The organism is Microcoleus vaginatus HSN003, assembly GCF_022701255.1.
GTDB lineage: Bacteria > Cyanobacteriota > Cyanobacteriia > Cyanobacteriales > Microcoleaceae > Microcoleus > Microcoleus vaginatus_B.
The window spans coordinates 2,643,878-2,759,220 of record NZ_CP031705.1; the positions used below are offsets into that span (position 1 = coordinate 2,643,878).

Annotated in this window: 105 protein-coding genes, 2 tRNA genes and 3 pseudogenes (1 of these 110 cut by a window edge); 61 read left to right on the plus strand and 49 right to left on the minus strand. The window is 45.4% G+C overall.

Annotated elements, in window-relative coordinates; genetic code table 11:
- Positions 1-506, minus strand: partial view of a hypothetical protein gene (locus tag D0A37_RS11435; protein WP_242724290.1) — the 5' portion only. The gene continues 118 nt to the left of window position 1, outside the view; the window shows 506 of its 624 coding nt (coding positions 1-506); the start codon lies at positions 504-506; its stop codon lies off the left edge, out of view.
- Positions 507-774: 268 nt separating this feature from the next.
- On the minus strand, positions 775-1,101 hold the full coding sequence (locus tag D0A37_RS11440) for a YbjQ family protein (RefSeq protein WP_172184303.1): 327 nt from the start codon (positions 1,099-1,101) through the stop codon (positions 775-777).
- Between the two features lie 150 nt (positions 1,102-1,251).
- Here D0A37_RS11440 and D0A37_RS11445 point away from each other — a divergent pair, with 150 nt between their 5' ends.
- Together D0A37_RS11445 and crtO are read left to right on the plus strand one after the other, a co-directional pair.
- Entirely contained in the window at positions 1,252-2,358 is a 1,107-nt protein-coding gene (locus D0A37_RS11445; protein WP_242724293.1) for a tetratricopeptide repeat protein, read from the plus strand.
- Between the two features lie 454 nt (positions 2,359-2,812).
- On the plus strand, positions 2,813-4,510 hold the full coding sequence (gene crtO, locus D0A37_RS11450; protein ID WP_242724296.1) for a beta-carotene ketolase CrtO: 1,698 nt from the start codon (positions 2,813-2,815) through the stop codon (positions 4,508-4,510).
- Between the two features lie 78 nt (positions 4,511-4,588).
- Here crtO and D0A37_RS28985 read toward each other — a convergent pair whose 3' ends face one another.
- The gene (locus D0A37_RS28985; RefSeq protein WP_278187189.1) at positions 4,589-4,717 is read right to left on the minus strand and encodes a hypothetical protein; all 129 of its coding nucleotides are present in this window, start codon (positions 4,715-4,717) and stop codon (positions 4,589-4,591) included.
- 290 nt (positions 4,718-5,007) lie between these two features.
- On the opposite strand from D0A37_RS28985, the gene D0A37_RS11455 reads away from it, so the two are divergent.
- The 4 genes from D0A37_RS11455 (at position 5,008) to D0A37_RS11470 (ending at position 9,678) form a co-directional block, all read left to right on the plus strand.
- Positions 5,008-6,108: a saccharopine dehydrogenase family protein gene (locus D0A37_RS11455; protein ID WP_242724299.1), complete on the plus strand. Its 1,101-nt coding sequence runs from the start codon at positions 5,008-5,010 to the stop codon at positions 6,106-6,108.
- Between the two features lie 387 nt (positions 6,109-6,495).
- On the plus strand, positions 6,496-6,849 hold the full coding sequence (locus D0A37_RS11460; protein WP_242724302.1) for a hypothetical protein: 354 nt from the start codon (positions 6,496-6,498) through the stop codon (positions 6,847-6,849).
- Positions 6,850-7,136: 287 nt separating this feature from the next.
- On the plus strand, positions 7,137-7,658 hold the full coding sequence (locus D0A37_RS11465) for a hypothetical protein (RefSeq protein WP_242724305.1): 522 nt from the start codon (positions 7,137-7,139) through the stop codon (positions 7,656-7,658).
- A 694-nt stretch (positions 7,659-8,352) separates the two neighbouring features.
- Positions 8,353-9,678, plus strand: coding sequence for a hypothetical protein (locus tag D0A37_RS11470; protein WP_445242548.1), 1,326 nt, complete (start codon positions 8,353-8,355; stop codon positions 9,676-9,678).
- 304 nt (positions 9,679-9,982) lie between these two features.
- On the opposite strand, the gene D0A37_RS11475 is transcribed toward D0A37_RS11470, so the two are convergent.
- The gene (locus tag D0A37_RS11475) at positions 9,983-10,303 is read right to left on the minus strand and encodes a hypothetical protein (RefSeq protein ID WP_242724312.1); all 321 of its coding nucleotides are present in this window, start codon (positions 10,301-10,303) and stop codon (positions 9,983-9,985) included.
- A gap of 112 nt (positions 10,304-10,415) precedes the next feature.
- On the opposite strand from D0A37_RS11475, the gene D0A37_RS11480 reads away from it, so the two are divergent.
- The 9 genes from D0A37_RS11480 to D0A37_RS11520 all read left to right on the plus strand — a co-directional run bounded on the left by D0A37_RS11480 (position 10,416) and on the right by D0A37_RS11520 (position 23,138).
- Positions 10,416-11,309, plus strand: coding sequence for an ion channel (locus D0A37_RS11480; RefSeq protein ID WP_242724316.1), 894 nt, complete (start codon positions 10,416-10,418; stop codon positions 11,307-11,309).
- A 77-nt stretch (positions 11,310-11,386) separates the two neighbouring features.
- Entirely contained in the window at positions 11,387-11,713 is a 327-nt protein-coding gene (locus D0A37_RS11485) for a DUF433 domain-containing protein (RefSeq protein ID WP_242725482.1), read from the plus strand.
- Positions 11,714-11,906: 193 nt separating this feature from the next.
- A complete protein-coding gene (locus tag D0A37_RS11490) occupies positions 11,907-13,082 on the plus strand; it encodes a metallophosphoesterase family protein (RefSeq protein WP_242724319.1) in 1,176 nt (391 codons plus the stop codon).
- Positions 13,083-13,302: 220 nt separating this feature from the next.
- Positions 13,303-16,344, plus strand: coding sequence for an AAA family ATPase (locus D0A37_RS11495; protein WP_242724321.1), 3,042 nt, complete (start codon positions 13,303-13,305; stop codon positions 16,342-16,344).
- A gap of 157 nt (positions 16,345-16,501) precedes the next feature.
- The gene (locus tag D0A37_RS11500) at positions 16,502-16,921 is read left to right on the plus strand and encodes a XisH family protein (protein WP_242724323.1); all 420 of its coding nucleotides are present in this window, start codon (positions 16,502-16,504) and stop codon (positions 16,919-16,921) included.
- Entirely contained in the window at positions 16,909-17,241 is a 333-nt protein-coding gene (locus D0A37_RS11505; RefSeq protein ID WP_015174218.1) for a XisI protein, read from the plus strand. The genes D0A37_RS11500 and D0A37_RS11505 overlap by 13 nt, the downstream gene beginning before the upstream one ends.
- A 117-nt stretch (positions 17,242-17,358) precedes the next feature.
- Positions 17,359-18,528, plus strand: a complete 1,170-nt coding sequence (locus D0A37_RS11510; RefSeq protein WP_242724325.1) for a pyridoxal phosphate-dependent aminotransferase — start codon at positions 17,359-17,361, stop codon at positions 18,526-18,528.
- Between the two features lie 16 nt (positions 18,529-18,544).
- Positions 18,545-20,434, plus strand: a complete 1,890-nt coding sequence (locus tag D0A37_RS11515; protein ID WP_242724328.1) for an aminopeptidase P family protein — start codon at positions 18,545-18,547, stop codon at positions 20,432-20,434.
- Positions 20,435-20,723: 289 nt separating this feature from the next.
- Positions 20,724-23,138, plus strand: coding sequence for a hypothetical protein (locus tag D0A37_RS11520; protein WP_242724336.1), 2,415 nt, complete (start codon positions 20,724-20,726; stop codon positions 23,136-23,138).
- A gap of 626 nt (positions 23,139-23,764) precedes the next feature.
- On the opposite strand, the gene D0A37_RS11525 is transcribed toward D0A37_RS11520, so the two are convergent.
- Positions 23,765-23,837 (minus strand) — tRNA-Thr (locus tag D0A37_RS11525).
- Positions 23,838-23,963: 126 nt separating this feature from the next.
- A complete protein-coding gene (locus D0A37_RS11530; protein ID WP_242724338.1) occupies positions 23,964-26,120 on the minus strand; it encodes a WD40 domain-containing protein in 2,157 nt (718 codons plus the stop codon).
- Positions 26,121-26,475: 355 nt separating this feature from the next.
- Between D0A37_RS11530 and D0A37_RS11535 the strand changes: the two genes are divergently transcribed.
- From D0A37_RS11535 to D0A37_RS28990, 5 genes are all read left to right on the plus strand, one after another.
- A complete protein-coding gene (locus tag D0A37_RS11535) occupies positions 26,476-27,621 on the plus strand; it encodes a sulfate ABC transporter substrate-binding protein (protein ID WP_242724343.1) in 1,146 nt (381 codons plus the stop codon).
- Between the two features lie 88 nt (positions 27,622-27,709).
- Positions 27,710-28,570: a sulfate ABC transporter permease subunit CysT gene (gene cysT, locus D0A37_RS11540; protein ID WP_242724352.1), complete on the plus strand. Its 861-nt coding sequence runs from the start codon at positions 27,710-27,712 to the stop codon at positions 28,568-28,570.
- Positions 28,560-29,438: a sulfate ABC transporter permease subunit CysW gene (cysW, locus tag D0A37_RS11545; RefSeq protein ID WP_242724355.1), complete on the plus strand. Its 879-nt coding sequence runs from the start codon at positions 28,560-28,562 to the stop codon at positions 29,436-29,438. The genes cysT and cysW overlap by 11 nt, the downstream gene beginning before the upstream one ends.
- Before the next feature lie 154 nt (positions 29,439-29,592).
- A complete protein-coding gene (locus D0A37_RS11550; RefSeq protein WP_242724358.1) occupies positions 29,593-29,952 on the plus strand; it encodes an NIL domain-containing protein in 360 nt (119 codons plus the stop codon).
- A gap of 697 nt (positions 29,953-30,649) precedes the next feature.
- Complete coding sequence (locus D0A37_RS28990; protein WP_278187190.1) at positions 30,650-35,995, plus strand: DUF4347 domain-containing protein; 5,346 nt, start codon at positions 30,650-30,652, stop codon at positions 35,993-35,995.
- A 145-nt stretch (positions 35,996-36,140) separates the two neighbouring features.
- Here the strand turns inward: D0A37_RS28990 and D0A37_RS11570 are convergent, their stop codons facing one another.
- The gene (locus tag D0A37_RS11570) at positions 36,141-36,521 is read right to left on the minus strand and encodes a c-type cytochrome (RefSeq protein WP_242724361.1); all 381 of its coding nucleotides are present in this window, start codon (positions 36,519-36,521) and stop codon (positions 36,141-36,143) included.
- A gap of 180 nt (positions 36,522-36,701) precedes the next feature.
- Between D0A37_RS11570 and petG the strand changes: the two genes are divergently transcribed.
- On the plus strand, positions 36,702-36,821 hold the full coding sequence (gene petG, locus D0A37_RS11575) for a cytochrome b6-f complex subunit V (RefSeq protein WP_006632329.1): 120 nt from the start codon (positions 36,702-36,704) through the stop codon (positions 36,819-36,821).
- Positions 36,822-37,026: 205 nt separating this feature from the next.
- Here the strand turns inward: petG and D0A37_RS11580 are convergent, their stop codons facing one another.
- Positions 37,027-38,109 (minus strand): glycosyltransferase family 4 protein, encoded by a 1,083-nt coding sequence (locus tag D0A37_RS11580; protein WP_242724363.1) that lies wholly within the window; start codon positions 38,107-38,109, stop codon positions 37,027-37,029.
- Positions 38,110-38,212: 103 nt separating this feature from the next.
- Between D0A37_RS11580 and D0A37_RS28995 the strand changes: the two genes are divergently transcribed.
- Positions 38,213-38,335 carry a hypothetical protein gene (locus D0A37_RS28995; protein ID WP_278187191.1) on the plus strand — a complete coding sequence of 41 codons (123 nt, stop codon included), beginning with the start codon at positions 38,213-38,215 and terminating at the stop codon, positions 38,333-38,335.
- On the opposite strand, the gene D0A37_RS11585 is transcribed toward D0A37_RS28995, so the two are convergent.
- The 5 genes from D0A37_RS11585 to D0A37_RS11605 form a co-directional block, all read right to left on the minus strand.
- Positions 38,318-39,388: a glycosyltransferase family 4 protein gene (locus D0A37_RS11585; protein WP_242724365.1), complete on the minus strand. Its 1,071-nt coding sequence runs from the start codon at positions 39,386-39,388 to the stop codon at positions 38,318-38,320. The two genes, D0A37_RS28995 and D0A37_RS11585, sit on opposite strands and share 18 nt — an antisense overlap.
- A 164-nt stretch (positions 39,389-39,552) precedes the next feature.
- Positions 39,553-41,682: a glycosyltransferase gene (locus D0A37_RS11590; RefSeq protein ID WP_242724366.1), complete on the minus strand. Its 2,130-nt coding sequence runs from the start codon at positions 41,680-41,682 to the stop codon at positions 39,553-39,555.
- A 10-nt stretch (positions 41,683-41,692) separates the two neighbouring features.
- The gene (locus tag D0A37_RS11595; RefSeq protein WP_242724367.1) at positions 41,693-42,226 is read right to left on the minus strand and encodes a hypothetical protein; all 534 of its coding nucleotides are present in this window, start codon (positions 42,224-42,226) and stop codon (positions 41,693-41,695) included.
- Positions 42,227-42,456: 230 nt separating this feature from the next.
- Complete coding sequence (locus D0A37_RS11600) at positions 42,457-43,530, minus strand: glucose-1-phosphate thymidylyltransferase (protein WP_242724368.1); 1,074 nt, start codon at positions 43,528-43,530, stop codon at positions 42,457-42,459.
- A gap of 283 nt (positions 43,531-43,813) precedes the next feature.
- On the minus strand, positions 43,814-44,524 hold the full coding sequence (locus D0A37_RS11605; RefSeq protein ID WP_242724375.1) for a M15 family metallopeptidase: 711 nt from the start codon (positions 44,522-44,524) through the stop codon (positions 43,814-43,816).
- Between the two features lie 286 nt (positions 44,525-44,810).
- Here D0A37_RS11605 and D0A37_RS11610 point away from each other — a divergent pair.
- Positions 44,811-45,866 (plus strand): annotated as a pseudogene (locus tag D0A37_RS11610) (IS630 family transposase).
- 228 nt (positions 45,867-46,094) lie between these two features.
- Here D0A37_RS11610 and D0A37_RS11615 read toward each other — a convergent pair.
- Positions 46,095-46,757: a class I SAM-dependent methyltransferase gene (locus tag D0A37_RS11615; protein ID WP_242724377.1), complete on the minus strand. Its 663-nt coding sequence runs from the start codon at positions 46,755-46,757 to the stop codon at positions 46,095-46,097.
- A gap of 162 nt (positions 46,758-46,919) precedes the next feature.
- Between D0A37_RS11615 and D0A37_RS11620 the strand changes: the two genes are divergently transcribed.
- The 14 genes and pseudogenes from D0A37_RS11620 to D0A37_RS11685 all read left to right on the plus strand — a co-directional run bounded on the left by D0A37_RS11620 (position 46,920) and on the right by D0A37_RS11685 (position 58,516).
- A complete protein-coding gene (locus tag D0A37_RS11620) occupies positions 46,920-47,111 on the plus strand; it encodes a hypothetical protein (protein WP_242724379.1) in 192 nt (63 codons plus the stop codon).
- 185 nt (positions 47,112-47,296) lie between these two features.
- Entirely contained in the window at positions 47,297-47,521 is a 225-nt protein-coding gene (locus tag D0A37_RS11625) for an HlyD family efflux transporter periplasmic adaptor subunit (RefSeq protein WP_242724380.1), read from the plus strand.
- Between the two features lie 45 nt (positions 47,522-47,566).
- A complete protein-coding gene (locus D0A37_RS11630) occupies positions 47,567-47,713 on the plus strand; it encodes a hypothetical protein (protein ID WP_242724381.1) in 147 nt (48 codons plus the stop codon).
- A 381-nt stretch (positions 47,714-48,094) separates the two neighbouring features.
- Positions 48,095-48,232, plus strand: a complete 138-nt coding sequence (gene rpmH / locus D0A37_RS11635) for a 50S ribosomal protein L34 (protein ID WP_006632320.1) — start codon at positions 48,095-48,097, stop codon at positions 48,230-48,232.
- Positions 48,233-48,274: 42 nt separating this feature from the next.
- A complete protein-coding gene (gene rnpA, locus D0A37_RS11640) occupies positions 48,275-48,679 on the plus strand; it encodes a ribonuclease P protein component (RefSeq protein WP_006632319.1) in 405 nt (134 codons plus the stop codon).
- Positions 48,651-49,043 (plus strand): PH domain-containing protein, encoded by a 393-nt coding sequence (locus D0A37_RS11645; RefSeq protein WP_242724382.1) that lies wholly within the window; start codon positions 48,651-48,653, stop codon positions 49,041-49,043. The genes rnpA and D0A37_RS11645 overlap by 29 nt, the downstream gene beginning before the upstream one ends.
- 203 nt (positions 49,044-49,246) lie before the next feature.
- Positions 49,247-50,395 (plus strand): membrane protein insertase YidC, encoded by a 1,149-nt coding sequence (yidC, locus tag D0A37_RS11650; RefSeq protein WP_242724383.1) that lies wholly within the window; start codon positions 49,247-49,249, stop codon positions 50,393-50,395.
- Positions 50,396-50,406: 11 nt separating this feature from the next.
- Positions 50,407-50,880 carry a Jag family protein gene (locus D0A37_RS11655; RefSeq protein WP_242724384.1) on the plus strand — a complete coding sequence of 158 codons (474 nt, stop codon included), beginning with the start codon at positions 50,407-50,409 and terminating at the stop codon, positions 50,878-50,880.
- Between the two features lie 98 nt (positions 50,881-50,978).
- Positions 50,979-51,503 (plus strand): YceD family protein, encoded by a 525-nt coding sequence (locus D0A37_RS11660; protein WP_242724385.1) that lies wholly within the window; start codon positions 50,979-50,981, stop codon positions 51,501-51,503.
- A 122-nt stretch (positions 51,504-51,625) separates the two neighbouring features.
- Positions 51,626-53,134 carry a Ycf46 family AAA ATPase gene (locus D0A37_RS11665; RefSeq protein ID WP_242724387.1) on the plus strand — a complete coding sequence of 503 codons (1,509 nt, stop codon included), beginning with the start codon at positions 51,626-51,628 and terminating at the stop codon, positions 53,132-53,134.
- Between the two features lie 168 nt (positions 53,135-53,302).
- The gene (locus D0A37_RS11670; protein ID WP_242724389.1) at positions 53,303-53,764 is read left to right on the plus strand and encodes an SH3 domain-containing protein; all 462 of its coding nucleotides are present in this window, start codon (positions 53,303-53,305) and stop codon (positions 53,762-53,764) included.
- 447 nt (positions 53,765-54,211) lie between these two features.
- A complete protein-coding gene (locus D0A37_RS11675; RefSeq protein ID WP_242724391.1) occupies positions 54,212-54,388 on the plus strand; it encodes a hypothetical protein in 177 nt (58 codons plus the stop codon).
- 494 nt (positions 54,389-54,882) lie between these two features.
- Positions 54,883-56,479, plus strand: a pseudogene (locus tag D0A37_RS11680) (IS1182 family transposase).
- A gap of 462 nt (positions 56,480-56,941) precedes the next feature.
- Positions 56,942-58,516 (plus strand): peptidoglycan-binding domain-containing protein, encoded by a 1,575-nt coding sequence (locus D0A37_RS11685; RefSeq protein WP_242724393.1) that lies wholly within the window; start codon positions 56,942-56,944, stop codon positions 58,514-58,516.
- 177 nt (positions 58,517-58,693) lie between these two features.
- On the opposite strand, the gene D0A37_RS11690 is transcribed toward D0A37_RS11685, so the two are convergent.
- The 3 genes from D0A37_RS11690 to lipA form a co-directional block, all read right to left on the minus strand.
- Complete coding sequence (locus D0A37_RS11690) at positions 58,694-59,221, minus strand: ferric uptake regulation protein (RefSeq protein ID WP_242724395.1); 528 nt, start codon at positions 59,219-59,221, stop codon at positions 58,694-58,696.
- Positions 59,222-59,489: 268 nt separating this feature from the next.
- A complete protein-coding gene (gene sigC / locus D0A37_RS11695; protein WP_242724397.1) occupies positions 59,490-60,755 on the minus strand; it encodes an RNA polymerase sigma factor SigC in 1,266 nt (421 codons plus the stop codon).
- Between the two features lie 785 nt (positions 60,756-61,540).
- Complete coding sequence (gene lipA / locus D0A37_RS11700) at positions 61,541-62,410, minus strand: lipoyl synthase (protein ID WP_242724403.1); 870 nt, start codon at positions 62,408-62,410, stop codon at positions 61,541-61,543.
- A 97-nt stretch (positions 62,411-62,507) separates the two neighbouring features.
- Between lipA and D0A37_RS11705 the strand changes: the two genes are divergently transcribed.
- Positions 62,508-62,581, plus strand: a tRNA-Pro gene (locus tag D0A37_RS11705).
- 463 nt (positions 62,582-63,044) lie between these two features.
- The gene (locus D0A37_RS11710) at positions 63,045-64,169 is read left to right on the plus strand and encodes an EAL domain-containing protein (protein WP_242724409.1); all 1,125 of its coding nucleotides are present in this window, start codon (positions 63,045-63,047) and stop codon (positions 64,167-64,169) included.
- A gap of 163 nt (positions 64,170-64,332) precedes the next feature.
- On the opposite strand, the gene D0A37_RS11715 is transcribed toward D0A37_RS11710, so the two are convergent.
- The gene (locus D0A37_RS11715; RefSeq protein WP_242724411.1) at positions 64,333-65,208 is read right to left on the minus strand and encodes an SDR family oxidoreductase; all 876 of its coding nucleotides are present in this window, start codon (positions 65,206-65,208) and stop codon (positions 64,333-64,335) included.
- A 42-nt stretch (positions 65,209-65,250) separates the two neighbouring features.
- Positions 65,251-66,036, minus strand: coding sequence for an exodeoxyribonuclease III (gene xth / locus D0A37_RS11720; RefSeq protein WP_242724413.1), 786 nt, complete (start codon positions 66,034-66,036; stop codon positions 65,251-65,253).
- Positions 66,037-66,452: 416 nt separating this feature from the next.
- Between xth and D0A37_RS11725 the strand changes: the two genes are divergently transcribed.
- The 3 genes from D0A37_RS11725 to D0A37_RS11735 are packed head-to-tail and all read left to right on the plus strand — an operon-like array spanning position 66,453 to position 70,733.
- Complete coding sequence (locus tag D0A37_RS11725) at positions 66,453-68,972, plus strand: GTPase (protein ID WP_242724415.1); 2,520 nt, start codon at positions 66,453-66,455, stop codon at positions 68,970-68,972.
- A gap of 6 nt (positions 68,973-68,978) precedes the next feature.
- Positions 68,979-70,034 carry a GTPase gene (locus tag D0A37_RS11730; RefSeq protein ID WP_242724416.1) on the plus strand — a complete coding sequence of 352 codons (1,056 nt, stop codon included), beginning with the start codon at positions 68,979-68,981 and terminating at the stop codon, positions 70,032-70,034.
- A 24-nt stretch (positions 70,035-70,058) separates the two neighbouring features.
- Positions 70,059-70,733: a LeoA/HP0731 family dynamin-like GTPase gene (locus D0A37_RS11735; RefSeq protein ID WP_242724417.1), complete on the plus strand. Its 675-nt coding sequence runs from the start codon at positions 70,059-70,061 to the stop codon at positions 70,731-70,733.
- Positions 70,734-70,818: 85 nt separating this feature from the next.
- Here the strand turns inward: D0A37_RS11735 and D0A37_RS11740 are convergent, their stop codons facing one another.
- The 4 genes from D0A37_RS11740 to D0A37_RS11755 all read right to left on the minus strand — a co-directional run bounded on the left by D0A37_RS11740 (position 70,819) and on the right by D0A37_RS11755 (position 73,265).
- A complete protein-coding gene (locus D0A37_RS11740) occupies positions 70,819-71,442 on the minus strand; it encodes a Panacea domain-containing protein (protein ID WP_242724419.1) in 624 nt (207 codons plus the stop codon).
- A gap of 472 nt (positions 71,443-71,914) precedes the next feature.
- Positions 71,915-72,343, minus strand: coding sequence for a heavy metal-responsive transcriptional regulator (locus D0A37_RS11745; protein WP_242724421.1), 429 nt, complete (start codon positions 72,341-72,343; stop codon positions 71,915-71,917).
- Between the two features lie 103 nt (positions 72,344-72,446).
- Positions 72,447-72,740, minus strand: a complete 294-nt coding sequence (locus tag D0A37_RS11750) for a hypothetical protein (protein ID WP_006632298.1) — start codon at positions 72,738-72,740, stop codon at positions 72,447-72,449.
- Positions 72,741-73,094: 354 nt separating this feature from the next.
- The gene (locus D0A37_RS11755) at positions 73,095-73,265 is read right to left on the minus strand and encodes a CAB/ELIP/HLIP family chlorophyll-binding protein (protein ID WP_172186391.1); all 171 of its coding nucleotides are present in this window, start codon (positions 73,263-73,265) and stop codon (positions 73,095-73,097) included.
- 167 nt (positions 73,266-73,432) lie between these two features.
- Here D0A37_RS11755 and D0A37_RS11760 point away from each other — a divergent pair, with 167 nt between their 5' ends.
- The 3 genes from D0A37_RS11760 (at position 73,433) to speA (ending at position 77,666) form a co-directional block, all read left to right on the plus strand.
- Positions 73,433-74,023, plus strand: a complete 591-nt coding sequence (locus tag D0A37_RS11760) for a DUF3611 family protein (protein WP_242724423.1) — start codon at positions 73,433-73,435, stop codon at positions 74,021-74,023.
- Between the two features lie 149 nt (positions 74,024-74,172).
- Complete coding sequence (locus tag D0A37_RS11765; RefSeq protein ID WP_242724424.1) at positions 74,173-75,321, plus strand: helix-turn-helix domain-containing protein; 1,149 nt, start codon at positions 74,173-74,175, stop codon at positions 75,319-75,321.
- Positions 75,322-75,656: 335 nt separating this feature from the next.
- Entirely contained in the window at positions 75,657-77,666 is a 2,010-nt protein-coding gene (gene speA, locus D0A37_RS11770; RefSeq protein WP_242724427.1) for a biosynthetic arginine decarboxylase, read from the plus strand.
- Positions 77,667-77,897: 231 nt separating this feature from the next.
- Here the strand turns inward: speA and D0A37_RS11775 are convergent, their stop codons facing one another.
- On the minus strand, positions 77,898-79,058 hold the full coding sequence (locus tag D0A37_RS11775; protein WP_242724430.1) for a nucleotidyltransferase family protein: 1,161 nt from the start codon (positions 79,056-79,058) through the stop codon (positions 77,898-77,900).
- A 127-nt stretch (positions 79,059-79,185) separates the two neighbouring features.
- Here D0A37_RS11775 and D0A37_RS11780 point away from each other — a divergent pair, with 127 nt between their 5' ends.
- Positions 79,186-79,398 (plus strand): hypothetical protein, encoded by a 213-nt coding sequence (locus D0A37_RS11780; RefSeq protein ID WP_242724432.1) that lies wholly within the window; start codon positions 79,186-79,188, stop codon positions 79,396-79,398.
- On the opposite strand, the gene D0A37_RS11785 is transcribed toward D0A37_RS11780, so the two are convergent.
- From D0A37_RS11785 to D0A37_RS11805, 5 genes are all read right to left on the minus strand, one after another.
- On the minus strand, positions 79,371-80,186 hold the full coding sequence (locus D0A37_RS11785) for a segregation/condensation protein A (protein WP_242724434.1): 816 nt from the start codon (positions 80,184-80,186) through the stop codon (positions 79,371-79,373). The genes D0A37_RS11780 and D0A37_RS11785 overlap by 28 nt on opposite strands.
- Before the next feature lie 73 nt (positions 80,187-80,259).
- Positions 80,260-80,649 carry a LapA family protein gene (locus D0A37_RS11790; RefSeq protein WP_242724435.1) on the minus strand — a complete coding sequence of 130 codons (390 nt, stop codon included), beginning with the start codon at positions 80,647-80,649 and terminating at the stop codon, positions 80,260-80,262.
- Positions 80,650-80,952: 303 nt separating this feature from the next.
- The gene (locus tag D0A37_RS11795; RefSeq protein ID WP_242724436.1) at positions 80,953-81,777 is read right to left on the minus strand and encodes a DUF3153 domain-containing protein; all 825 of its coding nucleotides are present in this window, start codon (positions 81,775-81,777) and stop codon (positions 80,953-80,955) included.
- Positions 81,778-82,017: 240 nt separating this feature from the next.
- The gene (locus D0A37_RS11800; RefSeq protein WP_242724438.1) at positions 82,018-83,322 is read right to left on the minus strand and encodes a TldD/PmbA family protein; all 1,305 of its coding nucleotides are present in this window, start codon (positions 83,320-83,322) and stop codon (positions 82,018-82,020) included.
- A 137-nt stretch (positions 83,323-83,459) separates the two neighbouring features.
- The gene (locus D0A37_RS11805) at positions 83,460-83,771 is read right to left on the minus strand and encodes a hypothetical protein (protein ID WP_445242521.1); all 312 of its coding nucleotides are present in this window, start codon (positions 83,769-83,771) and stop codon (positions 83,460-83,462) included.
- Positions 83,772-83,981: 210 nt separating this feature from the next.
- Here D0A37_RS11805 and D0A37_RS11810 point away from each other — a divergent pair.
- Positions 83,982-84,937 (plus strand): annotated as a pseudogene (locus D0A37_RS11810) (IS630 family transposase).
- Here the strand turns inward: D0A37_RS11810 and D0A37_RS11815 are convergent.
- From D0A37_RS11815 to D0A37_RS11825, 3 genes are read right to left on the minus strand one after another with little or no spacing between them, the layout of a single operon-like run.
- On the minus strand, positions 84,903-85,274 hold the full coding sequence (locus tag D0A37_RS11815; RefSeq protein ID WP_445242522.1) for a hypothetical protein: 372 nt from the start codon (positions 85,272-85,274) through the stop codon (positions 84,903-84,905). The pseudogene D0A37_RS11810 and the gene D0A37_RS11815 overlap by 35 nt on opposite strands.
- Positions 85,275-85,321: 47 nt before the next feature.
- Positions 85,322-85,843, minus strand: coding sequence for a tetratricopeptide repeat protein (locus D0A37_RS11820; protein ID WP_242724440.1), 522 nt, complete (start codon positions 85,841-85,843; stop codon positions 85,322-85,324).
- Between the two features lie 47 nt (positions 85,844-85,890).
- Positions 85,891-86,250: a single-stranded DNA-binding protein gene (locus tag D0A37_RS11825; protein WP_006632286.1), complete on the minus strand. Its 360-nt coding sequence runs from the start codon at positions 86,248-86,250 to the stop codon at positions 85,891-85,893.
- 330 nt (positions 86,251-86,580) lie between these two features.
- Here D0A37_RS11825 and D0A37_RS11830 point away from each other — a divergent pair, with 330 nt between their 5' ends.
- From D0A37_RS11830 to mreD, 3 genes are all read left to right on the plus strand, one after another.
- Positions 86,581-87,588: a rod shape-determining protein gene (locus tag D0A37_RS11830; RefSeq protein WP_242724443.1), complete on the plus strand. Its 1,008-nt coding sequence runs from the start codon at positions 86,581-86,583 to the stop codon at positions 87,586-87,588.
- Between the two features lie 87 nt (positions 87,589-87,675).
- On the plus strand, positions 87,676-88,482 hold the full coding sequence (mreC, locus tag D0A37_RS11835) for a rod shape-determining protein MreC (RefSeq protein WP_242724444.1): 807 nt from the start codon (positions 87,676-87,678) through the stop codon (positions 88,480-88,482).
- Positions 88,479-89,045, plus strand: a complete 567-nt coding sequence (gene mreD / locus D0A37_RS11840) for a rod shape-determining protein MreD (RefSeq protein ID WP_242724445.1) — start codon at positions 88,479-88,481, stop codon at positions 89,043-89,045. The genes mreC and mreD overlap by 4 nt, the downstream gene beginning before the upstream one ends.
- Before the next feature lie 98 nt (positions 89,046-89,143).
- Here the strand turns inward: mreD and D0A37_RS11845 are convergent, their stop codons facing one another.
- Positions 89,144-89,935: an HAD family hydrolase gene (locus tag D0A37_RS11845; protein ID WP_242724447.1), complete on the minus strand. Its 792-nt coding sequence runs from the start codon at positions 89,933-89,935 to the stop codon at positions 89,144-89,146.
- Between the two features lie 245 nt (positions 89,936-90,180).
- On the opposite strand from D0A37_RS11845, the gene argB reads away from it, so the two are divergent.
- Together argB and D0A37_RS11855 are read left to right on the plus strand one after the other, a co-directional pair.
- Positions 90,181-91,092: an acetylglutamate kinase gene (argB, locus tag D0A37_RS11850; RefSeq protein WP_242724449.1), complete on the plus strand. Its 912-nt coding sequence runs from the start codon at positions 90,181-90,183 to the stop codon at positions 91,090-91,092.
- Positions 91,093-91,389: 297 nt separating this feature from the next.
- Positions 91,390-91,500: a hypothetical protein gene (locus D0A37_RS11855; RefSeq protein ID WP_242724451.1), complete on the plus strand. Its 111-nt coding sequence runs from the start codon at positions 91,390-91,392 to the stop codon at positions 91,498-91,500.
- A gap of 93 nt (positions 91,501-91,593) precedes the next feature.
- Here D0A37_RS11855 and D0A37_RS11860 read toward each other — a convergent pair whose 3' ends face one another.
- Both D0A37_RS11860 and D0A37_RS11865 read right to left on the minus strand, forming a co-directional pair.
- Entirely contained in the window at positions 91,594-93,948 is a 2,355-nt protein-coding gene (locus D0A37_RS11860; RefSeq protein ID WP_242724454.1) for a dynamin family protein, read from the minus strand.
- A gap of 191 nt (positions 93,949-94,139) precedes the next feature.
- Positions 94,140-94,355 carry a hypothetical protein gene (locus tag D0A37_RS11865; protein WP_242724456.1) on the minus strand — a complete coding sequence of 72 codons (216 nt, stop codon included), beginning with the start codon at positions 94,353-94,355 and terminating at the stop codon, positions 94,140-94,142.
- A gap of 374 nt (positions 94,356-94,729) precedes the next feature.
- Between D0A37_RS11865 and D0A37_RS11870 the strand changes: the two genes are divergently transcribed.
- Positions 94,730-95,083: a DNA-binding response regulator gene (locus D0A37_RS11870; protein ID WP_242724463.1), complete on the plus strand. Its 354-nt coding sequence runs from the start codon at positions 94,730-94,732 to the stop codon at positions 95,081-95,083.
- Here D0A37_RS11870 and D0A37_RS11875 read toward each other — a convergent pair.
- Positions 95,080-95,250 carry a hypothetical protein gene (locus tag D0A37_RS11875; protein ID WP_242724466.1) on the minus strand — a complete coding sequence of 57 codons (171 nt, stop codon included), beginning with the start codon at positions 95,248-95,250 and terminating at the stop codon, positions 95,080-95,082. The two genes, D0A37_RS11870 and D0A37_RS11875, sit on opposite strands and share 4 nt — an antisense overlap.
- A 4-nt stretch (positions 95,251-95,254) precedes the next feature.
- Here D0A37_RS11875 and D0A37_RS11880 point away from each other — a divergent pair, with 4 nt between their 5' ends.
- Complete coding sequence (locus D0A37_RS11880; protein WP_242724467.1) at positions 95,255-97,042, plus strand: cellulose-binding protein; 1,788 nt, start codon at positions 95,255-95,257, stop codon at positions 97,040-97,042.
- A gap of 147 nt (positions 97,043-97,189) precedes the next feature.
- Here D0A37_RS11880 and D0A37_RS11885 read toward each other — a convergent pair whose 3' ends face one another.
- From D0A37_RS11885 to msrA, 4 genes are all read right to left on the minus strand, one after another.
- Positions 97,190-97,768, minus strand: coding sequence for a DUF948 domain-containing protein (locus tag D0A37_RS11885; protein ID WP_242724468.1), 579 nt, complete (start codon positions 97,766-97,768; stop codon positions 97,190-97,192).
- Between the two features lie 37 nt (positions 97,769-97,805).
- Entirely contained in the window at positions 97,806-98,147 is a 342-nt protein-coding gene (locus D0A37_RS11890; RefSeq protein WP_242724469.1) for a YtxH domain-containing protein, read from the minus strand.
- Positions 98,148-98,268: 121 nt separating this feature from the next.
- Positions 98,269-98,574, minus strand: coding sequence for a hypothetical protein (locus tag D0A37_RS11895; RefSeq protein ID WP_242724470.1), 306 nt, complete (start codon positions 98,572-98,574; stop codon positions 98,269-98,271).
- 162 nt (positions 98,575-98,736) lie between these two features.
- Positions 98,737-99,390, minus strand: a complete 654-nt coding sequence (gene msrA, locus D0A37_RS11900; RefSeq protein WP_242724475.1) for a peptide-methionine (S)-S-oxide reductase MsrA — start codon at positions 99,388-99,390, stop codon at positions 98,737-98,739.
- Between the two features lie 317 nt (positions 99,391-99,707).
- On the opposite strand from msrA, the gene D0A37_RS11905 reads away from it, so the two are divergent.
- Complete coding sequence (locus D0A37_RS11905) at positions 99,708-99,845, plus strand: hypothetical protein (protein ID WP_242724476.1); 138 nt, start codon at positions 99,708-99,710, stop codon at positions 99,843-99,845.
- A 192-nt stretch (positions 99,846-100,037) separates the two neighbouring features.
- Here D0A37_RS11905 and D0A37_RS11910 read toward each other — a convergent pair whose 3' ends face one another.
- Genes D0A37_RS11910 through D0A37_RS11920 form a run of 3 tightly spaced genes read right to left on the minus strand, consistent with a single transcriptional unit; the run spans position 100,038 to position 101,172 of the window.
- Positions 100,038-100,298 (minus strand): hypothetical protein, encoded by a 261-nt coding sequence (locus D0A37_RS11910; protein ID WP_242724477.1) that lies wholly within the window; start codon positions 100,296-100,298, stop codon positions 100,038-100,040.
- Complete coding sequence (locus D0A37_RS11915; protein ID WP_242724478.1) at positions 100,283-100,948, minus strand: 3-oxoacyl-[acyl-carrier-protein] synthase III C-terminal domain-containing protein; 666 nt, start codon at positions 100,946-100,948, stop codon at positions 100,283-100,285. The genes D0A37_RS11910 and D0A37_RS11915 overlap by 16 nt, the downstream gene beginning before the upstream one ends.
- Positions 100,906-101,172: a hypothetical protein gene (locus tag D0A37_RS11920; RefSeq protein ID WP_242724479.1), complete on the minus strand. Its 267-nt coding sequence runs from the start codon at positions 101,170-101,172 to the stop codon at positions 100,906-100,908. The genes D0A37_RS11915 and D0A37_RS11920 overlap by 43 nt, the downstream gene beginning before the upstream one ends.
- Here D0A37_RS11920 and D0A37_RS11925 point away from each other — a divergent pair.
- On the plus strand, positions 101,166-101,375 hold the full coding sequence (locus tag D0A37_RS11925) for a hypothetical protein (RefSeq protein WP_242724480.1): 210 nt from the start codon (positions 101,166-101,168) through the stop codon (positions 101,373-101,375). The genes D0A37_RS11920 and D0A37_RS11925 overlap by 7 nt on opposite strands.
- A gap of 8 nt (positions 101,376-101,383) precedes the next feature.
- On the opposite strand, the gene D0A37_RS11930 is transcribed toward D0A37_RS11925, so the two are convergent.
- From D0A37_RS11930 to D0A37_RS11945, 4 genes are all read right to left on the minus strand, one after another.
- Positions 101,384-101,527, minus strand: coding sequence for a hypothetical protein (locus tag D0A37_RS11930; protein WP_242724482.1), 144 nt, complete (start codon positions 101,525-101,527; stop codon positions 101,384-101,386).
- 75 nt (positions 101,528-101,602) lie between these two features.
- Positions 101,603-101,851, minus strand: coding sequence for a hypothetical protein (locus D0A37_RS11935; RefSeq protein ID WP_242724483.1), 249 nt, complete (start codon positions 101,849-101,851; stop codon positions 101,603-101,605).
- Entirely contained in the window at positions 101,851-103,665 is a 1,815-nt protein-coding gene (ltrA, locus tag D0A37_RS11940) for a group II intron reverse transcriptase/maturase (RefSeq protein ID WP_242721422.1), read from the minus strand. The genes D0A37_RS11935 and ltrA overlap by 1 nt, the downstream gene beginning before the upstream one ends.
- Before the next feature lie 622 nt (positions 103,666-104,287).
- Positions 104,288-105,412, minus strand: coding sequence for an RNA-guided endonuclease InsQ/TnpB family protein (locus tag D0A37_RS11945; protein WP_242724484.1), 1,125 nt, complete (start codon positions 105,410-105,412; stop codon positions 104,288-104,290).
- A 415-nt stretch (positions 105,413-105,827) separates the two neighbouring features.
- Here D0A37_RS11945 and D0A37_RS11950 point away from each other — a divergent pair, with 415 nt between their 5' ends.
- Together D0A37_RS11950 and D0A37_RS11955 are read left to right on the plus strand one after the other, a co-directional pair.
- Positions 105,828-106,844, plus strand: coding sequence for a hypothetical protein (locus D0A37_RS11950; RefSeq protein ID WP_242724485.1), 1,017 nt, complete (start codon positions 105,828-105,830; stop codon positions 106,842-106,844).
- Positions 106,845-107,001: 157 nt separating this feature from the next.
- Positions 107,002-107,166, plus strand: a complete 165-nt coding sequence (locus D0A37_RS11955) for a hypothetical protein (protein ID WP_242724486.1) — start codon at positions 107,002-107,004, stop codon at positions 107,164-107,166.
- A gap of 320 nt (positions 107,167-107,486) precedes the next feature.
- On the opposite strand, the gene serS is transcribed toward D0A37_RS11955, so the two are convergent.
- Complete coding sequence (serS, locus tag D0A37_RS11960; protein WP_242724488.1) at positions 107,487-108,767, minus strand: serine--tRNA ligase; 1,281 nt, start codon at positions 108,765-108,767, stop codon at positions 107,487-107,489.
- A 367-nt stretch (positions 108,768-109,134) separates the two neighbouring features.
- Positions 109,135-109,743 carry an iron uptake porin gene (locus D0A37_RS11965; protein WP_242724491.1) on the minus strand — a complete coding sequence of 203 codons (609 nt, stop codon included), beginning with the start codon at positions 109,741-109,743 and terminating at the stop codon, positions 109,135-109,137.
- 245 nt (positions 109,744-109,988) lie between these two features.
- On the opposite strand from D0A37_RS11965, the gene D0A37_RS11970 reads away from it, so the two are divergent.
- From D0A37_RS11970 to D0A37_RS11980, 3 genes are all read left to right on the plus strand, one after another.
- Entirely contained in the window at positions 109,989-112,283 is a 2,295-nt protein-coding gene (locus D0A37_RS11970; protein ID WP_242724493.1) for a DEAD/DEAH box helicase family protein, read from the plus strand.
- Between the two features lie 1,356 nt (positions 112,284-113,639).
- Complete coding sequence (locus D0A37_RS11975; protein ID WP_242724494.1) at positions 113,640-114,806, plus strand: glycosyltransferase family 4 protein; 1,167 nt, start codon at positions 113,640-113,642, stop codon at positions 114,804-114,806.
- 106 nt (positions 114,807-114,912) lie between these two features.
- On the plus strand, positions 114,913-115,293 hold the full coding sequence (locus D0A37_RS11980; protein WP_006632268.1) for a hypothetical protein: 381 nt from the start codon (positions 114,913-114,915) through the stop codon (positions 115,291-115,293).
- Positions 115,294-115,343: the final 50 nt, after the last annotated feature.

Sequence of the window (115,343 nt, forward strand, 5' to 3'; positions counted from 1 at the left end):
TTGCGAGTATCCTGAGCAGTTACGTTAGGCGCTTGGTTCGGCAAATCGACGCCGCCCTGCTGCGCTTGATTAATTGCTTCTCCCGCATTCGCAGCTATGACGCCAAAAGTACCGGCCACGCCATTTGCTAACAACCAAGAGCCAATTGTTAAGGTAGTTGCCCACAAAATTGCTCCATTTAAAAGCGCTGTGTTGCGATTCATCGGACCGCAAGCCCGAGCAGTTACCCAACCGCCAACGGCCAAACTAATTAACAAACTGATAATTGACCAAATTCCGACGCCGGTACCCACGTCCCCTGAAATACTGCGCGGAGCTCCTGAATTAGCAATGTTGCTCAAGCCGATCGCAGCGCCCAATGCACTTAACACCAGTTGTGTGCCGATCGCAATTACCAAACCCGAAAAAATCGGGCCCCAACGTACTCGATCGTGGTATTCCATCACGGAATTTACCACCACGGGTTCGGTACCAACGTTATCTACAGGTCTATTTACGTATGACATAGGTTTTTTTTTCCTCTGAGACTGGATTTAATTTTTAACAATCTTTCACCTCAGCATTTATTGTGGCTGAGATTGATAAAAACTATATCTGCCTGGGGAAATAACCATATCTATGTCTGAAGAAAGAAACGAAAAAGTCATCAGCCCCCAGCTACCGGCTATTAGCGCATCATTGATGACTGATGACTGATGACTCAGGACTATTTTATCCCGTTAGAAAAGTTCCCGGACGTATACAGGAAATGCGGACGTATACAGAAAATACAGCTTAACGCAATCTTACAGCCGTTCCAACGGCAGTAATCAGCAGCAAAGCCCCGCTCGAGTCTACATTAATCGTGCCGGTGTCAACTTCCACCCCGATTACCGCATTGGCGCCCAGGCGCTGGGCCCGTTTTTCCAGTTCCGCGAGGGCATCTCGCTGTCCCTTGAGAAACACTTCCTCGTAACTGCCGGTGCGCCCGCCTATGATGTCGCGAATGCCGGCGAAGAAATCTCGCAGGGCGTTGGTGCCGTAGACAACCTCAGCAGTTACAATCCCCAGGTAAGATTGAATTTCTGCTCCTTGGATGATATCAGTTGTTGTTACAATCATCAGTTGGCCTCAGTCGCGAAAATTTTGAGTGGGTCTTGTTCTGTAGATTTACTACATCTCGCCGCTCAAAGATTCCTGGTAAACCATATGTTGTCAGCTTGCCAAGCTGACAGCAACTCGCTCTTTCATTCCACACACTCTTTGAAACAAATGGCCGTGCACAAACAAAGTCTCTTGGTATTCAGTACGTTGCTAGTAGCAGGATTCGCTGTCGCAGCGCCGCAGATAGCGCTCTCAGCAGAAACGTCTGTTGAAGTTGAAGTCAAACCTCAAAATAATTCAGATTTAGATGCTCTGCTGCGACAAGGGCGCGAGTTTGTAGATTCAGGAGACTACAGTAAGGCGATCGCCATTTATCAGGAAGCGGCACGTTTAGATACGGAAAACCCGCGCATTTTTGCTGGTATTGGCTATTTAGAAGCGCGTCAAGGCAACTATCAAGCCTCAGTGGAATTTTACCAACAAGCGATCGGTCTGGAACCGAACAATGCTGACTTCCAATACGCCTTAGGATATGCTATGGCGAATTTACAAAACTATCCGGCAGCAGCCACAGCTTACCGCCGCGCCGCTGCGCTCGATCGCAAAAATGTCAATGCCCGGATCGGTCTCGGAGTGGTACTCTTTCAGCAAAAAGATTACAGCGGTTCTTTTAAAGCATACCAAGAGGCGATCGCCCTCGATCCGAAAAATTGGCAAGCTTACTCTTCAATGGGCTTAGTATTGATCCAGCAGGGAAATTTTGCCAGTGCAGTTACAGTGCTCCAAGAAGCAGCCCAACTCGCTCCCAAACAAGCAGGTGTCCAGTTAAAATTAGGCACTGCTTTGCTGCGTGCCGGCTATACTTCCGAAGGGCTAGCAGCTTTTGAAGAAGCTGCCCAATTGGAACCCCGCAATCCAGAAGTGCAGCTAGAAATTGGCGGACTTCTCCAGGCTCAAAAGGACTTAGACGGAGCGCTTGTAGCTTATCAGCGGGCTATTGCGGTGCGACCTAATTTAGTGGAAGCACACGCAGGAATAGGGCGAATTCAACTAGAAAAACAAGATTTTTTAGGAGCGATTACCACTTTTCGGCGAGTGATTAAGCTCGCTCCAAACAGGGCCGAAGCTTATTACAATATGGGTACGGCACTCAAAGCGCGCGATCAAAAATCCGAAGCAATGGAAGCTTTTCAACAAGCCCTCAACACTTACCGCCAGCAAGGCAACAATGAGGGTGTACAAAAATCTGAGGCGGCATTACGGGAAATGAAGTAATATTTCTCAATGTACTAATTGGTAATTGGTAATTAGTTTTGAGTTTTGAGTAAGTAATTTTTGTAAGGCTTAACCCTTCCAATCCCAGGGTTGCCAGGAAGGAAACAATCTCAAAACTTTTTTTATTACCTCTTACCTCTTGCCTCTTGCCTCTTCCTTCATTTAAAAAACTCGGCTTGATCTGGCAGATATTGCTGATGCTTAAGTTTTGTGTTAATCCCAGATAAACGCGACTAAATGGGGTATGATACTGGCGCGAGTTTTGATTCAGGCGCTCGCTCTTAAAATCAGAGAGGAAATCAGGGCGATCGCAGTTAAATATTTGTTACAGACTCTCTCTTTTGTAAGATGTTCAAACTAATCTCTTAAGATAAATCTATTTCTCTTGGTAGAGACTGCCAACTTGTTAACATTTGTAAAATGAGCCAAATATCCTATCCCCAGAGCTTCATCTATGCAAACGTATGACGTGATTATCATAGGAGCAGGTCACAATGGACTGGTCTGCGCCTCTTATCTCCTCAAAGCGGGATATACCGTCCTGTTGTTAGAAAAACGTTCGGTTCCCGGCGGCGCGGCAACTACTGAAGCTGCGATTCCCGAATTGCCAGATTTTAAATTCAATATGTGCGCTATCGACCACGAATTTATCCATTTAGGGCCAGTTGTAGAAGAATTAGAACTGGAAAAATACGGTTTAGAATATCTTTACTGCGATCCTGTTGCCTTTTGTCCGCATCCCGACGGGAAATATTTCTTAGCGCACAAATCTGTAGAAAAAACTTGTGCTGAAATTGCGCGCCACAACGAGCGCGATGCTAAAAAATATGCGGAATATACAGACTTTTGGCAGCGGGCTTTAGGTGCAATGGTTCCGATGTTTAATGCGCCACCAAAATCCCTCATAGATATTGCCGGCAACTACGATATTTCAAAGATCAAAGATTTATTTTCAGTGATTGGTTCACCCAACAAAACGCTGGACTTTATTCGCACGATGCTGACCAGCGCTGAAGACATTCTCAACGAGTGGTTTGACGAGGAATTTATCAAAGCACCCCTAGCAAGATTCGCTGCAGAACTCGGCGCGCCTCCTTCGCAAAAAACCCTTGCTGTAGGCGCAATTATGCTGGCAATGAGACACAATCCCGGCATGGCAAGACCGCGCGGCGGGACGGGTGCATTAGTGCAAGCGCTGCTCAATTTAGTGAAAAGCTATTCAGGTGTGGTACTTACCGACCAGCACGTCGAAAAAATATTAGTTGATGATGGTCGCGCTGTGGGAGTTCGAGTTGCCGGCGGCACGGAATACCGCGCTACAAAAGGTGTCATTTCTAATATTGATGCTAAGCGCTTGTTTCTGCACTTAATGGACTCCAGCGATGTTGACAGTGCCGACCCGGATTTGCGGGAAAGATTGGAGCGCAAAATTGTTAACAACAACGAGACTATTCTCAAAATAGACTTAGCTCTCAATGAAATGCCCAAGTTTGATCGCTGGAATCATCGGGACGAATATTTAATCGGTTCGGTTTTAATTGCAGACTCGGTGAGACACGTTGAAATTGCTCACAGCGAGCCTTCAATCGGCAGAATCCCCGACTCTGACCCATCAATGTATGTGGTGTTTCCGACGGTACGAGACCCGTCAATGGCTCCCCCCGGACACCATACCGCTTGGATTGAATTTTTTGCTCCTTACCAGCTCGAAAATGCTGAAGGAACCGGCCAGCACGGTACGGGTTGGACGGATGAGCTGAAAAACAAAGTTGCCGATCGCTGCATCGATAAATTAGCAGAATACGCACCAAATATCAAAAATTCAATTATAGGGCGCCACGTGGAAAGTCCGGCGGAATTGGGAGAGCGTTTGGGCGCTTTGAAGGGGAATTATTATCACATTGACATGACGTTGGATCAGATGATATTTTTCCGTCCTTTACCGGAGTTGGCGAATTACAAAACGCCGATCGACGGTTTGTTTCTGACGGGGGCGGGAACGCATCCGGGCGGATCGATTTCGGGTATGCCGGGACGCAATACCGCTCGCGTTTTCATGCACTCGCAGCAGCCTTTCGCGCAGACTTTGGCAGATGCGGCTAATTCTCTGAAAGCGAAGGGTAAGTCGGTATTTCGGAGTAATGAGAAGTAAGATTTTTAGCAACCGCAGATGAGGGCAGATAAACGCAGATAACGCTCCCATTCATCTGCGTTTATCTGCGTTCATTTATCAGTGTGCAAGTGCGAGAATTTTTTCTGGTTGATTTCCTATGAAGGGAAAACGATTTGCGATCGCCCTCAATACCTTTTCTAAATCTTGTGCATCTTTCGCGATCGGTGGCGACGCTTTGCGTTTCATCAAATCTGTTTAAATATTTTTGGATCACAGAGTATATTCCATCGATAAAATTCTCAATATTAGAAGAACAAGTTAACGCTGAAGGCATTTTTGAACTTAGTGTCGCCGCCAAACCTCTAATGAAAGCAGAACAGGCAAGTCGCTGGTAGAAGTCGCTCCCCATCTCCGGTTCAGGGCGATCGCCGCCGATTCCCCAGCTTTTCGCATTCTCCTCAATTCATACTTTATGCGGATGAAAACGCCGGCCCCAAGTTGAGAAACTGGGAAGTGGCGTTACCCTTTTTTTAGCGATGGCAAATCGAGTTTTGATTGTCGGCGGGCGGGGACGAATTGGCAGCAGCGTTGCCCAAGACCTTGTTACCCACACCGACGCGGAAATTACTGTTACCGGACGCAACTCTGAAGCCTCTATTGGGCCGGGATTGCCGCCGGATAGGGTGCAGTACCAAACTTTTGATTTAGCGGACAGTGCAGCCCTGCAAAAAGCAGTTTCAGAGTCTAATCTTGTCGTTCACTGTGCGGGGCCTTTTCACTACCGAGACGCCGGCGTGCTGAAAACTTGCATCGAAGCAGGTGTTAATTATACTGATGTCAGTGACAGCCGCAGTTTTACTCGCAAGGCTTTAGAATTGCGCGAAACCGCTAAAAATGCTGGGATTACTGCTATTATTAATACGGGCATTTTTCCCGGTGTGTCTAACAGCATGGTGCGCCGAGATGTGGAACAATTAGATGAAGCAGAACACATCCATTTAAGTTATGTAGTCGGAGGTTCTGGCGGCGCTGGTGTTACAGTAATGAGAACCACTTTTTTAGGTTTGCAAACTCCTTTTGAGGTTTGGGAAGATCGCCAGTGGCACCAAGTAAAACCCTACAGCCATCGCGAAACAATTGAATTTCCCGCACCCTACGGCAAAACAGGGGTTTACTGGTTCGATATGCCGGAATCAATCACTTTGCCCGACACTTTCCCCGTCAAATCAGTTGTGACTAAATTCGGTACGTCTCCCGACCTTTACAATCACCTTACCTGGTTTGTTGCTAAGTATTGGCCCGCTAGCTGGCTCAAAAATAACTCCGTGATTGAATTTCTCTCCTACGTCAGTTACGGGATGACCAGTGTTAGTAATAGTTTTAGTGGGGTGGGTGTGGCCGTGCGATCGCAAGTGACCGGTCTCAAAAACGGTCAACCGACTAAAGTTTGCTCGACAGCGGTACACCCAAATGCTGCCGTCGCTACTGGCATTGGGACTGGCAGCATCGCTCAATTAATGTTAGAAGGCAAACTGGAAAAACCGGGGGTTTGGTCGGTAGAACAAGCTCTTTCTACTGAGCTATTTGAAGGAGCTCTGCAGAACAGAAACCTAGACATAGAGCAGGTTATTTTGTAGTTATTTAGGTTATTTATAGCAATTTAAAATGTTGGTAAATGGGATTTTTTCCCGAACTGCGAAGACGCGAAAGACGCGAAGCAAGAGAAGAGTCAGGGGGTTCGCAATTGATGGGAGAACCTCTACATAGGGCTCCTCGCCGGAATTGCGATCGCACCTCATAGGAGATTAGTTCCGCTTGTCTAATTAATCTATCTTTTGGTAGAAGTAATTTTAACAAGCAGGCGCTTAAGATATTGGACATCATCGGAAACATCCCTTTTCGCTCGCTCTAGATGCGGTAGCTGCGACAAAGATTGCGCTTGAACCAAGGTTGTCAATGTGCGATCGCAGTGAAGGGGCGACAAACACCATAATTTTTGCGGAAAAATACGAGGAGAAGTTGATATGAAGCGGGTTTTAAAAGCTTTCGGACAAACATTGAGCCAAAGCATTTTGCTGGTCTGTACGCTGGCTTTCATTGGTCTGCTAAGTCTAGCGGTAGTACCCAGTCAGGCTGCTTACGCAGGTCAAGACAAGACTCACGCGCCGCAAGAAGCTACAATTACTGAACCCGCAACAAGTTTCGAGGATCTCAATCCCCAAGCAGGAGCTTACGATGAAATAGTCAAAACCTCTCAAAATCCTGCAAACGTCGAGAAAGCTTACGACGAAAGCTTAAAGGAGTACAAGGGAGAACACCCGCAAGAAGGCATAGTTCAAAAAGCTGAAGATTTGATCGAAAAGGTCACTGGCAACTAATAAATCAAGAGATTTATATCTAACTCAAGTTGGTAGTAAATACACAGCTTCGATGAGTATAGAATTGAGCAGATCTCAGAACTCAAGTGAACATAATGATCTAGGGTGCGCCGAGGCGCACCTTATCGCTTGAGAGTAGCTTGTAAAACTCGTTGTTGAGTCGAAAAGTATGTTCTCGTTTCCCTCTTTTTTAAGCTAGCAGCTTCATCCTGAAGGCAGATGAATAGATATGAATTTAAAAGGTAAATTTAATAATAGTTACAGTTAGATAAAAGGAAAAAAGTATCATGAGCGATGACAAAAAAACGGTACATGAACCTGATGCTAACCTAGACCCAATTTCAGGGGAAAAGGGAGCTCATCCAGTCGCAACGGGTATTGGTGCGGCGGGTGCGGGTGCTGCAGGTGCTGCGATCGGCGGTGCCATCGGGGGGCCTGTAGGAGCAGTTGTGGGCGCTGTGGTGGGTTCGTTTAGTGGCGGTTTGGTGGGCAAAGGTGTGGGCGAGGCGATCGACCCCACGGTAGAAGATGCTTACTGGCAAAGCAACTACAGTTCTCGTCCTTACGTGGAAACGAGCGCGACTTACGAAGACTATCAGCCTGCTTACCGCACCGGTTATGAGGGATACAGCCGCTATCGCGGTAGTGGTAAGAGCTTCAACGAGATTGAACACGATTTGCAGCGCGACTACGAAACAAATCGCGGTAAATCTAAGGTGACTTGGGAAAAAGCGAAGCCCGCCACGCGCGACGCTTGGGATCGGGTTGAACGGGCTGTTCCTGGCGACATTGACAAAGACGGCCGCTAAGGGCTGACGCGAAGTATTTCTCAGTCTTGGACGCACACAAACTCAAGCGTTCCGGTTATTTTTAGCCGGGTACCGGAATGGAGGGAAGTGTTGGATAAAAAAAAACCCGGCTGCTGCGTCTTGGACTGTTGTTGATAGGTGACACAGTTTTTAATGCGAGTTTAGCGAAGTTTTTGGGGATTTTGAGCCCCTCTCTACATCGGAGAGGGTATTTTTATGCTCCCTTGAAATCGCATTTTTCAGCACGATTTTTATTTCATATCAAATCCGTTAGCATCGGAATAGTAAATTCGAGTTCACTGTTGACTGTTGACTGTTGACTGTTCACTGTTCACTGTCAACAGTCAACAGTCACCAGTCAACATCATTCCGGTGTAACCGGAAACGATATCACAGGACTGTTCGCTGTGAGAACTCGCTAGAGACGTATAGGCTTTGCTGTGCGGGACGATCGCACTCCTAATAAACCCTTTTTACAAAATCGCGATGCTTCGCTTGGAGATGGGCATTTTTTTTTGACTATTAGCCTTAAAATTAAACTAATTCAGGACTGAGGCATCGATCGCATATTTCTGTCATTGTTCGCGATGCGCTTTCTTCAATCGCAGCCGGATCGTAAAGCGTCGGTGGCTTCAAGTCCGACAATTGTTAATCTAAATCCTCTCATTCAAAATTGGTATTACTTGTGGATGAAATGTTGGAAAGAGCTTGGACACTCAAGCAAAATTTAATTGACTTTGTGCTGGATGCTGAGGGAGAGTTGGCGGTAGCTTTGGAAGCTTATGCTGCTGCTCGCTCGACTGGCGAGCGCTACGATATTGCTCAGCAAAATCAAGTGATTGACAGTTTTACCATCGAAGGTAAAGTCGGAGACAAAACGCCGATCGACCTATTTGTCGAAAGTCAGCCGGATTTAACCGAGAGCGATCGTAGCTTGCTCGAAAGTTGGGAGTACAGAAGCTTCACTGGCTTATTTGAAATCACTCAACTTTCCCCCGACAAGTTTGAACTGATGAACTGGCCGACAGCTAAGCACTACGTTGTCAAGCCCAACAGTCCTAATTTTCTTGTAGAAATGTCTCGCTTTAAGTTAGGAGAAATCTTGCTGGCTCGGATTTCTCCCCTTACCGATGACTGGTGGATACTTTCGAGCTCTCCCATTATGAAGGGGAAATTGGGTAAGCCGAAGTTGGCGGTGGCGATCGGCAATTTCAAGCAAAATCACAAAAAGAACCTATACAGCGATGCGCCGGAATTGTTAGAGCAAGCTTGGCAGTCAGTAGAAAAGTACCATGAAGATTTTACCGAATTTTTTGGCAGTGAGGAAGTAACGCTATCGGGATATCACCTAAATAAACAGTTGGCGGAATTTCAGGAATTTATCACTAAAAAACGCCTAGCTGATATCGGCATTGATGGAAATAAATCTCTGGCGGATATCGTTGAAGATGCCGGAGTCGATCGAGAAGAAGTCAAAGCAGCAGCAATCGCGGCTGCAGGTGCCGATACTAACGCAGTTGAGGTAATGCTCGACAGCAATGCTAGTTCAAAAATGGTAATGCCGAAAGTCGAATTGCCCGATCGCTTCAAGAAAGCCGAACAGGTGACAGCACTTTCTCATCCTCGCTGGGGACAAACCTTTTTGTCTACTTACGCTCAATTTACTGCACTGCTAGCAGCCGCCGACTTTTCCACCGTTCCCGGTTACGAAAAGCTGGTGCGTAACTATCTAGAAGATCCTGCAATTAATGTCTGGATTTGGCAACGGTTAGCTAAAGTTAATCCAGCGAAATTAGAACAAATTTTGCAAACTGTATTGGAACGCACTGACTTTCAGATCGATCGCGATTTAGATGCCTTGCTGCAAGAGTTTAAAAAACCCTTAGAACCCGAACTGCCGGAAATTGCCAGCGTTCCCCTGCACCTGCACAACTTATTTCAGGAAGCTTTAGGCGAAGTTAATAAGTCAAAGTCTAAACCGCAGGAGAAAAAGAAAAGCTCCAAAGGCTTTAAATCCTAACTAGCTACGTTCGTGGCATACTGCTATGCCCTAATGCGCCGGCTTCGCCAACGGATACTCGATCAGATGGCCGCAGCCCAGGGACAGCAGAAACAGAGTGGCAATTTCAAGTATGAGTGCGATCGACCGTAGCCATTTTGGGCGCGTTAGGCGGCATCCCTCATATAATAAACAATTAAACAAGCTCACAGCTAACTGTGAGCTTATTGCCCGGTAATATAACTCAAATAGCTTTGCAGTCAGGACTTTAGTTTTTCTTCACCGCGAGCAAAAGAACTGAAGTCCTCACTACAAACACCTTTTGTTAATCTTCAACTCGTCGGACAGCCATGCGTTGCAGCGGCAGGCTGAGTATGCTAGAAGCAGTCAACAAGTAAGAAAGAACCGTAGTCAGCTTCAAACTGAGCAATAACCAGCTATCTTCTGGTAGGTGAAGTTTCAGCCCGAAAAAAGAGATGCAGTACACTATCCAGTAAGTAAAGCTCATCTTGATTAGGATTTCTTCGCTCAAAGTGCGATCGTCCGTTGGCTGCGAGTTGCGATTATCGGCCAGCAGGACTAGACCCGCAATAGAAGCCACCAAAGAAACCATAACGAGATAGTCATGCCAGTTAAGCTCAACCATTTCTAAACTCCGCTTGTATCCGAATTTTTGGAATCAGACATCAGTCTAAAGGATAAGTTTTCCCGCTCCAAGCAATAGTTACAAATTGAAACAGCCCGAGTTACAAATCGCAATGAAAATTCCCCGCAACCGCCAGCAACAGGCGCGTTTAGTCAGCCGCCAAGGACAATTCCCCTTAAATATTGTCAAGTTGGGAGTACCGCGCCTACATTTTGCCGACCTCTACCACAGGCTGCTAACTCTTTCTTGGCCACGATTTTTCATGCTGATTTGTCTCTCCTATACAGTCACAAATTCTTTATTTGCCTTAGCTTACTTGGCGGGAGGAGATTGCATTGCTAACGCGCGGCCGGGTTCTTTCCCAGATGCCTTTTATTTCAGCGTGCAAACAATGGCGACGATCGGCTACGGCTCTATGTATCCGCGCACGGATTACGCTAATACTATAGTCGCGATTCAAGCGCTTTTTGGTTTGTGGGGAGTGGCGATGGTGACGGGGCTGGCTTTTTCGAGATTTTCCAGACCAACAGCTAGAGTTATCTTCAGTCGCGTAGCTGTGATCGCTCCTTTCAACGGCGTTCCGACTCTGATGTACCGCACTGCAAATCAGCGTTTTAACCAAATTTTAGAAGCGCAGCAGCGAGCTACTTTGATCCGTGACGAGGTAACATCGGAAGGAGAATTTATGCGGCGTTTTTACGATTTGCAATTGATGCGGAGTCACTCTCCGATTTTTGCCTTAACTTGGACGGTTATGCACGCAATTGAGGAGAGCAGTCCTTTGTACCAACTTACTGCCCAAGACTTGATTGAGCAACAAGCAGAAATTGTCATTACGTTAACAGGAATTGACGAAACAGTTTCGCAAACTATTCATGCGCGACATTCTTTTGTGGCGTCGGAAATTATGTGGAATATGCGATTTGTAGATATTCTTTTGAAATCGGCTACGGGAGGGCGCGTGGTTGATTATACTCGGTTTCACGATGTGAAGCCTGTTGAATGAAAGTTTTGATTGAGCCAGTGCTAGAATACCTGTATGGCCAAAACAAGTTAATATTTATGAGCTCAATAACTGCAAAGATGACACTCAAAGAATTGCAACCGCAACTCTTGGCTTTAACTCCCGAAGAAAAGGCTCAAGCTATACAATTCCTAGCCCATAGTTTAAGCAACTTTTGGCCGGGAATTCAAAAGACTCCCGGTGTCATGGGCACAGAAGCCTGTATCCGAAAAACTCGGATTCCTGTTTGGCTGTTGGTAAGTTATCGCCGTCAAAGTGCCACCGATGCTCATATTTTAGAAGGTCATCCCGATCTGAGTGCCGTAGATTTGGTGAATGCTTTTAGTTATGCTGAGGCATATCCTGATGAGATTGAAATAGCAATTCGAGAACAGGAAGAGGCATAAACAGTGGCAGATATTTATACCGCGATCGCACAAAGCATTAAAACAGAGATATTTTACCATTTTAAAGCAGGCTTTTATGAACGGGCAAGATGCCCGTTCCACAAAGAATGAATTTCTTGTGGAACGGGCATCTTGCCCGTTATTGAAAATGGTACAACATCTCAGTTAACATAAACAAAATACTCCTCGTACTATGCGAATAATTCATACTGCTGACTGGCATTTAGGGCGACGTTTTCGAGGGATCGATCGCACTTTTGAAATTGCGATCGCCCTCGAACAGATTTTGAAGCAAGCAAAAGCCTTGGATGTCGATGCTGTGCTCGTTGCCGGCGACATTTTCGACGTGCCGAACCCTCCCGCTTACGCCGAACGCATTGCTTATAACTTTTTCTGCGAACTCCAAGCGGCAGGAATTCCCGCAATTGCGATCGCCGGTAATCACGATTCGGCATCCCGCATCGACAGCATCGCGCAATTGCTTTCCCTCGCCGGTGTTCGCGCTTTAGGCAAACCCAGGCTTTCCGCAGACGGAGGCACAATTACTCTTAATACAAAAAGCGGTAAACTTTGTGTGGGAGCGATGCCTTTTGCTTCCGAACAAAGGCTGTTAGATGCTAATTCTCTCTGGCAGTCGGGCGATGCCGATCGCCGAAAAGACTACCGCGAAATCGTAGCATATTTACTCGAAGATTTAACGAGGGATTTTAGAGACAATACTGTCAATATTCTCATGGGACACATGAGCATTGACGGCGCTCGATTGGCAAAATCCGAAGTCGCTTATTACACGCGAGAAAAATACCTGCTCTCATCGCAAACTCTGCCGCCAGAAGCTCAGTATGTTGCCCTCGGGCACATCCACATTCACCAGCGGGTTTCTGAGACTTCTCCCGCTTATTATTCCGGTTCTTTGATTCAGTTAGATTTTGGAGAAGCGGAACAGGAAAAAGGATTTTGCTTGATAGAAGTTGAGCCGGGAAGTCAGGCCAAGGTGGAATTTAAGCCTGTGGCTTGCCACAAGCCGTTAAAAGTGCTTAAATGTCATAACGACAATCTCGATGAAACTTTAGAAGCTCATCAGTATCATCCGGGTTTCTTGAAAGTAATTGTCGAACTGGACAGTCCGCAAATCGGACTTGCCGATCGAGTGCGCCAAATTTGTTCTCAAGCGCTGTTAATTGAACCGCGCTATCCAGATGCAGCGCTAGAACCAACAGAAATAACTAATATCGATCCCAATAATTTCGATCCGGCAGCAGAGTTTTGCAACTATTATCAAAACCGCTTGGGAACGACACCGAAACCGGCAGTATTGGAGGAATTTCAAAATTTGTACAAGAAGTTTAAGGAAACAGTTAACAATTAAATGCGTAAAAAGATACAATAACTGGTTCCCAGGCTCCGTCTGGAAATATCCAGAGGCTCTGCCTCGCGCTTAAATAGGAAAATTGGAGGCAGAGCCTCCGGATATGCGTTACCAGGCAAATAGGAAAATTGGAGGCAGAGCCTCCCGATCTGCATTACCAGGCGGAGCCTGGTAAAGAGTAATACGATCTAAAACCCCAAATCCTAAAACTAAAATCAGTATGCGTCCACTCGAACTTATTCTCGAAGGATTTACCAGCTTCCACCGCGAACAGCGTTTAGATTTTTCTCAACTCGATTTGTTTGCAATTACGGGTGCTACAGGTGCGGGCAAATCTTCACTCTTAGATGCCATGACTTACGCTCTTTTTGGCACAACAACTCGCAGCGGCAAACAAGTCAGTGATTTGGCGAGTCAAGGCAGCGAAAATTTAAAAGTGCAGTTGCGTTTTGCTGTGGGTTCGGCACAGTATCGGGTGACGCGAAGGTGGCGTTTTCGTCCGAAATCTCCCGAAAATAAGGTGATTTTGGACAACTGGCAAAATGGTCAATGGGAAACTTTGGGGACGAGCATCGTTGCTGTTCAAAATACGATTGAACAGATTTTAGGAATGGATTTTGATACTTTTACACGAGCAATTGTTCTGCCTCAAGGCAAGTTTGATGAGTTTATTAAAGGGGATACTTCAAAACGCCGGGAAATTTTGCGGCAGCTAGCGGGATTTGAGATTTTTGAGCAGATGCGGAAGGAAACAAATGAACTCGCAAAGTTGCTGAAACAGGAACGGGAAATGGTGGAAAGGCAGCTAGCGGATTTGAGTGCGCCGACGGCGGATGAGGTGGCTCAAAGACGATCGCAACTTTTGATTTTAGAGCAGCAGTTGCCCCAGCTCGATCGCGCTGTGATGAAAGCTCAGAAGGATCTAGATGAAGAGGAACAGCTATTTTCGCAAATTGCTCGCTGGCAAGAGTTACAACAACAACTGACCCAATTAAATGCTAATTCCGCCGAGGTTGCAATTTTAGCACAGCGTTTAGACAGAGCGCAAGCTGCCAATCATTTACAGGGAGATTGGGCTTTAGTGCGATCGGCTCGCAGTCAGTATGAAACTGCCGCAAGTGCCTCGGTGGCAGCGCGAAAGCAGTTAATTAAAGCTCGCTCTGAGCTAGCAGTAGAGCAGCAGCAACTTGACGCGGCAAAAGCCAAAGAAGAGGTGCTAGCGCCACAAATTAAGGCTCGGGAAGATGCTCTAGCTGCTGCTAAAGTATATGAAGAACAACGCACTCAATTAGAAAAAGAAGTTGCGCTTGCCCAAAAAATTCAACAGGAAAAACTCCGCTTTTTTATGGCAGCAGATAAAGAACTGCAAGCTGCTAACACTAAAATTCAAGGCGCGGGTTTTCGAGTTACTCAAGCAGCGGCACAGCTCGCACAGTATGCGCCGGGAGGAAAGCGTTTAGAGCAATTGCAGCAAATTTCACCCTTATTGATGGAAATTCAGCTAATTACCAAGCAGCAAAAGACTCAGCAAGAACAGTTGGATAAATCTCTGAGAGAGAAGGAAAGCGCTCAACAAAATTATGTGGAGGTTACCACTAATTTAGAAGCAGTTGAACTCAGGCTAAAAGAGTGCGCCCGCGAGTTAGAAGCGGCCCAAACCGCTAATGCGGAAGCGGCACGTTTAGAGAGTGTTGCTGCTGTCAGAATGTCGCTGAATTCTGGCGATACTTGCCCGGTGTGTGGGGGGGTGCATCCTGAGAGCGATCGGCTCCCTCCTTTGCCCGATTCTAATATTGTCGATGTCGCTGGTTTGCGGCGGAAATTGGCGGATGCAAATCAGGTTTTTCAAGATGCTCAAAGGCGGGCTGCTGAGGGGAAAAGTGCAGTTTCAGCCTGCCTCCAAAAAGAGTCGCAAATTGCTCAAATGTTGGAATTAACCACGAATAAAGTTGCCGAATTGCAGCAGGAAATAGGTCAAGTTCTGGAGACTCCTCATTGGGAAAGCTTGGGGTTGCAGCAGGAGTTGGCAATCCTTAAAGAGAGCGATCGCCAATACCGCGAAACCGAACAGCAGTTCCAACTGGCATCATTGGAATATGATAATTTTCAGGAAAGATTTAATTTTGCGGTGGCGACTCAAGCAGCTAAACAGCAGGAATATCAAGATGCGATCGCCGAATCAGACCGTCGCCAGCAGCAGTTGCAAAGTTGTGTAAATGCGCTTTATCAAATTACGGAATATCAACCTTATGCTAATTTAGCAAAAGTCTTAGAACAAGACAAGCAAGACTTGGCAAATCTGCTGAAAGTTGCCGAAAAATCATATCAAACTGCTCAAAATAAGGTTATTCAAGCCGCAGAAAGAGAGCAACAAGCTGGAGAAGCTTTTGGACAAGCCCAAGCCCAGAAACAGCAGTTAAACCTGGATTGGTCAGCAAAATTAACAGCGGTTGATTTCACAGAAGAGACATTTTTAGCAGCGGTTGCGACAGTTAAGGAACAATCAGAATGGGAAAATGCTATTCGCTCTCACCGCGAATCAAAAATTCAGTTAGAGACGCGGGCGAAAGATTTGAGCGAGGCGATCGCAGGCAGAACTACCGATGAAAATACTTTAGCACAAGTGCGATCGGCAAAACATACCGCCCAAGAAAACCTCAAACAAGCCAACAACAACCGCGCCGAACTGTTAGCTTGGATTCAAGTAGCAGCTCAAAATCTCGAACAAGCCGAAAGACTGTCACAGCAAATCACAAATTTCACAGAACAAGAGCAAACTTATCACACCTTAGCGCAGAACCTCAAATCCAACGAATTTCAATCCTACATTTTAGAACATTTAGAAGCAGAATTAGTCGGCAGCGCCACCTTAATTTTGCAAGAATTAACCGAAAATCGCTACAAACTAATAAACCAAGACGGCGAATACTGGGTAGCAGATAATTGGAACGGCGGCGAAGCTAGACGAGTGCGTACTCTTTCCGGTGGTGAAACCTTTGCCACTTCCTTATCAATGGCTTTAGCTTTGTCAGAAAAACTGTCTCAAGGAACTCACTTGGGCAGCTTATTTCTAGATGAAGGATTTGGTACTTTAGATACCGAAACTCTCGAAAGCGTTATTCAAATTTTAGAATCTTTGCGGCAGCGAGACAGGCTGATTGGAGTGATTACCCACGTTCGAGAATTGGGCGAAAGATTGCCCGCACAAGTTAAAGTTTCTAAATCCCCCCAAGGCTCTAGAATAGAAGTTGAAAGAGTCTAATTATATTATAATAAAACTTATGTCAAAAGTAGTTTGGTTCACTATTTATAGCGCTTTCGGTGCGTCGTCTGCATCCTAAAAACTATATACGTAGTGTGTGTACTACACATCAGTTAACTAAGCTATTTTTGGATCTAGTAAAACAGTTTTTTAAATCATGTCAGCAAAAGATATCTTTCACAACACAGTACGTTCGGCTTTGGAGAAAGATGGATGGACAATTACTCACGATCCTCTGTTTCTAAAAGTAACTTCTCAAGTAAAAATGCAGATAGATTTGGGAGGAGAAAAATTACTTTCTGCCGAAAAGGGGATGCAAAAAATAGCAGTAGAAGTAAAAAGTTTTGTGGGCTTGTCGGCGCTGTCAGAATTCCATACGGCTGTTGGTCAATTTCTTAATTATCGAGTAGCATTGGAAAAATTGGAATCAGAACGAGTGCTGTATTTGGCAGTGCCTACAGATATCTATCAAGATTTTTTTACAGACTCGTTTGTTCAAACTGTGTTAGAACGATATCAAATAAAGATGCTGGTTTTTCATGTGAAGGGACAGGAGATAACATTATGGAAAGATTAGATTATCGCCAGTTAGTTCAAAAAGTCATACATCAACACGCGACAGAGCAGTCTGAGCAAGATGTAGAAACCACTGAAATTGTTTTCGATACGGAACGCGACCGCTATTTATTGTTGTATGTGGGATGGCGGGATGAAGAACGAATTCATGGATGTCCGATTCATGTTGATATCAAAGATGGAAAGATTTGGATTCAGCGCGATTTTACCGAAGCAGGAATTGCCAATCAATTTCTCGAATTTGGAGTCCCTAAAACAGATATTGTGTTGGGATTTCGAGCGCCTTATGTACGGCAATTTACTGGATTTGCGATAGCGTAAATCCTTAAATAATCTCCCAAACAACCAAATCGCCACAACCCCGACTTATCCAAAGATTCGGGGTTATAATCTGTAAGTTATGTCAATTTACTTAACGCCCCAAGAAACAAATATTATATGAAAAATTACCCCACTCGAATGCAATCGGTACAGTCGCCCATAATTCCAGTAGTTGGCGAACTGATCCGCCAAAATCCGGGAACAATATCTTTAGGACAAGGCGTAGTTTACTACAATCCGCCACAAGAATCATTTGACCGAATTCCCGAATTCTTCGCAAATACCGACAATCACAAATACAAAGCCGTGGAAGGAATTCCACAATTACAAGATGCTATCGCAGCCAAACTAAAAATAGATAACGACATAGAAATTAATAGCAAAAACTGCATTGTCGTTACCGCCGGCAGCAATATGGGATTTACCAACGCCATTCTCGCTATCACTTCGGCGGGAGACGAAGTTATTATCCAATCACCTTATTATTTCAACCACGAAATGGCGGCAATTATGGCAAATTGCCGACCTGTGATAGTAGAAACTGACGCCAATTATCAACTTAATATCGATGCTATAAAAAAAGCCATTACTGACAAAACGCGAGCCATAGTTACCATTTCACCAAATAATCCCACTGGGGTTGTTTATTCAGCCGAAGCACTCCGAGAAATTAACGAAATTTGTCGTCAGCACAACATCTATCACATCAGCGATGAAGCTTACGAATATTTTACTTATAACGGCGTCAAACACTGTTCGCCCGCCGCTTTTCCCCACTGCAGCGAACATACAATTTCTCTATTTAGCCTCTCCAAAGCCTACGGTTTTGCGAGTTGGCGGATCGGGTACATGGTAATCCCAGAACATTTGCTCGTTTCAGTGAGAAAAATTCAAGATACAATCTTAATTTGTCCCCCAGTAATTTCTCAATATGCAGCCCTGGGAGCCTTGCAAGTTGGTAGAGGTTACTGCGATAATTATGTAAGGGCGATCGCATCCGTGCGACAACTCGTATTAGAGGAACTCAATACCATCCAAAACTTGTGTACAATTTCCCCAGCCGCCGGAGCGTTCTACTTTTTCTTGAAAGTTGATACTGAAATCGATACAATGGAATTAGTAGAAAAATTAATTCGCGAATATCGTGTAGCCGTGCTTCCCGGTACAACCTTCGGCATGGATAGTGGCTGCTATTTGCGCGTTGCTTACGGTGCTTTAGAAAAAGCAACTGCCACCGCAGGTATTAGGAGATTAGTTAAAGGTTTGAAGACAATTCTAAACAAGTAAAATAGGAAGATTGAACATGGTTGCCACTAATTTAAAAGCAAATACAAATATCCAAGATACCTCCGCTGCAAGACTGGCAGACTTGCGCGATTTGATGGCAGATTATGAATTAGATTGCTATTACATCCCAGCGGTTGACGAACACTTAAATTTATCAGTTCCAGCAGCCAAGCAACGGCGAGCTTGGATGTGCGGTTTTACGGGTTCGGCCGGTGATTTGTTGGTTGGTAAAGATTCCGCTTGGTTGTTTGTGGATTCCCGCTACTACGAACAAGCCGAATTGCAAGTCGATACTGGAATTATTGAAATATCGAAACTTGGCTTAGAAGGCAATTTAACCTTAATTGAAACTTTAGAAAAACTCGCTGTAGAATCGGCAGAAAAATCAACGAAAATTCGCATGGGTTTTGACCCGTTTACTGTAGCGACAGAGCAATATCAAAAGTGGGTAAAAAAAATTGCAACGGCGGAGATTGAACTCATACCAATCCCGGAGAATTTGACAGACAAAGTGCGATCGCAAACTCCTTGGCAAACAGCAGAGACTTTACCCGCGATTGATGCAGAGCCCATATTTAGCTTACCTGTATCCCTGACCGGAGAAACCGCCGCCGAAAAATTAGCCAGAGTCAGGGAAGCCATGCACAAAGCCAATATCGATGTGCTTCCGATTACCAACCTGAATCAAATAGCGTGGCTGTTCAATCTCCGAGGCTCGGATATTCCCCACATTCCCATTTTCATCTCCTATGCCATTGTCACCACAGATTCAGCGTTTTTGTTTACAAATCCCGAACGAATTTCGCTAGAAATAAAGCAAGAATTGCGGGCGGATGTAACTTTACTTCCCTACGCAGACTATCCGCATACATTAGAAACTTGCGTAAATTTGCCACATAAAGTTCGGGTACTTTTAGACCCGAAACACAGCACAGCAGGCACGTACCAGTTAATATTAAATCATCAACAAGCGCAGTTTTACAACATCGAAATAGTTTTTAAGACACATCCGGTGGAAGGGATGAAAGCTCGCAAAAATCCGGTTGAAATCGAGCAGATGAAATCCGCCAATTTCAAAGCAAGTCGAGCGAAAACTTTGACTTTAAAGTGGTTGACAGAACAGCTAGAAAATGGTGAGGTATTGACTGAGTTTGATGTCAAAGAAAGCATCGAAAGATTTTATCAGGAAGAAACTGATTTTCAGACTTTAACTTTTAGAACGATCGCAGGTGCGGGAGCCAATAGCTCGATCGTACATTACGGAACCCCCAGCCCAGAAGTCACCTTAAAACCCGGAGAATTGCTGCTGCTTGACTCAGGCGCGCAATATTTAGCAGGTACAACCGACGATACGAGAACAATAAGTATCGGAGAACCGACGGCGCTACAAATAGAACACTACACCACAGTCTTAATCGCCCACATCAACTGTGCAATGCAGCAATTCCCCAAAGGAACAACGGGAGCGCAATTAGATGCGATCGCCCGTGCGGTATTATGGCAAGAACAGCTAGACTACGGACACGGTACAGGGCACGGAGTGGGCGCATTTTTAGCCGGTCACGAAGGGCCCAACGGCATCAGCAAATCTGTGCAGTATCCCCTGGAAGCGGGAATGGTAACTAGCATCGAACCGGGATATTACGAACCGGGATGGGGCGGAATTCGCATCGAAAATCTCTATGTTGTCAGGGAAATGCCCTCAAAAAACGGTTCGGTTTGGTACGGATTTGAATCGCTGACATATATTCCGTTTGACAAAAAATTGATTAATGTCGATCGGCTGTCAAAGACTCAACTCGCATGGTTAAATAATTATCACGCTTCGGTAGTCGAGAAACTGGAACCCGTACTTGATGCAGCAACAATTGAAGGGTTGAAAACAGCCTGCGCTGCATTAGGTTAAGCCTTGTAATTTGTCGCACATTTAACTTGTGCAACTATTTTTCGTGAAACTCTTGTGGGGTGGGCACGCGAGCCCGCCCCCAAGGGAAGTAATCAAACTACTGATACGTCTTCAACTACTCCCAACGCATAAACTCTCAGACACAATATCCTAAAGACCTGTTAACAGACTAAGGTAATGACCATAAAATAGAAGATAAGCAGATATTTAGTGTCTATAGCTAATAGAACTAAACTGTTTATCCCTGATACTCTAACAGAAAATTATCAAGGATAAGGGATTAAGTTTTATGAAAGCAGAATCAGAAGTATCTATTTTTTTTGCACTATCTATTTTCTCAAATGAAAAATTTAAAGCCGATGATGATAGACTAAACTATCAATCCTATAAAGAGCTAGGTCTAATTTGTGGTCAATGTAGAGAACTTGTCTTTTTTAAGCAAGGTATAGAGAGAGTTTCTCACTTCTCTCATTTCAGAGATACAGGCAAAGATTGTCCGTGGAGAACAGAGAGCCATAGTAATACACAATCTAGTGATTCTTTTAAGAGAGAACAAAGTTTACAAGAATTCCAAACTAAATTTAGATGGATTATTGAACAAGGGATAATAAAACATCAACAAATTTCAGAGTCTCAGCTTCGCGAGCAAATAAAGAAAGGTCAAAAATTAGTTTCTACCTATAAGATAGATATCGACTCTTGGCTAAGGTGGTTTAATCAAAATAGAGAACAACTGGGAAATCTAGCTAAAAGTTTGTATCAAAGTAATGAGTTAGTATCTGAGGAAAATCAGATAATTCTTTTAAATTTTGTTGATTATTTGTGTGTTCCTGCTAGTGAAGATATTTTGAGAGATATCCTTTACTATGTATTTGGTTTATTGGATAAAGAGATATCTCTTAATAAATACTTAGAAGAGGTTTGCTCTAAAGTCATTGAAATAATAATTTTTGCTGGTTGGGAAGAAGAGTACGAAATCGCACCTATCATATTCAAAGGGATTGACCACCCTAATGTAGAGGAAAAAACTCCTAAAGGTCAAATCAAGGTAGAGCAGCAAACACCTAAGCCTATTAAGTTGGAAAATGAGAAAGTCGGAGTTAATCAAGTCGAGTTCACCGACATAATCGCAACTGTTCCTATGCTGTTACGACTGACACCGGGTGAGGCGGGTTACAAACTGGTAGGATTGCCGATCAAATTACCGCCAGAACTGACTTATGATTCTGCCCGTTATATTGCCTCTAATTTAGGCATGGGCGCACTCGGTTATCTCAACAATGAGGTAGCCAGAATAAAGGGTGGATCTGAGTCTATGATTGGTAGGTATACCAGGCGAGACATGATCGATGCTTTGAATGCGTTGATCACTGGTATCAAGGCAAGCCAAAAAATTGATCCGGCTAACGTCTTAATCAGTAAAAACAAGCTAAAAGCGTACATGAGTCAGCAGGAATTCTATTCCTCACCAACTGACCAATACTACTCATTCTATCCTCTAGCATCTGTCAAAATTATCCAAGAGACTGAAAGCATCAAGTATAGCTATAGGTTAACAAACTTCGGCGACCCGATGGCATTAATTAGAGCCAACCTCTCATCAATACAGACTTGGGTGCAGCGTCTAAACTATAACCTTAAAAATTACTTTGGGGTTAAAAAACCCAGCTTCGATGAGATCCGCCAATACCTGAAGGATTACTTTAAGTTCAAAAATTGCGATCTCAAGGTCTATTACGATAATGGGATCTTTTTTGAAGTCTGGCATCAAGGGAAATTAGTAACAAAACAACTCATTACCATAATCGATCCTGCTAATGCTGAAAAAACCTACAATCTGCAATCCGTAAATATCGCTAGAAATATCCAGTTTGGTGATAATCGGATATTTGAAAAAGTGTTGAAGTGCAACAACATTCTAGATAGTGACTTAATACGGTTTGCTAAAGGTCAATTATCAAAAGTTGTTGACAAATTCATTACCGCTAACGAGAAAAAGTTAGTAGGCAAAGATAAAGTGGCACAGACTAGCAAGGTTAGGGATCTGCTAGGTTTTGGTAAGACTAGCAAGGGCTTCTCTAACATCAAAAGCACGTTCTTAAAATTCATAAGACCATTCTCTAATGAATCAGAAGTTAACAGAGGTAAAGTCTTAAACCTTAGAACGGGTAAAACGTTAGATCAACATTCTGCCAATGAGTTATTAGAGAAAATGACAGCTAACTGGAAGGAATGGGATCGTGATAAAGATCAAACAATTCAACTAGGAGGAATAGAGGTTAAGAAGCCTAACCCTGGCAAGTTAATGTTAGAGGTTCACAATAAAATCTCTGATTATCCGCACTTAGATCAACTTGTTTGGGGTGATTTAATAGAAGTTTGGTGGCAATTGACACAAGAGCCGATCGGTTTTAGGACTTCTAGCGGTGTGATATTAACACCTTGGTCTATCAAAGAGGATCGAGTTGACATCTGGCAATACAGAATAAAGATGCAACTGATCGACATTCTCCGAGATCAAAAGACAAATAAAGGTGAGGTAACAACAATAGAGGCACATCTACAACTATCGAGAAAGAGGTTAAGAGAGATATTAGATACTGTCTACCCTAACTGGCAAAAACAAGTATCGGAGGATATACTGAGACATCTCGACGCATTAGAGAACGCATTAGAGTTAGCTAAAAAAGCTGCTAAACTCTAAACACTAGCTAGGGTATACCCGGTAAGTTATCCTAGCTCTTTCTACTAAAAGCATTCAACCTTTGACTTAAGTCAGTAAAAAGAATGAAATTTAGTAGATGTAAACAAATAAAACAGGTATATATACACTACTAAGATAGGACATTATATGTAAAAAGTGATATAGGAAAGTATATATGAAATATGAGAATCTATAGGAACAGAGTAGAGACGATAGCTAAATGGTTGAGGTTAGAGTAACCCGCTTTCCCTATGTGCTTCTATTACATAATTTATTTCAATGCAAACTCAATGTTCTATAACTAAAACAAATCATATTATATGCCTCTAGATTGAGCTACAGGGAGCGATAAGGCACGTATGGGTATGAATACTACATTTATTGTGTAGAGGAGCCTTAAAACTCGATTTAAGAGGGGTAGAGTGAGATGTGACAGCTTAGGGTCTAGGTAAGTATAATTATTAGGCCGAAATTATCTTTACTATCTAAATAATTTTGATTTACTTATAAAGCCCAGCTTTAAGAGCTTAGTTGGGTATGAAACGGGTATGGGGTTCTAGACCCACTTCATACCTAAAAATAAGACCAAGGCTCGAAGTTTCATCAAGCCTTGGTCTTATCAGTAAAGCTGGTGACAGGATTTGAACCTGCGACAGGCTGATTACAAATCAGCTACTCTACCAACTGAGTTACACCAGCAGTGAAACTTAATATAGCAAACTTATAGTCATTAGCGCAACCCCCCCAGCCATTTTTTTTTTCAAATTCGCTCAAAACCCCTCCCCGTAAGGGCAAAACCGAAATTGTCTGCCCACTGCCAATTAACTAATCGCACCGCCAAATCTTAATCGTCTGATCCGCACTGCCGCTGGCGAGCAAATTGCCCGAAGGCGCGATCGCCACCGAGTACACCGTACCCGAATGTCCCTTAAGAGCGCTCAACAACTCCCCCGTCTGCAAATTCCAAATATTAATCGTATTATCATCGCACCCACTAGCCAAAGTCAAACCGTCCCGACTGATAGCAACCGACTCGCCCCGACTCACATAATTCTGCAAAATATGCACCGCCTCATTCGTTCCTAAATTCGTTTCACCCTTTCCCCTTCCAGAATTAGTATTTAAAATCCGCAACAAACTGCCCGTGTGCAAATTCCGCAGCTTAATCGTATAATCATTGCTCACGCTAGCAAGAATCTGACCGTCCGGCGCGATCGCCACAGAATTCACCCCAACATTCAACCCCGAAAGAGTCCGCAGCAACTTGCCGCTTTCCACATCCCAAACCTTGCTCGTCGCATCCGAACTGCCACTCGCCAATATTTTACCGTCGGGGCTAAAAACCACCGCATTCACATTGTCAGAATGACCCCTCAAAGTCCGCAGCAACTCACCACTCCGCAAATTCCAAAGCTTAATCGTATTATCAGCCCCGCCGCAGCTAGCAATTACCAGGCGCTTCGGGTTAATCGCCACCGAATTCACCTCCATAGAATGTCCAGGAAAAGTACACAGCAAATCACCGTTGTGCAAATTCCAAAACTTAATTGTTTCGTCCGAACTGCCACTGACCAACATTTTTCCGTCATAGCTAATAGCCACCGAATTTACGCGATCGGAATGCCCCGTCAGAGTGCCAATTAATTCTGCTGTTTCTAAATTCCAAATCTTAATAGTTTTATCCCAACTACCGCTAGCCAGAATTTTGCCATCAGGGCTAATCGCCAGAGAATTCACAAACGATGAATGTCCTGGCAGCGTCTCTACACACCGCCATTTCTCATGTTTTAATTTGTGAGCTAATTCCTTCACCCGCTTAGATGCGGCCTCAGCTTCCTCTCTGCGTTTGAGTTCAGCCTCCTCCAAACGCTGGCGTTCCGCCCTAGCTTTCGCCTCTCGCAGCGCCAGCCGCCGCATCTCTCCCTTATAGACTATTCGCTGCTGCTCCTGAATTTCTTTAAGAGTTTCAATATACGGTTGGGCCCAATCTTTAGAAAACCATTCCTGAGCAAATTCCGCCTCTAATTTAAATAACTGAGGTTCGTGAGTAAAATCGATATTTAAATAATACAAATCAGCTAAAAAAGCCGCCAATAACTTGTGAATAGTCACAATTATTTGCCGAATAATCCGCAGGCTCAGCTTTTTATCTTTCCCCTCCGCCTCCAACTGGTGATAAACCTCTTCCCAATTCCAAGGCTGCATCGCCACTAGAGAAACGCTCTGATTGATGACTCCCCAAAAACCCACATGAAAATTAACTTCATAATCGCTGATGTCGCTATACAATATAGCTGTCGGTACGGGAGACAACACAGTCTGCAACCGCTCTACATCAATATCAGAAATCGATTTTTTGAAATAGTCTCCGTAAAACTGAACCGGGCACAAATCTCCATGGGGGGGGTAGTGCTGGTTCAAAAAAGCTCTCAACTTAGCCGGCAGCTCGATATTCAGATTGTGGCGAAACGAATCGGGGCAATCTTCGCTAATTTTTGCGGGAGCAACTAACAGCAGCAATCGGTGCTGCTGCTGCTGCAAAATCTGTTCAGTTTCCTGCCTGCTCAAATTAGAAAACCAGTTGTCCCTGTCCCAAATAGTTTGAATTTGGCTCAGCTTAACTCGAATTGCTTCTGATTGAAACTCCCGCATTAAGTCGCGGCAAAGCCGACTAATTGCCCGCTTATCTCTTACTTCTTGTGCCTTAATTCGATTAACACGTTCTTCCTTTGCCCATTCTTCGGCGTCGGCGAGGGCGATTAATTGTTGTTCTCTGGCCTGCTGCCGCTGCAAATATCTCACTTGTGCTTTAATCCAGCGGGGGTCTTTTTTGATTTGCTGGTTCAAAGCTGAAGAACCAGAGGGCTCAATTTCTGCATAGCGTTCGTTGACAGCGCTTGCTCCCAATCTTTCTCCCAATTCAGAGGCTACAGGCTTCAACAGTTCAATGAGGGTGTCTGAGACGGGGCGGGGTAAGGACATACCTGTTAAAACTTTTTCTTATTTAAGGACGATCGCGCGAGTCATGCGTACCTCCTGGGGCAGGGCTATTACATTTGGGCGATCGGCCGATGGTATATGTAAGGCGTATCGTGCAGCCGCGCCAGCTTAGCACATTAACTCAATAATAATATTTATTTCTACACTTTACATTTTACCCCGAATCTGAATCGAAAACACCCACGGAAAAGACTTCACGATATGCGATCGACCCTGAGTTCCCCCAGTTTATTTTTTTTGTTGCCTTTTGACTCGCTCTTGTCTATAATCGTACTTCACAACCATAATTACGGTATTCCGACCTGATAACCGTACTTTCACTAGAGGAATAAATATAATGAGCCCGTGGCAACGCCTAACTCAACACCTTCAGTGGCCGCAACAGCCACCCGCCAGCACAAATCAATCATTTACGGCGCTGAAAAGATTTGTGTCGCTATTTTTAGTGGGAATAACTTTAAGTCTGGCCGTTGCATCCTGCGGCCAGGGAACCACCAACAACCCTGCAGCCACTCCAGGTGGTGCTAGCCCAGCAGCCAACAAAGGTAATGTAGAATTAACCCTAGTATCCTTCGCCGTCACCAAAGCCGCCCACGAAGCCATAATTCCCAAATTTATAGAACAATGGCAAAAAGAAAAAGGCCAAACCGTCACCTTCAACCAAAGCTACGGCGGTTCCGGTTCCCAAACTCGGGCCGTAATTGACGGTTTAGAAGCAGACATCGTACACCTAGCCCTCGCCCTCGACACCGCAAAAATCGAAAAAGCCGGACTAATTCAACCTGGGTGGGAAAAAGAAGTTCCCAACGAAGGCATAGTCAGCAAATCGGTAGGAGCAATAGTTACCCGCGAAGGCAATCCCAAAGGCATCAACACCTGGGAAGATTTAAGCAAAGACGGAGTAAAAGTGATTACTGCCGATCCTAAAACATCAGGCGTTGCCCGTTGGAATTTCCTCGCACTTTGGGGATCGGTTGTTAAAACCGGAGGAGACGAAACCAAAGCATTAGACTTGACTAGCAAAGTCTACAAAAACGTCCCGATTCTGACTAAAGATGCCCGCGAAGCCACTGATGTATTTTTCAAACAAGGGCAAGGCGACGCCTTAATTAACTACGAAAACGAGATTATTCTGGCAGGTGAGAAAGGCGAAAAACCGACTTATACTATTCCCGAAGTCAATGTTTCGATCGACAATCCGATTGCCATCGTCGATAAAAACGTTGATAAACACGGTACTCGCGAAGTCGCCGAAGCATTTGTTAAGTTTCTCTACACCCCAGAAGCTCAGCGAGAATTTGCCAAAGTAGGCTTCCGCCCAGTAGATGCGACAGTAGCCGCGGAACCAGAATTTGTCAAAAAATATGCCCCCATCAAAACCCTATTTACAGCTCAAGACTTAGGAGGTTGGGGAGATATTCAGCAGAAATTCTTCGATGACGGAGCTGTTTTTGACAAAATCCAAGGTTCTATTAGACAGTAAAAAAACAGAATGCCCTGATCCCCGACTTCCCCGAAGTTGTCGGGGATCTAATAGATTCACTATTCTTCCAAATCCAAACTATTCACTTATGGCTGTATCATCTCCAACCAGTAACCCTCAATCTCCGATCGAAAATATCAAAAGGGCGATCGGCAAAATAACATTACCTTGGGGAATCACCCTAGGGTACCTCAGCTTAATGCTAGTACTCCCAGTTGCAGCAATGCTGCTGAAAGCCAGCACAGCAAACCCCGCCGAATTTTGGAAAATTGCCACCAGTCCGATCGCCCTTTCCGCCTACGATGTCACCTTCTTTACGGCCTTAGTTGCGGCATTAATTAACGGAGTATTCGGCACATTAATTGCCTGGGTTTTAGTCCGCTACGACTTTCCCTTAAAACGGATTATAGATGCAGTCGTCGATTTACCCTTTGCACTGCCTACATCCGTTGCCGGTTTAACTCTCGCCACAGTTTACAGCGATAACGGCTGGATTGGTTCGCTTTTTGCACCTTTGGGAATCAAGATATCGTTTACTCGCTTGGGCGTAGGTATAGCGATGATATTTATTTCCTTGCCATTTATAGTTAGAACCGTACAGCCAGTTTTAAACGAGATGGAAAAAGAGATCGAAGAAGCAGCTTGGTGCTTAGGTGCTTCTCAATTTGAAACCTTCTGGAGAGTAGTTTTGCCGCCGCTATTTCCGTCTATTTTAACCGGAGTAGCACTCGGCTTTTCGCGAGCGGTTGGCGAGTACGGCTCTACTGTAATTGTAGCTTCTAACATACCGTTCAAAGATTTAATCGCCCCAGTTTTAATTTTCCAAAGGTTGGAACAGTACGACTATGCAGGAGCAACAGTTATCGGCACTGTCATGTTAGGTATTTCCCTGGCAATGTTGTTCGCCATTAATCTCTTACAAGCATGGAGAAGACGCTATGACGGCTAATATCAATTCACCCGCTGGTTACACATTTCCGCCCGCAGGTTCTAGTCGGAGTCAGGAAAAAGCTTGGGTAAAACCAACTTTAATCGGAATTGCGATCGGCTATCTTGCTCTTGTCTTATTTATCCCCACGCTCAACGTTTTTTACCAAGCTTTCAGAAAGGGATTTGAGCCATTTTTTTCTAACTTAACCTCGCCCGATTTTCTGCACGCAGCGCAACTAACCCTGGTGATTTCTCTGATAGTTGTGCCTATAAATACAGTATTCGGTTTGTGTGCCGCCTGGGTAATTGGCCGCAACAAATTTCGGGGTCGCACGCTATTAATCAGCCTTTTAGACGTGCCTTTTGCCATCTCTCCCGTAGTTGCAGGTTTAATGATTGTACTGCTTTACGGTCGGGTGGGATGGTTCGGGCCGTCGCTAGATGCGGCCAATATCAAGGTTATTTTTGCCTTCCCTGGGATGGTGCTAGCTACTGCTTTTGTTACCTTGCCTTTTGTGGCGCGCGAAGTGATTCCTGTTTTGGAAGAAGTGGGGACAGATCAAGAAGAGGCGGCGAAAACTTTGGGAGCAAATGACTGGCAAATTTTCTGGAATGTCACGCTTCCGAGTATTCGTTGGGGATTGCTTTACGGAGTAATTTTGACCAATGCTAGAGCAATGGGAGAATTTGGAGCCGTCTCTGTGGTGTCTGGAAATATTGCTAAAAAAACGCAAACTTTGCCTTTGTTTGTAGAGGATGCTTACAAGCAGTATGCGACGCAAGCCGCATTTTCGGCTGCGGTAGTTCTCGGTCTTTTAGCAGTTGTTACCCTCGTGCTTAAGGAGATTTTAGAACGAAAAACTAGCATCAAAGAAGTTGAAGAATAATCACCATTCATGAGGTTCGAGGGTGCGAACTTGTTAGTCATTAGTAGGTGTGGCGCTATCGACAATCTGGTTGGAAGCCGGAAAATCACACAGCGCTCCACCCTACAAGATATTGGTGCAAAGGGTAAACTGAAACAAAAATTAGGAGTTCCAAATGTTAGCTCACAACACTAGCCAATCTCAATTTGAGGCGATCGGCAATTTTCACAAAACCCAAGAATCAGATATTCCCAAATCTGAAAGTGGCGACAGCAGACCAACTCAAACCCGCATTCGCATTCGTGTTCCTAAAGAGTACCATCAGGAACCTGTAATCTCTAACCTGATTTCTGAATACGGTTTGACGGTGAATTTTAATGCCGCTTTGTTGGGTGTCAAAACTTTAGATGACGGTTGGTTTGACTTGGAACTTAACGGTACAAGTAAACAGATTGAAACGGGTCTGATTTATCTCAATGATTTAGATGTGGAAATCTGGAGCAATTCCACTAATCCCGATGAAGAAACTTGGTAATTAGTCAGTCGGGAACGCAGAAACCGGCAAGAGGAGTTAAGATTCTGGACTGACACGCAGAATTTTCTTTCCTCTTCCCGGTTTATTGAGTTTAATAGTCTCCAGGAATGTTAGTCATGAGTCAGCATATCTATTCCTGTAAAATTACCGCGATCAATCTTCTAGTGAGGAATGCAAGTCCTCATAAAACTCAGAGGACTTGTATTCCTTACTACCAAGCAATTTGATGGCGGTTGTTCGTTAGCGAAGCCCTCGAAGAGGATCGCACATCCAGATAATTCAGCAGCCAACAACTACCAAATAATATCAGCTTACAGCTAATAACCGTGATTGATAACTCTTGACTCACAAATATCGAGCGCCATCGGTTAATTATTTGATTGACAATTTTTATAAAATCTGGTATTTTAGCCATCTCGGGTACAGCATAAAACAGCGCGCAAGTTTCGTCCAACATTTTTGGGAACAGCCGGAACAATATCCCCTTTTAAAACTTCTCAACCATCAAACTAACTCAGTTAGGGCAGGGGAGCATAAAAAAAGGTTTTTGTCAATATTCAATTTAGGTGAAAGTTAGGGGCGATCCTCTTCGAGGGCTTCGCCAACGACTCTCATCCGCAGCGGAAAAAGATCGATCGCTGCTGCGGTTGCTTTGTGATATGAATTTGATGTGTGCGTGAACCAGGAGAATTTAAACGTGGAACTCTATAAAGAACGGAAACACCAGATAGTTTTTGCAGATTCACAAGTTAAAGATTGCGAAAGTTTAACAGAAACGGTCACTCCCGATACAGAAATTGTTATTCTGAAAGCCGATCGCGACGGCATCGAGCAAATCGCCGAAACACTTAAACAGCGGCAAAACATTGCAGCCGTCCACATTTTGTCTCACGGCGCAGCAGCCAGCTTGCAAATCGGCGCCACAGAACTTAATCTCAGCAACATTGAAAGCTACCGCAATTATTTAGAAACATGGTTTGCTTTGCCAACAACCGAGGCAAACTCGAACTCTCCAATTACAGCTAAACCCGAAATTCTGCTTTACGGTTGCAACGTCGCCGCCACAGAAGCAGGTGTCGCCTTCGTGGAAAGGCTGAGCCAGCTCACGGGAGCAAATATTGCCGCTTCCGACAACTTGACCGGCAGTGCGGCACTGGGTGGAGACTGGGAACTCGAAGTAACTACGGGCAACATAGAAACACCTTTGGCATTTTCGGCAGAGGCGAGAGAAGCTTACAGTGCAGTTTTAGTCGCCACATTTGGCGAACTGCGCGATAAGATTCTGGTGGCAAATGTTTTGACCGACACCGACACGATTGCCATCACTGGCGACATCACCTTAGCCGCCGGAGATGTTCTGCCCAGAATCACTAACCCCATCACCTTGACCGGTGGCGGTTTCACCCTAAATCTCAACACTAACCGGGGCTTCTCTGTAGACAACAATGCAGCAGTCAGCATTTCTAACCTGACAATTGCCAACGGTAGCGCAGTTGGTGGTGTCGGTACAGCCGGCGGTGGCGGTGGGGCCGGCATGGGAGGCGCACTATTTATCAACAACGGCGCTGTCACAGTTAACAGCGTGACCTTTACTGCCAACACCGCTACAGGAGGCGCCGGGGCAGCAGCGGTAGCCCCAGCCGGTGCTGGTGGCAGCGCTGATTTCGGCACCCTGTTCGGTGGCACTGCTGGCTTCAACTTCACAACTGCGGGCGGTCCTGGTGCTGCTGGTACTGCTACTGCACCCAACGCTGGTAGTGGTGGCCCTGGTGTTAACAATACTTTTGGAGCGGGCGTTCCCGGCGGCCAAGGCGGTCCGGGCGGTATCGGTGGCAGCACTACCTTCGCAGGCGGTACTGGCGGCGCAGGCGGCGCAGGCGGTAGCGGTGCGGGAGGCGTCCTCGGCGGTGGGGGCGGTGCTGGCGGTGCTGGCGGTGCTGGCGGTACTGGAGTTGTTGGCAACGGCGCTGGCGGGGCTGGGGGTGCAGGCGGTGCTGGTGGCTTTGGTGGCGGTGGCGGCGCTGGCGGTTTTGGAGGTACGGCTACTGCCCCTGCTGCGGTCGGTGCGATCGGCAATGGCGGCGCTGGGGGCTTCGGAGGAGGCGGCGGCAGCGGTACAGTAGGCGGAGCCAGCACGACCATCGGAGCTTTTACCCCGGGCGGCGCCGGCAGCCCAACCGGTGGCGGCGGCGGTGCTGGTTTGGGAGGCGCAATTTTTGTTAATGCTGGCAGTTTGACCCTGAACAACAGCACTTTGTTCAGCAACACAGCAACCGGAGGCGCGGGCGCTACACCCGGTGCTGGGGCGGGGGCCGCGATTTTTGTCAACAGCGGCGCTACTGCAACTCTGACTAACAACACCATCACTGCTAACACTGCGACTGCAACTGCCCCTGCTCTTGCTGTGGGCGGGGGTATTGCTACTAACGGCGGTATTGTGGATCTGAGAAATTCGATCGTCGCAGGTAATGTTGGCGGCGAAAGTCCTGACGTGTTTGGGACATTCGCCGCCACCAGTATCAACAATTTGATCGGGAATGTTGCTGGTAGCACTTTACCTGTCGCCCAGCAACTGACCGTTCCTCTAGCAAGTGTCATCGCCCCTACCGCAGGATTGAACCAGGCTACAGGCGTTCCCCTGACTTATGCTTTGGCTGACAGCACTGCGACTCCTAATCCGGCGATCGATGCTGGGGATGCCACGGCTGCGGCTGCTGCGGGCGCGACTGACCAGCGGGGAGCTGGCTTTCCCCGGACGATCGGCACTGCTGTTGATATCGGTGCTTATGAATACGGCCCGATCGTCACAGGGGTTAAATTCAACGACCTTAACGGGGATAGCCTGCAAGGTGCCGCGGCGACTGAACCAGGTCTTCCGGGCTGGGTAATTTCTGTAGGCACGAAGAGCACTACTACCGCGGCCGACGGGACTTACATCCTCCGCGACGTAAAAACAGATACTCCGATTACAGAAGCGCCACCCGCTGGAACGCCTGAGAATGCTTGGGTGCAGACTCTCGGCCCGACTCCGGCCAATACGGGTATTGTTAATGTCACGGGTGCCAACTTCGGTAATTTCCAGAAAACATCGATCGCGGGCAAAACCTACACCGATCTCGCGGGCAACGGCTTCACGCCCGATGACACGGTATTAAACGGCATCACCGTTAACTTATACCAAGACACCAACGCCAACGGCACGCTGGAAGTCGCCACAGATACTATTGTCGGCACTGCACAAACCACTGCAGGAGCAGGAGATTACACATTCGCGGATATCGGCCCCGGCAATTACCTGATACAAGCCACTGCCCCAGCCAACTCCAGCATCTCTTTCCCCGCTGCCGCAATTCTCGTTAGTGCCCAAAGCGGTACTCCCGTCACCGGTCAAAACTTCGGCGTTTTCCAAAACATCACCGTTAGCGGCACCAAATTCACCGACCTCACAGGCAACGGCTTCTCTGCTGACGATACGCCCCTCAACGGCACCACCGTTCGCTTGTTCAAGGATACTAACGATAACAGCACTTTAGATACTGGCGACGCGGAAATCGCCTCTCAACTTACCGGAACAGCGCCAGCGGCTGCTGGCACTTATACCTTTGCCAACGTCGGCAGCGGTCGGCACTTTGTGAGAGAAGACGTGCCAACGGGTTTCTCACAAACCGCCGGCCCGGTTTTTTATACAATTAACCCGGTCAGCGGCACAAACATTACGGCTCAAGACTTCGGCAACTTCCAACTAGGCAAAATCAGCGGGAGCAAATTTAATGACCTCAACAACAATGGCACCCAAGATTCGCCAGAAGAACCACCGCTAGGAGGCTGGACAATTTATTTGGATGCTAACAACAACGGCGTCCAAGACCAAGTAGCAGCCGAAACAGGCACCAACGCCGCCGTCACCGATGTCGCCGGTAACTACCAGTTCACCAACCTGCCAGCCGGCACTTATACAGTGCGGGAAGTCCCACAAACAGGCTGGACGCAAACTCTGCCGCCTGCCAATGCAGCTACGCCTACTCTTTCCGGCGCGTTTACGATCGCCGTCACCAGTGGCACAGACTCCCAAAACAACAACTTTGGCAACTTCAGGCCCAATAGCATCAGCGGTCTGAAGTTCAATGACCTCAACAACAATGCCATCCAAGATGCGCCAGCAGAAACAGGACTACCCAATTGGCAATTCTTCCTCGATACCAACGATAACGGCACTCTCGACACCGGGGAACCGAACACCCTCACCGATGCCGCCGGTAACTACCAATTCCTCGATTTGTCAGCAGGAACCTACAAGGTGCGGGAAGTCTTGCAGCCTACTTGGACGCAAACTACCCCCGACCCGGATGACATCACTGTCACCAGCGGTCAAGACATCGCTAATATCAACTTCGGCAACTTCCAGTCGAGCACTATCAGCGGTCAAAAATTCAATGACCTCAACAGCAACGGCGTTAAGGATGCCGGAGAATTGGGCCTAGGTAACTGGCAAATATTCCTCGACAGTATCAATCCGGATGGATTGTTTCAGCAGGGCGAACCGACTACCATCACCGATGCAGCGGGCAACTACACTCTCCGAGATATACCCGCAGGTACTTACCAGGTAAGGGAAGTCCAGCAAAACGGCTGGACGCAGACGACCCCCAACCCCGCCCCCGTTACGGTTAATCCCTCCGATAACATCACGGGCATTGACTTCGGCAACTTCCTGCCCCAACCCGGGGCGATCCGAGGTCTGAAGTTCCAAGACACCAACAACAATGGCACTCAGGATGCTGGAGAACCGGGTTTACCCAATTTCCAAATTCAGTTAACCAATGTCGTAGCTGGAACTGCTCCTGCTCCTGTTACTACTACCACAGACGACAGCGGCAACTACCTGTTCGCGAACCTAACGCCGGGAACCTACCGTATCCGGGAAGTCAACCAAACTGGGTTTACCCAAAGCACACCCGAACCCGCGGACATCCCCCTAACTTCAGGTGCTATTGTCAGCGGCATCAACTTCGGGAACTTCCCGACGCCGACGCCGACTCCGACACCTGAACCGACACCGACACCTGCACCGACACCGCCGACATCGCCTGCACCGACGCCTGCACCTGCACCTGCACCGACGCCTGCACCTGCACCGACGCCGACGCCTGCACCTGTACCGACGCCGACCCCTGCACCTGTACCGACGCCGACCCCTGCACCTGTACCGACGCCGACCCCTGCACCTGTACCGACGCCGACGCCTGCACCTGTACCGACAGATTTGGTTTGCCCTGAGAACTTCCCCAGGATCGCTACTCCCAATGAGCCCGGCACTTCTTCAGCGGGTAATGTGATCAACGGCCCTAACGGCGACGATACGATCGTGGGTAGTGTCGGCAATGACTCTATCTTCGGGTTGAGCGGCAACGATTTGATCTTTGGCCGAGGGGGCAGCGACTACATCAATGGCAATATGGCCAACGATACTGTCTACGGAGGCATCGATAACGATACTCTCTTCGGCGGCAAAGGCTTTGACCTGGTTTTTGGCGATCGCGGTAACGATACGATTTATGGCAATCGTGGCAATGACTCTCTTTCGGGCGACGAAGGCAATGACTTATTGTACGGGGGCAAAGCCGATGACGTAATTTTGGGAGGCGCTGGCGACGACGTGCTATTTGGCGATCAAGGCAATGACACTCTCTGCGGCGATGACGGTAACAATACCTTAATTGGTGGCAGCGGTGATGATTTGCTCTTTGGTGGCACCAGCGATAACTTGCTCTTTGGTGGCATTGGCAGCGATACCCTCGTCGGTGGCATTGGCAGCAATGGCTTTGTCTTGTCAGCGAGCGGAGGAATTGACACCATTATCAACTTCACCGCCGGAGTTGATTCGATCAGGTTGCTGGGAGGCTTGGACTTCAATCAACTGTCATTGACCGAAACTAATGGCTCAACGGCGATCGGGCTTGCTAACAGCGACCAGATTTTGGCTATAGTGACGGGCCTGCAGCCGAGCCAGTTATCAGCTCAGAGTTTTAGCTTGTTGGTTTAGTCCGCAGCTCAAACTCGTCAGTTGCAACCGATCCTACACTTGCCTCTCGTCCCAGCAGAGAGGGACTACCCGAAAGCAGAGCCTCGAAACCCATGCTTCGAGGCTCTGCTAAAGAAGGGGAACGAATTCCGTTCCCCTTCTTTGGTCAAATTTGTTCGAGATACTTCAGCAAGTCGGCCATTTCTTGCGGACTCGGTTGAAACTGCGGCATTGGTGGGGTTTGCCCGCTGGTAACTTGCCGGATCAGATCGAATTCGGATTTGCGCTCGGACACTCCGTGCAAGTTGGGCCCGACTTGACTGTCTGAAACCAATGTGTGACACCCGGCACAGTTCATTTGAAAGATGGCGGAACCCTGAAACGGGTTGCCCGTCAGGGATAGTACGCTTTTGACGTAAGGATCGGCGACTTGAAACTGACGAATTGTCATACTCGCCAACATGATGGCAACCAACACCGCTAGCGCAAATATGGCAAGTCGCTCGATCGGGTTTTTAATTTCATTCCTGGCAAGTTGGTTATTCAAAGGAGTTCAATTAAAAATAGTATCTACAAGAAAATTTATTTCTCATAACATAGCTTAATCGTTCGCAGCGGGGAGAGCAAGCTCTGAGACCCACGGAAGGCTGCTTTTGGGAAAATTCATCTGTATAAGTGCTGGTAATATTAAAAATAGGTTGTTAAATCTTAACGTTAAGGAGCTCTCATGGTAGAACCGCTACTTTCAGGTATTGTTCTGGGTCTAATCTTTGTTACTCTGGCGGGGCTGTTTTTTGCTGCATATCAGCAGTACAAGCGCGGCGATCAGTTGGGTATCAATAAGTAAAAGGGGCTACAGTCCCTCACTCAGGCTGTCAGGGGGAGGGGGAATTGGGAATTGGGCATGGGGCATGGGGCATTAATCTACCTACTGACTTCTTCCCTCTTCCTTCTTCCCTCTTCCCTCTTCCCTCTTCCCTCTTCCTTCTTCCCTCTTCACTCTTCCCTCTTCCTTCTTCCCTCTTCCCTCTTCCCTCTTCCTTCTTCCTTCGTTAAAGATATCGATCGAGAATAGCAGCAGTTTCCAGGCCGGTTTTTTCCCAGCTAAATTGTTTTGCTCTTGCCAAACCGAGTTCGCGCAAGTGCGATCGAACTTTGGAATCTACTGCAAGCTCTTGCATAGCAGAGGCAATTTCCTCGACGCTGTAGGGATTGACTAATAATGCTGCACCCCCCGCCACTTCCGGCATTGAAGACAGGTTAGAGGTGATGACAGGAGTGCCACAAGCCATTGCTTCGAGCACGGGGAGTCCGAATCCTTCCCAAAGACTGGGGAAAACCAGGGCGATCGCTTGGTTGATGACTTTGGGCAAGTCGGCTGCGGGGAGGTAATCTAAGAATTTTACTCGATCGACCAATCCCAATTCTTGAACCTGCGCCTTCAGCAGTGGCGTATAGCGTTTGTCTTCCGAACCTGCTATCCACAATTCGTACTCGGAATTATGATGCAAAGCAGCAAATGCTGCTACAACTCGCTGCACGTTTTTATAAGGATTGTGGCGGCCGATATAAAGAAAATAATTGCTGGTTGGTAAGTCTAAAAAACGGAAAAAACTGGTATCGTACCCTGGGAAAATTGGCGTAATTAAATTAGTAGGAATTTGGCAAAAATTAGCGATATCTTTGGCAGTTGATTCAGAGTCGCAAATGACGTGTTGAGCCTGTCGCAGCACTTGGGGAATGTAATAGCGGTGGTAAGGTGTCAGAGGATCGAAGCGACGGGGAAATCGCAGGGCTATCAAGTCATGTACTGTAATTATATAGCGGCAACCTGCAAATAGAGGAGCTTCAGGAATGGGGGAAAATAACAGGTTAGATTTTAGCTGTTTGTAAATTTTTGGAAGTTGGGTTTGTGTCCACAGCAATCGGTTGATGTGTCCTTTGGTTCCTTGTTCGGGTGTTAGGTTTGCGGGGATTTGGTAGCAGTTGCTATTGGGAAATTTTTCTGCTGTTAGTAATGTTGGATTGAGGGATTTTAGATGGGGAAATAGGTTTTTGGCGTAGATGGCTAAGCCGGTTGGTTTGGAAATTAGGAAAGAGAGGTTGATTAGTAAGTTAGATTGGGGATTGGGCATGGGATAATATGTAGATTGCGGTTTTTGCGTGGGATTTTTTTTTATTTACCCTGGGATATTGCACCATTCTCAATTAGCCTTTTAGGAACAGGCTTTCCGGCCTGTGCCACAAGAAAATTTATCTTTTGTGGAACAGGCATCTTGCCTGTTGCTGACAATGATGGATGTGAGTTTAACCGGAGAGAGGAGAGAGGAAGAGAGGGAAGATTTAAAGATATTGCTGTAAGATGTTGGCGGTTGCTTTTCCGGTTTTGTTCCAACTAAATTGAGATGATCTGGCTAAACTAGCAGTTTTTAAGTTCGATCGCAATTTTGAATCTGTGGCTACTGTTTGCATGGCTTCGGCTATTTCTCCGACGCTGTAAGGATTGACTAATAAGGCGGCATCTCCGGCTACTTCTGGCATTGATGAGAGGTTGGATGTGATGACGGGTGTGCCGCAAGCCATTGCTTCTAAAATTGGTAAGCCGAATCCTTCCCAAAGTGTAGGGAAAACTAGGGCGATCGCCTGATTCATCAGTATGGGCAATTGAGAATAGGGAACGTAACCGAGAAACTTTACCAAAGATTGTAAACCTAATTCTTCAACTTGTGCTGTCAACTGCGGTGTGTAGGCATTGGGAGGCCCTGCTAGCCACAATTCGTAATTTGCGCGATCGGGCAAACTCGCAAATGCAGCAATTAATCTTTCTAAGTTTTTGTAAGGATCGTGTCTACCTGTATAAAGAAAATAATTTTTGGCGGGCAAGTCGAGATATCTAAAATTAATATTATCGCAAGCTAGGGGAATAGCGGTCATTTTTTGAGGCGGAATTTGGAAAAAGTTAGCAACATCGATCGCCGTTGCTTGAGAATCACAAATAATGTGTTCTGCTTGCCGCAAAACCTGCGGTATGTAGTAGCGGAAATAAGCTGTTAATCGAGAAAACCGTCGGGGAAATCGCAAAGGAATTAAATCGTGAACTGTGACGATGTAGCGGCAACCGGAATACAAAGGTGCTTCGGGAATTGGGGAAAATATCAGAGTAGACTGCATTTTTTTGTAAATTTTGGGTAACTCAAACTGAGTCCACAGCAGCCTGTTAATTTGTCCTTTCGGGCCGCGATTCGGTGTCAGAGTTTCCGGGATGTGATAGCAAGTATAATTGTCAATTTGCTGGGAAGCGAGTAATGTTGGTTCTAGCTGTTGCAGTTGCGGGAAAAGATTAGCGGCGTAAGTCCCGATTCCCGTTGGTTCGGGTGTTAAGAAGGACAAATTGATTAACAGTGAATTAGACATGATTTTAGATATCCGGCGACTGGAAGTCGCAACTACACATACAAAGTCCGCCTGGGCGGACTGAAGAAAACGGTAATAAAATCGACTTTGATATTAGTCCTATGCAAGAGGAGTTTAGCTTTTGCCTAGGGGTTTTAAGCCCTGGTGGACTATTTAATTAGCCTTTAAGTTCGATCGAGCATTTGAGCTATATCGGCAGGATTTGGCAGCCGAATTGTAGCATACTCTTGGTGAAGAATCTCAAAAAAACTATTGACTTTTTTGTCGAAGCGTGCAAGTCTAAAGTTCTGACTGCGTTGCTGTGCACCAGCTTGAAGTTCTGCTAGCAAATCGGGATTAACAATTAGTTGATGTGAATGCTGGCACAGTTCCTCAACGGTATTGAACAAAAAGCCCGATCGCCCATGTTCGACAATTTCCGGTTGGCCACCGCCGTTGAAAACAATCGGAGCACAACAGTTTTGCATTGCTTCTACAGTGGCCATCCCGAAATGCTCAAATCTTTGAGGATTGACTTCACCCAAACCGCAGCCGTGCCAAAATATGCTCGCTCTAGCATAAAGTGATTTTACCTCATAGAAGTCAGCATTGACTTTGAGTTCGATCGCCCTTGAATCTTGCTTCAATACATTCTGAACCGTCTTTAAATAAGGATTTTTCGGAATGCTACTTCCGGCTAAAATGAGCCGCCATCCTTGAAATTCTTCGGGATAATCTCCTAGCAAACTGCGGAAAGCTTTAATTAGTTCAATTTGCTTTTTTGTTCCCCCAGCTTCAAACTGTCCCACAGCCAAAATTATTTTTTCTTTCGGCACTTTAACTGTTGCCATTTCCACGGGCGGATAAAGCAGAAAAGTGGGCTGTAGGTTCCAGCGTCTCTCCAACCACTTAACAGTAAATTGACTGTTGGCAATAATAAAAGTGTAATCATCGACAGCAAAGTGACGGTTGCGGAAGGTATTGGGAAAGTGGCAGAAAAATACTGAGATCGGCGACAGTGGTTTGACTTTTTCCAGTTGGTTCGCGTTGATAAAAATATCGTAGTTTTTGCTTTCTCTGGCAATTTCATCAAAGGGATTTTCCATATCCTCCACGATGATGCTGGAATCGATGCACTGCATTCCGCGTTTCTCGTAAAACGCCAAGGGCATAATTTTAATTTTGCATCCTGAAAGGTTGAGTCCGTACCACGATTCTAAGTCGGAAACAGCAACTGGTTTGTTGGCGATAAAAGTAATGTCAAATTCATTCTGTAGCAGCGAGGCGATGGTAGCGACGTATTTTTGACCGCCACCCATGAAATGCAGTCCGTGATCGTAAATGGCGATCGACATTTTGCGATCGCCCCGAACCACCTGTAACCGAGATAAAATGCGATCGACCTTCATCCGACTGTAAATCACAGCCAACTTTTCCGACAACTGCGGGATTACAGTTTGGATAATTTCTGGTTTCTCATAATCTAGAAGTTTTTTAATCGCGACAAATAAACTCTCGAACAGCAAATCGTATTGCTTATGGGTAAAAAAATCAGAAGTATGAATTGAAGAAACTAATTGCAAAGGTTCATGTTTCGCCAAATATAAAAACCGATTTCGGTTGCAGAAATACTCGGTAAGTTTGCTGCCTTTACTCGAACCCCGATACTCGTGATGGGCGATTGCTGCGGGAGCATAAAGCATTTTCCAACCGCGTTTATGACAGCGTTTGGCAAACTCTACATCCTCAAAATACATCACAAAATCTTCATCTATCGGCCCCACATCTTCGAGACATTTCCTGCGGAAAAGCACCGCCGCCCAACAAAGCCCTTCGACTTCCTGTTCTGTATCGTACTGTCCCGAATCTTTTTCGCCAAAACCGACATCTTGCCAATAAAAATTAGGTAATTGCTTAATGCCAGCGCTGTTAATCCGCCCGTCTTTAAACAGCAATTTCCCGCTAGTCGCACCTACTTCTTTATTAGTTTCTAGCCGTTTTACAAGAATCTCTAACCAGCGACTGTCAAGGGTAGCATCGTTATTTAGAAAGCCTATATATTGCCCTTTTGCTTCGCTGATGCCAAGGTTGAGGGCTTTAGCAAAGTTGTTGGCAGTATTGACAAAAATCCGAACTTTTGGAAATAGTTCGCGCAGGGAAGTAACGGAATCGTCTTGAGAACAATTATCAATTACAATTAAATCGAGTTGCGATTCGGGATACGCAAGTTTTTGTAGAGATTTTAAGCAATCTTTCGTGTGGCGCAGACCGTTATAGTTGACTATAATTAACGAACATATGGGCAGTGTGGTCATCTTTGATGCTTTATTTTTGTCGATCGAGCAATTGAGCGGTAATCTTCTCTAAAATAGCAGTATGTTGCTGCTGCACTGCTTTAATTTGCTCTATTTCAGACTGAAAAGCTGCGATCGCTCTTTGTTGAGTCTCAAGCTGTGCTGTAACTTCGGGAGATGTGCTGCTGAAGTCGGATTGAATTTTTTTCTCTAGAGTTTGTTGATTTTCTTGCAATTTTTGCAATTGAATGCTCAGTGTTTGAACGACGCGGGTATTAGCGAAATTGTAAATAACTTGGCGTTCGAGTACGGGTCTGAGCAATTTGCGGACTATTTTCCTAACGGCGATGACTGCGGAACCAAGCCGCCTTTGGTAAGAGGTAATGGGGATGTTATAAATGTCGAAACCCGCCTTTAACAGGGCGATGTCTTCGTCATCTTCATCTCGGGCGATCGCACTATTTTCGGTTCCCAACAGCAGCGGCTCAGCGATACCAATTCGCGGCTCCAAAGTTTGTCGCAATTTATGTATTATCTGTTGAGTTGGTATTTCTTCGTACTGCAAACTTTCCTCTCCTTTAGATAACTTACTAGGACTTCTTATGGAACAGGCCTCTTTGCGGTTTCAATGATTTTAACTAATTGTGAACAGGCCTCTTTGCTGTGTGAATAATTGTAATTAATTGTGGAACAGGCAAGATGCCTGTTCAAGGGCGGGCAGGATGCCCACCCCACAAGAAAATTCATCTCTTGTTAAATCAGGATTATTGCTTCCGCTATTGGCAATATCTCAATTTAAGCTAACTCGATTTGACTGTCATCACCAATCAGAAACCGCAGGGCTTTTGGACGAGCCGGTGCATTGGTGAGTTGAGCTCGCTGACCGATCACGCTGTCAACAATTCGCTGGTGAATGCCAACTATTTTCGCCCCTTGCAATATTACGCTGTGTTCGATATCAGCATCAATCATCGTCACGCGATCGGCAATACTGCTGTAAGGCCCGATAAAGCAATTTTCAATGCGGCAATTTTCCCCAATTACCACTGGCCCGCGAACTGTAGAATTAATTACCTCCGTTCCTTCCCCTATTTGCACTCGCCCGATAATTTGACTTTTGGCGTCTACTTTTAATTCAGTTGAAGCTATGATACGGCTATCTAAAATGATTTGGTTTGCACTCAGCAAATCGTCTTTTTTCCCCGTATCCAGCCACCAACCCTCTAAATTGCAGGCTTCTACCTGTTTTTCCTGATTCATAAGCTGTTGAATAGCGTCTGTAATCTCCAGTTCGCCGCGGGCAGAGGGTTGAATTTGATCGATCGCCTCGTGAATAGTAGGAGCAAAAAAGTAAATCCCCACCAGTGCTAAATTGGATGGCGGAACTTGGGGTTTTTCTACTAACTCCAAAACTCTTCCTTTCTCATCAACTTTTGCAACCCCGAAAGCTGAGGGATTGGGAACGGGACGCAGCAAAATCAGAGCGTCTAGTTTCTGCTTGTTAAAAATCTCTAAAAACGGATCTAACTGGTTCTGAATTAAGTTATCTCCTAAATACATAATAAATGGAGAATCGCCCAAAAATGGTCTGGCAACTTTTACCGCATGAGCGAGTCCCGCCGGCTTTTCTTGCAAAATATAAGTAATTTTTGCCCCGAAGCGAGATCCATCTCCTGTTTTCGTCTTCACCTCTTCCCCGGTTTCGGGACTAATAATAATCCCAATATCCGTAATCCCAGCCGCCACAATTCCTTCAATTCCGTACCACAGTATCGGCTTATTTGCTACAGGAACCAACTGCTTAGCACCCGTATAGGTGAGGGGACGCAAGCGTGTTCCTTTGCCGCCAGAGAGGATGAGTGCTTTCATTGGGTGAACTCTGAGTTATCCTTTAGGGTTTGCGGTGCTGGCTCGATTTGCCTGCACTTGTTCGCTCTCGTTGATTTTAAACCACCGCTACCCCACTGGCAATAGTTGCCGTGTCTTCTGATACAAATTATTTATGCCGATCGAGCTTTTATAGTCCGGGACGCATAGAGTGTCAGAAATCAGGTTTATTGCCCCAGGAAGCAGTTAAAAGCTGAGTTTTTTGTCAAAATACCCCTTTTTTAAGGTTGCGAGTACACCAGTCCCGATTTAATTGCGTACCCTTTTAATAGCGGCCATATCGAGCAATCAATTGACTACCACTATTGTTTTGATTTGTCAACCAAGCCCACATCTGATCGCCCAGACAAAAATGCCACCATTCGTTAGGATGCTGCTGAAAACCCGCATTTATCATCGCATTTTTTAAGATTTGCCTGTGACGGTGATGTTGCTCTTCTTGTGGGTGATTGCTGTTAGCAAAATAATCGGGATAAGAACGTTCTGATATTTCATCAATCGGAGAACCCATATCAATTCGCCGATTATTTTGATCTACTAAAGTTATATCTAAAGCACCACCTGTACTGTGAGGAGGAGGCGTCGCGCGATCGAGGCTCGGTACTGCCCAAAATTGATATACGTGTTCTATAATTACTTGGCGTTTGTCTTCGGAAACCGGAAAATCGCAGCCTTGAGCTAAAGCAATTTGATTAAAGGTATAATCCACCATAAATTGCTGAACTTCCACCGGCCGATAAGCGTCAAATATCAGAATTTTCCACTTGGGATGATTTTGTTGTAACTGGGTTTGAGCGGCGATTAAACTATCTACAACTCCTTGCCGCAAATAGTAAGGCGAATCTGCTTTGCTGTTGTCATAGGGTGCACCCAACTTTTGATAATGGTGCGGAATTTCAAAGGCAAAATGTTCTGGTGGAATCGGGACTAAAGGTTCGCCGCATTCATCGATCGCTATTTGCTGGTATGGTTTCATATCAAGGTTTTACCCTACTTTATGATTGCTGATGAACTACAATACTCAGTATATGCTTTTTACTGGAGTCCGTCGCGCGGCAAATAGCAAAGCAGCTAGAATATTCTCATGTTATAAATCTTTTTAGTCATCTATAAATTTCTTTAGCAGTCATACCCGAACTGAGTAATTCAAGAATTAACTCTACTGATATCAACGATCGCGAATAAGTAGGTCGGCGCGGAAAAATCTAACTATGTTAAAATAAGTAAACACAGAGAATACATCTACTAAGGTAACTCAATATATGGGCGCTAGATTAAGGGTATTTCTCACTCAAAAGCAAAACAAAACCCTATTAGAACTGAGAACTGCGGATGTACCACAAAAACTAAAAGATCGAGCAGAAGTAATTAGATTAAATGCACATGGCTGGTACGTAGAAAAAATAGCGACTCATTTTAATTGGACTCCACAAACTGTGAGAGAGGTTTTACATAAATGGCTGCATCTAGGCATGGAAGGGCTTTGGGAATTACCAGGTAGAGGGGGAAAACCGAAGTGGAAAGAAGAAGACATAGAATTTTTAGCAGAATGCCTCAAAAAAGAACCACGTACATATAACAGTCTTCAACTAGCCCAGAAATTAGAAAAAGAGCGTTCTATTAAACTAAGTCCCGATCGATTAAGACGGATACTAAAAAAAAAGGGTTTATTTGGAAACGAGCGAGGAAGAGTCACAAAGGAAAACAAGAAGCCGTAGTACGAAAAATCAAGCTCTCCTGACCTAGATATGTTGGAATGGGCGGCGGCGGCGGGAGAAATCGACTTAAAATATTTAGATGAATCAGGGTTTTGTGCTTGGAGTGAACCTGGTTATACTTATTACCAACGAGGTGAGCAAAAACGGCTAGAACAAACGAAAAGGCGTGGTCGTAGATTAAGTATTGTAGGGCTTATTCAACCGGAAGTAAGCTTTGTTTACGGTTTGGTAATTGGGGGTGTCGATCGAAAAGCTTATATCAAAATGATGGAGCAAGAAGCCCAACAAGCTGCCCAGATTGGACGACCGAGAGTAATCGTACAAGACAACGGTCCCATACATCGGTGTCAGGAAGTTCAACAGTTATGGTCAAAGTGGGAAAATCAGGGTTTATATATCTTTTTATTACCCAAGTATTGTTCGGAAATGAATCCAATCGAATTAGAGTGGCAACACATTAAAAAAAATGAATTAGCAGGACAAATGTTTGAGGATGAATTAGATCTCGCCTACGCCGTAATTCAGGGAGTAGAAGTTAGAGGAGAAAGAGGAAACTACCTTACACAACGTGTTAAATTTAACTCCAATCCGGGTACTTAATGTTTCGTTACATAATGATAAATTTTCCCACCTACCTACTTACATGGTTTTCCGTGACAGATATTTGGAGCGAGTGTGATGCGCTGCAAAAGTTAGTTTGCCATATTTTAGGAGCAAATATTAAATATATCCTAACCTAAAAAACATAGCTTTTGATCGGTTTGTAGTAAGGACTTTAGTGCTTTCAATCTCCACCTAAAGTCCTAAAGTCCTTACTGCCCAAAAATCCTAACTTTGGCGGTAAGCAACTACCGCATAAAATGGATCGCCGCTTGGTATTCGCAGCATTTGCATAAAACTCGGCAAGTTAGGCTTGCGAACAATTACTTCCGGCTTGCTAAACCCGGGTATGTTCGCTCCTTTGACAGAATCAAAGTAACCCTTGACTAATTCTACCCGATCGCCCTCCGAACCTTCCCGCCAAGCCGCGATCGCCTTTTGATAAAACATCCGGTTGGAAAAGCTCATAATTGCTACGCCCCCCGGCTTCAAAATGCGGTGAATCTCGGCAAAAACCGCATCTGGCTGCTGCAAATACTGTACCGAAACGCAGTTGACAACCGCGTCAAACTCTGAATCCGGCAGCGGCAGTTTAGGATTTGCGTTCAAATTCTGCACGAAATAATGATTCAGTCTGCGATTCTTTGCCAACTCGTCTTCATTCATGCCGTGCCCTTCGACATGGGCAAATTGCATCTCGTCGGGCAAGTGAGAAACCCAACTGCTCATCATATCAAAAATCCGAGTATTCGGTTTCAGCCGTTCCCGATATAAATCGGTGAGTTGCTGAATGAATCCATCGTCTACGTGAGTCACATACCGGGGAGCGGAATAGAACAAATTGTCGTCGGTGTCGTCTAACTTGGTGCGTTGGTCGGGTGGAAGCAACATAAATTCTGATTGCAAACTAGATTTACTCTTTCTAGTTTAAGAACAATAAGAATTGTTAACATATCCGGCAGAAGGCGGATTCCCGGTTTTAGCTTAGGATTCGATCGCCAAAAAACCTGCTGGCATCCTTTGGGCTAAGCGCTTTTCCCTGGCTGGTGCTGCTTGTGGCAACAAGACGGTTTGCCGACTTCCAGCATTGGCGACAAACTGCAACAGGTAGGCGGGACGCTGACAGGCGCGAGCGATCGCATGGAAGCAAGAGGCCTAGTGCGGGAGAGACACTCGCGATCGTCGCATTTGGCTGACAGACTCCGGTACACAAATGCAAGACGTATTGCCCCCGCTGGTAGCTGAAATCCGATATCTAGCTGTCGAGGGGATTTCACAAGGCCGATCGAGAACTCTTTTGCCCACTGATCGATCGGGCGATGTCAATCTTTCCTAAAGCGACAAATGAATTTTTGGAGTAAAGCGCAGCAGCATCTACCTCCCCTACATTACAAATAACCGTAAAATACTACGCCTTCTTAAAAAAAGCAGTGCCACTTTACTACACAAATATCACTGCACTCGTCGCCGGACAAATCGCCCGCAAGTCCGTTGAAATCGAGCAGCGGGTGCATCCGGAAACTCCGTTAATGGCGATCGTAAGTAACTATTGCTGGCTAGTTGCCCACTTCAAACAAACACAACTGGCAAACATGAAACCTGACCAAATAGTAGAAATCAAATTAGATGTTTTAGGTAGTCGTAATTTTGAATAGAGAATTGATAGTTTATCCGCTGCTTAGGGCGGTAAATTTTCGTTATTGCCTCCCGATAATGCTAGGGGCAATTTCACCAAATTCGTGCAGCAAATTCCTGTCAAAAATTTATTTGATGTCGAAACCCTTAAAGGCTACGAATCGGGGATTGCACCGGGGATGTCTGCTACGGTCAATGTGGAACTGAAATGAGGGAACGCACGACACGGATGTTGATCCCCGTATACACGGATGAGTTTAGAAGTCGGAGATTTGATTTTTGGCGGTTAAGGGTGACTAGCAGGAGAAATCCCCAACTTCTTGGAGCAGTTTGAGAAGTTTGAGGAGTCGGGGATTGGATTTGTTTCGCTTAAGGGCGATCGCCCTTGCAATATCATCTTAAAAAGTTAGGTTTCTGGTAGTGAAAACGAAACCGAAATCTTGTTCACCAGCTCGAAAACGGGTTGTTGCTTTGTGATTAGTGGCGCTCGATTCAAATCGGAAAAATATTATTGCCAATAAAACAACTCTATGGTAAACTAGAAGATTGTGAATATTAATCAAAAGTAAAGTAACAAGCCGGGAGAAATCAAAATGACACAGCAAACCCTGCACGGAACCAGCCGTAAAAGAAAAAGAACATCCGGTTTTCGCGCCAGAATGCGTACCGCAACCGGTCGATTGGTAATCAAAGCTCGCCGCAGCAAAGGTCGCCACCGCCTCGCAGTCTAGCACTGGATCAAGGTTGAGAGGCCTCAACGATCGCCCTACGCCATGTTGCCCGAGACAAACCGACTCAAGCACCGAAAAGACTTCAGCGCCGTATACCGCAAGGGAATGCGCCGTAACTCGGCCCATTTCAGCTTAAGAGCTCTGCGTAAACCAAAAAGCGCCGAATTTGCGAAACCGACAGCCGAAAAATCCTTGCAGCCCACCCGCACAGGCATTTCCATCAGCCTGAAAGTCAGCAAACGCGCTGTAGTCCGCAACCGGATTAAGCGTCAGATTCGGGCAGCTTTGCGACAGCTATTGCCCCGATTAAGATTCGGGTGGGATTTAGTAATTGTCGTGCGTCCGATCGCACAAGAGTGCAATTATGCAGAAATTCTGCAAGAATTAGAGCAGTTGTTGGTAGAAGCCGAGGTACTAGATGGGAATTCGAGAGGAAGTATATTATGAAGGCGGCCCGGCGCCGGGAGACTTGATTATCAACTTACTCCTAGGGCTGACTGTCGTCGGAATCCCCCTCGCAGTAGGAGGAATTGTCCGGGCTCTGTGGCTGCGGTATCGGATCACGAGCCGCCGAGTGTCCGTAACTAGCGGTTGGATGGGGGGCGATCGTACAGACGTTATCTACTCAGATATAGTCAAAATCGTCACAGTACCTCGCGGTTTCGGGACTTACGGAGACATGGTGCTCACCATGAAAAATGGCAGCCGCTTGGAACTCAGGGCTATGCCGAAATTTCGAGCAATGTATGACTACATTAACGAAAAACTGCCCGCAGCCGCTCAAAAAGCAAACGCGGCCGAAGCTAAATAACCGAACCGCTTCGCCCTCAAATCAGGGTAAAGTGAGTGCGAGTATTGGCAACCTCCTTACAACAAACCCGCAGACCGGGCGGTCGATCGACAGGCAATGTCCTAAGATAGAGACAAAACCCTGAAAATTGAGGCGGCTCGCGCTAAGCGGGTAAAAATAGTTCTCAACAGCAAACATAGAGCACCTAAATTAACTCAAAGCGAATGGATTTCGGTATCTCGTTTCTCTCCAACAACCTCATGCTCCCGATCCTAGATTTTTTCTACGGGATCGTGCCAAGCTACGGTTTAGCGATCGTAGCTCTGACGCTCGTGATTCGCTTTGCTCTTTATCCTCTCAATGCAGGCTCTCTTCGCAATATGCGGCGCATGAAAGTAGCGCAGCCATTGATGAAAGAGCGAGTAGATCAAATTCAAAAACTCTATAAAGAAAATCCTGCAAAACAGCAGGAGGAAATGAGCAAAGTATACAAAGAATTTGGTAATCCTCTAGCAGGATGCTTCCCGTTGGTGCTGCAAATGCCAGTGCTGTTTGCACTGTTTGCAACGCTCCGGGGTTCGCCGTTTTCTGACATAAATTACAGCGTCAACGTTCAAGTTTTGCCGAAAGAACAAATCGAAACTGTTCAACCGCAAGCTTTTGCTACACCGCCTCAAAATATTTACGTCACAGGTACTTTTCATGCTCCTGTTGTGGGCGTAATTCCAGGCGGCGACAAACTCGCAGTCGGCGACACAACCAAGATTAATTTTCAAACCCCAGAAGGCAAACCTCTAAAAGCCCTAGCGGCAGAAAATAAGAGCGAAATCGACTTTGAACCCGGCTGGAAAGTCATCAAAGGCGAAGAAGTGGTCAAGGTAGATGAACAGGGCAACATTACGGCATTAGCGCCCGGTGAAGCCACAGTTCAAGGCACAATCCCCGGATTGGCTACTAACAAAGGATTCCTGTTTATTGAAGCTCTAGGCCGCGTTGGCGCGATCGACTCTGACGGTACAATCCACTGGGATATTTTGGTAATGATCTTGGGCTTCGGCATCAGTTTGTATATCAACCAAACTCTTTCGGGACAAGCACAAGGGCCAAACGACAACCCCCAACAGGCTACAGTCAACAAACTGACGCCAGTTATATTTTCAGGGATGTTTTTGTTCTTCCCGCTGCCCGCCGGCGTGTTGATGTATATGCTGATTGCTAACATCTTCCAGACAGTTCAGTCGTTCATTTTGTCCCGAGAACCGCTGCCCGAAAACCTCCAAAAAATAGTGGACGAAGCAGAGGCGAAAACCAAAAAAGATCAGGGATTAGATGCCCTTCCCTTTGAGCCAAAGCGTGCCAAGAAAAAGGCTTGATTTTAACAACAATGAAAGACTCTCAAATGCAGCGCGGACAGGCATGGTTAGAAGAATTGCTACAACAGTCCGCAATTCCTTCCAAAGTGGTATGCGAACAACAAGAAGATTGCTATTGGATGACAATAGATGAAAGCAATCTGACTCGAGAACAAGTGGCAATCTTAGTCGGGCCAAACGGTATTGTAATAGATGCCATTCAGTACCTCTGCAACACGGTTCAGAATATAGGTCAGGAAGTAGAGGAGTCAATTCCTTATACTATTGAACTAAATGGCTATCGTATCCGCCGTCAAGAGGAATTGCGCTCGATGGCAGAGTACGCAGCAGAGCAAGCCCGATCGACGGGAGTTGAATTTGAGATCAAATCGCTGTCTTCTGCAGAACGCCGTCAAGTCCACAGCTTTTTGAGCGAATGTGAGGATATAGAAACTTACAGTCAAGGGCAAGAACCCGATCGGCGTTTGGTAGTTCGGCTGCGCTGACGCTAAAGAAGGAAGAGGGAAGAAGGAAGAAGGAAGAAGTTAAAAATTTAACTATTCCTTTTGACCTTTAAATTCAAGAATTAGGAAGGTAAAAGATTATGGAGACAATTTATATCCCTCATCTACTCACAAAAATTGAGCGGAAAGAGGTCATTGATTTTGAAGAATTTCTCCCCGATTTAGAAACTCTTACTCCGGTGCGAGGGCGACTGCAAGTGGCTCACCAAGGGAATTATCTTGAGGTGAAGGCGAAAGCAGAAACAATTGTTACTCTCACCTGCCACAGATGCTTGAAACAATACAATCATCGTTTGGCACTTAACTCATCGGAATTAATCTGGCTCGAAGAAACAGCAAATCAAACAGATTCCAGTTCAGCAGAAATAGAAGTTGCTTTAGAAGATTTGGTGGAAAATTTGTCCCCCGGTGGCTATTTCTCTCCGGGCGATTGGGTATACGAGCAAATGTGCTTGGAACTGCCGCACAAACAGATATGCGATACTGAATGTCCGGGAATTTCTTTAACTGATGATGCAACTGATGCAACAAATACAGAAAGCTCCGAAACAGTCTCAGACAGTCGCTGGGCCTCTCTGGAAGCACTTAAACGGCAATTGCCTTAGTCAGTTGGCAGTGGGCAGTTGGCAGTGGGCAGTTGGCATTAGCTAATAACCAATAAGAAATAACAAATAAGAAATCACCACTGACAACTGACAACTAACAACTAACCACTGACAACTGACTAATGACTATTTTTAGCGACGAGTTTGAATTACTGCTGCGATCGCGCTACCCCCTAATTTACATTCCGACACGGGAGGAAGAGCGCGTAGAAGCGGCGATCGCCCAATGCGCCAAAAAACAGGGTTCTCGCGCTGTCTATATCTGGGATTTTGTTGATGGCTACCAAGGCAATCCCAACGATGCCGGTTTTGGCAAGCGCAACCCGCTGCAAGCTTTGGAATTTCTCGAAAAATTACCCGCCAGCGCGCCAGCAATTTTTATCCTGCGCGACTTTCAGCGGTTTTTGGAAGATGTCTCGATTTCCCGCAAGCTGCGGAATTTGGCGAGACTCCTCAAATCTGTACCCAAAAATATTGTCATCGTATCTCCTATAGTGGCGATCCCGGAAGACCTAAGCGAAGTGATGACTGTTTTGGAGTTTGCCCTGCCTGCGGCGGCGGAAATAAAAAGTGAGGTGGAAAGGCTGTTAGGGGCTACCGGACAAGCCATTGAAGGGCGTTTGCTGGACGAAATGGTGCGCTCCTGTCAAGGTCTGTCGATCGAACGAATTCGCCGAGTTTTGGCAAAGGCGATCGCCACCAGAGGCGAACTCCATCCCGACGACGCGGAACTGATTTTAGAAGAAAAGCGCCAAACAATTCGCCAAACTCAAATTCTGGATTTTTACCCAGCCCGCGAAAATATTTCCGATATTGGCGGTTTGGACAATCTCAAAGAATGGCTGCTGCGGCGCGGCGGTGCTTTTTCCGATCGAGCCCGCCAATACGGTTTGCCGCATCCCAGAGGTTTGTTGTTAGTCGGAATTCAAGGAACCGGAAAATCCTTAACAGCAAAGGCGATCGCCCACCACTGGCATTTGCCTTTACTGCGCTTGGATGTCGGGCGTTTGTTTGCCGGCTTAGTCGGGGAATCGGAATCCCGCACCAGACAAATGATTCAGCTAGCGGAAGCTTTGGCCCCCTGCGTGCTGTGGATTGACGAGATTGACAAAGCTTTTGCAGGATTGGACGGTAAAGGGGATTCCGGGACAACCAGCCGGGTGTTCGGGACTTTTATTACTTGGTTGGCCGAAAAAACTTCCCCGGTGTTTGTAGTCGCAACGGCCAACAACATCCAGTCTTTGCCCCCAGAAATGCTGAGAAAAGGCAGGTTTGACGAAATATTTTTTGTGGGTTTGCCCAGCCAGGAGGAACGGCGGGCGATTTTTGAGGTACATTTGTTGCGGTTGCGATCGCACAGCATCAAAAATTACGATGTAGAGCGCTTGGCTTACGAAACTCCCGATTTTTCAGGGGCCGAAATCGAGCAAACTTTGATTGAAGCCATGCACATTGGGTTTAGCCAAAATCGAGACTTTACGACAGATGATATTTTAGAATCAGCTAGTCAGATGGTACCCTTAGCCAGAACGGCTCAAGAACAAATTCAGTTTCTCCAAGATTGGGCCGCTGCTGGGAAAGCTCGCCTTGCTTCTAGATACGGCAGTTTGAGCCGCCGGATTCAAGGTTAAGCTTTTGAAGTCAGTAGTTAGTAACCAGTTGTCAGTTGGCAGTTACCAGATTTTACTCAACATTCAACATTCAACACTCAACAGTCAACCTTCTTCCCTCTTCCTTCTTCCCTCTTCCCTCTTCCTTCTTCCCTCTTCCCTCTTCCTTCTTCCTTCATTTGCGGTTTTATGAACAGTGTATATAGCGTTTTCAAATTTTTAGTAGGTTTTCTGCTAGCAATCGTCCTGATGGCAGGTGCTAGCGTGGCTGCTGCACTTTACTTTGCCGCTAAGCTAACTACTGTGCCCGAAAAACCTGTTTTTTCCAACGACAAAACACCAGCTCAGGTTGCGGGCGCTGCGCCGAAGTCAACAGCCCAAGCTAGCCCTGTTTCTACATCTAGCGATGCCCCGTCTCCCAAACCTCTGGAACCGGGAGCTTACCGCGCGATGGTAACTCAGCCGATCGGCTTAATTCTCCGGGATACTGGTAGCCGAGACTCGAACCGCATTGGCGGTGTTGGTTACAAGGAAAGAGTCGTAGTTTTGGAAGAGTCGCCCGACAAAGAGTGGCAGCGAATTCGGATTGAGGATGGCAATCGCGAAGGTTGGGTCAAAGGTGGCAATACTGAAAGAATTGAGGGCGAATAAAACTTAGCCACAAAACCTACTCATCTCATGGTGAGGGCACAGAAGCAATGGCAGTGTGCGGATTGTTCACCAACGCCGGGTTTTTTCCTGTCTCTGGTTCCAACTATCAACCTACACATTTATAAGGAAAAGTCAAGTTAAATTTATTTACGATATTTGGGATTGCAGTTTGATGCGCTGACACTGCAGGTGCGATCGCCCCTGCAAAATCCTGAATTTGACATAAAAGCCCAGCGCACAAAAGGTTTCAAGAGCTAAAACTTAACAGAAAAACTCGAAAATACATAAAGTTAACTAATGTTATTAAGGAGAGTATGTTAAGAAAATTAGCAAAATTTTAAGGTTAATTGCAAAACCCAGGCTGTTGTCACTGGCGCAGAGGCAAGAGTGGTAGCTTGGATTACAAGATGTAAGTTTTCAGCTTAACAGCTACCAACAATAAAAAATATGTACGACAAACGTCCCGATCGAGATTTGGCGACTGCTGCTGTTACTGCGGCTTTGGGAGCTGGGGTCGTTACCTCTTTTGCGGTGAGCAGAGGGCAAAATCCGCTGGTAGCCATCGCAATTACTATTTTTGCAGCGGGAGTAGCTGTAATTTGCGATCGGTTCGGCTTAATTTAAGCGATCGTCCATTTTTTAATACCAAGTCAACTTACTGAGATGTTACACCATTCTCAATAAGCTTTTTATGAACAGGCAAGATGCCTATTCCACAAGAAAATTCACTCTTTGTGGAACAGGCATCTTGCCTGTTCTTAAGAATGGTGCAAGATGTGAGCTTATCCAAAAATCCCCGCTCTATTTGCAACTAGCAAAAGTGGGGATTTTTAGTGGCTAGTTTTTTGGTTAATCAGCGGGAGCATCTCATATTTGTAAAAACACTTATTCTGGCTCCTTCCTTCTTCCTTCTTCCTCTTTCCTCCTGACTCCTGACTCCTGACTCCTGGCTCCTGGCTCCAATTTTGGGCTTGGCTGCAAAAGTGAGATGCTCCCTAATCAGCCGTACTTTCCTAGGGCGTCGGTACAGTATTAGACATTGACAAAACCGGGTAGATATGATAAGTGAAGTGAGGAGCCTGTTAAATTCTCACCATCAGGAAGAAAGAAAAAACCCTATGCGTCCTCCCTTATGGCATCCTCCAATTGAACTATCAGACCATGAAGAGTTGATTATCAAACGCATCAAAAGAGCCAAGCTATTCACGTTTCTTCGACTCAACCGTTCATTCATATTTAATGATGAGTTTCAAGACGAACTCGCTACAATTTTTAAAGACAGCACAGTGGGTCACAGCCCAGTTCCTCCTGCACAACTTGCCTTGGCAATTATTCTACAAGCATATTTGGGGATTTCTGATGATGAAGTAATTGAAGAAATGCTGATGGATCAACGTTGGCAGTTAGTTCTCGATTGTCTCAAGTGTGAAAGTCCCCCTTTCAGCAAAGCCACTTTGGTTAGATTCAGAAAGGGCTTAATTAAAAAAGAACTGGACCAACGTTTAATTGACCGCACCGTAGAGATTGCCAAACAAAAAGGTGGGTTTGGCTCATCTCAACTCAAAGCTGCCTTAGATTCCTCCCCTTTATGGGGAGCCGGGAAAGTCGAAGATACATATAATCTATTGGGTCATGCTTTGCGTAAAGCAGTGAGTGTGATAGCTGCTGGACAGGGGCGGGAGTCAGCAGAAATTGCCGATGAAGCCGGTGCGCCCATCCTCAATAGTTCTAGCTTAAAAACGGCATTAGATTTGAACTGGGATAATCCAATCGAGCGTCAAAAGGCACTCTCAATCATCCTAAACAGCTTAGATTCGGTAGAAGAATGGATGCAAGGTCAGTCTCATTGTCATGGGTTTGACCTCGCCCAAGAGACCCTCAATGTTGCCCGAGTCATTGAATCCCAAAATGTGACATTAGACTCTCAAGGAGTTCCTACTCTAAGCAAAGGGGTAGCAAAAGACCGTCGAATTTCTATTGAAGACCCAGATATGCGGCATGGACGGAAAAGCCAGTCTAAAAAAATAGATGGGTATAAACGCCACGTCCTTAAAGATTTAGATAGCGGTGTAGTTTGCGCGGTGGCATTGAAGGAGGGCAAATACTCCCGAATCTGCTGCTACACTTGACCTAGAACGTGACTTAAGACTCCAAAATATTCACCTAACTGAGTTACATATTGACCGGGCTTATTTATCTAGTCATTGGGTCATACAGCGGGATAAGCAATTAAAGATATTTTGCAAGGCGTGGCCGGTCAGAAATTCTGGCCGGTTTGATAAAAATTCCTTTTTCCTGGATTGGGATACGCATTTAATGAGTTGTCCCAATCAAGTAAGCATCCCATTTGAACCAGGAAAAGTTGTTCATTTTCCTCCGAGTGAATGTGCAATTTGTCCTCTGAGATCCGACTGCACAAACAGTAAAAGAGGACGTAGTGTATCAATTCATCCTGATGAAGCTTTAATGCAAGAGTTGCGAGCGCGTCAATCTACTGCCTCTGGTCGTCTCGACTTGAGAAGGCGTACTACAGTTGAACACTCTTTAGCCCATATTGGTCATTGGCAGGGAGACCGTGCCCGGTATCTTGGACAACGGAAAAATCTCTTCGATTTACGTCGAGTCGCTGTTGTCCATAACCTCCATGTCATTGCTCGAATATCTAAGGTTTTGCCAATTCAACCGGGCATAGAGTCGAACTCATTGGCCGGCTAGTTGCATACATCTCTTTTGTTGTCAACTCCTAATACTGTACCGATGCCCTAGACGCACTCGCAACATGAAGAAGCCGCGTTTCTTAACAAAAAACCTGCGATTTCAGGCTCTTTACCAGACAACAAATTAGGGTAATGACGGCCGGCGCGGAAGTCTTGTGGTCATTTCAGCGGCAGGTAGATAAAATATTAGCCAGCGCTACCGCAGAACTTATTCTCTTTGGGCCTTAAACGCTAAGACTATGCCTGCAAACTTTTTTGCTGAGTCTCGCGTCTCTAGAAGCAGCGATGCTATCTTGGTTATTACCTGTAATTATTTTTGACGATAAATTTAAAAAAAAAACGGGTGCTTCGCGCTTTCCAAGTAGAACTTAGCGTTGGTAGAATCCCAGCCAAGCGTGCCAAACAATCATTTTTGGCAGCTTGCTCACACAACCCACCCACAATTTCACACTAAAAAATTATGGAATCTCTTGCTTACCTCGAACTTGCTCTTGCTTGCGAAGCACCCGCAGAGTCGAAAATTTTTCATGAGCCCAAGTGGCAAAACCTATCGAGTCAGACTTACGTCCGTTTGCTGTCTGTGGCTTTGATGCTGTCGGTTTTGAGTGCAGCCGGTGCGGCTTTTGCTCAAATAGATCCGGTTTATCCGAATGTGCGAGCGGTTCAAGACAGGTTGCGGGATCTCGGCTATTTTCGCCGCTCTTCGACAGGTCAACTCGGCCCGGTTACTCAACAAGCTCTGACTAACTTTCAGCGAGACTATCAACTGTCGCGGACTGGCCGGCCCGATCGAGCTACTGTGATAGCACTCAACAGTTTGGTCGGGAACGATCGACCTTTTAATACTATTTCTACCAATTATCGGGAGCTGCGTTTTGGAGACGCGGGTGCAGGTGTTTCTGCTCTCCAGCGCAGGTTGAAGCAGCTAGGCTACTTCAGCGCACATCCCACAGGGAGTTTTCGCCAAGTTACTCAAAATGCCGTTAGATACTTCCAGCGAATTAATCGACTGCGGGTGACGGGAGTTGCCGATAGGCAAACTTTAGCTTTGCTGTTTGGTTCCACCCGGCCTGTTCCCCCCGTTACGCTTCCAGGGAATATTTCGGGAAATGGCGGTTGCAAGGGGCTGCGGTTCGGGGACAGAGGAGCGACCGTAGACTTGATCCAGCGGCAGTTAAAAGCTTTGGGCTATTTTGAAGGCGACGTTGACGGCAAGTTTCGCGAACGCACTCTCTACGCTGTGACTCGTTTTCAGCAAGATTACAATCTGGTTTCTGACGGTTGCGCTGACACTGCGACTTTGACTGCTATAGATGCCCAGATGAGGGCAGCTCAAATTACCTCATTGAGTGAGGAAAATGACCAACAGACTAATTCCGCAGATTTTCTGGAGTTGGGCCACAGAGGCCGACAAGTAGAATTTGTGCAGCGGCGACTGCAAGAATTGGGTTATTACAGAAGCCAGATTCACGGTTGGTTCGATCGACCAACTCAGGCAGCTTTGATCCGCTTTCAGAGGGATAGCGGGCTGTTCGGGACTGGAAGGGTCGATCGCAGCACTCGATCGGCTTTGCGACAAGGTAACAGGCAGGCTGCTGCGCCTGTGCCGCAAATCGCCACTGGTCTGCGCCGGGGCGATACTGGGCCTGCTGTCCGACAGCTTCAGTCTGCGCTCAGAAGTCTGGGCAAAAACCCCGGCCCGGTGAACGGAGTATTTGGAGCCGAGACCGAGTTTGCGGTGCTGTCGTTTCAGCAGGAACGCAATTTGTCACCGGCGACGGGTATTGCCACTCCGGCGACTTTGGCTGCCCTCCAAAACGGATTAGCTGGCCGGGTAGCTGTTCCTGCTGTTCCAATTAGCAGCAGTTTGAACTCTCGATCGAGCATTCAGCAATTACAAAGGCGGCTGCAAGACCTCGGCTTTTACACAGGCTTGATCAGCGGAGTTTTTGATACTCCGACGAGAGACGCCCTCGATCGAGCTCAGCGCAGTTACGGAGTCAGCAGCGACGATTTGTTGAGCCAAACTTTTTAGCCCCAGGCTTGCGGACGCTACATCAAAGAAATCGGGTTTCTGGTTTCCGACTCATTCCTGAAATGATGTATTTTTCTGAAGAAACCCGGTTTCTGCGTAACTGTGATCGCACTTGGGCTACCAATTTTTGTTAAAACTTGTAACAAGCCGTACTTGAAATGCGAAAATAGTGTACTGTCACTCGATTGAATCCGGGGCGCTGTTGCCGTTGTGGGCGATCGACCTCGGACAAGACCAATTGCTGGAAACCAAAGACGGCCATCCCATCCGCAAAGCTTCGTGGCACACCGTATGAATGGTTAGCTGGCAGTCTAGCAGGTGCAACCCAGACTTTTCAGCTTGCTTCATGCCAATTTTCAAAATCGAATCGTTGTTAAATTCGATCGTTCTGTTGCACTGAACGCAGACTAGGTGGTGATGGTGATGCGGGTAAGGCTGGTTTATTTCATAGTGTTTGTGACCTTCTGCTAGTTCGAGTTCGCGGAGGAGGCTCATCCTTGCCATTAACTTTAAAGTTCGGTAAATGGTGGACAAGCTAATGTTTTCTCCGCGATTTTTTAACAAAGTGTACAAATCCTCCGCACTCAGGTGATTGCCTTTGGGGAGGTTCTGAAAAACGTGCAAGATGGTTTCCCTTTGGGGAGTCATCCGCCAGCCTTTGTCATTGAGTTCGGATTTGAATGAAGACGCGGTGTAAAGTGCCATAGTGACCCTCTCAAGAAAGTCTGCCTATTGACAATCATACACAACGATCGAGATATTTTGCAAATATCGCAGCTTATTGAAAAAAGATTGAGGAAAAAATTTAGTTTTTAATATTTTTTTGACTTTTAAAAAGCTTGATGACTTGCTGCAGAGGACAGAGAAGTTGTTTAGAAGTAAATATTTTTACTTCTGCCGAATGCCTCCTGCCTTCTGCACAAGTGCCCAATGCCTTGCCCCCTGATTAATCGCGCTGACTGACCGGCCAAATCTAAGTCAGAGACTCCAGATAGTCGCGCACGCGGTTGCGACGCTTGGGTTGGCGGAGTTTTTGCAAAGCTTTGGCTTCAATTTGGCGGACTCGTTCGCGGGACAAGTCGAGCGCGCGACCGATTTCTGCCAGCGAATAGGGGTGTCCGTCGCCCAAACCAAAGCGCATCAGAATTACATCTCGCTCGCGGCTGGTCAAATCTGCCAGCAGTTGCTGCAAGTCGCGGTGCAGAGCTTCTCGCATCAGCATTTCTTCTGGGGAGATGCTGTCGGTTTCGAGCAAGTCGCCCAACTCTGTATCTTTTTCGTTGCCCACTTTAGTTTCCAGAGAAACAGAACGGGGAACTCGCAGCAAAACTTCTCGGACTTGGGGCGCCGTCATGTCCAACTCGACAGCGATGTCTTCGATCGTAGCTGTCCGACCTTTTTCTTGAGAAATTTTGCGCTGGGCTTTTTTGATTTTGTTAAGTTTTTCGGTGATGTGGACGGGGAGGCGAATAGTGCGGCTTTGAGTAGCGATCGCCCGCGTAATTCCCTGCCGAATCCACCAGTAGGCATAGGTGCTAAATCGATAGCCCCGCGTCGGGTCAAACTTTTCTACAGCTCGCTCCAGTCCCAGAGTACCTTCTTGTATTAAGTCGAGCAATTCTAAACCGCGATTTTGATATTTTTTCGCCACCGAAACCACCAGGCGCAGGTTCGCCTTAATCATGTGGTCTTTAGCTTCGATGCCTTCAGCTTGAATTCTTTCGATCGTCTCCACCGTCATCTCAGCTAACTCGGCCCACTGGCGCTTGCCTTCGGACATAATTCGCTTGAGTTCTGGCACGTCAGCGACGCCGGCAGTTGATGCCCAGCGTTCCAGGGAAGGTTTATGTCCCAACTGTGCTGCTAAGCGATCGCGCACCTCAATTAAATGCACGAAGCGCCCAATTAGCCCTTCTTCCTGGGACGCGACGGTGTTGCGTAATTCCAGCAATTTGATATAACGCTGAACTTTTTGAGCTTCCGAGACTTCTTCGTCTCTACCCAAGAGACGAACCCGACCTATTTCTTGGAGGTAGAGGCGCACTAAATCTGTAGTGCGACGGCTGGCATTTTTTTGCAATTTTGCTGCTGGGTCTGCATCTTCTGTCTCTGCTGGGTCTTGGTCGAGCAGTTCGTCTCCAGCTTCTTCAGCATCTTCATCCAACACATCACCTTGCAAGGGATTGACTCGCAGTTGTTCGTCGAATTCAGCTTCAGCGTAAAAAGAGGTGGCTGGCATAGTGATTTTCTCAGTTGCTCCGGGTGAAAAGATGCTACGCTTAGCGGTTATTTATAATTAAGATGCTCACTTTGTTAAAACGAAGCATCACCGCTTTGTGTTTCTTTATTAACTTTCCTGACTTTTCTGCTGTTGTTCGATCGAACTTTTGCTGCCCCACTTGTTTTACCAAGATTCTGGAAAACGCTAAGAACTTTCTGATGTAACAGGTTGAAGGCCCGGAAAGTGTGTTGTACTTCTTTGTTTATGTAGCTAGTATAGAGAGTGACTGGCTACAAACAAGTGACGTTAGTCAGAAGTTAAGTTAATCTTCATCACCAATAAGCTGGTTCCCGATCACTTCGGAAAATTAGCCATTTTTTTAATAAAACTTTATATAACTCGGCGCTCTTGATTAAATACGCTGCTGTGAGCGCAAAAGTTTAATCCATTACAGCATATGAGCTTCAGAGTTCGTAGACTCCGCAATACCGAGTTATTGGCTGACGCAAAAACCGGGTTTCTTCCTCAAATTTCTGGATTAAAACCTAGAAGTTGGAGAAAGAAACCCGGTTTCTGGATCTCTTTTGCGTAAATCGCGACTTTGAGGGGGCGATCGGTCGATAATTGTTTTGCTGCTGGCTGCTGTTTCCCTGGTGATCTCCTTCAAAATAACCAAGAGCAAAAACCGGGGTTTTTGCACTCGGGCTGCATAGAAAGCGCAGGTTTTTCCTCGCTGTTACCGGGTTAAGCGGGTTTTAGTGAGAATGGTGCGATCGGGCGCGAGTCAACTCCAATTAAAATTCCTAGCGTGGGTAAAGTTTCATCAGTTCCCTCACCTGTTCGGCGTGATAGGAACTGCGAGTTAAGGGAGAAGCGACAACTTGCAAGAATCCCAAAGATTCGCCAAACTTTCTCCAAGCCTCAAACTGTTCTGGAGGCACAAAGTTTTCTACGTTCAAGTGCTTTTGAGTCGGTTGCAGGTACTGTCCAACTGTTAAAATATCGCAGCCGACAGCCCGTAAGTCCTGCATTGCCTCCCGAATTTCGGCGTCTGTTTCCCCCAGTCCCACCATAATGCCGGATTTGGTGTAAACCCCAGGTGCGAGTTCGCGGCTTCGCTGTAATAGTTCCAAGGTACGATCGTACTTTCCTTGTGGCCGCACCTTGCGGTAAAGTCGCTTGACGGTTTCGGTATTGTGGTTGAGTACCTCTGGCCGGGCTGCGAGAATGATTTCTAAAGCTTGCCAGTTGCCGCACAAGTCGGGAATCAAAACTTCTATAGTTGTATCGGGCATCGCCGATCGCACCGCTTGAATGCACTCGACAAACTGAGACGCGCCCCCATCCGGCAAATCGTCCCGGTTAACAGAGGTAATCACGACGTGGTTGAGTTTGAGCCTGTACACCGCTTGCGCCAATCTTTGGGGTTCCGTCGGATCTAAAGGTTGGGGCTTTTTCTCAAAATCGATGTCGCAGTAAGGACAGGCGCGGGTACAAGCCGGGCCCATAATCAAAAATGTCGCAGTACCTGCGTTGAAGCATTCGCCGATGTTCGGACACGACGCCTCTTCGCAAACCGTATTCAGGGATAAATCCCGCAAAATTTCTTTGACGTTGCCGACGCGCTCCCACTGGGGGGCTTTAACTCGCAACCACTGGGGCTTAACTGTCACGTCTGTCTCCGCCTGAGTAGTATTTTACAAATAATTATATACGAGCTTGCTCAATTTTGACTTGAGTGTGATAAGCTAAAAATCTATTGACTAAATCCGGGATGTAGCGCAGCTTGGTAGCGCACCTCGTTCGGGACGAGGGGGTCGCAGGTTCAAATCCTGTCATCCCGATTTTAAAATTAAATTGGATATTCCGCAGCAAGCGAGTTGTTTTGGGCGATCGTCCGGCTGTCTATATTGGTGGTGGCCGTAAATTGGTCTAGCTCCTTGTCCTGTTAATTTCCCTTTGTAAATAATTAACTGTAGCAATTGTTTAGCCAGAGGGAATTATAGAAGAAAACGTAAACAATCAGAGCAGCAGTAGAGACTAGAGAACAAGTCTTTGCCTTCTCCCTCTGTGATGATTTGGGACAGTGTTTCATCACAGGTACTTGCTCAATGCTGAGAACTTTGACCCAGGTTTGAAACCGTGGGTAAGTATAAATACTGCAATAATTCTTAAATACAACTTCATTAAGATTTACATCTTGAGATAGATGAATTAATAGGTGAATGATTTTACAATAAAAGTTAATTGTTAGCGTGTCTAAAATTAACCCAAAAACCGTTAACCCAAAAACCGGAGGATATTCCAATGCAAATAAGTGGCAAAGCCTTCGGCTCCTGCTCTCGCTGCGAAACAGTACCCGAAAAAATAGAGGGCAGGGGAGGTCTATACCTATGGTTTCCAGTATGGCACACGCTCACCAAGATTATTTCTGCACTAACCAAGACTGAATTTGAATTCCGGCTGTTAGAAGAGAGCAAGTGTTTGTACGTTATGCTTGAGGGAATAGCGAAAGAAAAGTTTAACGCCCTAGCATCATCGGTGCTGACAACTCAAGAGTTGAAAGAGACAAAAGTTTTGTGGATGCGCGAAGTTGAACAGCCAAAACTTAGCGATTTTTATCGCAGCACTTCCTTAGACTCATTTATTAATTTGACTAACTCTGATTGGCTGTTAGATTTATTGTCCGAAGAACGCATTACTACACATTTTCAGCCCATTGTTTATACCTCAGATACTTCTAAAATTTTTGCCCACGAAGCGCTGCTGCGAGGAATTGACGAGCAAGGAAACTTAATTTATCCGGGTCGGATTTTTGCCCAAGCAGAATCAGCAGGCCTAATTTTTCAACTAGATGTTTTAGCCCGGACTCGCGCTATCCGCGAAGCCCATGTTTACGATCTCAAAGAACTACTTTTTATTAATTTTTCTCCGACTTCAGTCTACGATCCCGCTACGTGTCTGCGAAGAACAGTACAGGCTATTGATGAAGCGGGAATTCCTCACAGCAATATTGTTTTTGAAGTAGCCGAATCTCAGCACCCTCCTGATATGGATCACTTGATTAATATTCTGAGGTTTTACCGAGAAGCGGGATTTTTAATTGCCCTGGATGATTTTGGCAGCGGTTCTTCTAATTTAAATTTGATGCACCAACTGCGTCCCGATTTTATTAAGTTAGATATGCAATTGATTCGCAATGTCCATCAGGATTATTATAAGGCACTAATTACGGAAAAGATGTTAGAAATTGCTGCTCAATTAGAAATTAAAACTGTTGCTGAAGGTGTGGAAACTTTGGAAGAGTTTGAGTGGGTACGGGAACGGGGAGCAACTTTTGTTCAGGGTTATTTGATTGCTAAGCCGACTTCTCCGCCGATCGGAGTTACGAGCTATATTGGTGGTGTTGAAGCAGTGCCTATGTCTGCTTAAATGGTTTTCTGTTGCGATTTGGCGCTACATTTGCTCGTCCCCAGGCTCTGCCTGGGAACGCATATCGGGAGGCTCTGCCTCCATTAAAATGAGACAAATTTGGAGGCAGAGCCTCCGGATTTTCATTACCAGGCAGAGCCTGGTAACGAGAATAACTAGCATTTTAAACGCTCAAATTGCGCCGCAGAAAGCTTTCTAAGGATTCCATTCTCATGCCGTAGATTGATTCCAAGTTTTGCACTTCTTCGGGAGTGCAGAAATACTCGTTACCCAGCAATACGCGCAAAGTTCCTAAGTCTTTTTGAGCTTGAGGATTCAATAAACCCAAGGCATTTCTCAAACCGTCAAACACAACCAGTGGCGGGTTGATTACCATCGGTTCGCGATTGAATAAGCGTGCAAAAATGCGGGGAATGTCGTCTCTTGTCAGCACATCCGGGCCGCCGACTCGCAGAATTTGGTTGCGGGCGCCTTCGACTGTTGGGGAGTCTGCGGCAATCTTTGCTAAGTCGTCGGTACTGACAACAGATGTGCGGTTTTTGCCGTCGCCAATCAGCAGGTAAAGTCCGGTTTCTCGAAATCTTTCTGCGAGCGGTAACAAGCTGGAAGAAAAACCGGCAGGCCGCAAGATTGTATAATTCAATCCGCTGTTTTGCAGGTATTTTTCAACTTCTCGCTTGGCTTTGAATACTGCGGAATCTTCGTATCCTCGATCGACTCCCAGTACCGAAAGAAAAACAAAGTGATCCACTCCGGCTTCTTTGGCGCAGTCGATCAATTCTATGTTAGCGCGGTAGTGTACTGCTTGAACGTCGCCGCCGGTGCCGTGGCTGCTGATGATGTACTGCACTCCTTGGCAGGCTTTTTTAATATCTTTGTCTTGTTTTAAGTCGCCGATAAAAATCTCGGCGCCTCGGTTTTCTAGTTCTGAGTAGCGAGACGCGAGACGAACGAATGCGCGGACAGGCTTCTCTTGCTGTCTGATTTCTCGTACAATTCGGCGGCCTAGTGCGCCTGTTGCTCCGGTTACTAAGAACATGATTTTTAGTTGTTGGTTGTTATTAACCTTATAACTGATCAATCAAATTTCGACAATTACGGGGGCGTGGTCGCTGGGCTTGATTAATTTTCTGGGAGCAGTATCTATTGTACAGTTTTTTGCTTGTTCGTACAGGGGAGGGCTGAGATAATGATGGTCGATTCTCCAGCCGTTGTTGCGGGGAAATGCGGCGGCGCGGTAGTCCCACCAGCTATAATGGCCGCCTTCTGAGGTGAATTTGCGAAAGGGGTCGTTTAATCCTAATTCTATGATTTCTGTGAGTGCGAGGCGTTCGGCTACTGATAGGCCGACGGAGTTAGCATTGGCTTTGGGGTTGTGGATATCTCGATCGTCCGGGACGATGTTGAAGTCGCCGCAAATGCACAGTTTATGGGATTTCTCTAGTGTTATTTTGAGGTATTCTTGCAGCAGTTTGAGCCACTTTAGCTTGTACTCATATTTCTCGCTGCCAACTTCGGAACCGTTGGGAACGTATACGCAAATAATGCAAATATCGTCTATAACCCCGGCTATTAGGCGTTTTTGTTCGTCAAAAATCCCTGTGGTTTCGTCGCCGAGAATGGGGGCAAATCCGGTGCTGATTTGCGTTAGGGGCGATCGGCTAAAAATGGCAACGCCGTTGTAGGATTTTTGACCGGAAATGTAGCAGTTGTAACCGAGGTTGGTGAAGGGTTCTAGGGGGAAGTCTTTGTCTATAACTTTGGTTTCTTGGAGGCAAAGAACGTCTGGGGAGTTGGTTTGCAGCCAGCTAGTAACGTGTTCTAGGCGGGTGCGAATTGAGTTGACGTTCCAGGTGGCGATTTTCATTTTTTGTTTGTTATATACTCTCTGATTACTGGCGTGATCGTAAAGTGCGATCGCCCATTTTGTTGTACTGTTTCAACTAATGACCGTCGTCCTAAAGATTGTACGACTTTTAATAGTTCTGGCGGTGATAGTTTCAGGTTTTCTGCTATTTGTGAGATGTCGGCTGGTTCGATCGTGCTTGCTAGCCAACAGATAGCTTGTTGTTCGGATGCGGTTAGGCGATCGCACTGCTGGTGCAGCAGAGATTCTAAGTCACCTAAGAACAGGGTATCATAGGAGAGGAATTCGGAAATGCTGCCGCCGAATAAGTCTTGAATCTATGACTTTTTCGGTAGCAACCAGCTAAAGGTGACTTTTTATGGTCGAGCTGGGATGCAAAAACCTACTAAATATGACTTTATATTAAATAAGTTAAGATGTCTGACATAACTTCAAGAACAACCGAACACTTAGACTACCCATTCCTATTAGTCACACACATGGTCTGTGCAGATCAGCAGATTCACAGTGAAGAGTCGAAAGCGCTACGCGAACTAGCAGCGCAGATCGGCGCTTCTCAACGCACTCTAGCTGAGATGGAAAAAATTCTGGCTCAAGAGGAAAACCAGCTTTCTCTAGAGAATTTAGCTCCGAAAGTATCGCCCGGTGAGCAAAGTGAGGCCATGTCGCAAATGTTGGCGATCGCCTATGTTGACGGTTTCTGTTCAGCATTAGAGCGGGAGATGGCGGAACAAGTAGCACGAATTTGGAACTGGCCAGCGGGAGAAGTACAGCGGCAGCTTGCAGAAGCAGGAGCCTTCGCTGATACCCGATTCATAGGCGAACACAACCAACAACAGAAAGTCTCTTTCGGTGCGCGTTTCCTTAAAGGGGCTGATTCTCTCCTTTCACGGGCATTAGTGGATAATGTAGCAAAGCTCACTGGGAGTGAACAAAAAGTTGAGCAAATACGACGGGAAATCCTGTTAACTGGGCCAGAATATGATGAGGCGATTCGTCAGTGTGCAGTCATCGCTGATGAAGATTACAAATTTGCAGAATTAGCACTTAAAAGAGCTTTACTAGCACTTTCCAATTTGGGCAAAAATATTCAACTGGCTATCGAAGACATCAAACATAAAACAGGTGGGAAAGGTCAAGCTACCACTGCTAAGGAAGTCGCCAAGCAACTTGAGGATACCAGAAACTCTCTGAGTGCCGAGATTATTAAAGAAATGGAGAGTGTACGGGAGTCGCTTGCGGCCAAGGAACGCGCTCTCAATCATTTCAGCATCACCTTTATGGGTAAAACTAAGGCGGGGAAAAGCACTCTTCACGCTATAGTTACAGATGATGGGTGGGATGCGATCGGTGTAGGCAAGCAGCGTACAACTCGGTTTAATCGAGTGTACGAGTGGAAGAATATTCGCATCATTGATACTCCTGGGATTGGCGCTCCGGGCGGTCAAAGTGATGAAGAAATTGCTAAAAGTATTATCGACGAGTCAGATGTAATTTGTTATGTAGTGACAAATGACAGTATCCAAGAGAGTGAGTTTGCTTTTTTGCGGTTACTAAAGGAAAAAGCCAAGCCATTAATTATTCTCCTGAATGTCAAGAATAATCTGCGGGACTCTCGTAGGTTGGAGCATTTCTTAAAAAACCCCGATAAACTGTTTGAAATGGATGGTCAAAGTGGTCTAGGCGGACACATTGAATGTATCCGTCGCTACGCCCAAGAGCATTATGCTAATGACTATTTCGAGATTGTTCCTGTGATGCTGTTGGCGGCGCAGCTTTCCCGCGAACCAGAACACGCAAAGAAGAAACAGGAGCTTTTTAAGGCAAGTCGGATGCAGGATTTTCTTAATTTAATTCGTGTATCTCTGGTTAATCATGGGGCAATTCGTCGCTCTCAAACTCTGCTTGGTTCTACCGTAGGCGCAATTGATAATCCTTACCAATGGGTGAATCAACAAGCTTTAGTCTATGAAAAATTGACAGAGACGCTGAAAAATAAGCGTGAGGTAATGCAAAAGGATATCCAAAAAGCAGCTAAGGATTCTAAAGACTTTTTACTGCAACAAATCGAGGCAATTTTTCAAGATGCTATAAAAGCAGTTCCATCTTTTGCAGAAGACCATTGGAACTGTAACGAAGTTACCATGAAGCAGGGATGGGAACAAAAACTAAAAGCACTTCGATTTGAAAAACGCTTAAATTCCGCTTATCAAGAGACTAGCCAAAAATTTAATAATGAAGTTCAGGAAGTTCTTGAGGAAATAGGAAATGAATTACAACTAATCTCTCAGCTTGGCAGCAGGGATTTCAGCTTTCCTGAGCAGGATTCAAACAATTTTCGAGACATTGTACGAATTGGTGGAGACATTCTAGGGATAGCTTCTGCTATTCTAATGTTCTTCGCCGCACCGGTTGCGATTTTTATAGGGATAGGAACTACTGTTGTTAGCATGATGACAGGACTTTTTAAATCCAAAGGCGAAAAGCGACGCGAAGCTGTTCTAAATATCTCAACTTCATTAGAAACTCAACTCAACACTCAAAGGCAAAAGACTCTACAGCATGCTCAGAGGGACTTTGGTAAGTATGCTGATTCCGTAACCGCGAACATCAACATCTATTTTGAAGAATTGATTGCAGGGCTAGAAGCGATCGCGACTCAGCTTGAAGAAGCAAAAAACAAGTTATCAGGGGCAGCAAATTATCTAAACCGTGCTTATGCCAAGCGAATTATTGACTGGTGTGTTGAAGAAAACGAACCTCTCACAGATGAGCGGATCGCCGAAACCATTGCTAAAGTTCACCGAGATTTCGGGCGTAACATGAAGATTGTAACAAAATCGAAAGTTCAGCGACTAAAATCACTAGAGGATATCAAACACATCCTTCAAGAGGATATTTCCTTTAGCTATCTCAATTCTACCAAAAAAAACTAAACTACCATGACTCAGAACACCCCGAACTTTAAAGCTGCCGATGTCGGTGCATCTTTCAAAAAAACGCTAGTAAAATTTGACAACTTACTGGCTCAGGGAAACACGGCCGAACTAACAGCTATCCGCAAAAAAGTGCGCGATGAATTAAAAGAGTATCGAGAGCAGGGGATTCTCGGAGTAGCTTTTGTTGGTCAGTACAGTGCAGGGAAATCAACCATTATTTCTGCATTGACAGGACGGCGCGATATCCGCATTGATGCTGATATTGCTACTGATAAAACTACCAATTATGACTGGAACAATATCAAGCTGATTGATACACCCGGACTTTTTACAGACCGCCAAGATCATGATGAGATTACTTATGATGCCATTAACAAATCTGACTTGCTAGTTTTTTGCCTCACCTATATGCTTTTTGACTCATTGACAGCAGAGAACTTTAAGAAGTTAGCCTATGAAAAAGGCTATCGCTGGAAAATGATGTTAGTCATCAACAAAATGTCTGATGAAGCAGGAGAAGAAGAGCAAAAGATTGCTAACTACCGCCAAAGTCTTACCGATGCACTGAAGCCTTACAGTCTCGATGAATTTCCGATTTGCTTTATCGATGCCAAAGACTACTGTGAAGGCATTGATGATAAAGATGATTTTCTGACAGAAATCAGCCGATTTCCAACTTTTATCGATGCTCTAAATCAGTTTGTAGAGCGTCGGGGCTCCCTTGCTCGTTTTGATACACCAGTCCGAATTGCCCTAAGCTGTGTTGATGATGCTCAGTTGAGCTTTACTCGCAATTCCAGCGAAGATTCTACTTTTTTTGAAGTGCTAACACGGTTATCTCGTACAGTGCGAAAGGAGCGAGATCGTCTGCGAATTAAGGTTAAAAATATAGCCCTAGAGATGTCTTCAAGAGTTGCTAGCGAAGGCAACACTCTTGCGGCAGCAGTAGGTAGCGATGGGAATTTTGAAAGCCTTAATAAACAAGCGGAATTGAATCTGCAGAAACACTATGAAAAAGCAGAAAGAAAACTGCAAGAAGCTGTTAATGTAGCAGTTTAGGAGATCCAGCAGGAGGTCGAAGAAGTGCTAGAAGGTAATCTAGTCAAGAGTTTTGTTGCTTGCCTAGATAAAAATCAAAATATATCAGGCCAAAATCCTGGTTCTGATATGGATGTGGAGCGACTTAAAGGCCAAGTTGATTGGCTTAAAAAAATCGGTGAGACGGTCGGACTGAAGCTAAGCACTGAGGCAACGAGGGGTTTTGCACAGACCGCTGGCCAAGGCTTTCTACGTTCTATAGATGTAGCGGGAAGCGGTCTACATCAAGGTGTTTTAGCTGTGGGAAAATTTGTCGGCTTTAAATTTCAACCTTGGCAAGCGGTTGGTATTGCAAAAAACATCGGCAACGCTGCTAAATTCCTTGGGCCTGCTCTAGCAATTGTTTCGGTAGGAGTAGATATTTTACAAATGCAACAGGAACATGAGCGAGAAAGGCAAATGGCTGATATCCGCCGCGATATTACAAGTCAATTTCAATCGATAGCCAAAGACTTGGAAAATCAAATTGAAATACAGCTCTTTGAATTTGAGCAACAAGTTTACGGAGAGATTGAGAAGCAAATTGCAGCCGCTCGTCTGAAGGAAGAGGAAGCGATTTCTGCTTCTAATACTTGGGTTCAACAACTGGCAGAAATCCGTAAGGATTTTGACGGGATTATCCAGTACATCACGAAGGCAACAGCTAATCCGAATACTTGAATCTGAAAAAGAGCGATCGCCCTTACGTCCCAACTTGTCACAAAGCGCGTGAAGCGCAGCTATCCTGTAGGGAATCGCCCTTATATTATTTAGAAAAAAAACGGCCCGAATAATATTTTTTCATCGATTCGTGAGAAATAATCCCATGACAAGATTCGTCTTTGGGTACATTACCTCTCGCTTCTAGCCAAGGCATTTCACTGCAAATCATTCGTTCCAAAGTTTCATCATCATACTCAAAATATGCCTCGGCAACTTCTTCCAGAAATTGCCCAACTTTTTGAGGAAGTTTTGGTTGTTCGACTTTCTCTGTAATTGGTTCCCAACTAAATTGGCGTTGATACTTTTCTAATAAATCAGGAATAACCGGCCCGTGAATCGCTGCTTGAAAATCTGCATCAAATAGTGGCTTTCCGTAAACTCCTAAATGCCACGCTTGAGCGTAATACACGAGTTTTTGTAGCTTGTAGACATTGATTTCTACATTGGTTTGCGAGGCTAACCAAATGAAAGCATTTGCAACATCTCGATCGCTCATTTTTTCTGAATTATTTGGAACCCCGACAACTTTCAGTTTGCCTTCGCCTATGTGTTCCAATAGTTCAGAAACTGACAACTTAAATTCTCCGGCAATTTGCTCAACTCTTTGCCAGACTGAAGAACTCACAGTTATTTGATATTCATTTTTTGTTAAATTATTTTGAGTCATAACAGTTTTTAGAGCTGACTTAAATAATTCTAGCAAACAGTGCGGAATAATGACCTAATAGCGATCGCCCTTACATCCCAAATTGTCAAAAAGCGCGTAGGTGTAACCAGCCGCAGGCAATGGGCGCAGCATGGCTATGTCTGTAGCAAATCCCCATCAGTCAACAGTTGATACTAGAAAACAGCAGTCTAAAAAATCCTTGACAGTGAAAATCTGGCGGTGTATTATAGAAGTAGTGCAAACAATGAAAAACATGAGACTAAAAAGTTGGGAGTCTCCTCGCAGCGAGGGTAGAAACTCCAAAGGTAAAGGCGGCTCAGCCAGGGCTCGGCAACTCAAAAAGCAACAGCAAACTCTGCGAAAACAGTTAAAAGCTCAACACGATCGACAAAACCACCAACCAAACCACCAGCCAAACCATCAAGGGAAGGAAACCGATAATTCCTTCCCTTTTTTTGTATCTTTCCGCTGCTCAATCCCGCTGAATGTTGGGACAAATCGTGCGAGTAATGCTCGCCTGCGAGGGTTGTTCTTGCCAGCAGTTGAGAATGCCTTGCAACTCCCTCTTCAAAGTTTCTAAGGCTGCAATTTGCACAGAAATTTCCTCTACCTTAGCCGTGAGATGCTGCTTCGCTTCAGAGCAAGGCAAATCTCCCCGATCGCGAACTTGTAAAATATCCTTAATCTCCTGAAGGCTCAAACCCAGAGCCTGAGAGCGTTTAATAAACGCCAACCTGTTAAATACCGTTTCGCCAAACAAGCGATAACCAGCGGGCGATCGCTTTACCGCAGGAGACAGCAAGCCCATCTCCTCATAGTAACGAACAGTTTTCACCGACAAACCACTACAGGCAGCTACAGAGCCAATTTTGTACAGTTTCTCGGCAACAGAAATATTCATAAACCAAGCATCCAAGATCGAAAGACTTTCTTGCCCTATCTTTTAGTGCCTCAGATCCAGGGAGTCGATCGGCACCTCGCCCAGTCACCATTGCCCGGTTATCTTAATAAGGAGGATTTTTTTTAGACACATTAAGCACCGGCAACTGAGGTCTAGAAGACTGAGGAGGAAGATAGTATTCGGGAGCAGGTGCGGGTTGTTCGGCTCCAGAGCGGTAAAATTGCCACCAGCGGAGAGCCATCGCCACCCCAGCAGTACCCAGCCCAAAAGCCAATAAAGAGCCACTGGCACCCATGCTGCCGATGGCTGCATCGACAACGCCCACTGTCACAACAAAGCTGGTAATTGGCTCTTTACGGTAAGCTGACCTCAAAAGTCGCGTCCAGGAAGCATTCATTTGGTTTTACTCTGTTCTATATTTATTTACAAGCTCTAAAACTTAGAGTTGGCGGAACGATCGGGATTTCTAGCTCAAAGACTAGCTTCACCTAAATTAATCTTCTCGCCTGTGGGGAATTGTACGGGAGCGAGGCAAAATTGCCAAGCTAGTCAAATCAAAATTCCACCCCATATACACCTCCAAAAGCCAGCTATTGCATTCGGGAACAGATCTCTCTCGACAGAGAAGTCGCTGGGCTTGTTTGTAATTAATATTTTAATCAATTCCCGAATTTGTCGCGGTCAGCAGAAGTCACACCCGCTGCCGGAAGAGTTAAGACAAAGTGTAAGGCTGACCGCGCCATTGCTAAAATTAGTTGAGACCTAACCAGGACAGCAAGCCCTGGCCTGTGACATACTCGATAATTAAAGTTAGAGAAAAACCGATCATCGCGGCTCGACCGTTAAGGCGTTCCGCGTAGCTATTGAAGCCAAACTTTGGCTGTTCCAGTTTGGGAGTGACGGTTGGTTGTAGTTGTGTCATTGCTTTCGGTACCTGGCGATCGACGCTATTCAAATGTGAAATCCAATGTTAGTTACAAATCTTAAACATTGCTACTTCTATTATAAAGAGGGTTAACCGCCGTCAACCGTCCCCGAAGAGAAAAAACTGCCGCCAACTAATGCCAATTAATTATACCCGCTCAAAATATGACTAATCAGTTAGATAACGATAAGCTTCCTGTCGCGGTACAGCGAGTAGCCTTTGCCCTTCGTACAACAGGCTGGGTTTGCTTCTGGGTACAGGTAGTGCTAGGGGTGGTAGCGGCGATCATTTTGCTTTTTGCCATCCCCTTCGCCCTCCCCCGCGGTACCGCCGCTGCGGGTTCAACCAGTGCCGGCACCGGCGGCGGCGTATTTTTTGCCATTTGCGGGCTGGCCGTACTCGCTTACAGCGTATATCGCTCTTTCCGCTTCACCCGCTTGTCGAGACAACTGCGATCGCCCGCTAACGCTGTCCGTCCCAAAAAAGCAGACACCATCAAAGAAGTGCGGCTGTCACTTTGGAGCAACTTATCGGGAATGGTGCTGACGCTGATCGGCGCAGAAGCCATCAGCGGCACGCTTTTAGCCAAATCTCTAGCTCAGCCGCAAGCCTTGTTCGGTGCCGCAGTTGATGTAGGCCGATTTATTCAGCCCCTAGATATATTTGTGGTACTCGCCAATACTCACGCCACTGTTGCCCATTTTGTCGGGATTTTCGGGGCTCTTTTTTTGCTCGATCGCATCCACAAGCAATAGAAAATTGGTAAGTGGGAATTGCGCCCTCCCACTCTCCCACTCTCCCACTCTCTCACTCTCCCTCACTCTCCCCCAACCGACATCCGGAATCAGTGCCAACCTGTCGAAGAACGTACTCAGATACCTTCTACGAAGACAACATGAATATCATGGCACTGAAACCTGAGGCTTATTTTGGGGTGACAGATCACCCAACTATTGAAATTTCTCAAGAAAGTTTTCGTTCTGTCCTAGGTCAAATAGAAGCTGAACTCCTCTGTAGCGACACCTATAGCCACGCTGTAGCTAGCTTGCAAACAATGTTGGGCGAAGCAGCTTCCGCTGCCGAAATTTTAATTAGAGCAGTTAGCAGAGAAGCCGTCAAGCTCGCATTTGACCGATTTCCCAAACAAAATAAAATTGAACCGCAAGTAGTCGAAGAGAGTTTTGGTGCTGTAACTCCCGCCATTGGGGGCGTGACAGAAATTAAAGAATTGGAGCCACCAGTAGCTGCTCCTGTCTTCTATTGGCGCAGCGCTAGTGTGGAAGCGCCGCCCCAAACCGAGTCCGAGACAGAAAATTCCGATCAAGACAGCAATACTTCTGAAGATAACAAACAAGCGCCCCAAGACGAAGTTAAAGTCGAGTCGGCTGCACCTGCACCTGTCACCGTTCCCGGAAAATCCTTCCCAGGGTTCGGTTTTCCCAAGAAGCCGAAAAAACTCACCAAGGAAGAAGAAGCAGCTTTAGCCGTTCAACAGCGAGAAGAGTGCCTGCGGGAGTTGGGTGCAGAATTGCGTAAGGGACGGCAAATTCGGTCTCTATCCCTTCAACAACTCCACAGTCAAACTCTCGTACCGCTGCACCACATCGAATCGATCGAAAATGGGGAAATCGACAAACTGCCCCAAGATATTTACGTTAGAGGTTTTATCCGTCGGCTGGGCGACGCCTTGGGACTAGACGGCAGCGCTATGGCGAATGCTTTGCCCAAACCCGCTCCGAGCCCAATTCCCAGTATGTATGTGTCTGTTTCCGACTCCGAGTCCAGCGAAGGCTTTCAAATGCGTCCGGTGCATTTGTACATCGGCTACACCGCTTTGATGGCTGGGGCTGTAGGGGGTTTGGGTTGGCTGTCACAGCAACCCGTGGTGCCAGGAGCACAGGCAGTACCTCCAACGCAGGTGACACCGCCAGCCTCAGTTGCACCGGCTCAGAAGACCCCAGAAAAAGCACCTCAACCGGGCTTGAAGAAGTCTAAGAGCGGGGGATTGATTATGGGGGCTGACATGGCGCCGCCGGAGGTGATTTTTGGTTAGTGTGTGTCGGGCGAGCGATCGTCCGACAACTCTCTTGGCGCAGGTGAACTCGGAAACCGGGTTTCCGAGTTCACCACCTACATACGGATACTTGCTTGAAGAAATGAGTCCTGGAGAGCAATCACGGTTGAGATTTTAGTTCAATCCCCGATTTTCATCCATCTGTGGAGTCAATTCTAAAATCTTTAATCTAAAAATCTAAAATCTAAAATCTAAAATCTAAAATCTAAAATCGCCGGGCCGTGTACCCACAGTGATTTTTCAACTGCATCAGGAAACCCGATATGTGCGATAAACTATCTATTTGACCACTCCTAAAAGAGGTTTCCGATAAGATGAGTTCCCCAGCTACCGCTGCCTTCTCCGATCTCGATCCGCTATCGACTCACTCGCCAACAGTCACGAGTTTGGCCGCACCAGACAGTGCTTTGGTAACGGCGGCTCAACTGCCACAAGCATCTTGGACAATAGAAGATAGTGAGAAACTCTACCGAATTCAAGGTTGGGGCGAACCGTATTTTTCGATCAATGCAGCCGGTCACGTTACAGTCTCTCCCAAGGGCGATCGCGGCGGTTCCCTCGACTTGTGCGAACTGGTAGAATCCCTGAAACAGCGAAATTTGGCTTTGCCACTGTTGATTCGATTTTCTGATATTTTGGAAGACCGGATCGAGCGCTTAAATTCGTGTTTTGCCAGAGCGATCGCTCGGTACAATTACAAAAATGTCTATCGCGGTGTGTTCCCAGTTAAATGCAACCAGCACCGACAATTAATTGAAGATTTGGTGCGTTTCGGTCAACCCCATCACTTCGGGCTCGAAGCCGGCTCCAAACCGGAATTAATGATAGCTTTGGCGACCTTAAAAAACCCAGGCGCTTTGTTAATTTGTAATGGTTACAAAGACCGCGAATACATCGAAACTGCTATTTTGGCGCAGCGGCTAGGGCAAACTTCCGTAATTGTACTGGAGCAAATAGAGGAAGTAGAACTCGCAATCGCCGCGAGCAAAGCATTAGGAATTAAACCGATTTTGGGAGTGCGAGCAAAACTCACTACCAAAGGGGTTGGCCGCTGGGGAGGTTCCACGGGCGATCGGGCAAAATTTGGCTTGACAATTCCTGAAATTATCCGTGCAGTCGGCGAACTAGAAAAAGCTGGAATGCTCGATTGTTTGCAGTTATTGCACTTCCACATCGGCTCTCAAATTTCCTCAATTAGTGTCATCAAAGACGCCATTCGAGAAGCCAGCCACATTTATGTAGAATTAGCTAAATTGGGAGCTAATATGAACTACTTGGACGTAGGCGGTGGACTCGGTGTTGACTACGACGGGTCTAAAACAAACTTCCACGCTTCCAAAAACTACAATATGCAAAACTACGCTAACGACGTAGTAGCGGGAGTGAAAGATGCCTGCGACGAGCGCAAAATCCCGGTTCCAATTATCATTAGTGAAAGCGGGCGGGCGATCGCTTCTCACCAATCAGTGTTAGTTTTTGACGTACTCGGTACTAGCGATGTCCCCAGAGAAGTACCCGAACCAGTAGACGAAAACGCGCACCAAATTCCGCGCAATCTCTACGAAATTTACCAATCTATCAGTCCCGAAAATTACCAAGAAGTTTATCACGATGCGATCCAATTCAAGGAAGAAGCAGTCAGTTTATTTAACTTAGGCTATTTGGGGATTGCGGAGCGGGCAAAAACCGAACAGTTGTACTGGGCTTGCTGCGATAAGATACAGGCGATCGCGCGGCAAAATGAATACGTATCTGACGATTTGGAAGACTTAGAAAAGGTGATGGCGTCCATTTATTACATCAACTTATCTGTTTTCCAGTCAGTACCGGATAGTTGGGCAATTAACCAATTATTCCCAATAATGCCAATTAACCGACTCGACGAAGAACCGACTCAACGCGGTGTTTTAGCCGATCTCACGTGCGACAGCGACGGCAAAATCGACCAATTTATTGATTTGCGAGATGTAAAGTCGGTTTTGGAACTGCATACTCTCAAACCTGGAGAACCTTACTATTTGGCGCTATTTTTGGGAGGTGCTTATCAAGAAATTATGGGCAACCTTCACAACTTATTCGGCGATGCTAATGCAGTTCACATTCAGCTAACACCTTCTGGCTATCATATCGAACACGTTGTGAAAGGAGACACTATGAAAGAAGTCCTCAGCTACGTACAGTATGATTCAGAAAATTTGGTTGAAAGCATCCGCCGTCAGACAGAAGCAGCTTTGCAGCAAAATAAAATTACTCTTTCCGAGGCCCAACTTTTGCTGCAAAATTACGAGCGGAGTCTCAGCCAATATACTTATCTTCAGTCTTAAAATGTAGGGTGCAACTGAGATGTTGCACCACTGTCAATAAGCGTTTTATGAACAGGCTCTCCGGCCTGTTCCACAAGAAAATCTATTCTTTGTGGAACAGGCAATATGCCTGTTCTTGAGAATGGTGGAAGATGTGAGGTGCAACCTAAGCACATTACCAGAATTGAAAACTGACATCATAAATGTAAAAGTAGGGTGCGCCTAGCGCACCTTACCTTGAGCAATTACCAATTATTCAGGACGCAGAATTTCTGCGATCGCCCGTCGCTCTTCTCCGTCCTGAGTCGGTAAAACTTGGCGAGCGTCAGTAATCAGCCAATCGAGAGCCGCCGCTTGCAAATCGATCGAAGCCCCGGTTTTATCAACGCAGTAGCGCCCAAACACCAGTTTGTCAACCAACCGCACCTCCGGGCCCAAACGGGAATACTCAAAAATCACGCTGTTTTCGACAGTTGCGCCACTGCAAAGCCAACAATTTGGGCCGATCATTGTCGGGCCGATAATTTTTGCTCCATCCTCAATGATCGTCATCCCCCCAATGTAAACAGGCCCAGTAATATCAACCTTATCCCAGTTGACAGCTACATTCAAACCAGCGTAAATGCCGGGGCGCACTTCAATTCCCGGAATCGAAACATTTTTAACTTGTCCGAGCAGCACGCTCTGAATTGCCCGCCAATAGTCAGGAACTTTGCCGATATCTACCCACTCAAAGTCCATGCTAATCCCGTAAAAAGGCGCACCTGCTGCTACTAGCGCGGGGAATAACTGCGAACCGATATCGTATTCCTCGCCTGAAGGGATGTAATTGAAGATTTCCGGTTCAAAAATATAAATACCAGTGTTAATGTCGGTACTCAGAGCTTCCTCTACAGAAGGTTTTTCTTGGAAAGCTTTAATTTTGCCAGACTCGTCTGTTACGACCACTCCGTAACTGGGAACCTCCTCGCGGGGAACCGATTTCATAACAATAGTAGCGAGCGCCCCTTTTTCCCGGTGCCACTTCACAGCAGCAGTCAAGTCCAAGTCAATCAAAGCGTCGCCGCACAGCACCACAAAAGTATCGTCAAAAAACGGCGAGAAATCCTGAATTCGTTTCATGCCACCAGCCGAACCGAGAGCCTCTCCAATCATTTCTCCCTCCTCAATTCGCCCTTCAAAAGAATAGGCAATTTGTACCCCAAACTTTTGACCGTCGCGGAAGTAGTTTTCAATCACGTCAGCCAGGTGGGAAACATTGACCATAATCTGGTCAAATCCGTGCTGGCGGAGCAATTCAACCAAAAACTCCATCACTGGCTTTTGCAGGATGGGAATCATCGGTTTGGGTATTGTCTGAGTAATGGGACGGACGCGAGTGCCTTTACCGGCCGCCAGAATCATCGCTTTCATTATTAACTTCCTCAACCCTCTGTTAATTGATATAAACTGAACAATTAGATGCTAGCGGTTGCGCTCGAATCGATCGAGCGCGGCAAAATCCTGACCTGTTTATAGGCGACATCGTACCAGGCTATCAATGACTCTTCCCTATTTGCTTGATTTAAGAAACCAGGAATCGGGAATCAGCAAAAACTTCGCACTCCCGCTGTCCGCATTCGAGACTCAGCAGCAGAATGTCGGCGAGCGAGGATCTGTCTGGAATTTTAACCGACGCAGCGGCAAAGTTATTAGTTTCGCCCGAGAACCTAATACCCTGCAAGCTCAAAGCGCGCGGATTTTGAGGTCTTGATAAAACTCCTCTTGAAGCAACTCTACTTTAGACTGAGCCGATAGTAGCAACAACGCCCAAAAAATACCCACGCGGTCATGATTTGGCAAGTGAACTTCGCCAGTCGATACTGGGTGTTCTGGGTTGACAGAGGAATGCAAATCCTTATCATGCCAAAGTTCCAGCAGTTGTTCCAAGTCGAGCCAACCCTCGTCAATTTCCGAGCCTCGTTCTGCCAGAAACCGATCCAGTTCGCTAGCAGTTTCCACCAAATTTTCTTGGTGAGCTAGCTCAAAGATAGCCTGGGCTGCTTGCGATCGCATTTTTGAGGTAGGGCGACGCCGGGGGGTAACTGTCTGCTCCATTGCTGCTTTCATGAGCTGTAACTGCTCAATCAGTTCTGGGAGAGTCACCGGGCGTTTTTGCGGTAGTTGAGCTACACCGCGACGGCGCAATTGCCGCTCCAAATGCTGGGGCAAATGTCGCCCTCCTGAGTTCTCTGGGTCTTCGAGTGTCGCCTCATCGGCCGAGTCGGGATTCGCGGGGGGTTCTGAGAGGACGATACTTTCTGCTTTGAGCAACACCAGCATTGAAGCGTACAAAAACGCTTGGCCGGAGTGGGACAAATCGGAGAAATCCTTACTCTGATCCGCATCGCAGGCGTTCGTAAGCTTGCTCAGACATCGATCGAACACTTCAATTACCTTAACGTCCCAAGGATCAATTTCTCCCCGTTCGGCTAGGTCAATTAAAATTGCGATCCCCTCTGAAATCGTTTCTAAGCCATCTTGGTCTCGGGAAACGGCCATTCGATTTTAGATTTTAGATTTTAGATTTTAGATTTTAGATTTTGCCTCTGAGAAAACGAGAGAGCATATCAAGTTAATTGGGGGTCATTTCAGCAGTTGTGCCCTCAATGGCTGCTATTTCTAAACTTATCGGTTCTGCACTTTCTAACAAAGGTTGTGTGCTTTCTACTTCGGCTTTATAGCGTTCAAGATTTTGTTCTAATTCCTGAATCCGCTGCTCTTTTTCGCGCACTTGGCGGAGTTGTTGGCGCGAGGCGAGGGTTCGCTGCATTCTCGACCACAGACTGAACAGCCACGCTAGTGTTGCCCCTAATCCAGCCGCTACAATTAGTTCTACGCACAGCGGAGCTTTAACTTGGACGCCTTCGATAACTTGAATCGCGACTGGCTCTGTATTTTCGAGGCTGAATAATACTAGAGCCAAGCAAATCAGAAAGATGAAGAAGAAATTTAGCGATCGCATTTTCTTTGTTCCTAATTCTCAATTCAGGTTAAGCAAATTATTTACCATTTGTCAACTGTTTTTTGACAGATGTTATCAGTCTTTTTTGATAAGATCAACTCGGGTCAATTAACCATAATATCCGGGGAGGGGCGGGTTTATTCGAGTTCTGAGAGTTGATTGAAGATATTGGTTAAGCTCTTGGGTGTCTAAATTGTATTTTTCGGGCGGGCGGGACGCCCACCCCACAATAAAGCTGATGTGTTTTGACACTGAAACTTAGATGCGCCTGAGCTTAAGCCACCCCTCTAGGACATATCCTCTTTAGGTTTGACTGATGTTTTGCGGTTTCTTGGCGATTAAGAGTGCTGGCAATATTTTATATTTCAAAGCACTTCCCCCAGCTACCAATAAGGCAATAATCAGCGCCCCAATTCCTACCGGGCTGGGAATCCAGAATATCGCCTCCAAATAGTTAACTTCCCCGGGTTTGAGCTTCCAAACTAACTGTTTTCCTTGCTGATAGGTTTCGGGAACCAGCGCACCGGCGGCTGTTTCAATACTTTCGGCGCCCCAAGGCGTGTTCAAGCTAAAGTCTAGCTCCAAAAGTCCCCCCGGACTCAGCAGCAGACTGCCATTAGAAGAAAGCAGTGAAAGAGAGCGCAAATCCAATTCCAAACTCAACCGATTTCGCAGCACCAATAATAAATTATTCTGCTTGACACTAAGGTGAGATTCAAACTTCGGCAAATCAGTTTCTAGCGGACTTGCGACGCGAGATTTTGTGGTTGGTGCGAGCGGATTGTAAAATTGGTTGAACTTGTCTTGCAACTCTGCTCCATTATTGAAAGGAATCCTCACTAGAACTTCTGTAGGGGAAAGCCGTTTAGTTTTTCCGTCCAGCAAGCTCACCCGGCGTTCTACGCTTTTCAACCATTCTGCAACAGTTTCGCTGCTGAAGCTCGTCAACCTTTCCCCTAGTTTAATGTGCTGCACAATTTCGCCGCGAGTTTGACTCTCAAAGTTCACCCCGACATCGTACTGAACGCATCCAGTCACTAGAGTTAAAAGGCAAAAAACCAAAGGTAAAAGAAAGAAAAAATTCTTTTTCTTCTTCCCTGTTCCATCCTTGACATTTTGCTCTTTCATTATACATTTTTCCCTATTTTTACCTATTTGCATGAATTAGCAAAGCGTTGAATTGCCGACACTGTTTCTATGTTTGTTGTGCAGGTCGGGACTTACGAACCGCTTACCAAAAATCCGGTTTCTGGGCTGCCGAATGGCGATTTCACAGAGGATTTGTGGCAGAAGCTGGGTTTTTTGACGTGAGTCCTAACATTTTTCTAGCAGCAGTGTCGGCCTTACCTGGAATTAACCGCACTGAACTTATTGCCTGGAAGCTACACCCAACTGTTGAAACAGCATACTCGGCAAATATGCCGCACCGCCTACCCATTCGGCTTCGCTGCTCAAATCTGCCAAATTTTTAAAGGCTTCAAAAATGCTGCCTGCCACCATTGTATTCTTGACGCGGCCGACAATTTTGCCTTTTTCTACTTTATAGCCTAAGTCCAAATTGACAGAAAATTCGCCAGCTAACTGATTCGACTGACCGGCACCTAAAACCTGCTCTACTATTAGACCTTCGTCCATGCTAGCAATCAAGTCTTGAGTGGCGGTATTTCCTGGGGAAATGCAAAAGTTAGTCAAATCAGGGCCTGGGCGAGACAATCCGCCACGAAAACCGTTCCCGGTTGATTCTACACCGGCGCGAGCGGCCCACCTGCGATCCCAATAAAATCCGGTGACAGTACCTTTGTCTATCAAGACTTTGCGGGTGGTGGGTGTACCTTCGTCGTCAAAGGGACAAGCAGAAGGGCCTAAAGTGGGGTCTTCAAAAAAGGTAAAGCGTTCGTCAAATAAGGTTTCGCCGATTTTGTCGGCTAGGGGAGAGGCTTTTTGAACTACTGCTTGACCTGAAAGGATGGTATCAAACAGGCCCCCCAGGGTGCTAGCGGCGGCATTGGGGGTAAATAATACTGGGTAGGAACCGCTGGTGATGGTGGCTGAATGTTCGGCCAGGCGGTATTTTTCGAGGAGTGATTGGAGGATGCTTTCGGTGTCGAGGGGGCGATCGCACGCTACGTCGTAACTGTATGCTTGCATAAAGTCTTCTCCCTTTACCAAATTTCCCGCGATCGAGCCGCTGACTATTTGGCTGCTTCTTTCGGCATACAAATCTTGCGTGGTGGCAATTTTCACGCGGCCGCTGCGGACGTGGAAGCCGACATCTACCATAATATCGGGATTGTAGGCGTGAACTTGCTCGATCAGGTTTTTGCCGTTTTCTACTAATTCTTGAGTTGTGGGCGGAGTGTAGGTGGTTTCCGGGCCTTTGAGGTGGAAGTTGGAGGCGAGTTCAAATTCTGCGGGGTCGCCGATTTCGGCTGTTTGAATGGCTGCATCTACTAAATCGTCTATCCGCGTTAAATCTGTGGAACTAGCAAAACCGATTTTGCCTTTGTAAATCAGTCGCAGTGCGACGCCTTGCAGGGCTTTGGTTTGCAGGGATTTGAGACGATTGTTTTCAAATTCGATAGGGGTGTCTTGACTCGACAGGTAGTATACTTCAGCCGCATCGGCGCGCTGAGAGGCTAATTTCAAAATCTGTTGTATGGTTGAATCGCTCACAATAATCGCCTTTCTGGTTTGGTCTTTTTTTTATTTTAGCAATTATCGCTATTCAACTTCTGACTCCTGCCTCATGCTCGATTATTAATCCGTGTATCCGTGTCAAAATTCGTGTCGTTCCTTACTTTTTCCTTCTCCTATAATTGTAATTCACACTGTTTAAAAACATAGTTAACGGCTGCAAACAGTCGCTCTAAGTCCTGAATTGTATAGAAAAACTTATTTTGAGTAAACATTTCTAATTTCAGCTTGCCAAACTGCCACATTGCCCCATTAGAAACCATACCAAAGATAGTTTGTTCGGGTTCATTGTTAAGTCGCTGCACGGCGATCATTTCTGCCAAACACTGCCCCCATCCTTCATCAAATGCGCTCTCTTTCTTGGCTTCAACTAATATGAAATAGGGCTTGTCAAAAACTACTGTGCCGGGGGGTGAGCGCTTCGCCAATATATAGCCTTTCTCAGAAAGATGAGGTATGATGTTACTGACACTCACTCGTGAGGGTCAAACAGAGAAGATAAGATCAAATGAACTATAATTACATGGTTGAGTAAAGCCACGCGAAAGCGATACCACACATAATAGCATTTTTTTGAAAGCACACGATGCTTGACTCACAACACGTTTACTTGTACCAAACTTCATACATTGTTAAAAATGAAAGCTTATTCGATTGATTTTAGGCAAAAAATCCTTGATACTTATCATACTGAACCCATTTCACAAAAAGCAATAGCTAAGCGTTTTTCTGTAGCCCTGAGTTTTGTACAAAAATTGCTTAAACAATATCGTGAAACAAAAAACATTACTCCGAGAACTGACCGATGTGGAGTCAAAGGCAAACTGAATGCGGAGCAACTACTCATCTTGGCGGAATTGATTGAAGGAAATAATGATGCAACTCTTGAAGAACTCCGTTATTTACTTTATGGGAGAATTAGATTTTCTGTTAGTAGAGCAACAATAGGAAGAATGATAAAACTCTTAGACATTACTGTCAAAAAAAACTCTCTTCCCTTCAGGGAAAGGGACAGAGCGAGTTCAAATCCTGCGATGTGAGTTCTGGAAAACAATTAAAGAGATTAGTTTGAAAGACTTAATATTCATTGACGAATCGGGAGTTAATTTGGCAATGGTTAGGTTATATGCTAGGTATGCAAAAAGGTGAAAGAGCCAAGGGGTCAAAACCAACTAAACGTGGCAAAAATGTCTCAATAATTGGAGCAAGGTCAGTCAATGAGATTTTGACATCGGTTAATCTAATAGGCGGAACTGATGCAATTACATTTGAAGCTTTTATTATCAGAAAACTTGTGCCAAAACTCTGGAAAGGTGCTTGTGTAGTGATGGATAATTGTCCCATTCACTTGGGAGAAGAAGTGAAAAAAGCGATCGAAAAAACAGGGGCAAAATTAATATACTTATCACCTTATTCACCAGATTTTTCACCAATTGAAAATCTGTGGTCAAAACTTAAAATCATTCTCCGTTCTATCAAGACTACTAATTATCAAGAATTAGGAAAAGCCATAGATTTTGCGTTCGGACAAGTTACATCGTCAAATATTTTTAACTGGTTTACACACTGCTGTTATTGTACCTCATCTTTTTGAGAAAGGCTATATAATCTGGAATTCCTGACAGATTCTCATTATAGACTAAGGTTTGGTGACTCCAGAGGAGAAAATTACTTCGATAATTTTTCCAAACTTCTTTTAATACAGGATAAATGATATTTTCACAAATGGCGCTTTCCGAGTTGTCAAATACTCCGTCATTGAAAATCAATTCTAATTCATTCCGAAAAACTTCGCTGACTGCAAATTCTGTTTCGACAATGAAATTATCCCGTAGGTAATTAATTTGGAATTCTTTGGCGACCGCGCTGATGCTTTTATAATTGCTAAAAGGCATTGGTTCTATCCAGAAAAGCCTGTATTGAACAGGCAAGATGCCTGTTCCACAATAATTATTGGAAATGTGTATTGGTCATCTGCTTAATAACTAATAAATAAGCCGCCTAAAATTAGCCCGATCGCAATTAACGCCACCCAGATAAACCTATTATCTTTCGTATTAACCTGACTCAAATCTACAGGCTCTGGTACGACTGGCTTGGGTTTAGCGTACTTGATATCAGCGTTGGGATTAGCTTGAAAACTGATTGATTGATTTTCATCTAAAGCTGCCAAATCAGGAATTTTCACCATCCATTCAGGAGGGATACTGAGTTTGGGAGCTTCGAGAATGAACAGCAAGCGCTTTGCTTGTTGGCGGGTTTCTTGGCGGGGATGGCGGGTGAGCTTGCGGCAAAGCTCGATCGCCCTTTCTGTATTGCCAGAGGCTTCGTAGGCTGTCACTAACCACATCTGCACCTCACCGCCCAACCGGGAATTTCGATCGACTAAACCGGTTGCTGTTTCTAAACTCTGCACAGCTTGAGCATACCGGCCACTCTCAAAAGCTACTTGCCCAGCTTGGTACTCAGTTTGAACAATTTCTAACTTTTCTGAAGTCATGAGCACCCACCCAATTCACAAATATTACTTCCCAAATTCCCCAAACACTAGAATTCGCTGTTTTGTTGCGACATACCCGACTCGTTGTCGCGTTTGGAACCCAGCAAGTCTAAATGGTCTACCTTAATTACAGGCTTCGAGCGATTTGAACCCGTATTCCGGTCTTGCCAACGATCGAACTTCAAAGAGCCTGTTACGCCAATTAGAGAGCCTTTGCGAACGTAGTCAGCAGCAATCTGCGCTGTTTTGCCCCAGATTTCCAGATTGAACCAGTCTGGTTGATCGCTGTTCTTGGTTCTGCGATTCACTGCCAGCGTCAAATTACACTTAACTGTACCCGACTCAAAATACTTCACGTCCGGGTCGCCGCCGACGCGGCCTACTAAAGTCACAACATTAAGACTCATAAACTTTTTTGGGAATGTGGTCGATCGATGATGTAGTTAAACAGTCCACACGCGCATTAGCCTCCAAACACAACTTGGAACCACGCTTGTGAGGCTTCATCCTGATTGTACACTCAGTTAGGAGAACATATTGATGGTGGATGATTGGCAAGTCTGCGCTCAACCTGAGCTCGACAATGTACATTTCTGACTAGACTCAGGATGAAAAACGTAATAGAATCCACCTCGGTTACACTTTTGTAACAACATTATTGCACACAATAGTATTTTAGTTTTTGGGGGGGGTACAAATCAGTGGGTCTTCTCAATCGATTTTCGTTATCTAGAGATATGGGTATCGACCTCGGTACTGCTAACACGCTCGTTTATGTATCGGGCCAAGGTATTGTTCTGCAGGAACCTTCTGTAGTGGCGATCGACCAAGATTTAAAAATACCGCTGGCTGTTGGAGAAGAAGCAAAAAAAATGCTCGGCCGCACGCCAGGGAATGTCATAGCACTGCGCCCGCTTCGCGACGGGGTAATTGCAGACTTCGATACGGCTGAACTGATGCTTAAGACTTTTATCCGCAGAGTTCACGAAGGCCGAAGCTTAGTTTCGCCGCGGATAATTATTGGCATCCCCAGCGGTGTCACCGGAGTCGAGAGGCGTGCTGTCATTGAGGCGGCGACTCAGGCCGGTGCTAGAGAAGTACGGTTAATTGATGAACCCATCGCTGCGGCGATCGGGGCTGGACTGCCTGTTGCTGAGGCGACTGGCAATATGATTATCGATATAGGCGGAGGTACTACGGAAGTTGCGGTTTTGAGTTTGCAAGGGACGGTGATCAGTGAGTCTGTGCGGGTAGCCGGCGACGAACTCAATGAGGCGATCGTCCAATACATGAAAAAAGTTCACAATTTGGTTATCGGCGAACGCACTGCTGAAGAAATTAAGATTCAGGTTGGTTCTGCATATCCAACTCCAGAGGATGACGACGTAATGATGGAAGTGCGGGGCTTGCACTTACTGTCTGGTTTGCCGCGAACTGTTACTATCAAAGGCCCAGAAATCCGCGAAAGTATGTCGGAACCGCTTTCAGTAATTGTGGAAGCTGTCAAGCGTACTTTGGAACGCACCCCCCCGGAATTAGCAGCAGATATTATTGACAGGGGAATTATGCTGGCTGGTGGTGGCGCGCTGATGAAAGGTTTAGATACTCTGATCAGTCACGAAACAGGAATTGTCACTCACGTGGCAGCAGATCCTCTGTGCTGCGTTGTTTTGGGAACTGGTAGGGTATTGGAAAACAAACACTTGGAACGGGTTTTCAGCGGGCAGTCGTCGCGTAATATGTAGTTAACAAATTTGGGATTGTGGATTTAGAAATATGGCTGCAATCTCAAATCTAAAATCCTGACTTAACAATTTTAGATTACTGAAATTATGCTAAAAAATACATTCCGAAAGTGGTGGGATCTGCGACTGCCAATTGCTCTTTTAGGTTTAGCTGTAACTGCCGCTTGGGGAGTTCGACAAACACAAGGTGCTGCAGTATTTGAAGTTTACAATTGGGTGACTCGTCCGTTTCACGCCAACGGCTCTGGGCAAGAGGAACTCATCTCGGCGCGCACTCAAGAATTGCAAGCGCAGCTATTAGAATTAGAAAATCAAAATCAGAAGCTAAAAGAGCTTTTAGGTTACGTTTCGGGTAAGAAACCTCAAGGAATTGTAGCTCCTATTGTCGGTCGCAGCGCCGACCACTGGTGGCAGCAAGTAACCTTGGGGCGTGGCAGTAATGATGGCATTAAAACAGATTTTACTGTGATGGGTCCCGGCGGTTTAGTAGGCAGGGTTGTCAGCGTTACTCCTAATACTAGCTTGGTGCTGTTAGTCAGCGACGCTACGAGCCAATTGGGTGTGGGAATTACCCGCAGTCGCCACATGGGTTTTATGCGCGGGAAAGGCGGAAATCAGGCTGTGATGGAGTTTTTTGAGAATGTTCCCAATGTCAAGCCTGGGGATGTGGTTTCAACTTCTTCTTACAGTCAGTTGTTCCCTCCTGGTTTGCCGGTCGGAAAAGTGGTTTCGGTGGATATGAATAAAACTCCGGCTCCCGAAGCTGTGGTTGAGTTTTCAGCACCGATGAGTGCTCTGGAGTGGGCGGTGGTTTATCCCCACTCTAAGCAAACCGAACCAAACGATTCGCAGAGTCAATCTTCTGCACCATCGGAGGGAGCACAGCAACAATGAAAGCTTTATCTCGGATGTCTTCGCGATCGCGCCCATTTCTCAATTTCGCAGTTACATTTCTATCTGTGATGCTGTGCATACTGATATTGCCCACTCGGATGCCGGGAATGGAATTGTTGGGAATTGGGCCTAACTGGCTGTTAATTTGGTTGGTAGCTTGGAGTATTAAGCGGAAACGTACAGTTTGGGGAGCTGCTAGCATGGGCTTGGTTTTGGGGTTTCTTCAAGATGCGATGACGGCTCCTCATCCCACCCATGCTGTCAGTCTAGTTGTTGTAGGAGTCTTAACAGTTGTTTTGCAGAAAACCTGGTCGATTCCGGTAGATATTGTTGAGAGAGATCCGATTCCGATCGCGTTAATTGTGTTTGGGATGGCGGTGGTAGCGGAAACGGTGATGGGGCTACAATTTTTTTCTATGGGCGATCGGGCTTTACTGGAAATTTGGAGCTATCACCAGCGAGTGGCTTTGTGTTCTGCTATTCTTAGCAGTCTTTGGGCTCCGGTGATTTATTTTCCGCTCAATCGCTTGTGGGAAATGACCAGGAAGGTAGAAAAACCTTAGTCAGTCCTTAGTCATCAGTCATTAGTCCTTAGTCATTAGTCCTTAGTCAACAGTTAACAGTCAACAGTTAACTGTTAACTAATTACTGTTAACTGTAGTCATTCTACTATTACTTGTTGGCCCGCACCTAATAAGTGATGAACGGCAATAATCAAATCGCTGAGAATGAAATTAGGCTGGTGCTGTTGGAGTTGATAGCGGCTGCGAATTCCGCAGGTAACGGCAATTGTAGGTATTCCCAATGCTTTTCCTGCGAGGATGTCTGCTTCTGTATCTCCGATCATCCAAGCTGAACCCAGCGATGACTCAAATTCTTCTGCCACTTCAGCCAACAATTCAGTTTTTAAGGCTGTATAGTTGTGATAGGCGGCATCCGTCATCTGAGTTCCGCGAATGCTGGTAAACAGTCTGGCTAAACCGTAATTTTGTAACAGTTGAACGGCTTGATTTCTCGGTCGCAGGGTGACTAATATCAGCCTCACGCCGCGGGAGTGCAGAAGTGCGATCGCCCATTGCACTCCCGGCTGGATACGATCTAAGTGCAACAAGTCTGGTTGATTGACAAGCTGACTGACGCATCCGAGAAAAACGTGAGTTTCTTCTCCCGACAAGCCGGAACTTTTGGCGATTTCAGCATCGGGCACTCGGTTTTGTTTCATTTGCCAAAACTGCTGTTTGCTGAGGATTTGCAGGTTGAGGTTGATTCCCCGATCGAGATAAGCTGCTTGAGTATCGGCTAATCCTTGTTTATAGGTGGCATAGTAGCGATCGGACACATCGACTATGGGCCCGTCTAAATCGCAAAATACCGTCATCCGGGGGGACGAGTCAGCCTCTGATGGTAGCTTGTACTGAAGGTTTTCGGAGTCTTGGGCGACAGCAGTTAACATAAAACGTTAAGTAAATCAAGGGAGCTATACATTTCTTGACTTTAGCAAAAAATGTATAAGTTATAATACATAAATTTTAATGATTTTATTAAAAAAACCTATTAAATTTTTGAGGATTGGGTTCAACAAGGGCGATCGAGCCTGCGCGTAGATAAATTCAAGGGAAAAAGTGATTTTTGTGGCTGTTGATATGTGCTTTAGCCATTAAAGTTTAGAATTAAGTTTTTATCTTTTGTAATTTACCCATGCTCAAACAAAGCGATTTTGCTAGGAATTCCGACACTAATCGAGTAGAGGTGCTGTCCGAAGCACTGCCTTACATTCAACACTTTGCCGGTCGCACAATTGTGGTCAAATATGGCGGTGCGGCGATGAAAGATAGCACTCTCAAAGACAAGGTGGTTCGGGATATTGTGCTGCTAGCTTGCGTGGGAATGCGTCCGGTTGTGGTTCACGGCGGCGGCCCGGAAATTAATATTTGGCTGGAAAAATTGGGAATTGAGCCACAATTTAAGGATGGTTTGAGAGTGACTGATGCGGCGACAATGGAAGTTGTGGAAATGGTTTTGGTGGGTAAAGTAAATAAGGAAATTGTTTCGTTAATCAACCAAGCTGGTGGCAAAGCCGTGGGGCTGTGCGGCAAGGATGCCAATCTGATTCAAGCTCGTCCAGATGGCCGAGAAGGAATTGGGTTTGTTGGTGAAGTCAGCGGCGTAAAAATCCAGATTTTGGAGTCTTTGGTGAACAGCGGTTATATTCCGGTGGTGTCGAGCGTGGCGGCGGATGAAAAAGGTCAATCTTACAACATTAATGCTGACACGGTGGCTGGAGAAATTGCGGCTGGTTTGGGAGCGGAAAAGTTGATTTTGATGACTGATACGGCGGGAATTTTGGAGGATTATCACAAGCCAGAGAGTCTGATTGCTAAGTTAGATATTCAGGAAGCGAGACAGTTGGTTGAGTCGGGAGTTGTGTCTGGGGGGATGATTCCGAAAGTTAATTGTTGTGTGCGGAGTTTGGCTCAGGGTGTGAATGGTGCTCACATTATTGACGGTAGAATTCCTCATGCTTTGCTGCAAGAAATATTTACGGATGCGGGGATTGGGTCGATGATTGTGGCTTCTGAGTTTAGCAGCGCGAACTTAAAGCCTAAGTAAGGTGTAAATCCTAGCGTGGGGAGGGCGGGTGCGTGAAAGGGGTAAACTCGCTGCGATCGCGTAGATCCTAACTCAACCTGCCCCTATAAACCTTAAGAAGGTACTTCTGGGAAATGACTTCAACTAATTGTAAGCCTCCTTTGATTTGAGATTTTCTTAAGCTATCATAAAAACCTTAAACTTGGGGAGTTTGTTGCTATTCTGAACCCTCTTTCAAATACGCGATTAACGCTATAGGAATCGTAACACACCTCTATTCCTAGTTTACCAGCCGGACTTGTGGGAACTATTATTAAAGTGTATGATAGGGGAAAGAAATGTCAGTATCTAGTAAAGTTTGCTGATAGTCAAGGAATTGAATATGCTATGGCTATTTTGAAAGCCGAGGAAATTAGAGTTCTGCACTAGCAACTGGCAGTTGCTGAGAAATGTGAGGGGAATAGAAGTTAGATAAGGGCGATCGCACTTTAGGAAAAAAGGGCGATCGTACTTTCTCTAACTTTACTTAACTGGCTTCCAAATATTGAGAGATTCCCGAATCGAACTTAATTGACTGAGGTACTCAATAAGCGTGGCTTTTTGATACTCAAGACGTGCTAGAATTTCCGGGGCTTCTGCTTCCTTCGTTTTCCGTTCCTTCAAGACGCGCTCGAAGTCATTTTGAAACCTTTTAATGTAATCATTGATTTGCTTTTCGGCACTCCTGAAATCAGCCGAAATCTGTTTATCAATAACTCGCTCTAGAAGTTGTCGGTTTCTAGATATCTGCTCATCTATTTTCCCATTTACTGACTCTAATGTCTGTCGTAAATCAACATCAAAAAATTCCCAATTTTCCGTAACATCAACATCAGCATAATAAACTTCATCCGAGTTACAGCAACGACTTTTTCTACCTGTTTCTTCCCTTCTATTTCCTACAACCACTGCTAATTGTACATCTTTAATCCGCGCATCAATCCCAGGAAAATCAAAGCTAGGAAACTGAATTGAGTTGATGTTCAGTTTCACTTCTAAAGCATCACCAAGGTAATTAGATAATTCATCGGATATTTCTTGAATATCTTCCTGGATTCTTCTTGCCAACTCTTCGCGAATCTTCGTCCCCTCTCGAACTAATTCATCCTGAGTATCTATCCACCAATTATGAATATGTGGCGGGCAAATTTTATTAATTGTTTTAACAATTTTTTCCGCTTCCGCCTTCGTTTTACACCGGATAATGTACGGATCTAATTTTTCACTTTTAACAGCGTGTTCATAAACCGAATTATTGAAAGTTTCAGGCACAGATTCACTCAGCTTATCCAACAAAGATACAGTTAAATTGAATGCTTGGCCTAAGCCCTTACCAAAATTAGGGAAAAGTCCTAATACTAATTCTCCTATTCCTCCTATTATTTGTCCGACGCCCATATTATCAGATGTTGGCTGTGGTAGTTGACGAATTTTTGGAGTTTTTTTTGGCTTGGGAGAGTTGGCGGAACGAGAGTCGGCAATCTTATCAATCTCACTTTTGATCTTGGCTTTAGCTCCATCGGCAAATTTATCAATGCCTTGACTAAATCCTTGGATTAGTATTTGTTTTTCTGTCTCGACCTTTTTTTTGACTGACTCAACTTTGTACATCGCATTTTCTGAGCGTTTCCTGTACTCTTCTACTTTTTCTTTGAGGGATTCAATCTCCATTTCCCAACCTTTAATTTCTGTATTCAGAGTATCCTCAATAGCCTTAGCAGCTTTATCGATTTCTGCCACCACCTCACTCAATAAATTCCAGCCCGAATTTTGCGTAATCCTTTGAATGACTGTTTCTTGAATGTTCAGGATACCGCTATCTTGCAAAGCTCTTGGTGCAATCTCTTCAGGTAAAGGAATTACTCTCCTACCTTTTTCATCTCTCTCAGCATATTTGGCACTAAAGAAATCCTCAAAATCTTTTATCTCCTTTTCAGTTGCTTTTTCTTGCTGAATCAATTTCGCTAAAAGTCCTTGTCGAGAACTAGCAGGGTAAATAACTGGATTGCAAAACCCAAAGCCAGTTAACTCTCGTTCTAAATCCTTGATGACATCAGCAATTTCTTTGTCTCTCTCTGTTTTTTGGTCAATTTTATTCAAAATAAAGTAAATTTTTCCTGTGTTCTCAGCTATAAAATCCTTACGATTTTCAACAACATCCTTAAACAAATCGGCAACTGCATTATCTTTGTAGGAAGCGTAGTTTAAAATAAACAGAATGGCATTGCAGGTTCGCAGTGCTTCTAGTGCTGTCTGCTTCAGTGCATTAATGTTGAAGTTTGCAGACTCCCACTCATTAGGGCCAGGAGTATCAACTAAGGTAAAGCCTGTGAGAGAAGATAATTGGCTAATTGCTTCAATCGGATGCTCTATCTCAAAGCGTGTAGTGTTATCAGGATTGCCTTTCTCTCGGATTTCACGGGTACGCAGCAGGAATTCTTGTTGAATTTTGCCTGCGTCACCCTCAACAAGAAGAACTGGTTTTCTTTCTCCTTCTCGATACTCTAAAAGTTTAGGAGTTTCGCCCGGTTTAATGTGTCGGACATCTGTACGGCAGATGGTACAGGCGGCCGTTTCACTCGCCAGCACATCAGCACCGATGATAGAATTCAAGAAGGTGCTTTTGCCAGCTTTCATTGCTGCTATTACGGCTACTTGATACTTCTGATCTTGCAAAGCCTTTAAAGCTTTGTTAATTTCATCTTCAATGCTTTGTAGCCCTTGACTTTCATCTCCCTGAATGCGGAGTCCGTCACGGAATTCTTTGAGATATTGTAAGAGGAAAGTGCCTGTACTGTAAATGCTGGTGTATGCTGCTTGAAATTCTTGAGAAGACATAAGTTCACACTTTTTAGTTGAGGGACGGGCTAAGTTAGAGCTAGAAATTCGCGGTTAAAATTGATAGAGATTGTGCGCTTACCAATCTATCCGCCAGGGTTTTAAACTCCTGGTGGACTGGTGGAACAAGCGCTAAATATCAACAACCTACTTATTAGCCAGGGACTTAAGTCCCTGGCGCGAGTCAATGTTTAGTCGTCAGAAAAAGCCTTGCTAATCCCGTAAAATGCCAAACCAGCCAACGCACCTACGGCTACACCAACGGGCCCAGCAGCAGCACCAATACCAGCACCTCCGCCAACGGCACCAACTGCCGTCAAACCTGTAGCAGCTACCACACCAGCACCCACAGCACCACCCGCAGCAGCGGAACCTGCCGCTTTCGCTATTTCATCACCTTTAGCCATTGAAATACCTCAGTGTAAGGAACAAAAACTAACTGTTTGACTAACGAAAGTTAATTAAACAGGCAAAATTTGAAAGATCGCGATCGCACTTTCCCGCTTTTCTAAGTATTTGCACTTAGACAATGAGTCGGTAATTTAATCCTAGACTACCTATTGGTAGCAAACAACTAACAAACGCTATCAACTTCGGTTATGCTATCGTTAGCCACATCTCAACACACCCGAAAAGGACATCAAAAGAAGAATTATTTGCCGAAGCCGCCAAACACTGGGACTTAGAAAGGCTGTACCAAGCTTTTGCAGAAGCTAAACGGCAAATCTCTCCCCGAGCGCGAAGGGGACTAACAGAAACAGAAAAACTCTACCTGCGAGGATTGCTTTCCGGTTGCAGTCCCGCCGAAATCGCCCGCCAACTGCTTCAGAGTTCCAAAAGTGCAGAGGTTTATTTATGTAAAACTTTATATCAATATGTTAAAAAAATCGCAGATGTACCTAACGAACCTGTAGGAAATTGGCGCAATATTTGCGATCGGCTACAGGAAGCCGGATATAAAACTCAGTCTTCTCCTGAATTTAAAATAAATAATTCTGTACCTACAGAAGCATTAGTAAAAATAGTTAATATAGGTTTTGATTCTAATACAGGCACAATTGATATTAACATCCGGGTTTCAATCCCCTCAACTTCAGAAGCGCCGAAAACAGAAGACTTGGATAAAAACGGTTAGAGGGGCGATCGCACCGGGGGACAGAAAGGGATCTCGCCCCTCCAGTGAGAGGCAAAAATGTTAATAATCTTATAGCTGAGAGTTTTAGAAGGAACTTTTTGATAAAATATCAAAATTAAAACTGCCTCACCAGCTTCGATTTTACCTAAAGCAATCAAATTAGTCAAATTTATGTCTCGATTAAGTATCCGATCGCACAACAAAGCTCTGGGCTTTGTGCTGGGTTTATTAATTTTTGTCATTTTAATTCCCGGATGTTGGGCTTTAACAACTAATATTGCTCCCACAGCAGCACGGCCAGTAGATAACACAGTAGCTGTGCGTGCAGATGTACAAAATACATCAAATTCTCGCTCTTCTTTAGGAGTTGGGCTTAATGGTATTGCTGACTACTCCACACAATTACCCTTTTTAGATGCTTTCAAATCTTCTAGAAGATGGATAACTCAATGCACCAGCGGACAACCAAACTGTAAAGGTGAATGGGATACAGATGAGTATAATCTTTTAAATCTTGATGAAAATGGGTGGGTGAAGTCTCTCCCCTCGCCCGAAGATGCTCCTAAATATACTAGGGTAAGTACCCTATTACTTAGGGAAATCCCCAATCGCTATCCTTCAGGCCAATATATTGTTAGTTATGAGGGTGAAGGTGCGATCGAATATAACTTTGATGGCAAAAAAGATGAGGCTGCGTCGAAACCCGGGAGGGATATCATTAATGTGGATGCCACACAAGGCGGAGGCATAATGATTACAATTACTGCTACCGATCCCAAGAAAACAGGGAACTATATCCGCAATATTAAAGTGGTTCGCTCCCAATATGAACAGCTTTATCAAAGTGGTGAAATATTTAATCCGCTGTTTATAGAAAAGATTAAAAAATTTAGAGTCTTGCGTTTTATGGACTGGATGGGGACAAATGGTTCAGAACAAAAAGAATGGCCAAACCGACCTAAACCAGAGAGTGTATCCTATTCTTACCGAGGAAATGTTCCCATAGAAGTTATGGTGAATTTAGCTAACAAAGTCCAAGCAGAGCCCTGGTTTAATATGCCACATCAGGCTACGGATGAATATATGACTAACTTTGCTAAAATGGTCAAAGATAGTTTAGATCCCAAGCTGAAAGTTAATGTAGAGTATTCTAATGAGGTTTGGAATTGGTCATTTCAACAAGCGCATTATGCTTTGAAACAAGGTAAAGCGAGGTGGGGAGATAAAGGCGATGCTTTTATGCAATGGCACGGAATGCGTACTGCTCAAATGTGCGATATATGGAAAGGCGTCTTTGGGGATCAAAAGAATCGAGTGGTCTGCGTGTTAGGAACTCAAAGAGCTTGGAGAGAGTTAGGAAATTATGCTTTAGATTGTCCCTATTGGGTGGCTGAGGGCAATAAACCTTGTTATCAACACGGCATTGATGCCTATGCTATAGCTGGATATTTTAGCGGAAACTTGGGCGGGAAAGAAAATGTCAGCACAGTAGAGTCTTGGTTGAATGACGCAGATGGCGGGTTTGGCAAAGCTTTTAAGCAATTAAGAGAGGGCGGGTTACTTGCTGGCTTCAAAGATAGTTTGCCCGATGTGGATAATGACTTTAGGTATTACTTAGAGGTGGCTCAAAAAAAAGGTCTCAAGTTATTTGTTTACGAGGGCGGTCAACATATTGTAGGTATTCAAGGAGTTGAGAATAACGAAAAACTGACTAAGTTTTTTATGGAATTAAATAGGCGCCCAGAAATGTATGATCTCTACACCCAATTACTCAATAGTTGGAAACAAGCTGGAGGCAGTCTTTTTATGCACTTTGTGGATGTGAGTTCATTTAGTAAGTGGGGAAGTTGGGGGGCTTTGGAATATGTGGAACAAAAGGGTTCGCCTAAGTATGATGCTTTGATGGATTTTATTGATAAGAATCCTTGCTGGTGGGATGGGTGTGCTGTGGAGGGATGATGAGGAATTGGGTGCAACTGAGATGTTGCACCATTCTCAATTACTTGTTTAGGAACAGGCAAGATGCCTGTTCCACAAGAAAATTCACTCTTTGTGGAACAGGCATCTTGCCTGTTAAGCGAGAATGGTGCAAGATCTGAGGTGCAATCAAGAATCGTTCGATCGCACTTCCTCAAAATCTTCCGTATCCCCCGCCGAACCCGAACCCTCGCTACCCCTCAACCGTGGCGATTCCCCATTACTCGCACCCGCACCGTAAAGCCCAGAATACCTATCCTCCAAGCCCGAATCCCTCAGCGAAAGCGCACTTCTTTGACTCGGTGACAATCTCTCTGATCGGCGATTTGCCCCAGACATGGGCGGCTTCCGAGTTAAACTTTTCCAAGCAGCCTTAATCCCAGTCACCACGCTGCGAGTTGTTACCTGCACGTTTTGCGCCTGCTTTTTAGCGGTACCAATACTTCGATCGACCTGTTTGACAACCTCGCCCGCACTTTGTACTCCCTCGCTGACATCATCCGTCAACTCGCTAATTTCCAGCCCCGTCAACCGAATCGCCTCCAAAGTGGGCGGAAATTCGCGAGAAAGCGTGTCAGCGAGCTTTTCCACGCTGCGCGCCGCCCTCGCCAGCGCTTGCACCGCAGGTATTAAAGTCACTAAAACAGCAGTCAGGCTAACTGCCACTAGCAAAATCGAAAGTCCTAGCCAGAATATAGGGTCACTCACTTGAATCTCAGATTTGGGGTTGAGGATTTCATGTCATTTAGCGCAGGGGAGGGCGCGAGGGGGAACTCACTTCAGCTTCACTTTCCGACAGTGTTTGGCGTTCCCGCTGAGTCGCTTCCAAACCGGCCGCGATCGCCTCTTTGAGTCTAATCAAAGTTTCGTCCCAATTTCGGATTGCGGTTTCAGAAAGTCGATCGGCCTGCAACTGCACGCTACTCGATAAATCCTCCGCCAACTCGGGCAAAGCATCGGCCGATTTTTTCAATATCTGCCGCGTCTCCTTGCCTGGTCGCGGTGCTATCAGCAACCCAGTCACGGCGCCGATCGCAGAACCCACCAGCAAACCGCCAATAAATAATCCTGAACGTTTAGTTGACATTTTTATAGCTTCTCTCCATACACCAATTTTAGGCACGTTTGCCCGATCGCAGCCCTTTGCAAAGGTAGAAATATTGTTGACAATCCTACCGAGTCAGCAGGGGCGACAGTTTTAGGATAGCTTACCTCAAAGGTCGAGCGCCCCTGGACCAAAGCATCCGTCCCAAACCCAGCAATCCCAAAAGTTGCTGAACCTGTTGCAGTTGCAATTCCAGTTGTTGATAACGCCGCCGCACTTGGCGGGTACCTTGCTGCCTTTTACCAAGGAAATCCGGCGACGTGCTGAGGACATTGCTACTGGTGCGTTCCATACCTGCGATCCGCATTTCCAAACGTGCGATCGTCCGCCTGATTTTCCACACCTTCGCAGCGATATAAAAGCAAACCAGAGATATTAGTAGATTGATAATTACAACAGCAGTCAGCATTTATTACTTATTTTTAAACTACTAAAATATTTCGTTTTTTTTGGCTGGCTAGCAGCCCTCTTGTTTAGGGACACAACAATGTTGTGTCCTGAACTATGTTGTAGGGACAAAACATTGTTGTGTCCCGATCTATGTGTCCCTATCCATAAGCCGGGTCAAGTTTTAAGCCTGAGACATAGCAGGCAAACAAACCTTAGTACCCCCCAAACCGCAATAACCGTTCGGCTCTTTAGCAAGATACTGCTGATGATAGCTTTCTGCGTAATAAAACTCAGGAGCCTCAAGAATTTCAGTGGTAATCTTGCCGTAACCGGCCGCCGTCAAAGCCTGCTGGTAAGCATCTCGCGAAGCTTCTGCTAGCTGCTTTTGGGTAGCTGAATACGTGTAAATTCCCGATCGATACTGAGTACCCGAATCATTGCCCTGACGCATTCCTTGAGTAGGATTGTGACTTTCCCAAAAAACTTTGAGCAGCGTTTCGTAACTAATTACTTTCGGATCGAACACAACCAATACTACTTCATTGTGTCCCGTCATCCCGCTGCAAACTTCGTTGTAAGTAGGATTCGGAGTAATCCCAGCCGCGTAGCCAACAGCCGTCGAAAAAACTCCATTTTGCTGCCAAAATTTCCGTTCTGCTCCCCAAAAACAGCCCAGACCAAACAAGGCAGTCTCCATGCCGTTTGGAAAGGGAGGTTTGAGCGGATTGCCGTTAACAAAGTGACTTGCCGGTACCGACATCGACTCTGCCCGTCCCGGTAATGCCTCTTGGGGAGAGGGCAGGCTCGACTTTTTGCCAAATCCAAATAGCACCATAAGTTTGTGAGGGGATCTCTGATAAACGTCTTTACCTTACTTAATAATATCAGATGTATACTGAAAATAGTGGCCCTCTTAAAGGTAGAAGGTAAAAACCAGAAGGCAGATTTTGTTTACGGAAGGTTTTCGGTGATACTGCTCAGTGCCAACCAAGTTTTAAATCACATTAGGCAGTGTTGTATGTCACCAAAGCATACCTAAAATATCACCTATTGTTGAGGTATAAATCACGCGGATTTTAGGCAAAATAGCCGATTATTAAAGGTATGGTGTTGTAGTAGTTATTCAATACCAGCTATTGGGAGTGTGTAGAAATGGCGGCTAAACCTTGCAGTCAACCTTTAAAATCTAATCCCTTTATTACTTACCGCGACCCGATTACAGGCAAGTGGATTGTGGTAAATCAGAATTTGCCCCAAGCAGCAGAACAGGCACAGCTAGCAGCCGCTTGACTTTTCCTATTAATTTTTTACCTGAAAAACCAACTATAATTTCAGATTGCCTAGGGGCGGCTTTTACTAACCATCAATTAAATCAACCGGATTTTCCCGCGATGCTTGGTGGAAGATAAAAGCTGATAGTGCTTCACTGCCAATATTCTTATCATATTCCCCAATTTTTGCCAATTCACCGCCCACAGAAACCTAATTTTGTTCTAGCATTTGATAGTCGCGGTGTTCGTCTTGAGCATGACCGATAAAAGTCGATCGCAGGCGAAAGTCACTCATGTTAGAAGCAGCGCGAGCAATCCAGCGAGATCCCTCTACAACTTGCGGCCGGAGATTGCACAGCAAATCTTGATAATCTTCTATTGTCAACTCTCCTCGGTGCAATTTGCGGACAATGGGAACGGAACGAATTTCGCGATCGAACTTCAGCCAAATCCATGCTAACTCCCGCAACAAATAAGCTTGCGGAGAGTTGGGCTGTTCCGGTTTAACGCTTGCGAGAGGCGAAGCTTCGGGAACCTCAAGAAATTAGAAATTTGAGAAATCATAGGCTTATGGGTATTTTCCACAGCAGTTAACATTATGTATGCCGTTGTAAAGCGGCCGCTTTCTGGCACGAAACAAAAGATTTTCTGTCCAGGCTGCAACTTGCCAGAATTGAACAATTCCTCTAACCTTAAATCAATCGAGGCACAACCTGTATTTCCCCGACTGTATAAGTTGGTAAACCATTTTTCTTCAGAAATCATGCAGCCTGCTTGTTCCAGAAGTTCTACAATTTGTCCCCGGAAAAAGTGAGACGAATAGTGGCACAGCAGCCAGTCGATTTCCTGCGGACAAACTCTCCCGGCTTTAATCAACCGCAGCCAAACTTCAACACCTAATTTCATTACATTGTCCAGCAAGCGAATATTTTGCCGCAAGTCAAAAGCTCCCGCTGTGGCTGCATCGAGGTAGGAGGAATAATCCAACCAGCTTTTAGTTGATGTTGCGTTTGCTAATCCTGAATACATACAAACAGGATAGGCGTTGGCGTGGAAAATTACCTCAATCCATTCTATTTTTAAGCTGATTCCTGTCGCGTTAGGATGGTTTTGCAGCAACAATGCTCCGGCACCTCGGAGAGCATCCAGCGCAGAAATTCTGTATCGAAAGGCAGGGGTTTTCCCGCTTGCACCGAAGTCTCTGCTTCAAATTTGGTGTTTTTGAACAGGCGCGAGGGAAATTCGGAAGCGAGGGCAATTGCTGTTTGTTTTTTGCCGAGTTCGATTTGAGAGGCGGCGTATTTTAAAGCACTAACTCCGACACAGCAAACTCCTTGAGTTGACACTATTTCTAGGGGAGATAATTCGGAAAGTTCCCCGTGTACTGTGCTGGCATCCCGGTACTAATAAGTCTGGTAAAGTAGTGGCGCAGGCCAGTAAGTCGATCGCCCCTGGTTCCAGATTTGCCTGGGCGATCGCGTCACGGACGGCAAACGCTGCCATTTGGCTGTTAGAATATAGTGTTTGCTGCTGTTTGTCGATCGCGTAGTAGCGCTATTAAATGCCGTTGCTGTTGAGAATTCGCTGCCTGACTCTCCAAGGGCGCGAGGCAACTTTGCCAAGATACTCTTCCATCTCATCATTATTAATCGGTTCTCCCGGCAAAAATTTTCCCATCCGATTGATATAAGCACTGTACATGGCTTGACATCCTCCCACCACTAATTCGGAGTACCGAATATAGTGGGGGATTCCCAAGAATTCTTGGTTCGCAGTTCATCGAGCCAACTTAGAGCTCTCTTCGTCTCCGTTCTTGAGCCAGAGGTTAGTTTCTCCCTGCGCTTTTGAGCTTTTGGCTCCAGATTCCGTATGCCCTACGGTACTGTTTAGATATTCGGCTAACAACTTAAATCCTTTTACCAAGATGATTAAAGTCAGTGAAGGAGTCGCCCCCTCCACTGCTCTCCAAAACGGAACGTGATAGTTTCCCATCATTCCGCTCCTCAATAAAACGGCTGTTGTCATCAGTACGTCATTACCAACATATCGTTTTCCCAAACCCAAAGGCTTGGTTCCACTGGTGGCTTAGGTTTAGCACTTTTACAGCTAGATTTGTTACCGAGACTGCCATCATTGGCGGTCTTTGTGTCGTGGCAATGTCGATGAAGTAGCTGCCAATTATCATAAGATTCCTTTCCACCTTTCGATTTAGGGATGATGTGGTCAACTTCTATCGAATCTCCATCTTTAAAGTAGTTATCGCAGTGGGTGCATTTCCCTTTTTGTCGCTTGAGTAATTTAGACACTCTTACGGGTATTTCGGGGTGTACTCCCATCCTTGAACTCCAATATAACCAGTCACCGTCGTAGGGGGAGGCTTTTCCTTTTACCTTTACATAGCGTTTTATTTCCGTGGAGCTATGTTGTATTAGCTTTAGAAGATTATTACCTTCTCCGGTTGCGAACACCCAGTTATCGCCTTCTACGGTTTTGAAGTATTTAAGGCGTATCCACCCTCTACCTTTGTTCCTGTGCCGATGACGACCCCATTTGAGGAGCTTCCAAACCACTAAGTGCCACAGCCTTTCAAATACTTTCTGGCTGACGACTGTTGAGAAGTAGTTACACCAACCCCTTATAATAGGATTGAGATTCTTAATTAAAGTCGCTTGATTTGAGCCACGCGATTTGTTTATTACTTCTACAACTTTTCTGTAGTGCCTTTTCTGACTTTCCTTGCTGGGGGTGATAATAGTCTTAAATCCGAGGATTTTACCCTTGACTCTGCCTGAATTGTGGTTCCCAACGGGGAATTGCTTGACGTTGAATCCTAGGAAGTTGAATCCAGGTTGTTCATCATCTAATTTGTTCAGGGTGTGGGCTAATCTTGTCTTACTCGGTTTTAGTTCTAACCCAATGCCACTTAACCACTTCTCTATCTCTAGTTTGCACAGTTTTACGACTTCTAAATCCTCATGAAGGACTACAAAATCGTCTGCGTATCTTATCAATGAAATCGATTTCAGCTTATCTCTTACACCCAATTGAGTGTTGTCGGGTCGCTTCATGTCGAATTTTGGGGCTAAACCCATAATCAATTCCTCAATCCCATGTAAGGCGACATTAGCGAGTAGAGGTGAAATCACCCCACCCTGTGGTGTACCTTCATCAGTTGGGAACAGCTTGTTTCCATCCATAACACCAGCTTTTAACCAAGCTCGGATTTGTCTCCGTAGGGTAGGATAAGTATTCAATTTCTTGAGAAGTGCATCGTGATTAATGCGGTCGAAGCACTTGGCAATGTCGGCATCCAGCACATATTTGGCTTTATACCTAATTGCGTTAAATATTGCTCCTACTGCATCGTGGCATGAGCGCCCAGGTCTAAACCCGTATGAGTTGGGTTCAAATCGCGATTCCCACTCTGGCTCTAACACCAGTTTGACTAACGCTTGCAAAGCTCGGTCTTCCATTGTCGGTATTCCTAAAGGTCTTTCCTCATCTGTCCCTGGTTTGGGTATCCAAACTCGGCGTGTTGGCTTAACCTTAGAACCCAATGATATTTTGTTTATCAAGGTGAAACGTTGCTTTGGGGTCAGCGATTTTACACCGTCCACGCCTGCCGTCTTCTTGCCTTGATTGTCCTGAGTTACCCGACGAACCGCTAGTGCTTTTGCTGCCCAAGAACTTATCAACAGTTTCTGGAGTCTGCGTACTAGCTTGACATCACCACGATTAGACGCTTGATATATCCGTTTTTGCAACTTAAAGACGTTACGTTCTAGCTTTCGCCAGTTGATATCGCTCCATTCATACATCGGTTTTATTACCGTGTTCATGACATTTACATTGCTACTTGTAGCTATATCATCCGTATTACCGTGAGTCTGTTAGCATATCCTTCACTATTACAGTGAGGCGTTGGCTTCTGACTCAATCTCTACCACCTGTTACCTGGAAGTCCAGATGTTTCGTCTTAGCTGACTGCTCGAAGTATTCGACCTCTCCGAGAGTAATCAGGTGGGTTACTTCGTTCCTCATAACCATTGGTATGTTCCGTTAGGATGTCACCTCTTCACCGAGTTTTTAGGTAACGTAGGTATGTCGATAAAAATCCTCATACCACCTTCTACTAATGCCCTTTTGGGACTTCCAGCGCATAAAGCCTTATTTCGCTGGTTCGCCGTAACGGTGATTCAGGCAGTGACTTCGCTTTTGCTATCCGTAGGAACTTGCTCACGGGATACCACTTTTAGGCTAGTAGTTCTTTCCGCTTTTATCTCCGCTTCACCGATTGATGGCTAGTCTCTACAGTGGGAGATATGCTTTCACCTCTACGTCTGAGGGGCAGGACTTACCGTTTTCTAGGATACTAACGTTCACCTGCAAGGTTATGAAGTTATCATCTACAAGGGATTAAAGTGCGAACTCAATCCTCATGGATTACCCTGTAGAAGCCAGTCATCCCCCGATTTCGCGGTTTCGACTGAACGAATCGCACTTAATTGCTGCATTGTGGTCACGGTCTAAAACTGTCCCACACTTATTGCATTTATGTGTTCTATTACTAAGTGTCTTCTTGACCTTTACTCCACAGCACGAACAATCAACAGTCGTGTTGTGAGGTGGAACAGCGATAACAATGACACCGTGAACATTGGCAAAATATTGAAGCCATTGTGTGAATTGATACCAAGAAGCATCGCTGATGGACTTAGCTAAGTGATTATTCTTTACCATGTTGCGTATCTTCAAGTCCTCATAGACAATTAAATCGTTAGACTTAACTAGCGCCAAAGCATCTTTTCGAGCCTTGTCTTCACGCTGTCTACTTACCTTAAGATGTTGCTTAGCTAAAGCCTTACGAACTTTATAGTATCTATTAGACTGTTTCTTACCCCTGACGGGTTTTTTAGAAACCCTACGCTGAAGGCTTTTTAATCTTCGCTCGGATTTCTTCAAGTATCGAGGGTTATCTACAGTATTCCCATCAGAATCAGTGTAGAACTCTTTAAGCCCTAAGTCGATTCCCGTCATTTTGCCTTGAAACTCATGCTCCTCTCTTCTATCCCAGTCCACTAAGAACTGAGCGTAGTAGCCATCAGCACGTCTGATAACTCGAACCCTAGAGATTTGTTTTTCTGAATACCAGACCAAATCCCTAGAGCTCCATAAGCTCATCGTTCCGACTTCAAAACCATCGGTGAAGGTTATCTGTCTTCTATCAGCAGATAATTTCCATCCACTGTTTTTGTACTCAATGGAACGGCTGAACTTCTTGTATTTGGGGTAGCCTTTTTTACCAGGCTTACCCACTCTACAGTTTTCATAAAAACGCCCAATAGCAGACCACGCTCTATCAGCGTGAGCCTGTCTAGCTTGAGAGTTAAGCTTCTTCGTCCAAGGGGTTTCCTTGTTTTTAGCTAGTACCGAGCAAAGCTTTTGGAGGTCATTCCTAGTGACTCCTTTGTTATCTTCCCAATATCGCAGACAAGTGTTGCGGATGAATTGTCCGGTGCGGATTGCTTCATCCAACTTACTGTACTGTGATTGAGTTCCTTTTAACTTTGCTTCTATTACTAACATGGTAGAATGATACCACATTTTACCCAACACAAACACGGGTAGAATTATAATGATTCGCTATCGCTCAATTGTTAGCTGGTCGGCATTCATCTCGCCGCTAAACCATCGGGGGTACTCGCTACGCTCGATAAATCCCCCTCGGTTATAGCGGGAGCCTTCTGCCGACATTAAGGTAAACCTCTAAAGTTGCTAATTTACTCGGGTTCGTTGGTTTGTTAAATCAAGTCAGAAAATATCTAAAATTGATGATGCTTCGTGAAGCAGTGAACGCGCAAGGAGTAAGCAGCTATCTTGTAGAGTCGCCGGAAATCAGGCAAGTTGAGCAACACCGGCAACAAGTAACCTGAAGCGGGGTGAAGTTTATTGTAATTGAGCCAATATGTAACTAGAGTTCCTTCGCTGCTTCTCGACTGAAATGGATATTGCAAAACTAGATACTTGGTATTCTCCTTCTCAACGCCGCACGGCTGTTTCGCTGTTGATGAAACGAGTAGGCGTAACTCGCACTAGGGCTGAATGCTTTATCAGGCTTTGGGTTTACTTATCGGTGAAACAGCTTCAGGAAAGCCAGCCCCGTCTCAAACCACCGCTGGCGAAACTGGAAGTGCCCGCAACCGAAGTGCAGTGCACTCACCGGGAAGCGGCCGAACTATTTTACTGCGATTCCGATCGCGGGAGCGATCGGGCCGCCGGAATGATGTTAGATAAATTAGAAGCCCTGGGGTTAATTAAAAAACACTTTGACGGTAACACTACCGAAATTGAAATTCAACCCATTCCAGAAATTTTAAATGTTGCCGAACCTCCAAAGCCTGTACAACTCCAATTAGATAATTTCAACCCTCGGTGCGACGCGATTCTCGTGGCTAATTTATTAGCCACCAATTACAACTGGATGAACCGCAACACAAACGCCGTACCCCAAAAAATCGCTAAAATTCTCCGGCTTTTGGCCCGTCAATACTCAAAGGGAATGCGAGTTTTGCGGCGCTCAGATAACCTCAATCCCGTCGGGTTTTACTTCTTTTATCCCACAGCTAGCGAATCTGAAGTCAATTTTTTTAACGCTCCTAGCAAAAGCCTTCATTTAAGTTCTATTTCCGATATCGATCCTTTCAAGATGGCGCTACCAGGAGATATAAATTGCCAGTCAGTATTTGTCCGCAGTTGGATGATCGATCCGCAGTATTTGTCAGAATACCGGATTACTTTTCTGGAAGACTCACAAAAAGTTTTAGGCGAAATGCAAACAGATTTTCCCAATCTTTGCGACTTGTACACTCTGATGATTCACCCCATGTACGAAAAACAGTCCCTGGCTTTGGGATTTCAGAAGACTAGCAGCGATAGTCAGTTATCTGTTTATTGGATGTATCTAGCCTTGGATAGATTTTTAGCATTAAATATCAAAGAAGCGTTGCTCAAATTGTAAGTAGAAGGAAGAAGGAAGAAGGAAGGGGAGCATCTCACTTTTGCAGCCAAGCCTAAAATAGGAGCCAGGAGCCAGGAGTCAGGAGTCAGGAGGAAAGAGGAAGAAGGAAGAAGGAAGGAGGAAGAAGGAAGGAGCCAGAATAAGTGTTTTTACAAATATGAGATGCTCCCGAAGGAAGGAGGAACGAGGAAGAAGGAAGGAGGAACGAGGAAGAAGGAAGGAGGAAGAAGAAAGAAGGAAGAAGGAAGAAGGAAGAAGGAAGAAGTCGATAAAAAATAGAACATCCAGAGCCCCGACTTCGGCGAAGTTGTCGGGGATTTAACAGCATTCGCGTTTTACGTTATTTTTTAGTCACGTGCTGCTGGGACGAAAGTTTGTCTAGGCTCGATTTCAATCGCCCAGTAATATCAAATCCGGTAGCATCGTCGGGCGTCAAATCCATTCAACATTCAACCACGAACAGTGCAACCAAAATAGAATTCATCTGCGTTAATCTGTGTTTATCTGCCTGTATCTGCGGTAAAAAAAAAGAGAATTACTTCACCGCCGATAACAATGGATTGACGCTGCTTCACGCAGAGGTCGAGAATAGAGCTCGGAATAATTCCGATGCTAACAGATTTGATATAACTACAAACTTGTCTATAAAACTTCCCGTCCCAAATAGGGTTGTAAGGCTTCCGGCACTTTTACAGTTCCGTCTGGCTGCTGGTAATTCTCCAAAATAGCCGCCATTGTGCGGCCCACAGCTAAACCGGAACCGTTGAGGGCGTGAACGAATTGAGTGCCTTTTTTCCCCGCTTCTTTAAAGCGAATATTTGCCCGCCGCGCCTGAAAATCTGCGACGTTGGAACAACTGGAAATCTCGCGGTATTTGCCGGCAGATGGCAGCCACACCTCTAAATCGTAGGTTTTGGCTGCCGCGAAACCCAAGTCGCCCGTACATAGTGCGATCGCCCGATAAGGCAATTTCAGCGCCTGTAAAACTCCCTCAGCATCCTGCACTAACTTTTCGTGTTCTGCCTCGGAGGTACTCGGATGCACGAGTTTCACCAATTCTACTTTATTAAATTGGTGCAGTCGAATTAATCCCCTTGTATCTTTGCCGTAACTGCCAGCTTCGCGCCGAAAACAAGGAGTATAAGAACAGTGATAAATTGGCAACTGTTCTGCTGTCAAAATTTCACCTCTGTACAAATTGACCACCGGAACTTCGGAAGTAGGAATTAACCACAAATCGTCTTGGTCGCACTTGAAACTTTCTTCAGCAAATTTGGGCAGTTGACCCGTAGCAGTGAGGGATTCAGTGTTAACTAAAAGTGGGGGAATTACTTCTACATAACCGGCTTTTATGTGGCGATCGAGCATGAATTGAATAATCGCTCTTTCCAGGGCTGCACCAGCTCCAATTAAGCTCACAAAGCGGGGCTGAGCGATTTTTACTGCCCGTTCAAAGTTGAGAATTCCTAATTTTTCGCCGATTTCCCAGTGCGGCAAAATATCGGGATTTTGGGGTATGTATTCGTCTCCCCAGCGCCGGATTTCCACATTTTCCTCTTCATTTTTGCCGATCGGCGTTGAGGAACCCGGCAAGTTTGGCAGCGGTAGCAATAAAGCTTCTATTTGAGCTTTTAGGTCTTTTTCCTGTGCTTGCAGTTCGTTCGACTCGGTGCCGACTGCGTTGCCTTCTGCCTGCAGTTCCTGAATTTCGGGAGATTCGAGGGGTAAACCCGATTTTCTTTTTTGACCGATGAGTTTGGCAATTTCGTTGCTGCGGGCTTGCAGTTGCGATCGCTTGCCTTCCAACTCCCGCTGCTGTTTGTCTAATTGCAAAATCGGCTCGATTTCATAGTTACCTCCGCGCAGGTTGAGGCTTTCTTGCACGGCTTGCGGGTTTTCTCGGATTAATTTGAGGTCTAGCACAGATTTATTCTAAATCTTAAATTTTAGATCGGCTGGGACAGAACGAGATGATATAAAAGCTTTGTTAATCATTGGCATATTGAATCATAATTTATTCTGACTTAAAATCTCGTTGGGTGTAACCCCTGAAGGGTGACACCCCACAAATGTCTGCTATACTTGCAAATATTAGTAGATGCACCCTGATAATTTTCTACCCCAGCCAGCGATGGCAGGGGTTTTTTGTTGTGTGGCATGAAATTGAAGTCCTGGACGCACTATCAGTCTAAAAAACCCGGTTTCTCGCGATTATCGTCTCAAATGAGGCAATTACGTCAAGAAACTGGGTTTTGGCGTTCTGGACTAGGTTACTAATATATCTTTCCGGTTAAAAGTTAAAGCCCGTGCGGAGCAACCAAACCCATTGAGTGTCGTTGCGGCTGTCATTCTCAGGATTAACAACGGCCCAAACACCAGGGGTGATAGAAATGTTGTCGTTGACCTCAAAGCGATAGAAGGCTTCAATGTGATAGGAAGTATCTCGCTCGCGGCGCACATTACTGCTCGTCACGCGAGCTGGCAAACCCACCAAAATCCCGGGTAGGTTGCCTTCACCTCCGACATCTGGGAAACTGATCCCGATCGCTGCATACACAATATCAGCGCGATCGTCACCGTCCACATTTAGCAAAACCACGCCACCTCTACCATCAGAAACGCTGCTAACACCGGAATTTTCTGCATTGGCGCGAGTATAAACGCCCCAACCGTGAACTTGTAACCGGGGAGCAAGGCGGTAGAATCCTTGTACGCCTACAGAATCGCTGGATGTAGCAATATTGTCCCCAAAAGGTCGCGCCGCCAGAAAACTGCCCGTACCGCCTGTGAGATCCGCTTTACCGCTTGGTGCAAAGGTACGAGAATAGGCTACGCCAATCTTACTTTTCCCGTTAAGTATGATTTTTAGCCTTGAGCCAACCTTGGCAAAGAAGCGCAAACTTGAAAAGATGATTGTTGAGGCGATCGCATTGACCTTGTAATAAAAGCTGCGGTAATTTTACATTAAAATAGGAATTAAACCTCAGTTGCGTGATAATACATAGCTATACTGCTTGTTCTGTCGGTGGAGGTGCAGCCGAAAGCTTATCTGTCATTATCCAGAGTTCACCTACTTTGGAGTTATCGATAGAGCAGCAGTCGGACAAGCCACAAATTTAAAGTTATCTTCAGTTTTCCATTACTATGCAAACTATTCAAGTTGAAAAATCAGGTCAAATCCAAGTTAATAAAGGCAAAAATCCTAGAGAACTTTACGCCCATCAAAATGAGGCAATTAAGGCACTGGATCAGAAAAACAAGTCTCCTTTTGAGGGTTTGTTGGTTTTGCCTACGGGTGGTGGAAAAACGTTAACAGCCGTTCATTGGTTACTACGCAATTTTATCGATAAGCGAAAAAAAGTTCTGTGGATTGCTCATCGACACGAGCTACTTGATCAAGCGTTTGAAACTTTAAAGTTTAGTGCCTACCCATCATTACTGAGTGATACTGAAAGATTCAGATATCGCGTGATTTCTGGTGATACGAACAAGCACGATCGCCCTGTTAACATCCAACCGACTGATGATATTATCATTGCCAGCAAAGATAGTTTAAACAGTGGGCTGAATTACCTCACAGATAATTGGGTTAATCATTCTACTGAGATACTTTTAGTAGTGGATGAAGCCCATCATGCAACAGCAAAGACTTATCGAAAATTAATTGACAGCATTAAGCAAAACTTTAAAGATAGAGGAAAAGCAGATGGTTTCAGAATGTTAGGGTTGACAGCAACTCCATTCAGAACAGATAAAAGTGAGCAAGGTTTGCTTAAAAAAGTTTTTCCCGATGACATTATATTTTCAGAACACTTGAGGACGCTCATTACAAGAGGAATTCTTGCAGAACCAGTTTTCGAGAACTTAGAGACAGAGCTAGATTTCTATAAAGAATTAACAGACAGAGATATTAGATCAATTGAGGACTTCGACAAATTACCTAAGAAGGTTGCCGAAAAAATTGCGATGTCGAGTATCCGCAATAAACGGATTGTCGATCACTATGTTGAGAACCGAGAAAAGTATAAGCCCCTTCTGGTTTTCGCAGTTGACATCCAACACGCGATCGCATTAAACGGATTATTTAAAAAACGAGGAATAAACTCTGACTTCGTGGCATCAAAAATCATAGACGAAGGCACTGGAGCTACAATTTCTGTAAAAGAAAATTCAGAAAAAATCAAGCGCTTCAGGGCAGGAAAACTCGAAGTTCTCATAAACGTAGAAATGTTGACCGAAGGAACTGATTTGCCTAATGTTCAAACAGTTTTTCTGACACGCCCAACTACTTCTACACTTTTAATGACCCAAATGATTGGTAGGGCTTTGCGCGGACAGAAAGCAGGAGGTACAGAAAAAGCCTATGTTGTAAGCTTCATCGATAATTGGGAAGATAAAATTAACTGGGTTAATCCTGAAAAATTGACTGATATTGATGGCGCTGAGTTTGTTGATAGAGATATCGAGACAATGAAGAGAATTGCTCGACTTATCTCAATTGAAAAGATAGAAGAGTTTGCCCGTATGATGGATGATTCCATCGACACTACTGCTTTAGAAAAACTAGATTTTCTGAGGCGGGTTCCTGTTGGAATTTATCGCTTTTCTATTCTTGAATCTTCTGAGTCTGCTGAACCAGTGTCTAGAGACGCTGAACCAGTGTCTAGAAACTATGATGTACTTTTATATAACGGCACTGAGGAAGCCTATGATAGTTTTGTTAATGACCTAGATGCTGTATTTAAGAGTGTAAATATCCAAAATAGAGAAGTCTTGACTGACGAGGAGCTGGAATATTTACTGCAACTAACGAAGAACCTCTACTTCCCAGACTATCCTTTCCTGCTTGGATACAGAGATGATGATGTTAAAAATATTTTACGCTTCTATGCTCAAAAGGAGATGGAGCCAGAGTTCATCGCTTTTAGTGAGCGTAGAAAGTGTGATTTGTCAATTGTGGCAAGACATATCTACGAGAATGATTTAACACTTAGGCAGGTGACTGAATATCTTACCTCGCTATGGAATGACGGTAAATCCTTTTGGCAGGTTTTATTTGGATATAATTACCTTTATTTCAAGAAACAGGTAGATATCGAAATCAATAAGCTACTTGGAGTTTACCCCGATCTAACACTTACCCCGCCCATTGTAATTCCTGATACAGTTCCATTAGAAAGCCTTTCACTTGTGGAAATCCGAGAGCGTGATCCAGCAGAGTATCGGGATATTAAGGATGCTGTCTTTGCCAAGTATACTGACGGGAAAGGATTCATCGTCTGTGCCTCTAGTGGGTTTAAGAGCCAGATGCGAAGAGATTTTCAAATTGACCACATTATACCAATGTCAGAAGGTGGCTTAACTACATTGGAAAATCTCCAAGTGTTGTCGCGCAAAGCACACGCAGAAAAAACTCGGTTGGATAATCTAAAAAGGTAGTGAGTCGCAAAGCTTGAACGAATCCGCAGTATAACAATTCGCTTGGAGCAGACTGCTGAAAGATATTGGTACTGAGTTCAAGGTTACTTGCAGCCGCTCAAACGAACCGTTATGCCGAATTGATAAGTCCATTAAGATTATCTGTTTCAGTTCGAGATTAGGCAAGCGAATATAGTAGACTTCGTTGTTGAGTTCGGAGAGATTATTGGCGATCGCCCTCTAAAACACATCAAATCATTTGAGAATATTTGCTGATGAGTGAAATAGCGATCGTCTATAGCAAACTTTAACGGTCAAGTCATCGACATTTCCTGCTTGCCAAAGTGGTTCGCAGATCGCATTTTCACGATCTATGATGGCTTGCTGATAGTTGCGCTTCTGGGCGTTGCTTAATCAGGGTATGAAAAAAAATCTCTTTAAAATCCAAAAGCTTTGTGGATACTGGTTTATATGAGGGTCCTATTTAGCTTTTCATACCGTAAATCAGCAACGCCAAAAGACTGAGTGCGATCGTTACTCGTTTCACCTCAAACTCCAATGAAGGCTCGTTTGGAGAGAGTCGCTCGTAAATATGACTTGCCAACCTAACATTAGCTTTTGTCAGGTTTAAGCTCGAATACCTAATGTTTTAGGTGGCAGGCTTATCTTCGTACATGATTGTACGAAACCTTGTTTCTTTTCTGCTCGTAAAACTTTCTCGCTGGGTTCGTTAGACTGCTTTTGCCAACAAAAAAGATACGAAGATCCTGTATCGATTCTACCTGCAAAAAAAATCAACGATGCTTGATTTTTTTAAATGCTTTATGAGCATTAAATTTTTTCAGTTTGTGAGAAAACTTTAGGAGAATATTTTTGACAAAATATTTCAGAAATTGCTTTTAAAACCTGGCAGAGTCATATTGAATTTAACTCTCTATGTTTGCTGATGATAACAGTTAAAAAATTGCTCTCTATCTATCTTTGGATAGACAATACTTTTATCAAAAACTAAAGAGGCTAGATCCTCGATCAGTACCGCTTTGCTAATCTTCAGTCTGGTCGGATGCGCCGCACCAACTCAATAAATCTTAAATTTTGCTTGGGGTAGGATATTGTAAAAAATCATTAAGTTTAGAGTTAACAACGGTAGATCGTAGTAAACTAAAAGCCAAGCCACGCGCTCACCCATGCAGCTAGTTAAAAAGCCCTAGTTAAAAAGCAGATAGTCGCTCAAAACTAACGGTAAGAGTAGACGAGTTCAATATTTTGCTCTAAAACCTGCAACTACAGTCATCTTGACCGGGTTTAAAAGCTCTGGATAATGGAGATTGCCCTTTTTGCCAAGTCACTATACAGGAATAATTGGCTGCGCTGTTAATGGGTAAATCTGAGATGCGATCGACAAATTACCTGTTCTGTTTCCTAGAAATATTTGCCAGCGAAGGCGGCATTCAATCCTACGTTCAAGACATTCTCAAAGCTTACGTGTCAATAAACGCAGGGACAAACTCGCCGTCGCAAGCTGAAGTTTTGCTGTTGCGAGATTCCCCAGACTGCAACAATCCTTACGAGTCAAAAAATCTGAAATTTTATTACATCCAAACCGACAATCCCTGGTTTGGTCGTCTTAAGTTTGCTACAGTATTACTAACTAAATTGCTGCAAAAACAACCGCAGCGGGTTTTTTGCGGTCACATCAAACTCGCACCGCTAATTCAAACTTTATGCCAGCCGCTGCGAATTCCCTACACAATTTTAACTTATGGCAAGGAAGTTTGGGAACCGCTTCCGCCCAAATATCAAACAGCAATGAGACAAGCTGAGAGTATTTGGACTATTAGCAGGTACACGCGCGATCGCACTTGCGAAATTAACCAATTAAATCCCGAAAAATTCCAAATAGTGCCTTGTACCGTAGATGAAAATCTATTTGCGACTGGTACTAAACCGCTGCATTTATTAGAGCAGTACAATTTGGTTGGTGCTAAAATATTGATGACTGTAGCCAGATTGCGATCGACGGATATTTACAAAGGCGTCGATGTCACAATTCAAGCTTTGCCGCAAATAGCCAAAACTTTTCCGAATGTGAAATATTTAGTTATTGGACGCGGAGACGATCGATCTAGATTAGCTAAACTCGCTGATGACTTAGGAGTTGCCGAAAGAGTAATATTTGCGGGTTTTGTACCCACAGAAAATTTAGCAGAACATTACCAGTTGGCCGATGCTTATGTAATGCCCTCCCAGGAAGGCTTCGGTATAGTTTATTTGGAAGCGCTGGCTTGCGGAATACCCGTACTGGCGGGAGACGCGGACGGGTCGGCCGATCCGCTGCAAGATGGTAAACTGGGATGGCGAGTTCCCCACCGAGATTCAGCAGCAGTAGCGGTTGCTTGTGTGGAAATGCTGCGAGGGGAGGATAAAAGGTGCGATCGCCACTGCTTGAGGGAACAAACCCTGGCAAGATTTAGTTTTGAATCCCTTTGTCAATCCTTACAAGGAATTTTTCAACCCTCCGACTCAGATAAACTTATGCCGTAGAGAGCGGTTTCTGGGTGTACAATGGGAAAATTAACTCGATCGACGACCTGAATTTCTGAGTAGGATAGAGTTAGGCCTACCTGCAAAGACACCCAAGGAGACCACAGTGAACCAAGGCACCCCCAAAATCTCTTTCCAGCTACCCCGTATTAGCAATTGGCTGATACTGCTGGGCATCGCGTGTTTGTTGGTGTCAATTGGTTTGGGTTGGATAGTTAAATCAGTGTTGATTCTAGTAGCTTTTTTGCTGCTGACGCCTGTGGTCGCATTTTTTGCGCTTCAGTGGTGGCTGAAACGCAATTTAATTGAGGACAACTGTCCAGTTTGTCAATACGAATTTACAGCTTTAAATCAAACTCAGTTTCAGTGTGCCAACTGCGGCGAACCTCTGAAAATAGAGGAAGGTCATTTTAGCCGTTTGACTCCGCCCGGTACGATCGATGTTACCGCAGTAGAAGTATCATCGGTTCAACAGTTGGAAGATTAACCTATTTTAGATTTGAGATTTGGGATTTTAGATTGGAGAATTGTTGAATA

Bases quoted from the DNA above. Each gene is read 5' to 3' on its own strand.
- ltrA (WP_242721422.1), bottom strand. From the start codon at position 103,665: ATGAACACGGTAATAAAACCGATGTATGAATGGAGCGATATCAACTGG.
- D0A37_RS11895 (WP_242724470.1), bottom strand. From the start codon at position 98,574: ATGCTGACTGCTGTTGTAATTATCAATCTACTAATATCTCTGGTTTGC.
- D0A37_RS11585 (WP_242724365.1), bottom strand. From the start codon at position 39,388: ATGTCTAATTCACTGTTAATCAATTTGTCCTTCTTAACACCCGAACCA.
- D0A37_RS11725 (WP_242724415.1), top strand. From the start codon at position 66,453: ATGTCTGACATAACTTCAAGAACAACCGAACACTTAGACTACCCATTC.
- D0A37_RS11580 (WP_242724363.1), bottom strand. From the start codon at position 38,109: ATGCCCAATCCCCAATCTAACTTACTAATCAACCTCTCTTTCCTAATT.
- D0A37_RS11820 (WP_242724440.1), bottom strand. From the start codon at position 85,843: ATGACTTCAGAAAAGTTAGAAATTGTTCAAACTGAGTACCAAGCTGGG.
- D0A37_RS11690 (WP_242724395.1), bottom strand. From the start codon at position 59,221: ATGGCACTTTACACCGCGTCTTCATTCAAATCCGAACTCAATGACAAA.
- D0A37_RS11660 (WP_242724385.1), top strand. From the start codon at position 50,979: ATGGAGACAATTTATATCCCTCATCTACTCACAAAAATTGAGCGGAAA.
- D0A37_RS11905 (WP_242724476.1), top strand. From the start codon at position 99,708: ATGGCGGCTAAACCTTGCAGTCAACCTTTAAAATCTAATCCCTTTATT.
- D0A37_RS11550 (WP_242724358.1), top strand. From the start codon at position 29,593: ATGTTAGCTCACAACACTAGCCAATCTCAATTTGAGGCGATCGGCAAT.
- speA (WP_242724427.1), top strand. From the start codon at position 75,657: ATGAGTTCCCCAGCTACCGCTGCCTTCTCCGATCTCGATCCGCTATCG.
- D0A37_RS11475 (WP_242724312.1), bottom strand. From the start codon at position 10,303: ATGGTTGAGCTTAACTGGCATGACTATCTCGTTATGGTTTCTTTGGTG.
- D0A37_RS11865 (WP_242724456.1), bottom strand. From the start codon at position 94,355: ATGGCTAAAGGTGATGAAATAGCGAAAGCGGCAGGTTCCGCTGCTGCG.
- D0A37_RS11470 (WP_445242548.1), top strand. From the start codon at position 8,353: ATGTTGGAAAGAGCTTGGACACTCAAGCAAAATTTAATTGACTTTGTG.
- cysT (WP_242724352.1), top strand. From the start codon at position 27,710: ATGGCTGTATCATCTCCAACCAGTAACCCTCAATCTCCGATCGAAAAT.
- D0A37_RS11890 (WP_242724469.1), bottom strand. From the start codon at position 98,147: ATGTCAACTAAACGTTCAGGATTATTTATTGGCGGTTTGCTGGTGGGT.
- D0A37_RS11685 (WP_242724393.1), top strand. From the start codon at position 56,942: ATGGAATCTCTTGCTTACCTCGAACTTGCTCTTGCTTGCGAAGCACCC.
- D0A37_RS11710 (WP_242724409.1), top strand. From the start codon at position 63,045: ATGCAAATAAGTGGCAAAGCCTTCGGCTCCTGCTCTCGCTGCGAAACA.
- D0A37_RS11535 (WP_242724343.1), top strand. From the start codon at position 26,476: ATGAGCCCGTGGCAACGCCTAACTCAACACCTTCAGTGGCCGCAACAG.
- D0A37_RS11975 (WP_242724494.1), top strand. From the start codon at position 113,640: ATGGGTAAATCTGAGATGCGATCGACAAATTACCTGTTCTGTTTCCTA.
- D0A37_RS11760 (WP_242724423.1), top strand. From the start codon at position 73,433: ATGACTAATCAGTTAGATAACGATAAGCTTCCTGTCGCGGTACAGCGA.
- D0A37_RS11745 (WP_242724421.1), bottom strand. From the start codon at position 72,343: ATGAATATTTCTGTTGCCGAGAAACTGTACAAAATTGGCTCTGTAGCT.
- D0A37_RS11750 (WP_006632298.1), bottom strand. From the start codon at position 72,740: ATGAATGCTTCCTGGACGCGACTTTTGAGGTCAGCTTACCGTAAAGAG.
- D0A37_RS11510 (WP_242724325.1), top strand. From the start codon at position 17,359: ATGAAAAATTACCCCACTCGAATGCAATCGGTACAGTCGCCCATAATT.
- D0A37_RS11655 (WP_242724384.1), top strand. From the start codon at position 50,407: ATGAAAGACTCTCAAATGCAGCGCGGACAGGCATGGTTAGAAGAATTG.
- yidC (WP_242724383.1), top strand. From the start codon at position 49,247: ATGGATTTCGGTATCTCGTTTCTCTCCAACAACCTCATGCTCCCGATC.
- D0A37_RS11495 (WP_242724321.1), top strand. From the start codon at position 13,303: ATGCGTCCACTCGAACTTATTCTCGAAGGATTTACCAGCTTCCACCGC.
- argB (WP_242724449.1), top strand. From the start codon at position 90,181: ATGCTCAAACAAAGCGATTTTGCTAGGAATTCCGACACTAATCGAGTA.
- D0A37_RS11880 (WP_242724467.1), top strand. From the start codon at position 95,255: ATGTCTCGATTAAGTATCCGATCGCACAACAAAGCTCTGGGCTTTGTG.
- D0A37_RS28985 (WP_278187189.1), bottom strand. From the start codon at position 4,717: ATGAAACGCAAAGCGTCGCCACCGATCGCGAAAGATGCACAAGATTTA.
- D0A37_RS11740 (WP_242724419.1), bottom strand. From the start codon at position 71,442: ATGACTCAAAATAATTTAACAAAAAATGAATATCAAATAACTGTGAGT.
- xth (WP_242724413.1), bottom strand. From the start codon at position 66,036: ATGAAAATCGCCACCTGGAACGTCAACTCAATTCGCACCCGCCTAGAA.
- D0A37_RS11845 (WP_242724447.1), bottom strand. From the start codon at position 89,935: ATGTTAACTGCTGTCGCCCAAGACTCCGAAAACCTTCAGTACAAGCTA.
- D0A37_RS11825 (WP_006632286.1), bottom strand. From the start codon at position 86,250: ATGAGTCTTAATGTTGTGACTTTAGTAGGCCGCGTCGGCGGCGACCCG.
- D0A37_RS11515 (WP_242724328.1), top strand. From the start codon at position 18,545: ATGGTTGCCACTAATTTAAAAGCAAATACAAATATCCAAGATACCTCC.
- D0A37_RS11485 (WP_242725482.1), top strand. From the start codon at position 11,387: ATGACACTCAAAGAATTGCAACCGCAACTCTTGGCTTTAACTCCCGAA.
- sigC (WP_242724397.1), bottom strand. From the start codon at position 60,755: ATGCCAGCCACCTCTTTTTACGCTGAAGCTGAATTCGACGAACAACTG.
- rnpA (WP_006632319.1), top strand. From the start codon at position 48,275: ATGTTGCCCGAGACAAACCGACTCAAGCACCGAAAAGACTTCAGCGCC.
- D0A37_RS11665 (WP_242724387.1), top strand. From the start codon at position 51,626: ATGACTATTTTTAGCGACGAGTTTGAATTACTGCTGCGATCGCGCTAC.
- D0A37_RS11615 (WP_242724377.1), bottom strand. From the start codon at position 46,757: ATGTTGCTTCCACCCGACCAACGCACCAAGTTAGACGACACCGACGAC.
- D0A37_RS11765 (WP_242724424.1), top strand. From the start codon at position 74,173: ATGGCACTGAAACCTGAGGCTTATTTTGGGGTGACAGATCACCCAACT.
- msrA (WP_242724475.1), bottom strand. From the start codon at position 99,390: ATGGTGCTATTTGGATTTGGCAAAAAGTCGAGCCTGCCCTCTCCCCAA.
- D0A37_RS11860 (WP_242724454.1), bottom strand. From the start codon at position 93,948: ATGTCTTCTCAAGAATTTCAAGCAGCATACACCAGCATTTACAGTACA.
- D0A37_RS11780 (WP_242724432.1), top strand. From the start codon at position 79,186: ATGACTCTTCCCTATTTGCTTGATTTAAGAAACCAGGAATCGGGAATC.
- D0A37_RS11930 (WP_242724482.1), bottom strand. From the start codon at position 101,527: ATGTACAGTGCTTATATCAATCGGATGGGAAAATTTTTGCCGGGAGAA.
- mreD (WP_242724445.1), top strand. From the start codon at position 88,479: ATGAAAGCTTTATCTCGGATGTCTTCGCGATCGCGCCCATTTCTCAAT.
- D0A37_RS11755 (WP_172186391.1), bottom strand. From the start codon at position 73,265: ATGACACAACTACAACCAACCGTCACTCCCAAACTGGAACAGCCAAAG.
- D0A37_RS11935 (WP_242724483.1), bottom strand. From the start codon at position 101,851: ATGACAACAGCCGTTTTATTGAGGAGCGGAATGATGGGAAACTATCAC.
- D0A37_RS11970 (WP_242724493.1), top strand. From the start codon at position 109,989: ATGCAAACTATTCAAGTTGAAAAATCAGGTCAAATCCAAGTTAATAAA.
- D0A37_RS11460 (WP_242724302.1), top strand. From the start codon at position 6,496: ATGAAGCGGGTTTTAAAAGCTTTCGGACAAACATTGAGCCAAAGCATT.
- D0A37_RS11830 (WP_242724443.1), top strand. From the start codon at position 86,581: ATGGGTATCGACCTCGGTACTGCTAACACGCTCGTTTATGTATCGGGC.
- D0A37_RS11520 (WP_242724336.1), top strand. From the start codon at position 20,724: ATGAAAGCAGAATCAGAAGTATCTATTTTTTTTGCACTATCTATTTTC.
- D0A37_RS11795 (WP_242724436.1), bottom strand. From the start codon at position 81,777: ATGAAAGAGCAAAATGTCAAGGATGGAACAGGGAAGAAGAAAAAGAAT.
- D0A37_RS11775 (WP_242724430.1), bottom strand. From the start codon at position 79,058: ATGAAAGCGATGATTCTGGCGGCCGGTAAAGGCACTCGCGTCCGTCCC.
- D0A37_RS11480 (WP_242724316.1), top strand. From the start codon at position 10,416: ATGAAAATTCCCCGCAACCGCCAGCAACAGGCGCGTTTAGTCAGCCGC.
- mreC (WP_242724444.1), top strand. From the start codon at position 87,676: ATGCTAAAAAATACATTCCGAAAGTGGTGGGATCTGCGACTGCCAATT.
- D0A37_RS11790 (WP_242724435.1), bottom strand. From the start codon at position 80,649: ATGCGATCGCTAAATTTCTTCTTCATCTTTCTGATTTGCTTGGCTCTA.
- D0A37_RS11505 (WP_015174218.1), top strand. From the start codon at position 16,909: ATGGAAAGATTAGATTATCGCCAGTTAGTTCAAAAAGTCATACATCAA.
- D0A37_RS11645 (WP_242724382.1), top strand. From the start codon at position 48,651: ATGGGAATTCGAGAGGAAGTATATTATGAAGGCGGCCCGGCGCCGGGA.
- D0A37_RS11670 (WP_242724389.1), top strand. From the start codon at position 53,303: ATGAACAGTGTATATAGCGTTTTCAAATTTTTAGTAGGTTTTCTGCTA.
- D0A37_RS11445 (WP_242724293.1), top strand. From the start codon at position 1,252: ATGGCCGTGCACAAACAAAGTCTCTTGGTATTCAGTACGTTGCTAGTA.
- D0A37_RS11590 (WP_242724366.1), bottom strand. From the start codon at position 41,682: ATGACCACACTGCCCATATGTTCGTTAATTATAGTCAACTATAACGGT.
- D0A37_RS11465 (WP_242724305.1), top strand. From the start codon at position 7,137: ATGAGCGATGACAAAAAAACGGTACATGAACCTGATGCTAACCTAGAC.
- D0A37_RS11600 (WP_242724368.1), bottom strand. From the start codon at position 43,530: ATGAAAGCACTCATCCTCTCTGGCGGCAAAGGAACACGCTTGCGTCCC.
- D0A37_RS11955 (WP_242724486.1), top strand. From the start codon at position 107,002: ATGAGATGCTCCCGAAGGAAGGAGGAACGAGGAAGAAGGAAGGAGGAA.
- petG (WP_006632329.1), top strand. From the start codon at position 36,702: ATGGTAGAACCGCTACTTTCAGGTATTGTTCTGGGTCTAATCTTTGTT.
- D0A37_RS11945 (WP_242724484.1), bottom strand. From the start codon at position 105,412: ATGTTAGTAATAGAAGCAAAGTTAAAAGGAACTCAATCACAGTACAGT.
- D0A37_RS11715 (WP_242724411.1), bottom strand. From the start codon at position 65,208: ATGTTCTTAGTAACCGGAGCAACAGGCGCACTAGGCCGCCGAATTGTA.
- D0A37_RS11500 (WP_242724323.1), top strand. From the start codon at position 16,502: ATGTCAGCAAAAGATATCTTTCACAACACAGTACGTTCGGCTTTGGAG.
- D0A37_RS11605 (WP_242724375.1), bottom strand. From the start codon at position 44,524: ATGAAACCATACCAGCAAATAGCGATCGATGAATGCGGCGAACCTTTA.
- D0A37_RS11530 (WP_242724338.1), bottom strand. From the start codon at position 26,120: ATGTCCTTACCCCGCCCCGTCTCAGACACCCTCATTGAACTGTTGAAG.
- D0A37_RS11950 (WP_242724485.1), top strand. From the start codon at position 105,828: ATGGATATTGCAAAACTAGATACTTGGTATTCTCCTTCTCAACGCCGC.
- D0A37_RS11455 (WP_242724299.1), top strand. From the start codon at position 5,008: ATGGCAAATCGAGTTTTGATTGTCGGCGGGCGGGGACGAATTGGCAGC.
- rpmH (WP_006632320.1), top strand. From the start codon at position 48,095: ATGACACAGCAAACCCTGCACGGAACCAGCCGTAAAAGAAAAAGAACA.
- D0A37_RS11490 (WP_242724319.1), top strand. From the start codon at position 11,907: ATGCGAATAATTCATACTGCTGACTGGCATTTAGGGCGACGTTTTCGA.
- D0A37_RS11440 (WP_172184303.1), bottom strand. From the start codon at position 1,101: ATGATTGTAACAACAACTGATATCATCCAAGGAGCAGAAATTCAATCT.
- D0A37_RS11730 (WP_242724416.1), top strand. From the start codon at position 68,979: ATGACTCAGAACACCCCGAACTTTAAAGCTGCCGATGTCGGTGCATCT.
- crtO (WP_242724296.1), top strand. From the start codon at position 2,813: ATGCAAACGTATGACGTGATTATCATAGGAGCAGGTCACAATGGACTG.
- D0A37_RS11785 (WP_242724434.1), bottom strand. From the start codon at position 80,186: ATGGCCGTTTCCCGAGACCAAGATGGCTTAGAAACGATTTCAGAGGGG.
- D0A37_RS11675 (WP_242724391.1), top strand. From the start codon at position 54,212: ATGTACGACAAACGTCCCGATCGAGATTTGGCGACTGCTGCTGTTACT.
- cysW (WP_242724355.1), top strand. From the start codon at position 28,560: ATGACGGCTAATATCAATTCACCCGCTGGTTACACATTTCCGCCCGCA.